The organism is Bradyrhizobium daqingense (assembly GCF_021044685.1).
Classification (GTDB): Bacteria; Pseudomonadota; Alphaproteobacteria; order Rhizobiales; family Xanthobacteraceae; genus Bradyrhizobium; species Bradyrhizobium daqingense.
In genome coordinates this window covers 4,228,563-4,342,840 of record NZ_CP088014.1, presented here as the reverse complement: position 1 = coordinate 4,342,840, position 114,278 = coordinate 4,228,563, and the positions used below count along the sequence as shown (strand labels likewise).

At 63.1% G+C, this 114,278-nt stretch carries 101 protein-coding genes and 5 pseudogenes (1 of these 106 only partly in view); 37 read left to right on the top strand and 69 right to left on the bottom strand.

Annotation, left to right across the window (positions count from 1 at the left end):
• The 5 genes in view from LPJ38_RS20360 to dapA are tightly spaced (at most 15 nt apart) and all read right to left on the bottom strand, a layout consistent with a single transcriptional unit that may run on beyond the window.
• Positions 1-417 carry the 5' portion of a MaoC/PaaZ C-terminal domain-containing protein gene (locus LPJ38_RS20360; protein WP_145642814.1) on the bottom strand. 15 nt of this gene lie to the left of the window's left edge, so 417 of the gene's 432 nt are visible here — the first part of the coding sequence; its start codon is at positions 415-417; the stop codon falls past the left edge of the window.
• Positions 418-420: 3 nt separating this feature from the next.
• Entirely contained in the window at positions 421-828 is a 408-nt protein-coding gene (locus LPJ38_RS20355) for a MaoC/PaaZ C-terminal domain-containing protein (RefSeq protein ID WP_145642812.1), read from the bottom strand.
• A 10-nt stretch (positions 829-838) separates the two neighbouring features.
• Positions 839-2,002, bottom strand: coding sequence for an acyl-CoA dehydrogenase family protein (locus tag LPJ38_RS20350; RefSeq protein WP_145642810.1), 1,164 nt, complete (start codon positions 2,000-2,002; stop codon positions 839-841).
• Positions 1,999-3,189, bottom strand: a complete 1,191-nt coding sequence (locus LPJ38_RS20345) for a CaiB/BaiF CoA transferase family protein (RefSeq protein ID WP_145642808.1) — start codon at positions 3,187-3,189, stop codon at positions 1,999-2,001. Before LPJ38_RS20345 ends, LPJ38_RS20350 begins: the two co-directional genes overlap by 4 nt.
• A 15-nt stretch (positions 3,190-3,204) precedes the next feature.
• On the bottom strand, positions 3,205-4,110 hold the full coding sequence (gene dapA, locus LPJ38_RS20340) for a 4-hydroxy-tetrahydrodipicolinate synthase (RefSeq protein ID WP_145642806.1): 906 nt from the start codon (positions 4,108-4,110) through the stop codon (positions 3,205-3,207).
• Positions 4,111-4,296: 186 nt separating this feature from the next.
• Between dapA and LPJ38_RS20335 the strand changes: the two genes are divergently transcribed.
• The 6 genes from LPJ38_RS20335 to LPJ38_RS20310 all read left to right on the top strand — a co-directional run bounded on the left by LPJ38_RS20335 (position 4,297) and on the right by LPJ38_RS20310 (position 9,912).
• The gene (locus LPJ38_RS20335; protein ID WP_145642804.1) at positions 4,297-5,382 is read left to right on the top strand and encodes a LacI family DNA-binding transcriptional regulator; all 1,086 of its coding nucleotides are present in this window, start codon (positions 4,297-4,299) and stop codon (positions 5,380-5,382) included.
• Between the two features lie 3 nt (positions 5,383-5,385).
• Positions 5,386-5,754 carry a tautomerase family protein gene (locus LPJ38_RS20330; RefSeq protein ID WP_145642802.1) on the top strand — a complete coding sequence of 123 codons (369 nt, stop codon included), beginning with the start codon at positions 5,386-5,388 and terminating at the stop codon, positions 5,752-5,754.
• A 13-nt stretch (positions 5,755-5,767) separates the two neighbouring features.
• Entirely contained in the window at positions 5,768-6,910 is a 1,143-nt protein-coding gene (locus LPJ38_RS20325; protein WP_145642800.1) for an acyl-CoA dehydrogenase family protein, read from the top strand.
• A 16-nt stretch (positions 6,911-6,926) separates the two neighbouring features.
• Complete coding sequence (locus tag LPJ38_RS20320) at positions 6,927-8,510, top strand: acyl CoA:acetate/3-ketoacid CoA transferase (RefSeq protein ID WP_145642798.1); 1,584 nt, start codon at positions 6,927-6,929, stop codon at positions 8,508-8,510.
• Positions 8,511-8,519: 9 nt separating this feature from the next.
• Positions 8,520-9,008: a MaoC family dehydratase gene (locus tag LPJ38_RS20315; protein WP_145642796.1), complete on the top strand. Its 489-nt coding sequence runs from the start codon at positions 8,520-8,522 to the stop codon at positions 9,006-9,008.
• Between the two features lie 67 nt (positions 9,009-9,075).
• On the top strand, positions 9,076-9,912 hold the full coding sequence (locus LPJ38_RS20310; protein ID WP_145642794.1) for a transporter substrate-binding domain-containing protein: 837 nt from the start codon (positions 9,076-9,078) through the stop codon (positions 9,910-9,912).
• A gap of 37 nt (positions 9,913-9,949) precedes the next feature.
• On the opposite strand, the gene hydA is transcribed toward LPJ38_RS20310, so the two are convergent.
• The 3 genes and pseudogenes from hydA to LPJ38_RS20295 all read right to left on the bottom strand — a co-directional run.
• Positions 9,950-11,359, bottom strand: coding sequence for a dihydropyrimidinase (hydA, locus tag LPJ38_RS20305; protein ID WP_167520804.1), 1,410 nt, complete (start codon positions 11,357-11,359; stop codon positions 9,950-9,952).
• A gap of 11 nt (positions 11,360-11,370) precedes the next feature.
• Positions 11,371-12,102, bottom strand: a complete 732-nt coding sequence (locus tag LPJ38_RS20300) for a maleate cis-trans isomerase family protein (RefSeq protein ID WP_145642791.1) — start codon at positions 12,100-12,102, stop codon at positions 11,371-11,373.
• 9 nt (positions 12,103-12,111) lie between these two features.
• Positions 12,112-12,354 (bottom strand): annotated as a pseudogene (locus tag LPJ38_RS20295) (ABC transporter ATP-binding protein); the annotation flags it as partial.
• A 2-nt stretch (positions 12,355-12,356) separates the two neighbouring features.
• Between LPJ38_RS20295 and LPJ38_RS38315 the strand changes: the two are divergent.
• Positions 12,357-12,638, top strand: a complete 282-nt coding sequence (locus LPJ38_RS38315; protein ID WP_430640295.1) for an FCD domain-containing protein — start codon at positions 12,357-12,359, stop codon at positions 12,636-12,638.
• A 251-nt stretch (positions 12,639-12,889) separates the two neighbouring features.
• Entirely contained in the window at positions 12,890-13,789 is a 900-nt protein-coding gene (locus tag LPJ38_RS20285; protein WP_145642789.1) for a LysR substrate-binding domain-containing protein, read from the top strand.
• A gap of 9 nt (positions 13,790-13,798) precedes the next feature.
• On the opposite strand, the gene LPJ38_RS20280 is transcribed toward LPJ38_RS20285, so the two are convergent.
• The 8 genes from LPJ38_RS20280 to LPJ38_RS20245 all read right to left on the bottom strand — a co-directional run bounded on the left by LPJ38_RS20280 (position 13,799) and on the right by LPJ38_RS20245 (position 23,326).
• Complete coding sequence (locus tag LPJ38_RS20280) at positions 13,799-15,289, bottom strand: amidase (protein WP_145642787.1); 1,491 nt, start codon at positions 15,287-15,289, stop codon at positions 13,799-13,801.
• A gap of 16 nt (positions 15,290-15,305) precedes the next feature.
• Positions 15,306-16,103: an FAD binding domain-containing protein gene (locus tag LPJ38_RS20275; RefSeq protein WP_145642785.1), complete on the bottom strand. Its 798-nt coding sequence runs from the start codon at positions 16,101-16,103 to the stop codon at positions 15,306-15,308.
• Positions 16,104-16,114: 11 nt separating this feature from the next.
• Positions 16,115-18,502, bottom strand: a complete 2,388-nt coding sequence (locus LPJ38_RS20270) for a xanthine dehydrogenase family protein molybdopterin-binding subunit (protein WP_145642783.1) — start codon at positions 18,500-18,502, stop codon at positions 16,115-16,117.
• A gap of 2 nt (positions 18,503-18,504) precedes the next feature.
• Positions 18,505-18,990 carry a (2Fe-2S)-binding protein gene (locus LPJ38_RS20265; protein ID WP_145642782.1) on the bottom strand — a complete coding sequence of 162 codons (486 nt, stop codon included), beginning with the start codon at positions 18,988-18,990 and terminating at the stop codon, positions 18,505-18,507.
• A gap of 28 nt (positions 18,991-19,018) precedes the next feature.
• Entirely contained in the window at positions 19,019-20,125 is a 1,107-nt protein-coding gene (locus LPJ38_RS20260) for an ABC transporter ATP-binding protein (RefSeq protein WP_145642780.1), read from the bottom strand.
• A complete protein-coding gene (locus LPJ38_RS20255; protein WP_145642778.1) occupies positions 20,122-21,018 on the bottom strand; it encodes an ABC transporter permease in 897 nt (298 codons plus the stop codon). Before LPJ38_RS20255 ends, LPJ38_RS20260 begins: the two co-directional genes overlap by 4 nt.
• Positions 21,015-21,893 (bottom strand): ABC transporter permease, encoded by an 879-nt coding sequence (locus LPJ38_RS20250; protein WP_145642776.1) that lies wholly within the window; start codon positions 21,891-21,893, stop codon positions 21,015-21,017. Before LPJ38_RS20250 ends, LPJ38_RS20255 begins: the two co-directional genes overlap by 4 nt.
• Positions 21,894-21,976: 83 nt before the next feature.
• Positions 21,977-23,326 (bottom strand): ABC transporter substrate-binding protein, encoded by a 1,350-nt coding sequence (locus tag LPJ38_RS20245; RefSeq protein WP_145642774.1) that lies wholly within the window; start codon positions 23,324-23,326, stop codon positions 21,977-21,979.
• A gap of 727 nt (positions 23,327-24,053) precedes the next feature.
• Between LPJ38_RS20245 and LPJ38_RS20240 the strand changes: the two genes are divergently transcribed.
• The 6 genes from LPJ38_RS20240 to LPJ38_RS20215 all read left to right on the top strand — a co-directional run bounded on the left by LPJ38_RS20240 (position 24,054) and on the right by LPJ38_RS20215 (position 33,066).
• Positions 24,054-25,322: an IS256 family transposase gene (locus tag LPJ38_RS20240; protein ID WP_035716818.1), complete on the top strand. Its 1,269-nt coding sequence runs from the start codon at positions 24,054-24,056 to the stop codon at positions 25,320-25,322.
• A 950-nt stretch (positions 25,323-26,272) separates the two neighbouring features.
• The gene (locus LPJ38_RS20235) at positions 26,273-27,925 is read left to right on the top strand and encodes an ABC transporter substrate-binding protein (protein WP_145639927.1); all 1,653 of its coding nucleotides are present in this window, start codon (positions 26,273-26,275) and stop codon (positions 27,923-27,925) included.
• A gap of 35 nt (positions 27,926-27,960) precedes the next feature.
• Positions 27,961-28,971, top strand: coding sequence for an ABC transporter permease (locus LPJ38_RS20230; protein ID WP_145639658.1), 1,011 nt, complete (start codon positions 27,961-27,963; stop codon positions 28,969-28,971).
• Positions 28,968-29,816, top strand: a complete 849-nt coding sequence (locus tag LPJ38_RS20225) for an ABC transporter permease (protein WP_145639660.1) — start codon at positions 28,968-28,970, stop codon at positions 29,814-29,816. The genes LPJ38_RS20230 and LPJ38_RS20225 overlap by 4 nt, the downstream gene beginning before the upstream one ends.
• Positions 29,795-31,519 carry an ABC transporter ATP-binding protein gene (locus tag LPJ38_RS20220; protein WP_145639662.1) on the top strand — a complete coding sequence of 575 codons (1,725 nt, stop codon included), beginning with the start codon at positions 29,795-29,797 and terminating at the stop codon, positions 31,517-31,519. Before LPJ38_RS20225 ends, LPJ38_RS20220 begins: the two co-directional genes overlap by 22 nt.
• A gap of 194 nt (positions 31,520-31,713) precedes the next feature.
• The gene (locus LPJ38_RS20215; RefSeq protein ID WP_145639664.1) at positions 31,714-33,066 is read left to right on the top strand and encodes an FAD/NAD(P)-binding protein; all 1,353 of its coding nucleotides are present in this window, start codon (positions 31,714-31,716) and stop codon (positions 33,064-33,066) included.
• A 40-nt stretch (positions 33,067-33,106) separates the two neighbouring features.
• Here LPJ38_RS20215 and LPJ38_RS20210 read toward each other — a convergent pair whose 3' ends face one another.
• The 4 genes from LPJ38_RS20210 to LPJ38_RS20195 all read right to left on the bottom strand — a co-directional run bounded on the left by LPJ38_RS20210 (position 33,107) and on the right by LPJ38_RS20195 (position 37,554).
• The gene (locus tag LPJ38_RS20210) at positions 33,107-33,508 is read right to left on the bottom strand and encodes a VOC family protein (protein ID WP_145639666.1); all 402 of its coding nucleotides are present in this window, start codon (positions 33,506-33,508) and stop codon (positions 33,107-33,109) included.
• Positions 33,509-33,642: 134 nt separating this feature from the next.
• Positions 33,643-35,433 carry a class II aldolase/adducin family protein gene (locus LPJ38_RS20205; RefSeq protein ID WP_231088356.1) on the bottom strand — a complete coding sequence of 597 codons (1,791 nt, stop codon included), beginning with the start codon at positions 35,431-35,433 and terminating at the stop codon, positions 33,643-33,645.
• A 136-nt stretch (positions 35,434-35,569) separates the two neighbouring features.
• A complete protein-coding gene (locus tag LPJ38_RS20200) occupies positions 35,570-35,953 on the bottom strand; it encodes a 4Fe-4S dicluster domain-containing protein (RefSeq protein ID WP_145639670.1) in 384 nt (127 codons plus the stop codon).
• Positions 35,950-37,554: an FAD-dependent oxidoreductase gene (locus LPJ38_RS20195; RefSeq protein ID WP_145639672.1), complete on the bottom strand. Its 1,605-nt coding sequence runs from the start codon at positions 37,552-37,554 to the stop codon at positions 35,950-35,952. The genes LPJ38_RS20200 and LPJ38_RS20195 overlap by 4 nt, the downstream gene beginning before the upstream one ends.
• Positions 37,555-38,024: 470 nt before the next feature.
• Between LPJ38_RS20195 and LPJ38_RS20190 the strand changes: the two genes are divergently transcribed.
• Genes LPJ38_RS20190 through LPJ38_RS20180 form a run of 3 tightly spaced genes read left to right on the top strand, consistent with a single transcriptional unit; the run spans position 38,025 to position 40,663 of the window.
• The gene (locus tag LPJ38_RS20190) at positions 38,025-39,029 is read left to right on the top strand and encodes an ABC transporter substrate-binding protein (protein ID WP_231088355.1); all 1,005 of its coding nucleotides are present in this window, start codon (positions 38,025-38,027) and stop codon (positions 39,027-39,029) included.
• 1 nt (position 39,030) lies between these two features.
• Positions 39,031-39,846 carry an ABC transporter ATP-binding protein gene (locus LPJ38_RS20185; protein ID WP_145639675.1) on the top strand — a complete coding sequence of 272 codons (816 nt, stop codon included), beginning with the start codon at positions 39,031-39,033 and terminating at the stop codon, positions 39,844-39,846.
• Positions 39,839-40,663 (top strand): ABC transporter permease, encoded by an 825-nt coding sequence (locus LPJ38_RS20180; protein ID WP_145639678.1) that lies wholly within the window; start codon positions 39,839-39,841, stop codon positions 40,661-40,663. The genes LPJ38_RS20185 and LPJ38_RS20180 overlap by 8 nt, the downstream gene beginning before the upstream one ends.
• 22 nt (positions 40,664-40,685) lie before the next feature.
• On the opposite strand, the gene LPJ38_RS20175 is transcribed toward LPJ38_RS20180, so the two are convergent.
• From LPJ38_RS20175 to LPJ38_RS20150, 6 genes and pseudogenes are all read right to left on the bottom strand, one after another.
• A complete protein-coding gene (locus LPJ38_RS20175) occupies positions 40,686-41,033 on the bottom strand; it encodes a DUF3088 domain-containing protein (RefSeq protein WP_145639681.1) in 348 nt (115 codons plus the stop codon).
• Between the two features lie 27 nt (positions 41,034-41,060).
• On the bottom strand, positions 41,061-41,381 hold the full coding sequence (locus LPJ38_RS20170) for a 4Fe-4S dicluster domain-containing protein (protein WP_145639684.1): 321 nt from the start codon (positions 41,379-41,381) through the stop codon (positions 41,061-41,063).
• Positions 41,378-42,511 carry an FAD-dependent oxidoreductase gene (locus LPJ38_RS20165; protein ID WP_231088354.1) on the bottom strand — a complete coding sequence of 378 codons (1,134 nt, stop codon included), beginning with the start codon at positions 42,509-42,511 and terminating at the stop codon, positions 41,378-41,380. Before LPJ38_RS20165 ends, LPJ38_RS20170 begins: the two co-directional genes overlap by 4 nt.
• A 12-nt stretch (positions 42,512-42,523) precedes the next feature.
• The gene (locus LPJ38_RS20160; protein WP_145639687.1) at positions 42,524-42,775 is read right to left on the bottom strand and encodes a hypothetical protein; all 252 of its coding nucleotides are present in this window, start codon (positions 42,773-42,775) and stop codon (positions 42,524-42,526) included.
• Positions 42,772-43,602 (bottom strand): MetQ/NlpA family ABC transporter substrate-binding protein, encoded by an 831-nt coding sequence (locus tag LPJ38_RS20155; protein ID WP_145639690.1) that lies wholly within the window; start codon positions 43,600-43,602, stop codon positions 42,772-42,774. Before LPJ38_RS20155 ends, LPJ38_RS20160 begins: the two co-directional genes overlap by 4 nt.
• 29 nt (positions 43,603-43,631) lie before the next feature.
• A pseudogene (locus LPJ38_RS20150) lies at positions 43,632-44,950 on the bottom strand (O-acetylhomoserine aminocarboxypropyltransferase/cysteine synthase family protein).
• Positions 44,951-45,201: 251 nt separating this feature from the next.
• Here LPJ38_RS20150 and LPJ38_RS20145 point away from each other — a divergent pair.
• The 3 genes from LPJ38_RS20145 to LPJ38_RS20135 all read left to right on the top strand — a co-directional run bounded on the left by LPJ38_RS20145 (position 45,202) and on the right by LPJ38_RS20135 (position 49,147).
• Positions 45,202-46,602, top strand: coding sequence for an LLM class flavin-dependent oxidoreductase (locus tag LPJ38_RS20145; protein ID WP_145639694.1), 1,401 nt, complete (start codon positions 45,202-45,204; stop codon positions 46,600-46,602).
• Between the two features lie 194 nt (positions 46,603-46,796).
• Positions 46,797-47,762, top strand: a complete 966-nt coding sequence (locus LPJ38_RS20140; protein ID WP_145639699.1) for an aliphatic sulfonate ABC transporter substrate-binding protein — start codon at positions 46,797-46,799, stop codon at positions 47,760-47,762.
• Positions 47,763-47,806: 44 nt separating this feature from the next.
• The gene (locus LPJ38_RS20135) at positions 47,807-49,147 is read left to right on the top strand and encodes an LLM class flavin-dependent oxidoreductase (protein WP_145639701.1); all 1,341 of its coding nucleotides are present in this window, start codon (positions 47,807-47,809) and stop codon (positions 49,145-49,147) included.
• A 13-nt stretch (positions 49,148-49,160) separates the two neighbouring features.
• Here the strand turns inward: LPJ38_RS20135 and LPJ38_RS20130 are convergent, their stop codons facing one another.
• Positions 49,161-50,252 (bottom strand): LLM class flavin-dependent oxidoreductase, encoded by a 1,092-nt coding sequence (locus tag LPJ38_RS20130; protein ID WP_145639703.1) that lies wholly within the window; start codon positions 50,250-50,252, stop codon positions 49,161-49,163.
• Positions 50,253-50,517: 265 nt separating this feature from the next.
• Here LPJ38_RS20130 and LPJ38_RS20125 point away from each other — a divergent pair, with 265 nt between their 5' ends.
• Genes LPJ38_RS20125 through epsC form a run of 6 tightly spaced genes read left to right on the top strand, consistent with a single transcriptional unit; the run spans position 50,518 to position 55,962 of the window.
• A complete protein-coding gene (locus LPJ38_RS20125; protein WP_208750612.1) occupies positions 50,518-51,390 on the top strand; it encodes an ABC transporter permease subunit in 873 nt (290 codons plus the stop codon).
• Positions 51,387-52,115: an ABC transporter ATP-binding protein gene (locus LPJ38_RS20120; RefSeq protein ID WP_145639705.1), complete on the top strand. Its 729-nt coding sequence runs from the start codon at positions 51,387-51,389 to the stop codon at positions 52,113-52,115. The genes LPJ38_RS20125 and LPJ38_RS20120 overlap by 4 nt, the downstream gene beginning before the upstream one ends.
• Before the next feature lie 17 nt (positions 52,116-52,132).
• Positions 52,133-53,137, top strand: a complete 1,005-nt coding sequence (locus LPJ38_RS20115) for an NrtA/SsuA/CpmA family ABC transporter substrate-binding protein (RefSeq protein WP_145639708.1) — start codon at positions 52,133-52,135, stop codon at positions 53,135-53,137.
• Between the two features lie 22 nt (positions 53,138-53,159).
• Complete coding sequence (locus tag LPJ38_RS20110) at positions 53,160-54,392, top strand: acyl-CoA dehydrogenase family protein (protein WP_145639710.1); 1,233 nt, start codon at positions 53,160-53,162, stop codon at positions 54,390-54,392.
• 46 nt (positions 54,393-54,438) lie between these two features.
• Positions 54,439-55,011: a flavin reductase family protein gene (locus tag LPJ38_RS20105; protein WP_145639712.1), complete on the top strand. Its 573-nt coding sequence runs from the start codon at positions 54,439-54,441 to the stop codon at positions 55,009-55,011.
• 6 nt (positions 55,012-55,017) lie between these two features.
• Positions 55,018-55,962 (top strand): serine O-acetyltransferase EpsC, encoded by a 945-nt coding sequence (epsC, locus tag LPJ38_RS20100; protein WP_145639714.1) that lies wholly within the window; start codon positions 55,018-55,020, stop codon positions 55,960-55,962.
• Here the strand turns inward: epsC and LPJ38_RS20095 are convergent.
• Genes LPJ38_RS20095 through LPJ38_RS20075 form a run of 5 tightly spaced genes read right to left on the bottom strand, consistent with a single transcriptional unit; the run spans position 55,959 to position 59,682 of the window.
• Positions 55,959-56,825: an ABC transporter permease gene (locus LPJ38_RS20095; protein ID WP_145639716.1), complete on the bottom strand. Its 867-nt coding sequence runs from the start codon at positions 56,823-56,825 to the stop codon at positions 55,959-55,961. The genes epsC and LPJ38_RS20095 overlap by 4 nt on opposite strands.
• The gene (locus LPJ38_RS20090; RefSeq protein ID WP_145639718.1) at positions 56,818-57,678 is read right to left on the bottom strand and encodes an ABC transporter ATP-binding protein; all 861 of its coding nucleotides are present in this window, start codon (positions 57,676-57,678) and stop codon (positions 56,818-56,820) included. The genes LPJ38_RS20095 and LPJ38_RS20090 overlap by 8 nt, the downstream gene beginning before the upstream one ends.
• Entirely contained in the window at positions 57,675-57,965 is a 291-nt protein-coding gene (locus LPJ38_RS20085; protein WP_231088352.1) for a hypothetical protein, read from the bottom strand. The genes LPJ38_RS20090 and LPJ38_RS20085 overlap by 4 nt, the downstream gene beginning before the upstream one ends.
• 8 nt (positions 57,966-57,973) lie before the next feature.
• The gene (locus LPJ38_RS20080; RefSeq protein ID WP_231088351.1) at positions 57,974-58,732 is read right to left on the bottom strand and encodes an ABC transporter substrate-binding protein; all 759 of its coding nucleotides are present in this window, start codon (positions 58,730-58,732) and stop codon (positions 57,974-57,976) included.
• 23 nt (positions 58,733-58,755) lie between these two features.
• Positions 58,756-59,682: a TauD/TfdA dioxygenase family protein gene (locus LPJ38_RS20075; protein WP_145639720.1), complete on the bottom strand. Its 927-nt coding sequence runs from the start codon at positions 59,680-59,682 to the stop codon at positions 58,756-58,758.
• A 506-nt stretch (positions 59,683-60,188) separates the two neighbouring features.
• Between LPJ38_RS20075 and LPJ38_RS20070 the strand changes: the two genes are divergently transcribed.
• The 5 genes from LPJ38_RS20070 to LPJ38_RS20050 all read left to right on the top strand — a co-directional run bounded on the left by LPJ38_RS20070 (position 60,189) and on the right by LPJ38_RS20050 (position 63,677).
• Positions 60,189-61,532: an LLM class flavin-dependent oxidoreductase gene (locus LPJ38_RS20070; protein ID WP_145639722.1), complete on the top strand. Its 1,344-nt coding sequence runs from the start codon at positions 60,189-60,191 to the stop codon at positions 61,530-61,532.
• Between the two features lie 37 nt (positions 61,533-61,569).
• Positions 61,570-62,385 (top strand): MetQ/NlpA family ABC transporter substrate-binding protein, encoded by an 816-nt coding sequence (locus tag LPJ38_RS20065; protein ID WP_145639724.1) that lies wholly within the window; start codon positions 61,570-61,572, stop codon positions 62,383-62,385.
• A 36-nt stretch (positions 62,386-62,421) separates the two neighbouring features.
• Positions 62,422-62,748 (top strand): hypothetical protein, encoded by a 327-nt coding sequence (locus tag LPJ38_RS20060; RefSeq protein WP_145639726.1) that lies wholly within the window; start codon positions 62,422-62,424, stop codon positions 62,746-62,748.
• A gap of 199 nt (positions 62,749-62,947) precedes the next feature.
• Positions 62,948-63,112 (top strand): hypothetical protein, encoded by a 165-nt coding sequence (locus LPJ38_RS20055; RefSeq protein ID WP_158644789.1) that lies wholly within the window; start codon positions 62,948-62,950, stop codon positions 63,110-63,112.
• A 55-nt stretch (positions 63,113-63,167) separates the two neighbouring features.
• Positions 63,168-63,677: an Lrp/AsnC family transcriptional regulator gene (locus LPJ38_RS20050; RefSeq protein WP_145639728.1), complete on the top strand. Its 510-nt coding sequence runs from the start codon at positions 63,168-63,170 to the stop codon at positions 63,675-63,677.
• Positions 63,678-64,001: 324 nt separating this feature from the next.
• Here the strand turns inward: LPJ38_RS20050 and LPJ38_RS20045 are convergent, their stop codons facing one another.
• The 7 genes from LPJ38_RS20045 to LPJ38_RS20015 form a co-directional block, all read right to left on the bottom strand.
• Positions 64,002-64,244: a Clp protease/crotonase-like domain-containing protein gene (locus tag LPJ38_RS20045; protein WP_231088349.1), complete on the bottom strand. Its 243-nt coding sequence runs from the start codon at positions 64,242-64,244 to the stop codon at positions 64,002-64,004.
• Between the two features lie 186 nt (positions 64,245-64,430).
• Positions 64,431-65,531, bottom strand: coding sequence for an NADH:flavin oxidoreductase (locus LPJ38_RS20040; protein ID WP_145639731.1), 1,101 nt, complete (start codon positions 65,529-65,531; stop codon positions 64,431-64,433).
• A 69-nt stretch (positions 65,532-65,600) separates the two neighbouring features.
• Positions 65,601-66,794: an ABC transporter substrate-binding protein gene (locus tag LPJ38_RS20035; RefSeq protein ID WP_167520667.1), complete on the bottom strand. Its 1,194-nt coding sequence runs from the start codon at positions 66,792-66,794 to the stop codon at positions 65,601-65,603.
• 83 nt (positions 66,795-66,877) lie between these two features.
• Positions 66,878-68,473 carry a class I adenylate-forming enzyme family protein gene (locus LPJ38_RS20030; protein ID WP_145639734.1) on the bottom strand — a complete coding sequence of 532 codons (1,596 nt, stop codon included), beginning with the start codon at positions 68,471-68,473 and terminating at the stop codon, positions 66,878-66,880.
• A gap of 231 nt (positions 68,474-68,704) precedes the next feature.
• A complete protein-coding gene (locus LPJ38_RS20025; RefSeq protein ID WP_145639737.1) occupies positions 68,705-69,484 on the bottom strand; it encodes an SDR family oxidoreductase in 780 nt (259 codons plus the stop codon).
• 68 nt (positions 69,485-69,552) lie between these two features.
• Positions 69,553-70,557, bottom strand: coding sequence for an NADP-dependent oxidoreductase (locus LPJ38_RS20020; protein WP_145639740.1), 1,005 nt, complete (start codon positions 70,555-70,557; stop codon positions 69,553-69,555).
• 35 nt (positions 70,558-70,592) lie between these two features.
• Positions 70,593-71,456 (bottom strand): alpha/beta fold hydrolase, encoded by an 864-nt coding sequence (locus tag LPJ38_RS20015; protein ID WP_145639743.1) that lies wholly within the window; start codon positions 71,454-71,456, stop codon positions 70,593-70,595.
• 269 nt (positions 71,457-71,725) lie between these two features.
• Between LPJ38_RS20015 and LPJ38_RS20010 the strand changes: the two genes are divergently transcribed.
• On the top strand, positions 71,726-72,157 hold the full coding sequence (locus tag LPJ38_RS20010; protein ID WP_145639747.1) for a winged helix-turn-helix transcriptional regulator: 432 nt from the start codon (positions 71,726-71,728) through the stop codon (positions 72,155-72,157).
• A gap of 79 nt (positions 72,158-72,236) precedes the next feature.
• Here LPJ38_RS20010 and LPJ38_RS20005 read toward each other — a convergent pair whose 3' ends face one another.
• The 4 genes from LPJ38_RS20005 to LPJ38_RS19990 form a co-directional block, all read right to left on the bottom strand.
• A complete protein-coding gene (locus LPJ38_RS20005; RefSeq protein WP_145639751.1) occupies positions 72,237-73,058 on the bottom strand; it encodes an enoyl-CoA hydratase-related protein in 822 nt (273 codons plus the stop codon).
• Positions 73,059-73,128: 70 nt separating this feature from the next.
• Positions 73,129-73,833, bottom strand: a complete 705-nt coding sequence (locus LPJ38_RS20000; RefSeq protein WP_145639754.1) for an SDR family NAD(P)-dependent oxidoreductase — start codon at positions 73,831-73,833, stop codon at positions 73,129-73,131.
• Between the two features lie 17 nt (positions 73,834-73,850).
• Positions 73,851-76,172, bottom strand: coding sequence for a molybdopterin-dependent oxidoreductase (locus LPJ38_RS19995; RefSeq protein WP_145639757.1), 2,322 nt, complete (start codon positions 76,170-76,172; stop codon positions 73,851-73,853).
• 14 nt (positions 76,173-76,186) lie between these two features.
• Complete coding sequence (locus LPJ38_RS19990; RefSeq protein ID WP_145639759.1) at positions 76,187-76,810, bottom strand: TetR/AcrR family transcriptional regulator; 624 nt, start codon at positions 76,808-76,810, stop codon at positions 76,187-76,189.
• Positions 76,811-76,971: 161 nt separating this feature from the next.
• On the opposite strand from LPJ38_RS19990, the gene LPJ38_RS19985 reads away from it, so the two are divergent.
• Complete coding sequence (locus LPJ38_RS19985; RefSeq protein WP_145639761.1) at positions 76,972-78,168, top strand: acetyl-CoA C-acyltransferase; 1,197 nt, start codon at positions 76,972-76,974, stop codon at positions 78,166-78,168.
• 93 nt (positions 78,169-78,261) lie between these two features.
• A complete protein-coding gene (locus LPJ38_RS19980) occupies positions 78,262-79,464 on the top strand; it encodes a multidrug effflux MFS transporter (protein ID WP_231088348.1) in 1,203 nt (400 codons plus the stop codon).
• A 127-nt stretch (positions 79,465-79,591) separates the two neighbouring features.
• Here the strand turns inward: LPJ38_RS19980 and LPJ38_RS19975 are convergent, their stop codons facing one another.
• From LPJ38_RS19975 to LPJ38_RS19945, 7 genes are all read right to left on the bottom strand, one after another.
• Positions 79,592-80,245: a flavin reductase family protein gene (locus LPJ38_RS19975; protein ID WP_145639763.1), complete on the bottom strand. Its 654-nt coding sequence runs from the start codon at positions 80,243-80,245 to the stop codon at positions 79,592-79,594.
• A gap of 126 nt (positions 80,246-80,371) precedes the next feature.
• Positions 80,372-81,385, bottom strand: a complete 1,014-nt coding sequence (locus LPJ38_RS19970) for an NAD(P)H-dependent flavin oxidoreductase (RefSeq protein ID WP_145639766.1) — start codon at positions 81,383-81,385, stop codon at positions 80,372-80,374.
• Between the two features lie 21 nt (positions 81,386-81,406).
• The gene (locus LPJ38_RS19965) at positions 81,407-82,594 is read right to left on the bottom strand and encodes an acetyl-CoA C-acyltransferase (protein ID WP_145639768.1); all 1,188 of its coding nucleotides are present in this window, start codon (positions 82,592-82,594) and stop codon (positions 81,407-81,409) included.
• 14 nt (positions 82,595-82,608) lie between these two features.
• Complete coding sequence (locus tag LPJ38_RS19960; protein WP_145639770.1) at positions 82,609-83,739, bottom strand: acyl-CoA dehydrogenase family protein; 1,131 nt, start codon at positions 83,737-83,739, stop codon at positions 82,609-82,611.
• Positions 83,740-83,762: 23 nt separating this feature from the next.
• Positions 83,763-84,944, bottom strand: coding sequence for an acyl-CoA dehydrogenase family protein (locus LPJ38_RS19955; protein WP_145639772.1), 1,182 nt, complete (start codon positions 84,942-84,944; stop codon positions 83,763-83,765).
• 14 nt (positions 84,945-84,958) lie between these two features.
• A complete protein-coding gene (locus tag LPJ38_RS19950; RefSeq protein ID WP_145639937.1) occupies positions 84,959-85,696 on the bottom strand; it encodes an SDR family oxidoreductase in 738 nt (245 codons plus the stop codon).
• Positions 85,697-85,713: 17 nt separating this feature from the next.
• On the bottom strand, positions 85,714-87,318 hold the full coding sequence (locus LPJ38_RS19945) for a class I adenylate-forming enzyme family protein (protein WP_145639775.1): 1,605 nt from the start codon (positions 87,316-87,318) through the stop codon (positions 85,714-85,716).
• Between the two features lie 235 nt (positions 87,319-87,553).
• Between LPJ38_RS19945 and LPJ38_RS19940 the strand changes: the two genes are divergently transcribed.
• Both LPJ38_RS19940 and LPJ38_RS19935 read left to right on the top strand, forming a co-directional pair.
• Positions 87,554-88,294 (top strand): SDR family NAD(P)-dependent oxidoreductase, encoded by a 741-nt coding sequence (locus LPJ38_RS19940; protein ID WP_145639778.1) that lies wholly within the window; start codon positions 87,554-87,556, stop codon positions 88,292-88,294.
• 1 nt (position 88,295) lies between these two features.
• Entirely contained in the window at positions 88,296-88,973 is a 678-nt protein-coding gene (locus LPJ38_RS19935; protein WP_145639939.1) for a glutathione S-transferase family protein, read from the top strand.
• A gap of 25 nt (positions 88,974-88,998) precedes the next feature.
• Here LPJ38_RS19935 and LPJ38_RS19930 read toward each other — a convergent pair whose 3' ends face one another.
• Positions 88,999-90,198 carry a CaiB/BaiF CoA transferase family protein gene (locus LPJ38_RS19930; RefSeq protein WP_145639781.1) on the bottom strand — a complete coding sequence of 400 codons (1,200 nt, stop codon included), beginning with the start codon at positions 90,196-90,198 and terminating at the stop codon, positions 88,999-89,001.
• 100 nt (positions 90,199-90,298) lie between these two features.
• Positions 90,299-90,931: a 2-hydroxychromene-2-carboxylate isomerase gene (locus LPJ38_RS19925; protein WP_018322603.1), complete on the bottom strand. Its 633-nt coding sequence runs from the start codon at positions 90,929-90,931 to the stop codon at positions 90,299-90,301.
• Positions 90,932-91,173: 242 nt separating this feature from the next.
• On the opposite strand from LPJ38_RS19925, the gene LPJ38_RS19920 reads away from it, so the two are divergent.
• Complete coding sequence (locus LPJ38_RS19920) at positions 91,174-91,689, top strand: winged helix-turn-helix transcriptional regulator (RefSeq protein WP_145639785.1); 516 nt, start codon at positions 91,174-91,176, stop codon at positions 91,687-91,689.
• A 430-nt stretch (positions 91,690-92,119) separates the two neighbouring features.
• On the opposite strand, the pseudogene LPJ38_RS19915 reads toward LPJ38_RS19920, so the two are convergent.
• The 17 genes and pseudogenes from LPJ38_RS19915 to aceE all read right to left on the bottom strand — a co-directional run.
• A pseudogene (locus LPJ38_RS19915) lies at positions 92,120-92,419 on the bottom strand (AraC family transcriptional regulator N-terminal domain-containing protein); the annotation flags it as partial.
• Between the two features lie 193 nt (positions 92,420-92,612).
• On the bottom strand, positions 92,613-92,984 hold the full coding sequence (locus LPJ38_RS19910) for a hypothetical protein (RefSeq protein WP_167520668.1): 372 nt from the start codon (positions 92,982-92,984) through the stop codon (positions 92,613-92,615).
• Between the two features lie 357 nt (positions 92,985-93,341).
• On the bottom strand, positions 93,342-94,718 hold the full coding sequence (locus tag LPJ38_RS19905) for a sigma-54-dependent transcriptional regulator (RefSeq protein ID WP_145639787.1): 1,377 nt from the start codon (positions 94,716-94,718) through the stop codon (positions 93,342-93,344).
• Positions 94,708-96,150 carry a sensor histidine kinase gene (locus tag LPJ38_RS19900; protein ID WP_231088347.1) on the bottom strand — a complete coding sequence of 481 codons (1,443 nt, stop codon included), beginning with the start codon at positions 96,148-96,150 and terminating at the stop codon, positions 94,708-94,710. The genes LPJ38_RS19905 and LPJ38_RS19900 overlap by 11 nt, the downstream gene beginning before the upstream one ends.
• Positions 96,151-96,595: 445 nt before the next feature.
• Positions 96,596-97,600 (bottom strand): cytochrome d ubiquinol oxidase subunit II, encoded by a 1,005-nt coding sequence (locus LPJ38_RS19895; RefSeq protein ID WP_145639794.1) that lies wholly within the window; start codon positions 97,598-97,600, stop codon positions 96,596-96,598.
• Positions 97,597-98,988: a cytochrome ubiquinol oxidase subunit I gene (locus tag LPJ38_RS19890; protein WP_208750608.1), complete on the bottom strand. Its 1,392-nt coding sequence runs from the start codon at positions 98,986-98,988 to the stop codon at positions 97,597-97,599. Before LPJ38_RS19890 ends, LPJ38_RS19895 begins: the two co-directional genes overlap by 4 nt.
• Before the next feature lie 50 nt (positions 98,989-99,038).
• On the bottom strand, positions 99,039-100,361 hold the full coding sequence (locus LPJ38_RS19885; RefSeq protein ID WP_145639799.1) for an NAD(P)/FAD-dependent oxidoreductase: 1,323 nt from the start codon (positions 100,359-100,361) through the stop codon (positions 99,039-99,041).
• 44 nt (positions 100,362-100,405) lie between these two features.
• A complete protein-coding gene (locus LPJ38_RS19880) occupies positions 100,406-102,682 on the bottom strand; it encodes an NADP-dependent malic enzyme (RefSeq protein ID WP_145639802.1) in 2,277 nt (758 codons plus the stop codon).
• A 68-nt stretch (positions 102,683-102,750) separates the two neighbouring features.
• Positions 102,751-103,176, bottom strand: a complete 426-nt coding sequence (gene phaP / locus LPJ38_RS19875) for a TIGR01841 family phasin (protein ID WP_145639804.1) — start codon at positions 103,174-103,176, stop codon at positions 102,751-102,753.
• Positions 103,177-103,197: 21 nt separating this feature from the next.
• Positions 103,198-103,589: pseudogene (locus LPJ38_RS19870) on the bottom strand (acyl-CoA thioesterase).
• Between the two features lie 9 nt (positions 103,590-103,598).
• Positions 103,599-104,324 (bottom strand): acetoacetyl-CoA reductase, encoded by a 726-nt coding sequence (gene phbB, locus LPJ38_RS19865; RefSeq protein WP_145639806.1) that lies wholly within the window; start codon positions 104,322-104,324, stop codon positions 103,599-103,601.
• Positions 104,325-104,438: 114 nt separating this feature from the next.
• Positions 104,439-105,610: pseudogene (locus LPJ38_RS19860) on the bottom strand (acetyl-CoA C-acetyltransferase).
• Between the two features lie 48 nt (positions 105,611-105,658).
• Positions 105,659-107,029 carry a dicarboxylate/amino acid:cation symporter gene (locus tag LPJ38_RS19855; RefSeq protein ID WP_145639817.1) on the bottom strand — a complete coding sequence of 457 codons (1,371 nt, stop codon included), beginning with the start codon at positions 107,027-107,029 and terminating at the stop codon, positions 105,659-105,661.
• Positions 107,030-107,054: 25 nt separating this feature from the next.
• Complete coding sequence (locus tag LPJ38_RS19850; protein WP_231088346.1) at positions 107,055-108,044, bottom strand: TAXI family TRAP transporter solute-binding subunit; 990 nt, start codon at positions 108,042-108,044, stop codon at positions 107,055-107,057.
• A 33-nt stretch (positions 108,045-108,077) separates the two neighbouring features.
• Complete coding sequence (gene lpdA / locus LPJ38_RS19845; RefSeq protein ID WP_145639820.1) at positions 108,078-109,823, bottom strand: dihydrolipoyl dehydrogenase; 1,746 nt, start codon at positions 109,821-109,823, stop codon at positions 108,078-108,080.
• Positions 109,824-109,839: 16 nt separating this feature from the next.
• Positions 109,840-111,405: a dihydrolipoyllysine-residue acetyltransferase gene (locus tag LPJ38_RS19840; protein ID WP_145639822.1), complete on the bottom strand. Its 1,566-nt coding sequence runs from the start codon at positions 111,403-111,405 to the stop codon at positions 109,840-109,842.
• A 23-nt stretch (positions 111,406-111,428) separates the two neighbouring features.
• On the bottom strand, positions 111,429-114,116 hold the full coding sequence (gene aceE, locus LPJ38_RS19835) for a pyruvate dehydrogenase (acetyl-transferring), homodimeric type (protein ID WP_158644790.1): 2,688 nt from the start codon (positions 114,114-114,116) through the stop codon (positions 111,429-111,431).
• Between the last annotated feature and the right edge of the window lie 162 nt (positions 114,117-114,278).

Sequence of the window (114,278 nt, the reverse complement as noted above, 5' to 3'; positions counted from 1 at the left end):
CCGCGGGAATTTCAGGCTCGCCCGCGCCTTCAGCACTTCGAGGCCGCCCTCGTTGCGGGCGCTGGCCTCCCAGATGATGGTGCGGGTCTCGTCGTGCTGCTCGGCGATCCAGACGTCGAAGGTCAGTGTGTCGCCATAGAACACCGGACCGGTGAACCAGAACCGGTCTTCCACCGAGACGCCAATGGTGCCGACGAGCTCGCTGGTGAGGACGCTGGTGCAGAGGCCGGCGACCATGATCCCCGGCGCCAGCCTGCGGCCGAAGCGCGTCGCACCGGCATAGACCTCGTCGACATGAACAGGGCCGAAATCGCCGGTGGCGGCAATGTAGAGCGCGCCATCCGCCTCGGTGATGGTCTTGCTCAGGCTGACCCTGTCATTCACCTTCAGTTCGTCGAAGGACTTTGGCTCGTACATGGCTCAGGCCCTGGCGAACGGAACGAGCGTCGCGGTGCCGTCGACCACAGTGGCACCCGAGGGCGACAGCGTGCAGGTGATGCGGCAGGTTGCCTCGTCACCCGTGACCGAGACGATCTCGGCCTTCGCCTCGACCGACTCGCCAACGATCACAGGCGCCGCGAAATTCAGCGCGATGCTGCCGATCCGCCGCGTTGGCCCGCCGAGCTGGCTGAGACAGGTGGTGGCGAGGCCGCCGACGGCGAGCTCAAAGGCAACCATGTTGGAGGCGCCCGCCTTTTTGGCGCGGACGGCATCGACATAGAGGCCGCCGAGATTGCCGCTGATGCCGGTGAACATCGCCTGCTCGGCGACCGTCATGGTCTTGCGGAATGAGAAGGCGGCTCCGGGCTTGAGAGAAGCGTGAGACATCGGTCGTTCCCTAGAGCTGCAAGCCGTTCTTGATGGTGCTGCGCGCGACCAGCATGCGGTGGATCTCGGAGGTACCGTCATAGATGCGGGTGACGCGGGCGTCGCGATACATGCGCTCGAGCGGCAGGTCCTTGCTGAAGCCCATGCCGCCAAACACCTGGATGGCGCGATCGACCACCCGGCCTTGCATCTCGGACGCCGCAACCTTGATCATCGAGACTTTGTCGCGCGTATCCTTGCCCTGGTCGATGTCCCAGGCCGCGTTCATCACCATCATCTTGACGCCGAAAATTTCGGTGGCGGAATCGGCGATCAGCTTCTGCACCATCTGGAAATCGCCAATCAGCTGGCCGAACTGGCGCCGCTCGCCGGCGTGCTTGCGCATCATCTCCAGCGCGCGCTGCGCCATCCCGACGGCACGCGCGCCGATATGGGCGAGGCGGATCTGGAGCACGCTCTGCATGATCAACTTGAAGCCGCCTCCGACTTCGCCGAGCACGGCCGCCTTCGGGATGCGGCAGTCCTCGAAACTCAGCTCGGCATGGCCATAGCCACGATGGCCCATCATCGGCTGGGTGCGCGCGACCTTGAAGCCGGGCGTGCCGCGATCGACCAGGAACAGCGTGATGCCGCCGCGGGCCCGCTTGTCCTTGTCGGTCAGCGCCATCAGGATCACGTAATCCGCGATGTCCCCGTCGCTGATGAAATGCTTGGTGCCGTTGAGCACCCACGCATCGCCGTCGAGCTGCGCCGTCGTGCTGATCGAGGCGGCATCGGAGCCGGCGCCCGGCTCGGTGATCGCCATGGCGCAGATCTTGTCGCCCTTGACCGTCGGCATGAGATAGCGCTCGACCTGGTCGCCCTTGCAGGCCATCAGCATCGGATAGACCTGGCCGAACACGCGGCGGATCAGCGCATCCGACGTCTTGCCGAATTCCTCCTCGACCAGGCAATGCTCGATGCAGGACAACCCGCCGCCGCCGACATCCGCCGGCATGTTCATGGCGTAAAGGCCGAGCTTCTGCGCCTTGGCCTTGGTGACTGCCAGCTTCTCGGCCGGCACCGTGGCCGTCTGCTCCACGATGTCTTCGAGCGGCTGCACCTCCGTCTCGACGAAGCGTCGGACGGTATCGATCAGCAGGCGGGTATCCTCGGGGATCGAGAAATCGATCATCGCGCCACCCCCACAGCCTTGCCCGCAACCATGGCGTCAATGTCGGCCGCGCTATAGCCGATCTCGCCGAGCACCTCGCGGGTCTGTGCACCCAGCCGTTGCGGCACCAGCCTCACCTCCGGCGTCTGGCCGTCATAGCGGGCGGGATGCGCGACCATGCGGATCGGCTCGCCCCCTGCACTCTCGGCGGACTTGAACACGCCTAGATGATTGAGCTGGGGATCGGACACGAGGTCGCGATAGTCCTGCACCGGTGCGTGCCAGATCTTCGCAGCTTCGAGCGAGGGTAACCAATCGGCCGTCGACTTCTGCTTCAGCCTGCTGGCGACGATCCGCGTGATCTCCTCGCGCTTCGAAAAACTGTCGGTCTCCCCGAACTGCTTCAGCTCCTCGCTGTCAAGCGCAATGGCCAGCGCCTTGGGCGCGGCCATGGAGACCGCTATGTGACCGTCGGCTGTGGCGTGAACACCATAAGGTCCGGGGCTGAACCAGGCGGCGATACCGGCCGGGCCGCGCGGCGTCGGTGACGGCGCCCCATTGAGCCAGGCCGTCAGCGGCTCGACCTGAAGATCGAGCGCGGCCTGATAGAGGTTGACCTCGACGAGTTGGCCCTTGCCGGTCTTGCTGCGCGCGAACAGCGCCGCCAGAATGCTCATGGCATAGAGCGAGGCCGCGTGCTGGTCGACGATGACGGCACCGACCGCCGTCGGCTCGCCATCGGCGCGTCCGGTCCGCATCGCAAGACCCGACATCGCCTGAAGCAGCAGGTCCTGGCCCGGGCGGTCCTTGTAGGGGCCGTCGGATCCGAAGCCGGTCGCGACCGCATAGATCAGAGCGGGGTTGATCGCCTTCAGCGCGTCGTAGCCGAGACCGAGCTTGGCCATGGTGCCCGGCCGGAAATTCTCCATCACGACGTCAGAGGTCGCGACCAGCTTCTTCACGGCAGCGATGCCGTCGGGATGCTTGAGATCGACCGCGATGCTGCGCTTGTTGCGGCCCGTCGCCAGATGATTGACGCTGTCGCCTGCGACGAAATGATTGGCCACGGCCCAGTTGCGCTGGAACGCGCCCTCGATCGGCTCAACCGCGATGACGTCGGCGCCGAGATCGGCGAGCGTCTGCGCGGCAAGCGGACCCGCGAGGTAATGATTGAAGCTGAGGATTTTGACGCCGTCGAGCAGGTTCATGCCTTCACACCCCATTCAAGCAGCAGCAATCGGCGCGCTGCGCCATGCCAGATCGAACGTCTTGACCAGCGCGCGTGCGGCAGCGTCCTGCGCGGTTGGCAACGGCAGCCGCGGCGGGCGCGGATGTCCGACGGCAAGGCCCATATGGCCGAGCAACGCCTTGCTGCCGGCGACATAGGCCTGGCCACCGACGAATTCGATCACCGGCAGGTATTCGAGATAGAGCTCGCGCGCCTGCTTGATGTCACCATCATCGGCGACGAGGCTGAAGATGCGTGCCATCTTCGCCGGCACCACGTTGGAGGCGACCGCCACCCACCCTTGCGCGCCCTCGACGAAGGATTCGAAGCCAAGGATGCCGCCGAACACGGTTATCCTGTCGCCGCAGAGACGGATGATGTCGCGCACCCGCGTCACCTCTAGCGTCGACTCCTTGATATAGAGACAGTTATCGATCTCGGCGATGCGCGCCACCAGCGGCGGCCTAAGATCGACATTGGCGGTCGCCGGGTTGTTGTAAACCATGATCGGCAGCGAGATCGCGTTGGCCACCGTCTTGTAGTGATGGACGAGCTCGTCGTCAGTCGGAGTCGAATAGAACGGCGGGATGATCATGACGCCGTCCGCGCCCAGTTTTTCGGCACGGCGGCTGAGGCGCACCACCTCGCGCGTATCCTCCGCCCCGGTGCCGATCAGCACCGGCACACGTCCCGCGGCCTGAGTGATGACGACCTCGGCCACAAGCGCCTTCTCGTCATCATCCAGCGACAGGAACTCGCCTGTCGAGCCAAGCGGGATCAGCCCGTGAATGCCCTCCGCGATCTGCCAATCGACGAAGGCGCGCAGTGCCGCGACATCGAGCTCCCCGCCTTGCGTGAACGGGGTGATCATGACGGTGTAGGTGCCGCGGAACGCCTTCATTTGTGAGCTGCCGAACGATTGAGTGAACGAAGCGAATGGCGGCCGCCTGCGGAATATCCGCATAATTTCTGCAAACGATTGCGTAATTGGCTCTGCATTGGGCAACACCATCCATTTTTTGAGCTTGATCCGAGCGGATTTAGCTCTTAGCTTTTTGCAATCGTTTGCAGTCTATCGGCAGGTTTGATGAGCGTCACGCTCAAAGATGTGGCACAGGCGGCCCGCGTTTCAGTCAGCACCGCGTCCCGTGCGCTGACTGGAACCGGGCTGACCAGCGAGCGCACACAGCAGCGTCTGCTGCGCATCGCGCGGGAGCTCGGCTACCGACCAAACCCGATCGCGCGTGGACTGAAGACCGGGCAGTCGCGGCTAGTCGCGCTGCTGGTCCACAATCTCACCAACGCCTCGTTCCAGGTGATGGCCGAAGTGGTGCAGGCGCGCCTGAAGGCGCTGGGTTATCAGATGCTTTTGTGCATCGGCGGCGACGACGCGCAGCAGGAGAGCGACACCCTCACCACGCTGGTCGACCACCGCATCGACGGACTGATCGTCGTGCCCACCGGCAAGAATGGCCCGCAGCTCAAGACACTCTCAAAGGACGTCCCGATTGTCTGCCTGGTGCGACGCGATGACGCGACCGACCTCGAGACCGTGCTCGCCGACGATCCGCAAGGGGCCTATCTCGGCACGCGCCATCTGATCGAGCTCGGGCACAAGCGCATCGGGCTGATCGTCGGCCGCCAGGACACCACGTCCGGCCGTGAACGCTTATCCGGTTATGTCCGCGCGCTGCGCGAAGCCGGTATCGCCAAGGACGACACATTGATTCATGCCGGCCATTTCGAGCCGGAGACCGGCGCGACATGCGCCCGCAAGCTGCTCGACCTCCCCCGTCCGCCCAGCGCGATTTTCGTCGCCAATCACGAGGCAACGCTCGGCGTGCTGCGCGTCACCGCGGAACGGAACATCGCCATTCCCGCCGATCTCTCGCTGCTCTGCTACGAGGACATGCCCTGGTTCGAATGGCATCGCCCGGCCATCAGCATCGTCGACAACGGCGCACGGGATCTTGCCAATCTCGCCGTCGACCGGCTGCTGCATCGCATGGACGCCAAAGGCAACGGCAGTGAGGGTGTTCGCGAATATCGCGTCGGCGCCCGGCTCATCAAGCGCGACTCCTGCCGCCAGATCGACGCCCCGGCCCCGGAGAAGTTCGCGAAGTCCAAATCGTCTTCATCCAAATCGTCTGCGGCCAAATCCGCGAAGGTCTGATCGATGCCCTATGTCGAAGTGCTCGCCCCGCAAGTTCCTGCCCAACGCAAGGCCGCGCTCGCGAGATCAGTGACCGACGGCCTGATGTCGGCGTTCGGCGTCACCGCCGATACGGTCACGCTCTATTTCCTGCCCGTTGCCGCAGACGACTACGCCCACGCCGGCATCTTCGGCGCCCAGGCCACCGGCCAGCGCATCCTGCTCAAGGTGCACGCATTCCGGCGCAGCGAGGCCGAGCGCCGCGCCGCCGCGATCGCACTGACCCGCGGCGTGTGCAGCGCCTATGGCGTGCCCGGCGACGACGTCGCGGTCTATTTCTGCGACCGCGACCGCAGCGAAGTCTCCCACGATTCCAAGCTCGCCAGCGACTGACGGGAGCATACCCATGGACCGCTTCTACAGCCAAGACCAGAAAGCCCTGCGCGAGACCGCCCGCCGCTTCGCGGAAGCCGAGATCCTGCCGCGTGCGGCTGCGATCGATCGCGAGGACCGCTTTGATCACACACTCTACAAGGGCATGGCCGATCTCGGCCTGTTCGGCATCTGCCTGCGCGAAGGCGCGGGCGGCGCCGGCCTCGATGCAGTCGCCGCCTGCATCGCGATGGAGGAGCTGGCGCGCTGCTCCGGCGCGGTCGCCAACGCTTTTGCCATTCCCGTCGAGGCGACATTGTTCTTCGACCACCACGGCACTGCCGCGCACAAGGAACTGATCCCGAAGATTCTCAGCGGCGATATCATACCGGCGACCGCCGTCTCCGAGCCCGACCATGGCTCCGACGTCGCGGGCATCCGCACCACGGCGGTGCGCGAGGGCAATGGCTGGCGGCTGAACGGGACAAAAGCCTGGGTGACGCTCGGCGGCGTCGCGGACCGCATCATGGTGTTTGCACGCACCGGCGCGGAGGCTGGCCACCGTTCCATCTCCTGCCTCCTGGTCGACGGCGCCCTGCCCGGCATCGCGCGCGGCAAGAACGAAGAGCTGCTCGGCATGCACGGCCTCGACGACTGCCAGATCACCTTCTCCGACGTGCTTCTGCCGGCCGACAGCGTGATGGGGCCGGAGAAACAGGCCTTCAAGATGGCGATGAGCAATTTCAACTTCAGCCGGCTGATGATGGCCTCGATGGCGCTCGGCATGGCGCAGGCCGCGTTCGAGGACGCGACCGCCTATGCAAAGGACCGCAAGCAGTTCGGTCAGGCCATCATCGGCTTCCAAGCCGTGCAGTTCATGCTTGCGGACATGTCGACCGACATCGCCGCTGCACGCCTGCTGATCCACCACGCCGCGCGCCTGCACGATGCCGGCGAGCCCATTGCCAAGGAGGCGGCGCAGGCCAAGCTGTTCACCACCGACATGGCGATGAAACACGTCTCCAACGCGCTGCAGATCCACGGCGGCAACGGCTATTCGCGCGAGTACCGCATCGAGCGCATCTTCCGCGACGTCCGCCTCGCCCAGATCTACGAGGGCACCAACCAGATCCAGCGGCTAATCATCGCCCGTCAGGTCGAGAAGGAGGCCGCATGATGCGGGAAGCGCACCCATGCTGAGCATCATCACCGCGGCAGAGGCCGCAGGCCTCATTCACGATACCGATACGCTGATCGTCGGCGGCAATGGCGGCACGGGCGCCGCCGAAGCCATCCTCGACGCGCTGGAGCAGCGCTTCCTCGGCGGGCACGGCCCACGCAATCTGACGCTGATCAACATCACTGGGGTCGGCGCCGTGACCGAAAAAGGCCTGTGCCATCTCGCCCATGAGGGGCTGATCGCGCGCGTGATCGGCGGCAATTTCGGACTTCAGGTGCCGTTCATGCGGCTCGTCCGCGACGAGCTGATCGACGCCTATAATTTCCCGCAAGGCGTGATGAGCCAGCTCTGCCGCGCCATGGCCGCGAAGCATCCCGGGGTGCTCACCCATGTCGGTCTCAATACCTACATGGACCCGCGCCAGGACGGCGGCCGCATGAACAAGCGGACGACCGCGCCGCTGGTCGATTTGCTCGAGCTGCACGGGCAGCCCTGGCTGCTCTACCGCGTGCCCGCATCGCCCGACGTCGCCATCATCCGCGGCACGTCCGCCGACGAGGACGGCTACATCAGCATGGAGCACGAAGGCACGACGCGCGAGGATCTCTCGATCGCACAGGCCGTGCACAATGCCGGCGGCACCGTGATCTGCCAGGTCAAGCGCATCGTGAAGCGCGGCTCGATCCATCCGCAGATGGTGAAAATCCCCGGCTTCCTGATCGATCACGTCGTGATCGAGCCCGGGCAGATGCAGACCTACGGCACCATCTACGATCCCGCGCGCTGCGGCGAGACGCGCGTGCCAGTGGCGATGATCACGCCCGACCCGCTCACCGAACGGCGGGTGATCGCCCGCCGCGCCGCCTTCGAGCTGCGCCCACGCGACGTCGTCAATCTCGGCGTCGGCATCTCCGCGATGATTCCCAATGTGGCGGCCGAGGAAGGCATCTCCGACCTGATCACGCTGACGGTGGAATCCGGCGTCGTCGGCGGCGTGCCCGGCCACGCCCGCGAATTCGGCACGGCAATCAATCCTCGAATCATCCTCGACCAGGCCTATCAGTTCGACTTCTACGACGGCGGCGGATTGTCCTGCGCCTTTCTGTCCTTCGCAGAGGTGGACGAGGCGGGCAACGTCAACGTCACCCGTTTCGGCGAGCGCCGTGACGGCTCCGGCGGCTTCATCGACATCACCCAGAACGCCAAGCGGCTGATCTTCAGCGGCACCATGACCGGCGGCAAGTTCGACATCGGCGTCGAGAACGGCCGCCTCGCGATCCGGCGCGACGGTGCCTTCCGCAAGTTCGTGCCGCAGGTTGGTCAGATCAGCTTCAGTGCCTCACTTGCCGCGCAGCGCGGCCAGCATGTGAGTTACATCACCGAGCGCGCCGTGTTCGAACTGGAGAACGGCAGCGTGACCCTGAGCGAGATCGCGCCGGGCGTTCGGCTGGAGGAGGACATCCTCGCCCATATGGGCTTCCGGCCACGCATCAGTCCAAACCTGAAGGATATGGATCCGCGCATCTTCCGTTCTGGGCCGATGGGCATCGCGCAGAGCTTCAAGGCCTTGCCGGCGCGGCCGCGCAAGGTCGCCTGAGGAACCAGCATGGATACGAGCGCCCCGATCAATCTCCGCTATGAGGACATCGCGCTCGGCGCGGAGTTCGAGACCGCCGTGCACACGGTGACGGAAGCCGACATCGCAGTCTTCGCCGACGTCACGCGCGACCATCATCCGCTTCATATCGACTCAGGTTACGCGCGCTCGCGCGGCTTTCCCGCCGTGATCGGCCATGGCCTGTTCGGCCTGTCGCTGATGGAGGGGCTGAAGTCGGAGCTGAAACTGTACGAGGAGACTTCCGTCGCCTCGCTCGGCTGGGACGAGGTGCGGTTCAAGGCGCCGATCGTCGCCGGCGACGCCTTGCGCGTCCGCTTCCGCTTCGTCGAGAAGCGGCCCACCAAAAACCCCGGGCGCGGCATCGTCGTCGAGACGCTCGACCTTCTCAACCAGCGCGACGAGGTCGTGACGGCGGCCCGGCACATCTCGCTGATCCTGACCCGGCAAGCCGCTCGCGATGCGACGGCGGCCACTTGAAGAGACAAGAAGAATTCGGACCGGAGAACGGCTCCTCTGCCACCCCTGATTTGATCGGAGTATTCAGATGCAATTTCCAAAAGCCTTCTCCGCCCTCGCTCTTCTGATCGGCCTGACCCAGGCGGCCGGTGCCCAGACCTGTACGCCGAAGGTGCCGGCATCGAGCTTGATCGAGGCGCCAAAATGGCAGATGTCGATCAACCCGACGCTGCCGCCGCAGCAATTCGTCGACGACAAGGGCGAGTTGCAGGGGCTCAATGTCGAGCTCGCCAGGGAAATCGCCAAGCGGATCTGCGTCGAGGCCGTGTTCCTGCGCATGGACTTCCCGCCGATGATCCCCGCGCTGCGCTCCGGCCGCTTCGACGCCATCAACACCGGCCTGTTCTGGACCGAGGAGCGCTCTAAGATGCTCTACCTCGTGCCTTACGCGCAGCAGGCGATCAGCATCTACACCGACCCCTCCTCCAGCCTGAAGCTGGAGAAGTTCGAGGACCTCGCCGGCCGCGTGGTCGGCGTGGAATCGGCGACCTACACCGAGCGCAAGGCGCGTGAGTTCAGCACCGCGATGGAGGCCAAGGGCCTCAAGCCGGTCGAGCTGCGCACCTTCGCCACGGTGACCGCGACCTCGGCGGCGCTGCGTGCCGGCCAGCTCGAAGCCGCACTCAACATCAACGAGACCGCCAACTCACTGGAGCAGAAGGGCATCGCAAAAATCTGGGTCCGCGACATCGCCGGCACCGACATCACGTTCGCCTTCCGCGACAAGCTGCTCGCCCAGGCCGCCGCCGACGCACTCACCGCGATCCGCGTCGACGGCACCTATGACAAGCTGTTCGACAAGTTCGGCATGACCAAACTGAAGGCGACGACCTTCGTCATCCGCGGGGACGGGCCGACAAACTGAGCGCGGGCACCGTCGCGCAGCCAGGTAGCGCGCAAGATCAGATCAGGCTCGATTTGCCGCGGCTGAGAACTTCGCCGCCGCCCTTGTCGCCGACGATCCTGCCCTGCTCGTAGACGACGCGCCCGCGCGCGATGGTGGTAACGGGCCAGCCCGTGACATCAAAACCCTCCCACGGCGTATAGTCCGCACCGTGGTGCAGGTTGGCCTGCTGAATTGCCTTCCTTAGCTTCGGATCCCACAGCACGATGTCGGCATCGAAGCCGACGCCGATCGAGCCCTTGCGCGGATAGAGGCCGTAGATCCGCGCGTGGTTGGTCGCGGTCAGCTCGACGAACTTTTGCAGGCTGATCCGCCCCTTCGACACGCCCTCCGAAAACAGGATCGGCAGCCGCGTCTCGACGCCGGGAATGCCGTTCGGCACCCAGCGGAACGAGGTGCGGGAGTTCGGCGTCAGCTTGCCCTTGGGATCGTCGTAGCGGAATGGGCAGTGGTCGGACGAGAAGGTCTGGAACACGCCTGATGTGATGCCCTCCCAGATGGCCTGCTGGCTCGCGGCATCGCGCGGCGGTGGCGAACAGACGTACTTCGCGCCCGTGATGTCCATGTTCAGGCCCTTCATGTCGTCGGCCGTCAGCGTGATGTATTGCGGACATGTTTCCGCATGCACCGGCAATCCGCGCTGCTGGGCCCAACGCACCTGCTCCATCGCCTCGCGACCGGAGACATGCACGATCATGATGGGCACGCCGACAACTTCGGCATGGCTGATGGCGCGATGCGTTGCCTCGCGCTCCACGGCCTGGGGCCGTGAGACGCCGTGATAATAGGGCGCTATGTGGCCTTCGCGCTCCAGCTTGGTGGTGAGGAAGCGGATCGCGTCGTAGCCTTCGCAATGGACCATCACCAGCGCTTCTTCGCGGCGCGCCACCTCGAACACCTCGAGCAGCTGCTTGTCGCTGAGCACGAGGTCGTCATAAGTCATGAACACCTTGAACGAGGTGTAGCCGTCCTTGACCAGCGCCGGTAGCTCCTGCCCGAGCACGACCGCGGTCGGATCGGAAATGATGAGGTGGAACGCCGTGTCGATATAGCACTCGCCTTCGGCGAGCTTGCGGTAATTCTCGACGCAGGTTCGGAGCGACGTCCCCTTCTCCTGAAGCGCGAAGGGCAGCACCATGGTGTTGCCGCCGGCCGCCGCCGAGCGCGTCGCCGAAGCGAAATCATCGGCCATGACCACGTCGGGGCCGGAGGCCTGCGAGATGTGGACGTGGCTGTCGATGCCGCCCGGTAGCGCCAGCAGGCCCGTCGCGTCGATCTCGCGCGCCGCGCCTTCGATGCGATCGGCAATGCTGACGATGCGGCCGTCACGGATGCCGATATCGGCGCGGAACTCGTCGCTGGCCGTCACGATGGTGCCGCCGCGAATGGCGAGATCGAGCTGCGTCACAGGCGTCTCCGTTACTTGATGACCGCAGATGTCTGGAATATCCGGCCCCACTGCGCAAGAGCCCCGATGTCGCCGCCGCCGAGCTCAAGTGTCCGCCACAGCGTGACCGCAACCGAATCCAGCACCGCGATGTCCAATTCCCGTTCGAGCGAAGCCGCAAGCGCGGCACCTTCGAGATTGGTGCAGAGGATCACCACGGCATCGGCGTCCTCCACCGCAACGGCGCGGATCATACCGGCGATCGTCGCGGGCGTGACCTCGCCGAAGGAGAAATTGTCGCGCAGGCCGAGATGCCGCTCGGCGTGCGGGGCGATGCCCTCCTCCGCCCAGACATCGCCGATCCGCCGCTGCACATCATCCGTATAGGGCGAGACGAGACCAACGCGCTTGGCGCCGAGCGCGCGGGCGGCGTCGATGCAGGCGAGCGTCGAGGTCGTCGCGGGCACGCTCGTGCGCGCCGTAATCGCTTCGCAAAGGCTCCTGTCCCGGCCGATGCCGAGCCAGCTGGCCGAGGTTCCGTTCCAGGCGATGGCATCGACCTTGGCATCGGCAAGCAAATCAGCGGCCGGCAGCATCACCGAGGCGTCGAACTGGTTCAGGGCTGCAGCATCCAGCGCGATCTCGGTGACGCGGAAGCGCGAGAAGTGCGCGGTGACATCGGCTACGCCATGCAGCATGGCGCTGGTGACGGGCTCCAGCACGGAATTGGAGGACGGCGTGATCATGCCGAGACGCTTGCGCATGGCTCTACTCTACGATGCCTGTGCGAGCCGCGTCGACTCCTCCCGGATCAGGGACAGGATGTGGCGCTTTGCATCGTTGAATTCGGGACTAGTGATGTCCCGCGGACGTGGCAGGTCGAAATCAACAGCCTCGCGGATCCGGCCCGGCCGCTTCGTCATCACCACGACCTTGTTGCCGAGCACCAGCGCCTCGTCGACGCTGTGAGTGACGAACACGATGGTGCAGCGGCGCTTCTGCCAGATCGCGACCAGCCCTGCACGGTGGTGGTCTGCTGCCAGCGCAGCGTGCGCGCCACGAGGCGCACGAGACGCTGATCTCCCGCGCCGAACGCGCGCGTTACCTGGCGCTCGGCGCCGACCGGCGCTGGAGCAATTCGGTCGACGAGCACGCCGGCATCCTCGCCGCCCTCGAAGCGCGCGACAGCGAGGCCGCGGGACGCCTGCTCGACATCGAGGCCAACGATTTCGTCTGCCTGCTCGGCCCGTCCGGCTGGACCTGCGGTCAGATACTTCGCCAAAACCTCTGCTCACGTTAGCTGGCATCTAAGCGATTGGAACATTTGAACTCTCCGTCCCAGCCCATCATGCGGAAGTTAGAGCCAGCTCCAGAGAAGAATATCCAGATCAAATCAAGGGGGTGATCCGATTTGCACCAGAAACGCCTTTTTCCAGAGGTCTCGTTGAGGCCCGGGCTCGTCAAGCAAGAGAAATGATCCAGATGCGCGATGCGTTGCGCGCCAGGCGCTAGCATGGAAATTGCATAAATTCTCGGCGAAACGGGCGCCTCATGAACCTTATCAGTCTCGACATCCGCATGCTTCGGTCGTTGATCTCGGTCGTCGAGACCGGCAGCATCACCGAGACGGCACGCCGGCTGGGCCGCACCCAGCCGGCAATCACCCTGCAGCTACAGCGTCTGGAGGAACTGACCGCCAAGCAGCTCTTCCTGCACGGGGGACGTCGGCTGACGTTGACCGAGGATGGCTCCATGGTTCTGACCTACGCCAAATCCATCCTGCGGTTGCATGACGAATTGATCTCGCAACTCGCGTCGCAGGAGATCGAGGGCCAGGTCGTGCTTGGCACGCCTGACCTCTATGCAGCGTTCATGCTGCCGTCGATTCTGAGCGTCTTCAGGAAGTCCTTTCCGCGCATCCAGGTCGAGCTCAACTGTGCGTTGTCCACTCCTCTGGTTGGCCTGGTAAAGCGCGGCGATGTCGACATCGCCCTTGTCACCCGCATGAACGATTTCACCGGTGGACAGGTGGTGCGGCGCGAACAGCTCGTCTGGATGACCGGCGAGCAATCTGCCGCGCATCAGGAGAGGCCCATCCCGCTCGCCCTGCTACCGCCGGGCAACATCTATCGCGACTATGCGATCGATACTTTGGAGCGCGCGAACCTGCGCTGGCGCATTGCCTGCGTCAGCGAAAGCGTGGGTGGATTGCAGGCTGCCGCCTTTGCCGGTATGGCCGTGACCGTGCTCGGCCGTAGCGCGCTGGTACCGGCGATGCGAGAAATCGGCCTTAACGAAGGCCTGCCGCCGCTGCCGAAGGTCGAACTGCTGCTCTACAAGTCCAGCGGCGCGACCTCGAAGGCGGCCACAGCGCTGCACGACTATCTCGCGCACTATTTGCGCCTCGACGAAGAGCTCAGTGGACGTGGTGTTCCGATCGAGCTTTCTTAAGCGCGCAGCTTACGTTTGCGCGCGCGCGCGTCCCTCCTCCCGAAGTGCCAGCGGCGGCCAGAACCTTGACCAGGGTTGGGCCTGCTCGAAGGCGGCAGCGATGCGGAAGAGCGTAGGTTCGTCGAGCCAGGGCGCAACGACCTGAAGGCCGATCGGCATTCCATCGCGGTCGAAGCCGCAGGGAAGCGTCGCCGCCGGAAGACCGGCGAGATTGATCGGCCAGGTGAATGGCGACCAGCCCAGATGCGGATCGACCTTGCTGCCGTCGATCGTGCCGACGCCGATCCGGCCGGCCTCGAACGCGGTCACCGCGACCGTCGGTGTCACCAGCGCATCGACGCGTTCGAACAGCTTTACGAAAGCGCCGCGCGCCTGGCCGCGGCGGTAGCCGGCTTCGATATAATCCGTGCCGCTATAGTGCCGTCCGGCTGTGACGACGTCACGGTAGTCGGCCTCTGAGCTTGCGAGATCGGCCGTGGACTTGGTCGCCACTGCCGCCGCCTGTTCGGTGAAGGCAATCGGCTTTAGCGTATGCTCCAGAATGCCGGGATCGAGGCCCGGCCCATCCATGGTGACCTGCGCGCCACAGGCGTCGAGAATGGCGAGCGCCTTGCCGAACGCCGCACGCACGTCGGGACTGACAGCGGCGTAGCCGAGATCGACGCTGGCGCCGATGCGGATGCCGTTGAGTGATGCAACGTTGGTATCGAAGCGACGGGCGGACACAGGCAGGCTCGCGGGATCGCGCAGATCGTAACCGGCGATGATCTCCAGCGTCAGCGCCGCATCCGCGACCGTACGCGTGATCGGACCGGTGTGTGCAAGCGAGGCCCAGGATGGCGGCGAGAAGCCAGGCGAGCGCGGCACGAGACCGAACGTCGGCTTGAGCCCGAACACACCGCAGAAGGACGAGGGGACACGGATCGAGCCGACGCCGTCGGTACCGATTGCGATCGGGCCGCAGCCAGCCGCCACGCCTGCCGCCGCGCCGCCGCTCGATCCACCGCTGGTGCGGCCGGGATTCCAGGGGTTTCGCGTCGTGCCAGTGACCGGGCTGTCGGCCGTCAGCTTGTAGCCGGACTCGCAGGTCGTGGTCTTGCAGGTGATGATCGCGCCGGAGGCCTTCAGCGCAGAGACGACAGCGGCATCGGCCTCAGGCACAAAGCTCTTGTTCATGGGCGAGCCGCCATAGGCCGGCACGCCCGCGACGAAGACGAGATCCTTGATCGTGACAGGCACGCCGGCGAGCGGTCCCTTGGCCTCGCCTGCGCGCATCTGCTTGGTGAGACGATCGGCCACCGCCCTTGCCTGATCATACATCGGCGTCACCACCGCGTTGTAGGCCTCGTTGGTCGCCTCCAGCGCGGCAATGGTGTCATCGACCACATCGCGCGGCGTGAACGCCTTGCGCCGGTAGCCCGCCATGATCTCGGTTGCAGAAAGCGCGCCAAGGCCAGTCGGCGCCGGCGGGAAGGCCGTTCGGCCGGAACTATCAGTCATCATCAACCCTGAAGAGCTAGCTGAGCGCCGCGTCAACGGCGCGCTTGGCCATGACCGTGACGAGATGCGCACGGTAGTCGGCTTCGGCATGGATATCGGAGGTGAGACCGTCGGTGTCGATCTTGATCGCTGCGACCGCTGACGGATCGAAATTCTGCGACAGCGCCGCCTCCATCGGCGGCACGCGGAACACGCCCGGGCCCGCACCCGTCACGACGACGCGGACGCCATCGGCGAATTTCGCAACGAACACGCCGACCAGTGCATAGCGCGACGCCGGCGCCTTGAATTTTGCGTAGCCTGCCTTGAGCGGTACGGGAAAGCGGATCGCCGTGATGATCTCGCCGGGCTCAAGCGCGGTCTCGAACAGGCCGAGGAAGAACTTGTCGGCCGCGATCTCGCGCATGCTGGTGACGATGGTGGCACCGAGACCGAGCACACCGGCGGGATAGTCCGCCGCCGGATCGTTGTTGGCGACGGAGCCACCGATGGTACCGCGGCTGCGCACCGCGGGATCGCCGATCATGGACGCGAGCGCCGCCAGCCCGGGGGTTTTCGTCTGCACCAACTTCGAGGCCGCCACCACAGCATGCGGCGTCATCGCACCAATGGTGATCGTAGCGCCATCGTCGGTGATTCCCTTGAGGCTTCCAAGCTTCGACAGATCGACCAGCGCGACGGGGCTCGCCAGCCGCTGCTTCAGCGTCGGGATCAGCGTCATGCCGCCAGCGACGAGCTTGCTGTCCTCGATCGATGTCAGCAGCCTGGCCGCATCGGGAATCTGGTCAGGCTGATGATAAGAAAACGATTTCATTGATATCCTCCCTATTCCGCGGCGACCGGCAGCGACGCGTTTTGCAGCAGGCGCCAGATCCGGTTCGGCGTCGCCGGCATGTCGACATGGGTAACGCCGAGATGCGACAGCGCATCGACCACCGCATTGATGACCGCAGCCGGCGAGCCGATTGTGCCGACCTCGCCGCAGCCCTTCACGCCCATCGGCGTGTGTGTGCAGAGCGTCGAGTGGGTCGCGACCTTCATCATCGGCAGATGATCGGCGCGCGGCATGCAGTAGTCCATCAGCGAGCCCGACAGAAGCTGGCCCGAGCCCTCGTCATAGACCGCGTTCTCGAACAGCGCCTGACCGACGCCCTGCACGATGCCGCCGTGCAGTTGGCCCTCCACGATCATCGGGTTGATGACCGTGCCGACGTCGTCGACCGCGGTGTAATTGACCAGCGTCACCGTGCCAGTCTCGGGATCGACCTCGACCTCGGCGATGTGACAGCCTCCGGGATAGGTGAAGTTGACGGGATCATAATAGGCCTGCTCCTCCAGCCCCGGCTCCAGCACCTCGAGCGGATAATCGTGCGGCACGTAGGCCGCGCCGGCGATCTCCTCGAAGCTCTTGGCGCGGTCCGTGCCCGCGACTGAGAATTTTCCGCTTTCGAACTGGATATCGACCTCCGCGGCCTCGAGCAGATGCGCAGCGATCTTCTTGCCCTTGGCGATGACCTTGTCGGTCGCCTTCGACAGCGCCGCGCCGCCGACCACGAGGGAACGCGAGCCATAGGTGCCCATGCCGAACTGCACCCGGTCGGTATCGCCGAACACGATGTCGACATTCTCGAAGGCGACGCCGAGCTTGTCAGAGACGATCTGTGCGAACGTCGTCTCGTGGCCCTGGCCGTGGTTGTGGGTGCCGATCATGACCGTCACCTGGCCAGTCGGATGCACGCGCACCGTAGCGCTCTCGTAGAGACCACCGCGTGCGCCCAGCCGCCCGGCGAAACGCGACGGCGCAAGGCCACAGGCCTCGACATAGGTGGAGTAGCCGAGCCCGCGGAACTTTCCTTTGCTGGCAGATGCCGCCTTGCGCACGCCGAAATTCTTGACGTCGGCGGCAGCCAGCGCGCCGTCGAGACACCCCATGGGGTCGCCGGAGTCGTACTGCACCAGCACCGGCGTCTGATACGGATAGGCTTCCTTCGGGATCATGTTGCGGCGGCGGAGCTCGACACGGTCGATGCCCATCTCGGCGGCGGCCACGTCGACGATGCGCTCCAGCACGAAGGTCGCCTCGGGCCGGCCCGCGCCACGATAGGCATCGACGGGCACGGTGTTGGTGAACACCACCTTCACGTTGCAATAGATCGCCGGCGTGGTGTAGACGCCGCCCAGCAGCGGGCCATAGAGATTGGTCGGGATGTTCGGCCCGAAGGTCGAGAGATAGCCGCCCATATTGGCCAGCGTGTTGACGCGGAAGGCCAGGAATTTCCCGGTCTCGTCGAGCGCAAGCTCGGCCTCCGTGACGTGGTCGCGGCCGTGGCGATCGGAGACGTAGCCTTCCGAGCGGCTCGCCACCCATTTCACCGGCCGCCTCACGCGCTTGGCGGCCCAGGTGATCACGGCCTCCTCGCCATAGTGGAACTGCTTGACGCCGAAGCCACCGCCGACGTCGGGCGCGACCACGCGCAGCTTGTGCTGCGGGATGTTCAGCACCAGTGCCCCCATCAGGAAGCGCACGACGTGCGGGAACTGGCTGGTGGTCCACAGCGTGGTGCGATCGGTGCCGGGCTCGTATTCGGCGATCGCCGCGCGCGGCTCCATCGGGTTGCCGATCAGGCGGTTATTGACGAGGCTCAGCTTGGCGACATGCGCGGCTTTCTTGAACGCGTTCTCGACCGCGGCCTTGTCACCGAGCTCCCAGTCGCAGCAGATGTTGTTCGGCACGTCGTCGAAAAGCTGGGGCGCATCTGGCCTGACCGCTTCGAGCACGCCGACCACCGACGGCAGCACCTCGTAGTCGACCTTCAGCAACTCGGCCGCCACATTGGCCTGCTCCACGGTCTCCGCCACGACGAACGCGACCAGGTCGCCGACGAAGCGTACCTTGTCCTGCGCCAGCATCGGAAACGGCGGCTCCTTCATCGGCACGCCCTTGGCGTCCGTGATGCCCCAACCGCATGGGAGCGAGCCCAGTCCGTCGTCGGCGACGTCGTCGCCGGTCAGGACCGCGATGACGCCGGGCGCCGCCAGTGCCGCGCTCTTGTCGATGCCACGCAGGACCGCATGTCCGTGGGGCGAGCGCACGAACACGCCCGCGGCCATGCCGGGACGCTTGATGTCGGAGACGTAGTTGCCGCGGCCGGTGAGGAAGCGCTGGTCCTCTTTGCGCTTCGGTGCGGCGCCGATCCCGATCACATTGCCCATGATCACTCTCCCTTCGCGGCATTCATGGCGGCAGCTCCTGCCATCACCGAGACGACGATGTTCTGGTAGCCGGTGCAGCGGCAGATGTTGCCTTCGAGGCCGTGACGGACATCAGCTTCCGTCAGATCGGGCTTCTCCGTCGCAAGGGCAACGGCCGTCATCAGCATGCCGGGGGTGCAGAAGCCACACTGCAGGCCGTGATGCTCGCGGAACGCCTCCTGCATCGGGTGCATCCGGTTCGAGCCTGGTGCCCCCTGCAAACCTTCGATGGTCAGCAGCGTCGCGCCGTCGAGTGCGGGCGCCAGCAGCGTACAGCTCTTCACGGGAAGACCGTCGAGATGGACCACGCAAGCGCCGCACTGGCTGGTGTCGCAGCCGATATGGGTGCCTGTCAGGTTGAGTTGCTCGCGCAGCAGCTCGGCGACGAGCGTCGCAGGCTCGACCTCCACCGTGGTTGGGCGTCCGTTGAGTGTGAAGGATATTTGCACGATCAAGCTCCCTGTGCGCGACGGGCCTCTAGGCAAGTGGAAGTGCGCTGCCGCTGGCCCATGTGGCCATCACGACATCGCCGACGGTGAAGGGATCTGCGAAGAAGGTCTTTTCCGGCACGTAGGCGACGAACTCGTCGTCCGGTACGGTGTCGAGCATGACCTTGACGAAATAGCCCTGGTATTCGATTGCGAGCACCCGGCTCGGGAGCGACGTGGTGCAGCCCGGCGGCAGCTCCCTGCCCGGCCGGACCAGTGCGACATCGTCGCGGCGCACCGCAATATCGACCTTGTCGCCGACGCTGACGGTCGAGCGCGCCTGAAGCGGCACCTCGATCCCCGATGGGGCGGCCTGCGCGAGCGTAAAGCTCGCACCGTTGACCTTCTCGACCCGTCCCGACAGCACGTTCTGACCGCCCATGAATTCGGCGACATAGCGGTCGTGGGGATGGGCATAAACCTCGCGTGCTGCCCCCGCCTGCTTGATCTTGCCCTGCTCCATCACGACCACGAGGTCGGCGAGCGCGATCGCCTCGAGCTGGGTGTGGGTGACGTGGATGAAGGTGATGCCGAGGTCCTGCTGCATCCGCCGCAGCTCCTGGCGCATCTGCACCCGGAGTTGCTCGTCCAACGCCGAGAGCGGTTCATCCAGCAAAAGCACGCGCGGCTCGGTGATTGCGGCACGCGCCAGCGCCACGCGCTGCTGCTGGCCGCCGGAGAGCTGGGCCGGCAGGCGGTCGGCGAACTGCGTCAACCGTACTTTCTCAATCATGGCGTCGGCCGCGCGCAGGCGATCAGGCTTGGACTGGCCCCGCACGCGGAGCGCGACGGCGATGTTCTCACGCACCGTCAGATGCGGGAACAGCGCATAGGACTGGAACATCATCGCGGTGCGCCGCTGCACCGGCGCGAGCCCGACGACGTTCTGGCCGCCGATCACGATCTCGCCCGCAGTCGGGTCCTCATGGCCGGCGATCATGCGCAAGATCGTGGTCTTGCCGCAGCCGGACGGGCCAATGAAGCAGCAATAGGCGCCGTCGGCGATCTTCAGATTGACGCCGTCGACCACATTGGTGACCCCGTCGAAACTTTTGCAGACACCCGCCAGTTCAATATCGCCGCGATCGCTCTTCATGCGTGTCCCTTTGCACGGCTGCCGCGCTTCTTCTGGATCAGCACGATGGTGCCGAGGCTGGCACCGATGACGACGAAGGAGACGATGGTGGTCACGGTGCCGAGCGCGTAGAGCGATGGCGAGGTGACGTTCAACGTCATGCTCCAGATTTCCAGCGGCAACGTATTGAGCGAGCCCGCCGTCTGCAGGCTGCGTGCGAATTCGTCATAGGACAGCGTGAAGCCGAACAGCGCGACCGCGACGAGGCCGGGCGCCAGTACCGGGATCATCACCAGCCGGATCGACTGCCAACGGCTGGCGCCGAGATCGTAGGCTGCCTCCTCCCAGACGTGGTTGAAGCGCGACATCACGGCGAACATCACGAGCACGCCGAACGGCAGCGTCCAGGATAGCTGGGCGCCGAGCGCGGAGGTGTACCAGCTCGCGTTCAGCCCGAGCGCCTGGAAGAGAAGCCCGATGCCGAGGCCGAGCACGAGGCCGGGCGCGACCAGGCTGCCGATCATCATGTAGAAGACAAACGTATCGCCGCGGAAACGCTTGCGGAAGCCGAGGCCGGCCAAGAATGAGACCACCACCGTGACGATGGTGACGATCACCGCGAGCTTGATCGAGCGGTCGAACGAGCCCTTGACGTCGCCGGTGCGTACCTGGGTGAAGAGATCGACGAACCAGTGCAGCGAATGCCCCTTCATCGGGAACACGAGACCGCCGCGGATGTCCTGGAACGAGAGGATGTAGATGCAGAACATCGGCCCGTAGAGGGCGATGACGTAGAACGCGAACAGCGACGCCAGCACGTAGAACGTCCAGGGCCGACCGCCCTTGCTTGGCGCGATCGCCTTGGTGGTCGCAGGCGCGACGCTTTCGGGCATCTCGGCAAGAACCGCGCTCATCGCGTGATCTCCTGCCGGATGTCCACAGTACGCAGGATCAGCGAGACGATCGCGACCAGCACCAAGGTCAGCAGCACCGCGCTCGCCGCTGCGGTCGGATATTGCAACACGCCGACGTCCTCGTAGAACGCACTGACCACCGAGGCCGAGCCGCCGCCGGACATCACCTTCACCACGAAGAAGTCGCCCATCACGATCGAGACCACGAAGATGGTGCCGAGCGCAATGCCGCTCTTGGACATCGGCACCACGATCAGGCGCATGATGTCGAATCGGCTGGCACCGGCGTCGATCGCGGCTTCGATCAGCTTCTTGTCGATCCGCGCCATCGAATTGAAGATCGGCACGATCATGAAGATCGTGAGCTGGTGCACATAGGCGATGACGACCGCAAGATCGGAGAACAGCAGCACTTCGAGCGGCTGGCGGGTCACACCCATTGCGAGCAGCGCCTGGTTGATCAGTCCCTCCTTGCCGAGCAACGGGATCCACGAAATCATCCGGATGATGTTCGAGGTCCAGAACGGCACCGTGCAGAGCAGGAACAGGCCGATCGCGAGCAGCTGGTTGCGGACGTGGAAGACGAGGAAATAGGCGACGAAGAAGCCAATGATCAGCGTGAAGATCCAGGTCAGCACCGTGAACTTGATCGTGGCCAGATACAGCTTCAGCGTCAGCGCCGAATGCAGCACCTCGACATAGCTCGCCAGCGTGAAGCCCGGCGTCAGGCCGCCGAAACCGTCGGTGGCGAAGAAGCTTGCAGCGAGCACGACCAAGATCGGCGCCACGAAGAAGGGCACCAGCACCAGGACCAGCGGCGAGACATAGAGCCAGCCGGCGAGATTTACGCGTGGCGGAGTTTGACTAGACTGCATAGCGGCAAACGCCTCGAAGTCGGTCTTCTCGCACCGGCGCGCGGCGGCGCCGGTACATCGTTTCAGATCAGGGGAAGCAGGTTTCAGGCCACCTTGAAGTCGTTCCAGCGCTTGTTCATGTAGGCGGCTTCGTCCATCAGCGTGTTCCAGCACGAGATGTTCTTGACGCGGTCGAGGAACGAGCCGCCGTCACGCTTGGTGCCGGCCTTCTCCATCGGCACGCCATAGGGATCATTGACCACTTCGGGCGCGGGCTGGCCCTCGTACCAGAACGCCCATTCGGCCGGTGTGAGGAATTTCTTCGCGGTCGACGGCACGGGGCTGTAATAGCCGTAGCGCGCGACGAAGCCGCCCTGCCAACCCGAGAGATACCAGTTGAGATATTCGTAGGCGGCATCGAGCTTCTTGCCGGAGAGATGCTTCATCAGGCCCATGCCGTTGCACCAGCCGCGATAGCCTTCCTTGCCGTTCTTGACGTTGACGGGCGCGTAGACGCAGGGAATTTCCTTGACGCGGACTGCGGCGACCGCCGGCGACCACATCGACTGGATCACCACCTCGCCCGCCGCCATCAGCTGCACCGACTGGTCGAAGGTGGTCCAGGTCGCGCGGAACTGGCCCTGCTTCTTCAGCTCGATCAGCTTGTTGCAGGTGAAGTCGATCTCCTCCTTGGTCATGTTGCCCTTGTTGCCGTACTTGATCAGCCCGGCGCTCTCGAAGCAGAGCGCGGCGTCCATGATGCCGATAGCGGGGACATCGAGGATGGCGGCCTTGCCCTTGAACTTGGGATCGATCAGGTCTTTCCACTCGGTCACTTCATGACCGACGAGATCGGGGCGATAGCCGATGGAGTCGGCGTTGTAGACCTGCGGCAGGAAGGTCGCCCATTCGGTGACACCGTCATTGAGCTCGGTCGCATCGGGCTTGGCGATATACATGGCCTCATAGGGCGAGATGCCCTGGCGCGGAATCTTGTGGCCGTCGATCTCACCCTTGGTGAAGATCGGCAGGATGTTGTCGAACTCCTTGACCTTCTTGACCTCGATGCCCTGGATCACGCCGCGCTTGGCGGCGAGCTTGGCCTGCCAACCCTCGAGATCGGCAATGTCGACCGTATTAGGCTGGCTTATGAAGCGGTTGATGGCGGCGGAGGTGTCGAGGTTCTGCCTCGTCACCTTGAAGCCGAGATCCTTGGCGGCCTGATCGCCGATCGCCTTCACCACCGAATAGGAGACGCCGACATGGCGCAGCTCGATGTCCTTGATCTCCTGCGCCCAGATGGTCGGGAAGCCGCGGATCGCGTCGGAGCCTGCGGCTGCGCCGGCAACTGCTGCGGCACCCTTCAACAGCGTGCGGCGGCTCAGCTTTTTGGCTTCCCCCGGCTTCGGGCCGGCGTGGCCGGCAGCAGCATTTCCCTTATCCCTGTCAAGCATGGCAACCCTCGTTGGTTACAATGAGCGACCGCAACGACCTTCAGCGATCCCTGCGGATGTGATCACTTGTGCTTGAGGCTATGGGCAGGATTCTGCGAAGTAAAATTGGAAGTAAAAATTCGCGACATAAGCGCGACTAATGGTCTGCTTGAATGCATCTTGCTTCGGCACAGCGCATAAGACGGCGGCAGTGCCGTGCGTGCCAGCGCTCCAAAAGCAATCCGTCGCAGCGATACTGGGATCGGAGGCGAAGATCTGGACTTTCGGATTCTTAGTGCACGTACTCGTGCCGCGAGAGCCCACGCGTACGCAACTCCCGCGTACGCCACATTAGCCGATCCCGCTTTCACGAACGCGCAGAAACAGACCAGCGATACCAGCCCGAGATCCGGTGATCGGCGTGTCAGCGTCGAGGTCGTACAGCGGAACGATAATTGCCGTTAGATCAACGGAGGAAGCGGTGTCACTGGCGTAGCGGTCATCCGCTTTCAGGTCGATCAGACTCCGAAGGCTTATGCCCATCGTCGGAGCTGCGAACCATCCGTCGACCTGCGGCGGCCCTCGCCTTAAGAGGCCTGCCCGCGTTAGCTTTCGTGAGACTGTTCTTGATCTCCCGGTGCACACGTCGTGCAGAGCTATGCGGGAAACTGGGTGATGACGGAATGAGATAGGCGGCGTATCGAGGCGGGTGTCGAGCCTGCCAGAACCTCAAGGAGAGCGATACGCCATGAACGAGCATAGCAACATTGTCCCACTGCGTCAGCCCGATGAGATCGACGATCCACTGACGAATATTTTGCGATCTGGTGCTCGGCAGCTGCTTGCGCAGGCTGTCGAGATGGAAGCCGAGGCGTTTCTCGCCGCGATGAAGGGCTTGAAGCTTCCCGATGGCCGCGACCGCCTCGTGCGGCACGGCCATGGTCCAGTGCGGACGATCCAGACGGGGATCGGCGCCGTCGAAGTCGCCCGGGTAAAGATTCGCGATCGCGCGGTGACCAGCGATGGCGAGCGGATCCGCTTCACCTCGGCGATCCTGCCGTTGTGGGCACGGCGCACGAAGAGCTTGGATGCACTTTTGCCGGTTCTGTACCTGCGAGGCATCTCGACGGGCGACTTCCAGGAGGCGCTGGCGGCGCTCCTGGGCAAGGATGCGCCGAATCTTTCTCCGGCGGTGGTTTCCAGACTGACGACGGAGTGGCAGCTCGAGTACGAGCGTTGGCAGAAGCGCGATCTGTCGGCGCGCCGGTACGTATACGTGTGGGCGGACGGCGTCTTCCTGCAGGCTCGCATGGAAGACCACAGCGAATGCATGCTGGTGCTGATCGGCGCGACGCCGGAAGGCAAGAAGGAACTCATCGGCTTCCAGGTCGGCGTGCGCGAGAGCACGCAGAGCTGGCACGAACTGCTCGTCGAGGCGAAAACCCGTGGGCTGAAGATCGCCCCGGAAATCGCCGTCGGTGACGGCGCGCTCGGCTTCTGGAAGGCGCTCGACGAGGTCTTTCCCGCCACGCGACATCAGCGGTGCTGGGTGCACAAAACCGCGAATATCTTGAACAAAGTCGCAGTGTCGGTACAGGCCAGCATGAAGAAGGATCTGCGCGAGGTCTATTTGGCGTCCAACCGAGCTTCGGCCGAAGTGGCGATCGATGTCTTTGCCGAGAAATACGGAGCGAAGTACGACAAGGCGGTCGAGTGCCTGACGAAAGATCGCGACGCAATGCTTGCGTTCTACGAATTCCCCGCCGAGCATTGGGACCACTTGCGGACGACGAATCCCATCGAAAGCGTGTTCGCGACGGTCCGGCACAGAACGGTGCGCACGAAAGGTTCGTTATCGTCAACGACTGCCAAGTTGATGGTGTTCAAGCTGCTCTGCGCCGCATCAAAGACCTGGCGGCGGCTGAAAGGCACAAATCAGTTGCCGAAGGTCATCGCAGGTGTCAGATTCGAAAACGGCATCGAGGTCATCCAAGTGCCGGAAAACCACGCCGCCTGATCGCCTCGTCACCCAAAATCCCGCATAGCTCCGTCGTGCACACGGCACCGTTCAACCCACTGAAAACCTTGAACTCTCGCTCCAATCCATCATGGGCGCCACGGAAAGCGATAGTCTCGATATTTCAACTGGTTACAACATCCGCTTAGTAGTCGCCCGGTTATACTACTTCCGCGAAAATAGTATAGCCACCGTTGATCGCCATTCTGCCTATGGCCAGCGGTACTGGTGTCGCGTTCTCCCCAGCCACTCGAGAAAATGAGACGCCTCTGCCGGGTCATTCGCTGCGCATTGGCGCGATTATGGTGGAACCACAACCCAAAGGGCAGTGTCGATCTGCACCGGACGGATTTCGACACCCCCAACGAGGAACTATCCGCTCACGCCGACGTCCGCTCGCAGATAGACAATCGTCTCTGGTGATGCTCCGAACGACGTCTCACATGCGTCAGGTCATCCAGCACCTCGGCGGACCATTCGTTCCGAACACGTGGACCCGCTAAACGTCGGTGTCGCGCGAACCGTCGCGAGCGCGCCTTTGACCCGCAAGCAAAGTCGACGGCGAGAACGGCAGATTCGAGCGGAGGCCCCATCTCGCATGGGCTGAGGCGCGCGCAGCTTACCGCAGCGGCTTCAACCAAGTTTGTGAAAGCATCGAGCTCCGCTCCAGTGCGACCGCCCCTGGCACGCGTCTCAAAACTGACATGCGACCAAGTGCGACAATCGATACGTATTTGGTCACAAGACAACCGCAGCCGAGTGCGTTTGCACTGACGACAAAATAGCTGTCACTCACATGGCTCCGATCCCGAAGCATTTGTTGTCCATCTCCAGCGAAATTTGGAATGGCCAGATCCGTTCGTTTCGCTTCTCCTACGCAGAAACGCCGGTCGTGCCGAAGCATCTCCATGAATGCCGCGATCGACGCCACCAATCATCAGGGGCCTTCCATGATCGCGCGCTTCTCTTCGCTCTCGCTCTCCCGGCGTCGCCTGCTGGCCGCGACCTCCGTAGTGACTGCGGTCGCCCTAACAGCAATGGCGGGACTGTCTCCGGCACGGAGCGCCGGCGCTCCACCAACAGGCGGCGACATCACCTTCCTGATCGACTCGCTCGGCAGCACGTGGATCCCGAACAACAGTGCGATCTCCAGCTTCCAGGGCCACGTCTGGGGCCATGTGACCGACAAGCTCGTCTATGTCGATGCTGACGGCAAGGTCAGTCCCTGGATCGCCGAGAGCTGGGAGCAGAACGGCGACGCCACGCAGTTCACCCTGCACCTCAAGAAGGGCGTGACCTTCTCCGACAGCACTCCGCTTGACGCAGCGGCTGTCGTCGCCAATCTCGACATCTGGTATGCCGGTCGCAAAAGCGATGGCATCAACCCGATTGGGCTGTTTCCGAAGACTTACGAGCGCGCCGAGGCGGTCGACGCGGCCACGGTGAAAGTCTTCTTCAAGGCACCGACGCTCGGGTTCATCCCGACGCTCGGCTACCATGGCTCGATCCTGATCTCCCCGAAAACCATCGCGCAACCTGCGGCCCAGCAGGCCGACCTCTCCAAGACATCCGGCAGCGGGCCGTATGTGGTCGCCTCCTGGAAGGAGGGCGATTTCGTCAAGCTGGTCAAGCGCAAGGACTACAATTGGGGTCCCGCCGCCGTCGGCCACACCGGCCCGGCCTATCTCAATTCGATCACCTACAAGCTTGTATCGGAGCCGTCGCTCCGGGTCGCGGCCGTCCAGTCGGGACAGGCCGATGTCGCCTACAGCCCCTCACCGCAGGAATTGAAGTCTCTCAAGGAGGCCGGGTTCACGATCGCGACGCCGCGCTATCTCGGCTTTGTCAACGGCCTCGCGATCAACACCAAGCTGGAGCCGTACAATGACGTGAAGGTGCGACAGGCGCTCCAGGCCGGCATCGACCGGAAGGAGATCATCGACACCGTCTATACGCCTGACTGGAAGCTGGCGACGTCCTTCATCCAGAGCAACGTGCCCGGTGCGACCGACCACAGCGACCTCCTGGCCTATGACCCCGGCAAGGCCGAGAAGCTTCTCGACGAAGCCGGCTGGATCAAGGGGGCCAATGGCATCCGCACCAAGGAGGGCAAGCAGCTGTCGCTCACACTTCACTCCAATCCCTACCTCGCGACGGCGAAGTCGGTCGACGAGCTCATCGCCCAGCAACTCGGCAAGATCGGATGGAAGGTCACCATCCGGGCCTACGACGTCGTGACGTTCGGCGAGAAGGTCCGGTTCGGCGGACCAGCTGTGCCGGCCTACGAGGTGACGCGCAGCTTCATCGACGCCGGCACGGTCGCCAGCATCCTCACCGATGCCAACAATGGTGAGAACTGGTTCAATCTCGGCGACAGCGACAAGAAGCTCAACGAGCTTCGCGACAAGATTGCCGGCGCGGCCTCTCTCGACATTCGCAATCCGCTGCTCGACGAGTTGCAGACCTACGTTCTCGAGCAAGGCTACTTCATCCCGCGCACGCAGATCGTCCAGCGCATCTACGTGCAGTCTCCGAAGCTCAAGGGAGAGGTCTACAACGGCATCGCCTACGCCAGCTATTACACCGCGACGATCGGCGAATAGGGCGCGGTGCAACCGAGCAATGTGAGGCAACCGGCATGAGAAGTGCCTATCTGTCCTATGCCGCAAAGCGTTTCGCCCAGGCTGTCATCGTCATCCTGTTGGCTTACGTCTTCACCTTCGTCGTCGTCAGCATCCTTCCCGGCGATCCCATCACCAACGTGCTACGCGCCCCCCAGAACGGGTTCAGTGAGGACCAGATCAGGCAGATCATCGCCGCCCAGGGCTTAGATAGGCCGATTCCGGTCCAGCTCTGGACGTCCTTGTCCAACTTCGTGACGGGTGACCTCGGCTTGTCGATGCGGTCCAGCCGGCCGGTGACAACCCTGATTGCCGAGGTTCTACCTTCGACGTTGATCCTCGCATCAGCGGCGTTTGCCATCGCGCTGCTGCTGGCGCTCACGATTGCCTACGGCACGCAGTTTGTTCCGAAACGTTGCGGCCAGGGCTTGCTGCGCGGTTTCCCGTCGTTGTTCCTGTCAGTGCCGAATTTCGTGATCGGCCTGGCACTGATCCACATCTTCGGTTTCCAGCTCGGGCTGTTTCGGGTGATTGCGCCTGATAGCTTCTGGGCAACTTTCTTCGCCGCGATCGCGCTCGGGGGGCCCGTCTCCGCGCGGATCACCGAGGTGCTGATCGCGAACCTCGACAAGGAGTCCGAGCAGGAATACGCCGCCGTTGCGCGCAGCCGTGGACTGGGACAAGCGCGTCTGTTTGCCAGGCATTTGCTCAAACCGTCTTCGCTCCCGGTCGTCACCGTCATTGCACTCGCGATCGGCGAGTTGCTCGGCGGTTCGCTGATCACCGAGACAGTGTTCGGACGCACGGGCATCGGCAGCCTGGTGCAGCGCTCGGTGAGCACGCAGGACCTGCCTGTCCTGCAGGCGGTCGTCTCGCTCGCCGCAGTCGTGTTCGTGCTGGTCAATTTGATCGCCGACCTCGTCTACCCGCTGCTCGATCCGCGCGTGAAGCTGATCGGAGGTCGCAGGGTGCGCCCGACCACCGCTGACGACAGCGCGACTGCCACATCCGCAGCGGTGACATCATGACCCTCGCCTCCTTCTCTTCTGTTTCGCGCGGCACGTCGCTCGGCTGGCTGTCAGCTCTTCGCGCGCCGCCGACCGTCGCGCTTTCTTTCGTGGTCATCGCGCTCGTGATCGCCTGGTCCGTAGCGCCGGGCTTGTTCACAGGCCATAGCCCGGTCGCCGGCGTTCCCGCCGAGAAGCTGCTCAGCCCGAGCGCCGCGCACTGGTTCGGCACCGATCACCTCGGCCGAGACCTCTATACCCGCGTCGTCTACGGCACCGCGTCCTCGGTGACGAGCGCGCTCATCGCCGTCGTCATTGCCGCTGTTGCGGGCGGACTCATAGGCCTCCTGGCCGGCTTTCTCGGCGGCTGGGTGGACATCGTGCTCGCCCGCCTGGTCGACGTGCTGCTGGCGATCCCGAACTTCCTGCTGGCGGTCATCGTCGTCACAGCGATCGGTTTCGACACCACCAACGCCGCGATCGCGACCGGCGTCTCCGCGGTCGCCGTGTTTGCCCGGGTGATGCGCTCGGAAGTGATCAAGACCCGGCAGGCGGTTTTTGTCGAGGCCGCGTTCCTGATGGGCGGCTCGCGCTGGCACATCTTGCTGCGGCACGTGCTGCCGAACGCGTCGCGCTCGGTGCTCCCGCTCGCGGTCTTGCAATTCGGCCTGTCGATCCTGGTGATCGCGAGCCTTGCCTTCCTCGGCTACGGCGATCCGCCTCCCGCCTCCGACTGGGGCCTGCTGATCTCGATCGGCAAGGACTACCTCAAATGGCCGTGGCTAGTGTATGCGCCCGCCTTCGTGACAATCGCGACCGTCCTCTCCGTGAACAGGATCAGCCGATGGCTGCGCAAGACAGACTGACCGCAAACACATTCACGCGCGCCGAGCGCACCGCGCCAGTGCCGCTGCGCCCGCTTCCGCTGCTCCGGGTCGATGGCCTCTCGGTCTCTTACGGGCCGCACGAGGTCGTGACCAATGTCGGGTTTGAACTCGGCCGCGGCGAGAGCCTTGCTCTCATCGGGGAGTCCGGCTCCGGCAAATCGACGATCGCCCGCGCGGTGCTGCGGCTGCTTCCCAGCGGCGGACGCGCCACCGGCCGCGTCGCGTTCGACGGCCAGGAGGTGCTTGATATCTCCGAGCGCGGCTTCCGGCCGCTGCGGGGACGCGCCATCGGGTTCGTGCCGCAGGATCCTGCCAACTCGCTCAATCCGGTGCGGACGATCGGCGCCCAGGCACAGGAGGCCGCCGCGCTGCTCGACGAGCCCGACACGGCGATCCGCAAGCAGCTCATCCTGGAGACCTTCGCCGAAGTCGGGCTCGACAACCCTCAGCGTGTCTACGACTCCTACCCGCACCAGCTGTCCGGTGGCATGCTCCAGCGCGTGCTGATTGGCCTCGCGATTCTTCCGCGGCCGGCACTGCTGGTGGCGGACGAGCCGACTTCTGCGCTCGACGTCACGATCCAGAAGCGCATCCTCGACCTGCTCACGCGGCTGCAGCACGACTTCAAGATCAGCCTGCTGCTCATCACTCACGATCTGGCGATCGCCGCCGAACGGGCGAACGCGCTGGTGGTGCTCAAGGATGGCGTCGTTCAGGAAGCCGGCCGGACCGCTTCCGTCTTCTCCTCGCCGGCGTCGGCCTACGCGCGAAAGCTGCGCGCCGACGTTCCGGCCCTCAATCCTGACCGCTACGCTGCCCTGCGCGACGCGGGCTTCCAAACCCTCAAGACCGGCGACGCTGCGACACCAAAGATCGAGGTCAGCGCCGTCACGAAGACCTTTACCGTTGACGGCAAGACGCTGACGGCCGCCAGCGATTTGTCGTTCACAGTTCCGGCCGGCACCACGCACGCGCTGGTCGGCGAGTCCGGCTCGGGCAAGACGACGGCGATACGGCTGCTGCTGGGCCTCGAGCAACCTGACGCCGGCACCATCTCGGTCGCAGGCGAACCGATCACCGGTCGTTCGCCTCAGGCACTCCGCTCTGCATGGCGTCATCTTCAGCTGGTCTACCAGAACCCGTTCACTTCGCTCGATCCGACATGGACGGTCGAGCAGTTGGTGCGCGAGCCGCTCGACCGCTTCAAGGTCGGAACGCGCAAGGAGCGCGACGAGCGGGTACGCGAAGCGTTGGCCGACGTCCGGCTCGGCGAGCACCTGCTGTCCCGCAAACCAGGAGCTCTGTCAGGCGGCCAGCGCCAGCGCGTCGCCATCGCCCGGTCGCTGGTGCTCGAGCCTGAGGTGATCGTGCTCGACGAGCCCACCTCCGCACTCGACGTCAGCGTCCAGGCCGACATCGTCGAAGTGCTACTCTCGCTACAGGCCAATCTGGGCCTGACCTATGTGTTCGTTTCTCACGACCTGGCGCTGGTGCGCCAGCTCGCCCACACCGTCTCGGTGATGCACCGCGGGCGGATCGTCGAGCATGGAGCGGTCACCGCGATCTTCGACAATCCGCAGCAGCCCTATACGAAGTCGCTGCTGGCCTCGATCCCGTCAGGTGTCAGCGGTGCGATGCACGCACAGCAGCCGCAACTCAAACTCGCCGTGGCTGCCGAATGATCGACACCTCACAGGGCGACAGCCGCCGCGTAGCGGCATAAACATTCTATGCACCCCAAGTTCGATAGAAAATGACTGCGCGCTTTCAACCTAGGGAGATATGTCACGTCCGTCCGACTATCACCGTAATCGGGTCGTAGAACCAAACGCAGTCCTGCAAAGTTGGTCGACCGACGAAAAACGGGGGCGGCACGATGGGTGCGGAGGGGCGGCACGCGATCGTCATCGGGGGAGGCGCCAGCGGCGTCCTCCTCGCCTTTCAGCTGCTGAAGACCAATCCATCCGATCTCCGCGTGACCTTGATCGAGAAGAGGCCCGAGATCGGACGCGGACTTGCCTATCATGCAGGGAATCCCGAACATCTCCTCAATGTGCGCGTGACGAATATGAGCGCGCTGCCCGACGATCCCGAGCATTTCTGGAACTGGCTGTGTGCGCAGCCCGCCGGACCGTTGTGTCCGGATCCCTATTGCTTCGTTCCGCGGCAAACCTACGGGGACTATCTCGCCGATCTGATCGCGCCGCTGAAATCGCGTGAGGGGTCTAATGGCCTGGCCATCGTACGTGGCGAGTGCGTATCGATCCACGAAAATCCCTCCGACGTCGCAGTCACCCTTGCAGACGGAACATGCTACACCGGGAGCACGGCCATTCTCGCGACCGGCCATGATGCCGCAGTGCGGCTGCTGGCGGGCCACGCCGAACCGTGGGCCTCACCCGCCGAGGCCGGCATCGACACGAAGGCCACCGTGCTCATCCTCGGCACGGGTCTCTCGATGGTCGACTATGTCCTGTCGTTGCTTCGCTACGGACATCAGGGGCGGATCGTCGCAATGTCGCGGCGCGGCCTTCTGCCGAGAGCCCACCGACGCGTCGATCCAATGCGCTTCGCCGAAGGCGAGATCCCGTTCGGCGCCGAGATCGGGCCGCTGCTGCGCTGGTTTCGCCACCGCATCGAGATGCACGTCACTGAGGGCGGCGACTGGCGCGGTGCCGTCGACGCGATCAGGCCTTTCACCCAGCGGCTTTGGCAGGAACTGCCGTTGAGCTCCAGGCGCCGTTTCCTGGAACACGCCCGCGCCTGGTGGGATGTGCATCGTCACCGCACCGCGCCGGAGGTCGAGGCTCGCATTGCGGAGGCTCTCGCGGCAAAACGGCTGACGGTCATCGCCGGCAAGCTCGCCGCCATCGCTCCGAATCCCGACGGCGCGATCGTTCGCTACCGCAGGCGCGGCCAAAGCGAGACGTCCGAGCTTCAGGTCGGAGCCATCGTCGACTGCACCGGCATCGTCCGGGATCCAGGTGCGAGCACCAACCCGGCCGTACGCAGCCTGCTCGACCAAGGCCTTGCCCGCATCGATCCGCTGCGGATCGGCATCGACGTCACACCCGACTGCGTAATCCTCAATCGTGACGGGTCGCCCTCGCGCCGCCTCTACGCCGTCGGCCCGCTGACGCGGGCCGCGTTCTGGGAGATCATTGCCGTTCCCGACATCCGACAGCAATGTGCGGAACTCGCAGCACGCCTCGGCAAACATTCGTTCTAGGTCACAGAGGGCCGAGAGCCAGATTCGTTATAGGAGCTCTCTATCCCCGTTCAATCACCTGTGCGATCTCCCAGACATGGCCTGAAGGATCAGCAAAGGACGCGGTTCGCCGCCCCCAGGGACGATCGATCGGCCCGTTGAGCAGGCCGACGCCAATCTCCCGAAGCGCCGAACACACCTGATCGACGTCAGCAACCCTGATCGTCAAGAGCGCGCGTGCCCCTGCGGAGGACTGCGCGACGCGCGACGGTTCAACGAGCGGCGGCGCTTGCGACACGTCGAGAAGATTGATCAGGAGACCACCAAATCGAAGGACGGATGAGACTGCGTCCTCCCAAACAGTCTCAGATGCGAAAACCCTGGCGTAAAACGCTCTCGACGACACGATGTCGTCGACAAATAATGTGATGACTTCAACTTCGCTTGGCAGACCATTGACCATGCCGCCCTGCTCCTCACCGTTGCTACGGCGGCTTGCACACGCAAGATGAACCGCCTGCCGTTATATCTCACGATGTCCGAGCGTGGCGCAATGCAGGGAACCGGGCCATTGGCCCGGCTCAGAGGCCTTGATTCCTAGTTAAACAGATCCGGCTCCGCCTCGCTGATCCAGTCCCACAACGGCTGGAAGCTGAAGTAGCCGCCCTTGTGGGTTCCGACCTGCCGCGAGGTCAAGCTGGCGATCTCGTGCGGGATCGGCTTTGGCGTGCCGGCGGCCTCGGCAAGCAACTGGGCGCGCGCGGCATTGTCCATCGCGATGTACCACCAGGCGGCCGCCTCGATGGTCGGCCCCACCGTGAGCAGGCCGTGGTTCTGCAAGATAGCAGCCTTCTTCGATCCCAGCGTCTGCGCGATCTTGCGGCCCTCTTCCGCTTCCAGCACGACGCCTGAGAACGGATCGAACAGCACGTGATCCTCGTAGAAGGCGCAGGAGTCCTGCGTCAGCGGATCGAGCAGGCGTCCGAGCGCCGACCAGGCCTTGCCATAAGTCGAATGGGTGTGCGCCGCTGCGATCACCTCCGGATGCGCGGCGTGGATCGCCGAGTGAATTACGAAGCCGGCCTGGTTGATCGGCTTGTCGCCGATCAGGATATTGCCGTCGTGATCAACGAGCTGAAGGTCGGAGACCTTGATCTGGCTGAAATGCTTTGACAGCGGGTTGATCCAGAACCTTTCAGGGAATTCTGGATCGCGCACGGTGACGTGGCCTGCGAGCCCCTGATCGAAACCGTAGCGCGAGAACAGGCGGAAGGTTGCGGCAAGCCGCTGCTTGCGATGCAACCGCTCTTCCTCGAACGTCGCCGCCGGCTTGCGCTCGACCAGGGAGTATTTCTTCGGTTTCTCGACGACCTTGTTCATTGTTGCCGTTCCCTTTCTAGTATTCGAGATTCTTGTCGAAGACGTCGGCCAGCGCCACGCCATGCGCGTAAGCGTCGAGGTTGACCAGGGTCTTGTCCGCCAGCCGCTTGGCATCCTCGCCACCCGTCCATGATACATGCGGGTCAGGACGACCTTGGGATGGTGATAGATCGGATCACCCTCCGGCGGCGGCTCCGGGTCGGTGACATCGAGCGTGGCGCCGGCAATCCGTCCATCATCGAGCGCCTGCAACAGCGCGCGCTGATCGACGATCCGCCCGCGTGCGACATTGATCAGGTGCAGCGACGTCTTGGAGCGCGCCAGCACATCGGCGTTGATCAGACCCGCCGTTTTGCTCGTCGCTGGCAAAGCGAGGACGAGATGATCGGAAACCGCGACCAACTCCTCGATGCTGTCGACAGGCTGGATGCCCGGAAGGACATATGGCCAGGCCGAGCGCCGCAAAACCCTGATGTTGACGCCGAACGGCTTGACGCGCTCGACGACGGCGCGGCCGATGGCACCGAATCCCGCGATACCGATCGTCTTGCCGCTGAGCGAGCCCAGCGGGGTGATTTTCCATTCTGCACGGCTGCGCGGCCGGATGTCGTGGATGCGTTTTTCGAAGCTGAGGATCGCCGCAAGGACATATTCGGCGATCGGATCGGCCGAGATGCCGCGGCCGACCGTGACCACGGGGCCATCGAGCAACCAGGCCGGAAAGAAATCGACGCCCGTCGAAGCGGTCTGGATCCAGCGCAGGCCAAACGGCCAGCCGGCGGGCTTCTCCGCGGGCGCACCGTGCCAGCCGGCGAGCGGCCGCGTCAGCAACACGTCAGCCTCGGGCGCGATCTCCCATGGCGCGCGATCAGCAGGATGATCGATGATCAGCGGACGCGACCAGTGATCGGCCAGGACGGCACGAACCTCCGCGCCGAGCTGATTGACGATGATCGGCGACCGCACGCTGGTGGAGGCGCGTCTGCTTTCAATTCGCGGAGTGTTCATGTCCTGCAGCTTTGCGATGGCAATAACGAGGAGATGCTAGGCGCTCGGACCAAGATAGTCTTTTCAAAGATCGCCGCTGTCCTGCAACAACAGGACGACGCATCCCGGCACGACAAACGAGTTTGTCTCTCCGGACTCACTTGGTGCGGATCACGTCGGCCGACGTCACTTTCGCCTGCGCTGCGGCCTCGCCGGCGCGGCGGAAGACTGTTTCCATCAGCCATTGCTCGTTAGGAAAGCGATCCCACCATTCGTCCCAACCGGAATGCTTGCGGTATTGACCGAGGCGACCGGAGGCCATCACCTCGGTCTCGTCCACGGTGACACGGCGGTCGCAATCGGGTGCGACGTAGATGGCGTCCGCCCGGCAATAGAGCTCGCACATGAAGCAGGTCTGGCAATCCTCGACACGCGCGAGAATCGGCAAGCCACCTTGCCCGGCGTCGAGCACATTGGCTGGACAAACCTCAACGCATGTCCCGCAATCCGTGCAGCGGTCCGCGACGATGAGCTCGATCATGATGCCGCCTCGAGCTGACCGGACTTGGCGTCCACAGGAGCACCATCGGCGGCGACCCAGATCTGGTCCAGCCCGCCACTCAGCAGACGGACTGCGAGTCCGGAATCCCGTGAAGGGAAATCCTCGCGGCGGTGAAGGCCCCTGCTCTCCTTCCGCGCTGCCGCCGTGGCGACGGACCAGCGCGCTGTTGCCAATAGAGCCGCCGTCTCGCGCGAGGCGATTGTGCCTGTGTCCGCGTGATCGGCCAACTCGGTCCAGAATTCCTCCAGGACGCGTGCAGATACCGCAAGTCCTTGCCCGGTGCGGAATAGACTTTTCTCGAACGGGTGCATTTCGGCGCGCACGCCGTCGCGAAGCGCGGCGAGATCGACGGTCTTGGCGACCCTGCGGGGTTCACGCCCGACGCGACCAAGTGGCCGCAATCGGCCCCCGCTCCTCTTCGCGCTTCGCGCCAGGCGCGCCGCTGCACGCCCGGCAAACACGCCGGACGACAGCGCCCAGGCCGAGTTGACATTGCCACCGCCGGAGATCGCGCCCGCAACCTTCTCGCGCGAGGCATTGTCGCCGGCCACGAACAGTCCCGGTACCGACGTCCTGCCATCCACGTCGTGCACGCGCACGCCGCCGATGCCACGAATGGTGCCGTCATTGTGCAAGGTCACCTCGAAGCGGTCGCGATACGGATCGATCCCCCAGCGGTCGAACACCAATGGCACGTTCGGCGAAATCGTGTGCATCCGCGCCTTGATGTCGTCGGGCAAACGGTGCAGCGAGCAGTAGACCGGTCCGCGCTGAAGAGCGCGTGCCAGGCGAATGGTCTGGTCGGGGCCGAAAGGAATATCGAGCTCGCGCCCGTCGGCATCGTAATAGGTCGCGAACGAATACGCCATGCTTCGTGTCATCGTCGAATGCGCGGGTGCAATGGTGTAAGCCGCAGTGAACTCCATGCCGGACATCTCCGCGCCCGCTTCGGCCGCCATGAGATAGCCGTCCCCGGTGTTGGTTCGCGAACCCAGAAGGTGGGAGAGGAAGCTGGTGCCGCCAGCTGCGAGCACCACCGCGCCGGCCTCGATCCGATACGCCCTCCCGCCATCCTGCCGGCGCTGGCCGCGGACACCGCCAATCGAGCCGTCCGATCGCGCCAGAAGCTCGAGCACGGGCGAATGATCGAGGATGGTGACGCCGTGGCTCAGCACCTGCTGCCGCAGGGCGCGCATATATTCGGGCCCGCGGACTGCGCGATAGTTTACCCGCCCCTCGTCATCCACGCCGAACTTGTAATGGCGTGCCAGCGTCGGCAGCGTGCGCCAGGTCTGGTCGAGGACGCGATACATCCAGTCCGCTTCACCAAGACCGAGGCCACTCGTAACACGATTGGCGACGGCCGCATCGCGCGCCGCCGGAGGATCCGGCGGGACCCACCAATGGCCCGGCCCCGCCGCAGCCGTGACGCCGCTGGTGCCGCAATAGCCCTTGTCGACCAGCACGACCTTCGCCCCCGCTTCCGCGGCAGAGGTCGCAGCCCAGGCACCCGCCATCCCGCCGCCGACGACCAGCACGTCGGTCGCCAGCGACAGCTCTTCGAGCGTGGACAACACCATGATCTCTGCCTCTGACAAAACGGCGGCTGGCCGGCACCGGAAGATGCCAGGCCATGCCCATCGCCGCGATGTTTGAGCCGGACCCCGGCCGCGTCAATGAAAGGCAAAACTCTTTTGGCGGCTTGCGGCGAACGAGACGCCCTGCCGTCTTCGATGTCGGGAAGACGTCTATTTCACCGTAGAACAGACTTCTCCGGAGAGGACGGCGACTGAAACGTAATGTCCTTCTATTGTCAGGTCCCGTCGGACGCCCGAAAAGCGGATCGAAGCTCCTCAAGGCACAGGAACAGACTTCCTTCATCGAAGCACCATGGGAGAACGGATTTCTCGTCAAACGCGGCGAGCAGGTGCGTTTCTTTCGAAAATGGCGCAGCGACATCAGTTCACTGGACCGGCTGATTGATTTCCTGAAGTGTGCCGCATGGCTCGTGGTGAGCCCTCGCGCGAATTGGAATTCAAGAGACGTCAACATGAATAGATCGAGGCTTTTGCAGGCGGCGCTCGCGCTGATCATTACGCTGGGCGGCGCGAATGGCGTTCGCGCCGAGACAGGCCAGCTTCGCATCGCCCAACAATTCGGCATCGCCTATCTTCCGCTCATCGTCGCCAGCGAGAAGGGGCTGATCGAGGAAGAAGCCAAGGCACTCGGCATTGCGCCGCCAAAGATCGAATGGCTGCGGCTGTCCGGCGCGGCGGCCATGAACGAAGCGCTCATTTCAGGCGGCCTCGATTTCGCGACGGCCGGCATCACGCCGATGATCCTGACCTGGGACAAGACGCGGACCACCGCCAAGATCATCGGCGTCGCCGCACTGGGCTCGATGGCCAATATCCTGACCACCAACAATCCCAACATCAAGACGCTGGCGGATTTCACCGAGAAGGACCGGATCGCTCTGCCCTCGGTCAAGGTCGGCTTCCAGCCGATCGTCCTCCAGATGGCGGCGGACAAGGCGTTCGGCAAATACGACAAGCTGGACGAACTCACCGTCAGCATGCCGCATCCGGACGCGACGGCCCAGATTCTGTCGGGCCATTCCGAGATCACGGCGCATTTCACCTCGCCGCCGTTCTCGCAGCAGCAACTGGCGAGCGGCAAGGTGCATCAGGTCCTCAACAGCTACGACGTGCTCGGCGGCCCACACACCTTCAACGTGGTTTATTCCACCACGAAGTTCGTCAACGACAACCCGAAGACGATTTTGGCGTTCGTCCGCGGTCTCGATCGCGCCAACGAATGGATCAAGGCAAACCCGAAGGACGCCGCCGCGCTTTACATCAAGGCGGAAGGTTCGAAGCTTGCGCCTGATTTCGTCGAGAGCATCATCCGCGACAAGGACGTGAACTTCACCACCGCGCCCGAGGGCGCCCAGAAGTTCGCGGATTTCGAGGCCAAGGTCGGCCTGATCAAGCAGGCGCCGGCATCATGGCGGGATCTGTTCTGGTCCGGCCTCGGAGAGAAACCGGGAAGCTGACATGAACGTCGCTCCGCGACTGACGGGCCTCGTCGGCGATACGGCGTCGCCGACACTACTAGAGCTCGATCACGTCAGCATCAGCTATCCGACGCCGGACGGCATCCTCACCGCGGTTGAAGACGTCAGCTTCAAGATCGCGGCCGGCGAACGGCTGGTCCTGCTCGGCCCGTCAGGCTGCGGCAAGTCCACGCTGCTGCGTGCCGTCGGCGGTTTCCTCAAGCCAAGCGCCGGTGAAATCCGCATGAACGGCCGGCGGATTGCAGCCCCGGCGCCGGACCGCATGACCGTGTTTCAGGAGTTCGATCAGCTGCTGCCGTGGCGTACCGTGCTCGGCAATGTCCGCTATGCCCTGGAGCGGGGAAGATCGCTGCCGCGGCGAGATGCAGAAGGTATTGCGCGGCGCTGGCTTGAGCGCGTCGGACTGAAGAATTTCGTCGACGCTTTCCCTCACACCCTGTCCGGCGGCATGAAGCAGCGCGTCGCGATCGCGCGGGCCTTTGCGCTGGAGCCGGCGTTGCTGTTGATGGACGAACCCTTCGCCGCACTTGATGCCCTGACGCGGCGGCAGATGCAGGACGAACTGCTCAAGCTGTGTGAGGAGACCGGCAACACAGCCCTGTTCGTAACCCATGGCATCGACGAGGCGATCCGCGTCGGAACCCGCATCCTGGCCCTGACGCCGCACCCGGGACGGCTGGCCGCCACCTTCGATGTCCCGCCGGACACCCGCGCCCGCGGCAGCTCGGGTTTCGGTGAGCTGGAACGACGCATTCAGGAGACCGTGTTTTCTGCTCCGGAAATCAACCATGTCTGACATCACGGTCCCGAAACTCGTTCGTGCGCCAGCGCTGCGGCGGGCGCTCGAGGGAACACCCTGGCGACGCTTCATAATCCTCGCCGGCTTTGCGCTCGCCTGGGAGCTCTATGCGCGCTGGCTCGACAACGCGCTTCTGCTGCCGACCCTGGGCGCGACGCTGTCGGCGCTGTGGTCGGCCGTCCTGTCGGGCGAGCTGCCGAACCGTGCAGCGACCTCGCTGCGGGTCCTCATCACCGGCTATGCGCTGGGCGTTGCCGTCGCGGCGGTGCTGACGACCCTCGCCGCCCTGTCGCGCTGGGGCAATGAGGCCCTTGGGCTGTTGACGTCGATGTTCAACCCGCTTCCGGCCATCGCGCTGCTTCCCATTGCGCTGCTCTGGTTTGGGGTGGGAACGCCTAGCCTCATCTTCGTGATCGTGCACTCCGTTCTTTGGCCGGTGGCCCTCGCCTGCTACGGCGGCTTCCTCGCGGTGCCGCCGACTTTACGAATGGCCGGCCGCAACCTGGGCCTCTCGGGGGGCCGGTTCGTCGCGGAGATCCTGGTGCCCGCGGCCTTCCCACAGATCCTGTCGGGCTTGCGGATCGGCTGGGCGTTCGCCTGGCGCACGCTGATCGCGGCGGAACTCGTGTTCGGCGTCAGCGCGCGGTCCGGCGGGATCGGCTGGTTCATCTACACCAGCCGCGCGCAGCTGGAGACGGCAAGCGTCTTTGCGGGACTGCTCACGGTGATCCTGATCGGTCTTGTTGTGGAGGGCGTGATCTTCCGGAGCCTGACGCGGATCACGGTTCAGCGCTGGGGGCAGGTGCAAACCTAGGTGCCGACGATCCCGATCGGTCCTAATGGTGAAGATATGGGAATGCGTAGCGATCAGCCAGATAGCGGAGTATTCGCTCCGAGGAATCGATGAAGCGCCGGCCGTTGGCAACGCCTGCGTCCTCGGGCACCGGCCGGCTTTCATCGAAGACCAGAACCGGAAGCGATTGGTGCTGCTCGCCCAGGATTTCGACGAGGGGCGTTCGCGGACGCGCGAACGGCAGGCGGTGCACCTCGATCTGCGTTGCCAATCCGGGAAACGACGCCAGCAATCCCTCGATAGCATTACAGTGCGGGCAGACGAAGAAGCGGCCCCGCCGTTCGGGATCTTCAAATCCCGGCTTCAACAGAAAGAGGCGATCTCCGCTCATGGCAGGCCTCCAGAGGCGACATGAATCTCAATGGCCGAACAGCCGATAGCTCCGATCGGCCGCTCGCAGGTGCCGGCTCTCCTCGACCCAGCCCACCGCTCGCCGATAACTGCCCAGCAGGGTCGCCTCCTTCAACGCGGCCACGTCGACCGCCTGCGGCGCGTCGGCGAACGGCGAGACGAACAGCGCATCCTCGGGACAATAGAGCTCGCACAGGAAGCAGGTCTGGCAGTCGCTCTGGCGCGCGATCCTGGGAATGCCGTCCGTCTTGTCGAAGACATTGGTCGGGCACACGTTCACACAGATGTCGCAGGCCGTGCATTGTTCGGCGTCGATAACCTCGATCATTCGGCGGCCTCCGCATATTGCTTAGACGCCAACGGGCGCGCCGATGTCCAGACGTCGTCTAGCCCGCCGGTCGTCACGAAATGGAGGTAACGGTCGTCCTGTTCGGGGTAGTCGTCGCGGCGGTGCATGCCCCGGCTTTCCTGACGCGCCAGCGCGCTGCGATACATCCAGCGCGCGGTCGCGAGCATGGCCGCCGCTTCGCGCGCGCGCAGCAGTTCCTGATCGTCTGGCGCATCGGCGGCCGATGCATCCGACCACAACGCATCCAGCCGACCGAGCGACTCGCCCAATCGGCCAGCCTCGCGGAAGTAGTTCAGCTCATAGGGGAACACCTCGTCCTGGACGCTTCGCGCGAGCGCGCCGCCCTGCAACGGCCGACCATTGCCGGAGCGCAGACCAACAGTGCCCCGCCGGAAAGATTGGCGTCCGCTCGTATTGCCAAGTTGGCGCGCGAATTCCGCGGCGCCCTGGCCTGCCCAGTAGCCCGAGGACATCGCCCAAGCGGCGTTGTGGCTGCCGCCGCCGGTGAAGCCGCCGCAGATCAGTTCGCGCGTCGCGGCATCGCCTGCCGCGTAGAGACCAGGGACGGTGGTCGCGCAACTGTCGTCGATGATCCGCAAACCACCGGTACCGCGAACGGTCCCCTCGAGGCGCAGCGTGATTGGGAAACGTTGCGTGAAGGGGTCGATACCGGTGCGGTCGAACGGGAGAAAGAAGTTGGGCTGCGACACGCGCATGTGCCGCTGGGTCTCGGCGTCTGCCTGATCAAGCTGCGCGTACACAGGGCCTTTGCGGAGCGCACGCGCAATCACGGAGCGGCCACCTTTCGACGACGCGCCAGGGATGACGCTGCCCTGCTCGTCGGTGAAGCTCGCCCAGCTGTAGAACAAGGTCTTGGTCACCGATCCGAAGGCCGGCGAGATCGCGTAGGCGTTGGAGAACTCCATGCTGGTGAATTCCGCACCCGCTTCCGCGGCGAGGAGATAGCCGTCGCCGGTCAGCACGTTCGAACCGAGCGTCTTGCTGAGGAACGCGCATCCGCCGGTGGCAATCACCACGGCGAACTCGACAGCTTCTCGGCACGACTTGGTGGGTTTGTCATCGCTCGTCTCCGGATTGACTCTGTTCATCTGTTTCGGCGCCTAGCCGACGCGGGCAACCAGGACGTCCGCCGTGGCATCCGCGAACTCGGAAGACATGTCGTTGAAGAGAGCAAATTCCTGAACCGTCGCAGCACGCGGCCGATGGTTCCGACACTTGGCGCCTTGTCGATTCAGGAAAAATCGGTCCAGCGCCTGCACAAACCCGGGCGAGCCCGCAATCTCCGACGCGTGCCTCTCACTTCCTGCCACGAAGGCAAAGCTCATCTGATTCACGTCGACGACATAGATCATGGCGCAGTTTCCCGAACGAGGCCGCTCTCCTCGCTTCCAAACCCTGCGGGAATGAACGCCGGGATCTTCTCTTCGATGAACTGCTTCACCTCCGGCGAGTTGAACACCTGGATGAAGGCCTTCAGACGCGGATCGTCCTTCTTGTCGGGCCGGGCCGTGAAGCGCAGCACGAGGCCATCGTCAGCGGTGCGGTCGATGATCAGGGCCGATTTGGGATCACCGCCGGCCGGAATGAGGTAAGTGATGTTGACGAGCGCCAGCGTCACGTCGTCAAGCGATCGGTAGGTCTGCGCCGGGTCGAGCTCGACGATCTTGAGGTTTCTCGGATTCTCAACGATGTCGAACTTGCTGACCGAGAAGCCCTTACCCGGTGTCAGCGTGATCAGCCCGGCGCGCTCCAGCAGGATCAGCCCCCGGGCGCCGTTGAGCGGCTCATTCGGAATGGCGACGCTGTCGCCGGACTTGATCTCGTCGAGCGTCTTGACCTTCTTCGAGAACAGGCCGACCGGTGCGATCACGCCGACCTTGTCGACCTGCACGAGATTGAAACCGCGCTGCTTGTTCTGGAGCGCCAGATAGGTCGCGTGCTGGAACAGATTGGCATCGACTTCGCCGCTGTTCACGACCTCGTTCAACGCCACCCAGTCCGACAGCTCGACGATCTTGACGTCCTGCCCCTTCTCCTTGGCGAGCTTGGCGGCAAAGGACGCCAATTGCCCGACCGGGCCGGCGCTGGTGGCGATCTTCAGCGGTTCGCCAGCGACGGCGGCGGCTGTGAATGCGAGCCAGAGGCCTGCCGCGTGAGCGGTACGACGAAGGAATTTCATTGTATCACTTCCCATTCAGTTGACGCGTCTCACGCGGCCTTGCGGGCGCCAGCGTCGGCCTGGGCCAGCGCCTGGCCGAGATCCGCCAAAATGTCGTCGGGATGCTCGATCCCGACCGACAGGCGGACGTAGCCGGGCGTGACGCCGGCGGCGAGTTGCTCGGCTGTGGTCAGTTGCTGATGCGTCGTCGACGCCGGGTGAATGGCGAGCGACCGGGCGTCGCCGATATTGGCGACATGATAGAACAGTTTGAGCGCGTCGATGAAGCGACGGCCGGCCTCGACGCCGCCCTTCAGCTCGAAGCCGACGAGGGCTCCGTAGCCGCCCTTCAGATACGCGTCGGCGCGGCGCTTGTTCTCTCCGCTCTGCAAGCCGGGAAAGATCACGTTTGACACCGAAGGGTGTTTCGCGAGGAAGTTCGCGACTTTCACCGCATTCTCGTTGTGCTGGCGGATGCGCAGCGGCAAGGTCTCGAGACCCTGGATGAACTGGAAGGCATTTTGCGGCGCGATCGACGCGCCAAGGTCGCGAAGCAGCTTGACGCGAGCCCGCAGGATGTAGGCGATCGGACCAAGCGGCTTCGCCGCCTCGGTCCAGATCGCGCCATGATAGGCCTCGTCAGGCTTGTTCAGCAGCGGGAAGCGCTCCGCATGCGCAGCCCAGTCGAAATTGCCGCTGTCCACGATGGCGCCGCCGATCGCGGTGCCGTGGCCGCCGATATATTTGGTCGTGGAATAGACCACCACCGCTGCGCCGTGCTCGAACGGACGCGCGATCAGCGGCGAGGCCGTGTTGTCGAGAATGAGCGGCACGCCCAGCGAGCGGCCGATATCCGCGACTTCCTTGATCGGGAACACGTTCAGCTTGGGGTTCGGGAGCGTCTCGCCGAAATACGCCCGCGTCTTTGCGTCGGTCGCGCGGCGGAAGTTTTCGGGATCGGCGGGATCGACGAACCGCACCTCGATGCCGAACTGCTTCAGGGTCTGCGACAGCAGCGTCCAGGTGCCACCGTAGAGATCAGTCGACGACACGATGTTGTCGCCGGCTTGCGCGACGTTGAAGATTGCGAAGGCCGAAGCAGTCTGCCCTGAGGCAACGGCGAGCGCGGCCGCCCCGCCTTCCAATGCCGCAAGCCGCGTCTCGAACGCCTCCTGCGTCGGATTGCCGATGCGGGTATAGATTGTCCCAGTTGCTCGAGCGCGAACAGGCGCGAGGCGTGGTCGGCGTTCTCGAACTGGAATGACGTGGTCTGGTATATCGGAACCGCCACTGCGCCGGTGGTGGGATCGGTGCGGTACGATCCGCCGTGCAACGCCAGCGTCTCGAAATTCCGCGTTTCCAAGGCCATCTGCTTTTCCCTTTCGATCTCGAGAGCGCGCCGTGCGTGGCTCGCAATGCTTTTCGACGAAAATGATGCGGCCGGATTCCGCCTCTGTCGAGCGTGTCAGAAAGATAGCGACGCATGTGCTGCATCATCGCCGCCTCGCAACGTGTTTGTTTCCGTGCCTTCGCCGAATTGGAAACAAACTCGCTCGCGCAAAATGTTAATAACGGTCACGCGCAGCGAATGTGCTTCGCAAATAGACGATGAGCCAGATTATGACGAGACCGCGCGAGCTGCGCTTCAACGCTTTCAACATGACGGCACCAAGCCACAATTGGGCCGGCCTGTGGTCTCATCCGCGCGATGCGTCCATCGACTACAACACGCTGGATTATTGGGTCGACTACGCCAGGGCCGCGGAGCGTGGACTGCTCGACGGCATTTTCCTGGCCGACGTATTCGGCGTGTACGACGTCTATGGCGGCACTGCCGATGCCGCCGCCCTGCATGCTGTGCAGCTGCCCAACGCCGACCCGACACTGCTCGTGTCCGCCATGGCGCTCGTCACCAGCCATCTCGGCTTTGGCATCACATCCAACCTGACCTTCGAGCACCCCTATCAACTCGCTCGCACGTTTTCGACGCTCGACCACCTCACGAAAGGCAGGATCGGCTGGAACATCGTCACCGGCTATCTCGAAAGCGGCGCGCGCGGCATGGGCCTTCCGGCTGGCCGCGCCCACGACGACCGCTATGACGCGGCCGAGGACTTTCTCACCGCGACCTACAAGCTATGGGAGGGAAGCTGGGAGGACGACGCCGTTCGCCGTGACCGCGGCAGCCGCATCTTCACGGATCCGGCAAAGCTTCACCGCGTTCTCCACGAAGGCCCCTACTTCAAGGTCGACGGCATCCATCTCGCCGAGCCTTCGCCGCAGCGGACGCCGCTGCTGTATCAGGCCGGCACCTCCAAACGCGGCCGCGCTTTCGCGGCCCAGCACGCGGAAGCGATCTTTCTCAACGGCCAGACCAAGCCGATCCTTGCGCGCGCCGTTCGCGAGATACGCGATGCCGCCAAGGCCTATGGCCGCGATCCCTACGACATCCGCCTGTTTGCCGGCGCGACCGTGATCGTGGCGCCGACACGGGCCGAGGCGAATGATCTGCTCGACGACTACGCACGGCATGTCGACCAGACCGGCCAGCTCGCCTTGCTGTCGGGCTGGACCGGCATCGACTTCTCGACTTATCGGCCCGACCAGCCGATCGAATATGTCGAGAGCAACGCCATCCAGTCGATGGTCGAGAATTTCACGGTGCGGAGCGACCGGCCGGTCAAGGTCGGCGACCTCGCGAAGCTCAGCCGCGCCGGCGCCCGGTCGCCCTTCGTGGTCGGCTCGCCGCAGGACGTCGCCGATGAGCTGATTGCCTGGGCTGACGAGACCGACGTCGACGGTTTCAACCTGTTCCGCCTGGTCGCGCCGGAATCGCTGAACGCCTTCGTCGATCTCGTTGTGCCGGAGCTGCAATCGCGCGGCGTCTACAAGACCGCCTATCGCGACGGCACGCTGCGCGAAAAGCTATTCCCGGGACGCGGCCCGCGGCTGCACACAACGCATCCCGGCGCGGGCTTTCGGCGCTCAGCCGACACGCTGCGATCCGATGCCGCCGAATAGCGGGGCGACCGATTTCCGATGACGAGCTACATCGCGTGGAAAATTCCGTTCTCGGATTGTGTCCGACCGGAGACGCTTCGTTCTCCAACTGCGCTGCATTGTGAAATTGCAACACAGCCTAGCTTGCCGGCACATTGCGGCCTGCAGTTTGTCAAACGCGTCGCCAAAGCGACTTAGCTCCAGGATCATTGTTCATGTCTGGTCTCACCTCCCGCCTGCGGGCCCTCGCCGCGGCCGCACTCAGCATCTTCGCCATGGCGTCGATTCAGCCCGCGACGTCCGAAGAGATCCGCATCGGCTATCAAAAATCCTCGACGCTGACGGCGATCCTGAAAACGAACGGCGAGCTGGAAAAGGCGCTCGCGCCGCTCGGGGTCACCATCTCCTGGCACGAGTTCACCAGCGGCCTGCCGCTGCTGGAAGCCATCAACATCGGCAGCATCGATTTCGGCGCTGATGTTGCCGACACCGTGCCGATCTTCGCACAGGCCGCCGGCGCCAAGCTCGCTTATGTCGCCGAGGAAGCCGCCTCGCCGGCAGCGCAGGCGATCGTCGTGCCGCAGTCTACAACCATCAAGACCGTTGCCGATCTCAAGGGCAAGAAGATCGCGGTGACCAAGGGCGCGGGGAGCCATTATCTACTGCTTGCGGCGCTGGCGAAATCCGGGCTCAGCTTCAAGGACATCACGCCCGCCTATCTGACGCCGGCGGACGGCCGTGCGGCGTTTGTCAGCAACAATGTCGATGCCTGGGTCGCCTGGGATCCGTTCCTGACCAGCGCCCTACATCAGACCAAGGGTCGGATCCTGTCCGACGGCAGCAACGGCCTTGCGAGCTACAAGCGCTATTACCTCGCGTCGGCCGCCTATGCGGATAAGCATGCCGAGGTGCTGAATGTGATCTTCACCAAGCTTGCCGCAACCGGCAAATGGGTGAAGGCGCAGCCAAAGGACGCGGCCACGTTGCTGGCCGGGCTCTGGGGCATCGACGCGGCGATCGTCGAGGAGGCCAACAGCCACCGCTCCTATCAGGTGGGCGCAGTCACCGGATCAGGCCTGTCGGAGCAGCAGCGCATTGCCGATGCGTTTCACGCCGAGGGTCTGATCCCGGTGAAGCTCGACACCACGACCATCAAGATCTGGTCGCCGAAGGGGTCTTGATTGCTGACCGCTTGAGGCTCAGGCCGCTGAATTTTGGGAATCCCATGGCTCCACGCCAATTGCACCTGAACGTCAACCTGCTTCACTCCGGCGTCTATCCGTCGGCCTGGCGCCTGCCCGACAGTGATCCGCGCGCCTTCTTCGACCTCGGGCACTACGTCCGGGTGGCGCAGATTGCAGAGCGCGGCAAGCTCGACGCGATTTTTCTGGCGGATTCGCCGGCCGTGAATGATCGCATCGACTACCGGTCGTTCACGTCGCTGGAGCCGACCATCATTCTGGCAACGGTCGCGGCCGCCACAACGCATGTCGGCCTGATCGGGACGGTGTCGACGAGCTATAACGAGCCCTACAACATTGCGCGCCGCTTCGTGTCGCTCGATCACGCGAGCGGCGGCCGCTCGGGATGGAACGCGGTCACGACCGCAGATGCCGCTTCAAGCCGCAACTTCGGCCTCACGGGTGCCTTGGAGCACAAGGCCCGCTACGAGCGCGCCAAGGAGTTCACGGAGGTCGTGCACGCGCTGTTCGACAGCTGGGAGGACGACGCCTTCGTCGGCGACAAGGCGAGCGCACGATTTGTCGATACGTCGAAGGTGCACCCGATCGCGCATCGCGGCCCGCATTACACGGTGGCCGGACCGCTGAATGTCCCACGCTCGCCGCAGGGGCGTCCGGTGACGGTGCAGGCGGGCGGCTCCAACGATGGCCGCGACTTTGCCGCCGCCTATGCAGAGGCCGTGTTCACGCTCGCGCAGTCGATCGAGGAAGGCGTCGCCTATGCGCGCGACCTGCGCACGCGCGCCGCGGCTTACGGCCGCTCCGGTGATTCCATTGTCATCCTGCCGGGACTTGCGACCGTCATCGGCAGCACGGAAGCCGAAGCAAAGCGGCGGCAGGATGAGCTTTGGGAACTGGTCCCCATCGAATACAGCCTGGCGCGTCTTGCCGGCACGCTTCAGATCGACCCCGCTCTGCTCGAACTCGACAAGCCGCTTCCCGACCCCTTGCCGCTTCCGGCGAATGCCAATCACACCATGTTCCAGGGCACCGTGAACCTTGCCCGCCGCGGAAATCTCACGGTCCGCCAATTGATCCGCGCGCTCGGCGGCGGCGTTGGCCATCGCATCATCGTCGGGACGCCGGAGCAGATCGCGGACGATATCGAGGCCTGGTTCAAGGCCGGTGCCGCGGACGGCTTCAACCTGATGCCGGACGTTCTGCCCACGGGCCTGGAGACCTTCGTCGAGACCGTCGTGCCGATCCTTCAGAAGCGCGGTCTGTTCCGAACCGAGTACACGGGCACGACATTGCGCGACCATTTTGGTTTGGCACGGCCGACGAGCCGCTTTGCGAAGCGAGCGCCGGAGGTCGCGTCGGCCTGATCGTCGCGACGGCCTATCCTACGGGATGGGCCAGCTTCGCAGCAGGCCTGGCCGATTGTCTGGCCCGAACGCGGGGAATAATCTCGTCTGCAAAGCGCCGCATCTCTGCCTCGAACGGCTGGAATTGCAGCATGAAGAGTTCGATACCGGCGGCATGGAACGCCTCGATGCGTACCGCAACCTCATCGTAACTGCCGACCAGCCCCGCGGCCGTACCCCCATTGCTGCCGACCCGCGGCGTCTTCTGCATCGTCTGCATCATCACGACCTTCGGATCGGTATTCTGCTTCTGGATTGCCTTCATCGGCGCGTCCTTGGCCGCAAGCCTGAGCAGCCGCTCATAGGCGACCTGCGCCTGCTCCCGGGTCTCGCGTGCCACGACAAAGGCGGACAGACCGAAGCGCAATGGCGGCGCTGAACCGCGCGGCCGCGCCGCGACATCGGCGATCAGGCCGGCGACATCATCGAGCGGCTGGCCGTTGATGAACCAGACATCGCCATGGCCGGCGACCAGATCGCGCGCGGGCTCGGATTCCCCGCCGACATAGATGGCGGGGCGCTTGCGGTACAGGCTGGTCGGCCGCAGCGCATAATCCGTGACGTTGAAGTGATCGCCGCTGAAATTGAGGCGCTCGCCCTCCATCAGGCGGGACACGACGGAGATCCATTCCTTGCCGTAAGCATAGCGCGCATCGTGCTCGGGAAAGCCGATCCCCGCCTTCTCCAGCTCAGGACGATTCCAGGCATTGACCAGATTGATCGCAAACCGGCCGCGGCTGATGTTCTCGATGCCGAGCGCCAGTTTGGCAAGCACCACGGGGTGATAGAGATAAGGCTTGATGGCGGCGATGATCTCGATGCGCCTGGTCAGCGCCGCAATCGCGGCGGCAGCGCTCCAGGCTTCGAGCTGATCGAGATCCTCCTGATGCGGATTGATCGTGTGCTGCGCGATCAACGTCGAATCGTACCCGAGCTCCTCGGCTGCAAGAATGAGATCACGATTGCGCTCCCACGAGGCGTCATAGGGCTCTTCGGGGTCCTGATGTGCAGCACGCGGCCCGTGCACCAGCGCCCAGATGCCGAAGCGAAGAGGTGCAGCCGTCATCATGCTCTCCCGTAACTCTCTCGACTTTCGCCGTTCTCGCCAATCGCCGGAGCAAGTTCAAGCAGACGCGCATCAAAAGATTTTCTTTGTCGCACAGCCACGCTGCGACGACAGCAGATCACTCCGGATCTGACGACAATTGAAATACCGCTCTATTTCTGTTGGCCCGATTTCGTGGGACATTTTGTAGAGACGGCATGTGATTGCCGTCGCGCTTCCTGCGTCAGATGCAGTGCGTGAAACGAGGTCTCGCGTCTTGAGCAATATGGAACTGAGCGGCATCGACCGCACTGTGATCGGTGCGGACCGCGCGCCGTCATCGCAAAGGGCCGACAGCGCACTCGCTCCGACCGCCACGAAGGGCAAGCTTGGCACTCGCGGCCTTCAGCTTCTGTCGTGGTTCGCCCCAATCGCGCTTGTCGTCATCTGGGAATGGCTGGCGCAGGCAGGATGGCTCTTGCCGCAAGTTCTGCCCGCACCGAGCAAGGTGATCCGCACCGCCTTCAAGCTTGCAACCACGGGCACACTGCTCAACGATCTCGGCGTGAGCCTGCTGCGGGCGGCGGCAGGATTCGTGATCGGCACGGCCATCGGTGGCGGCCTCGGTATTCTCGTCGGCTTCTCCCGCATCGCCGAAGCTCTGATCGACCGCAGCGTGCAGATGATCCGGGCCATCCCGTTCCTCGCAGCGCTGCCTTTGGTCATCGTCTGGCTTGGCGTCGGCGAGACCCAGAAGATCTTCCTCGTGGCCCTCGGCGTCACCTTCCCGATCTACATCAACACGGTCCTCGGTATCCGCCAGGTCGATCCAAAACTGCTCGAACTCGGTCGCGTCCAGGGTCTGAGCTCGCTTCAGCTGATCCGCCGTATCATCCTTCCCGGCGCATTGCCGTCGATCCTGACCGGGGTTCGCTCTGCGCTGGCGACGGCATGGCTTGCGCTGGTCGTCGCTGAAACCATCGGCGCGCAGTCGGGTATCGGCTTCCTCGCGATGGATGCGCGTGAGTTCCTGCGCACCGACGTAATCGTGCTGACGATTGTTATCTATGCGCTCATTGGCGTCGCGGCCGATGGCATCGCCCGCTTCCTTGAACGGCGCCTGCTCGCCTGGCATCCGAATTATGGGGCAGCACGATGAACGCTCACGTGGCTCCACTGTCGCCCGCTTCATTCGAAACCGGACCGGCCGTCGTCGTCAGCAATCTCGTTCGCAGTTACGGCAGCCGCGTGGTGATCGAAAAGCTGAACCTGCGCATCGAGCGGGGCGAGTTCGTTGCCCTGCTCGGCGAAAGCGGCTGCGGCAAGACGACATTGCTGCGGGCGCTCGCCGGCTTGGACTCGATCCAGGGCGGGCGCATCGTCGCGCCACGCCGGCCGGCGGTGGTATTCCAGGAGCACCGGCTCCTGCCCTGGGACAGCCTCTGGCGCAACGTCTCGCTTGGTTTGCAGGTGCCGGACGCACGCGAGCGCGCGGCCGAAGCGTTGACCGAGGTGGGCCTCGGCGACCGTCTCGACGATTGGCCGCGCAATCTTTCCGGTGGACAGGCCCAGCGCGTCGCGCTGGCCCGCGCGCTGGTGCAGCAACCAGAGCTTATGCTGCTCGACGAGCCGTTTGCCGCATTGGACGCGCTCACCCGCATCCGCATGCATGAGCTCGTTCGCGAGCTCGTCGCCAACCATCAGCCGGGCGTTCTGCTCGTCACGCACGACGTCGACGAAGCGATTGCTCTGGCGGATCGCATCCTGGTGATGCGGAACGGCGCCATCGCCTACGAGCACCGCGTCGCACGCAACGGTTCGACACCCATCTCGCGTAGCGAGCTCCTTGCCGAGCTCGGCGTGAATTCGCACTCCACCCATTAATTCAACGGAAGGCCATCATGTCCGACTCTTCCATCGCCAAGCCGTCCCGCCGCAGCTTTCTCAGCACCGCGGCCTTCGGCGTGGGCGCCCTCGCCGGCCTGAACATCGGCGACTTTGCCGAGGCCGCAACTGGCCGTACGACCGACACAGTGCGCCTGACCTGGGGCATGAGCGGTCTCAATCTTATCGCCAAGGAACGCGGCGAGTTCGAGAAGGTGCTGGCCAAGGACGGCATCAAGGTCGAATGGCTCGGGCCCTTCCCGAACCACGCCCCGACATTGCAGGCCGTCACCGGCGGCAGCGCCGATTTCAGCTTCGGCGGCAGCACGACGCCGGCGCTGGCCGCGATCATCGCCGGTTCGCCGCTGGTGTTTACCCAGTTCGTGGTTTACGAGCCCCGCACCACGGCGATCATCGCCAAGGACGGCTCCGGCATCGATAAGGTCGAGGACCTCGTCGGCAAGTCGGTCGCGGTCAACCGCTCCGGCCTCGGCGAATTCCTGCTGGTGGCCGCGCTCGAGAAGCACAAGGTTGACCGGTCCAAGGTCAAGTTCGTCTATCTCAATCCGCCCGATGCGGCACCTGCGCTCGCCTCCGGCAAGGTCGACGCCTGGTCGATGTGGAGCCCCGGCGTCGATATCGCCCGGCTCGAATACAAGGCGCACGACATCTTCCTGGAAGGGAGGGACCTCGACTTCCAGATCGACTACACCTCGTACCTGACCACCCGCAAATTCGCCACCGACAACCCCGCCCTCGTGCGGGCCGTCAACGATGCGTTCCGCACCGAAGGCAAGTGGATCTCGGAGAACGGAAAGGAGGCGGAGTACATCGCCCAGAAGGCGGGCAAGTACAGCGACGAGGTCCGCGATCAGTTCATCGCGCTGAAACGCAAGTACCGCTACTTCGCGGTCAATGACGAGCGCTTCATCAGCGAGCTGCAAAAGGCCGCCGACTGGCTGGTCGCGCGCAAGGTTCTGCCCGAGCCGGTCAAGGTCACCGACCATCTCGCCCAGCTCTAGGGACGTGACCAAGAGGCCAATCATGAACAAGACCGTATTCGTCCCCTCCCTCGGCACATCCGAGCCTCTCAAGACCGGCTCGCCCGAGCTGGAAGCGCTGCTCAGCCAGATCGCCGAGGGTGCGAGCGCGCGAGAACGCGACCGCGTGCTGCCCTTCGAGATCATCGACCTCGTCCGCCGCGCCCGTCTCGGCGCGCTGCGGCTTCCGGTGAGCGCCGGCGGCGCCGGCAGCACGATCCGCGATCTCTTCGCTTTCGTGATCTGCCTCGGCGAGGCCGACGCCAATGTCGCGCATATTCTGCGCAACCATTTCAGCGTGGTGGAACGGCTGGTGCGTACGCCCAAGGATGAGCAGAGCCGCGCGTGGCAGAAGGCTGTCGCGCAGGGCGCGATCATTGGGCTGGCCACCACCGAGCTCGAAAGCCCCCGCGTCGGCAATGTCACGCCGGGTACGACCTTCACGCCTGATGGAAACGGCGATTACCTCCTGAACGGGACCAAATATTACAGCACCGGCACGCTGTATTCGGACTACGTGCTCGTCCGCGCCGCCGATCCTGATGGCATCAGCGGCGCGACCATCGTTCCGATCAAGCGCGATGGCATCGAGCTGGTCGACGACTGGGATGGGCTCGGACAGCGGCTCACCGCAACCGGCACGACGCATTTCCGCAACGTCAAGGTCAAGCGCCAGGAGATCGTCTTCGACACTCCCGACACCGGCTACGGCGTGCCTTACTCCAACACGTTTGCGCAGTTGTTCCTGACCGCGGTCGTTGCCGGCATCGCGCGCGCGACCTTGCGGGACGCCACCGCGCTCGTCCGTTCGCGGAAGCGTACCTTTTATTATGCGCCAGCCGAAGTTCCGACCGACGATCCCTTGCTGCAGCAGACCGTCGGCCAGATCGCCAGCGGTGCGTTCGCGGCCGAGACCGTGGTGCTAGCAGCGGCCGAGGCGCTCGATGTCGCGACCGATGCCTTCGACGCGGGCGCATCGAACGCCGCGGAAGCCGCCCACACCGCCGCCCTGCTCTCGGCCAAGGCCAAGATTATCGCGGACGATTTCGCCATCCGCGGCGGCAGCCTGCTGTTCGATGTCGGCGGCGCGTCGGCGACCAAGAAGGTCACCAATTTCGACCGGCACTGGCGCAATGCGCGCACGCTATCCTCGCACAATCCAACCACCTACAAGGCGCGCTCGATCGGCCAGTACGAAATCAGCGGCACGCCGTTGCCGGCCAAGGGCTTCTTCTAGGCTGGATGGCGCCGCATTCGCCGGTCCGACGCAAGGAGAGACAGACATGGGAAGGTCGGACATCCATCTCGTCACTGACAGCAATGAGATCGAGCACCAGTTCCGCGCCGTGATGCGCCGGCTTGCCGGTGGCGTCAGTATCATCACGGCCGGCCGCGACGACGACATCACGGGCATGACGGTCACGTCGCTGACCTCACTCAGCGCGAGCCCGCCGCGCGTGCTGGTCAGCCTCAATCGGCAGGCCTCGTCATTCGCACTGATCGAGCGCTTCGGCACGTTCGGCGTGAACATTCTCGGCTCCGACCAGCAGGATCTGGCAGACCGATTCAGCAACAGTCTCCTCAAGGGACCACAGCGCTTCCAAGGCATTCCCTGGTCCGCCGGGATCTCGGGCGTGCCACTGCTTGGAAACTCGCTCGCGACCGTCGAATGCCGGGTCGAGGAGATCATCGAGCGCTATTCTCACGGAATCATCGTCGGAAGCCTTTTGAGCTTCGAGCTGTCGCCCCAGCTCTCCGGCCTGGTGTACTGGAACGGCCAATACATCGAGATCAAGCATGACTTCGACCTCGATCTGCTGGCCGAGATCAGCATTCCGCTGGCGCATGTCAGGTGAGGCGGCATGAAACACGACTTGGCCCGCGAGTCCTGGGACGACAAGGAGCTCGATAGCCCGACACAGAAGCGCTGGCAGCTCGAGCAGCTTGTCGCCGCACTCCGCATCTCCCGCGAGGAGACCCACAGCATCCGCCGGGACGGCGAGGCGCGCCGGGCGCCATCGCGCGAAGCCCTTCAGGCGATCCTGGACGGCCTGACCGAAGCGCTATTCCCGCGCCATTACGGCCAGTTCGACCTCGACGGGGAGAACATCGACTATTTCGTCGGTAACCGCCTCAGCATCGCGCTCGACGGCTTGTGTGAGCAGGTTCACCGCGCCGCGCTCTTCATCGGTGACGAGCTCACGGCCGGCTTCCGGCGCGACGACGCAATCGACCTGACACGCCGGTTCGCCTCGCAACTCCCGGACGTGCGCGGGTTGATCATCAGCGATCTCCGCGCCGCCTTCGTCGGCGACCCCGCCGCCAGGAACTTTCCTGAGATCCTGATCGGTTATCCCGGCATGACCGCGATCATCCACCACCGGCTGGCCCACATCCTCCATCAGCTCGACGCACGGCTGATTGCGCGGCTGATCGCGGAGATCGCCCACACAAGGACCGGCATCGACATTCACCCTGGCGCGAGCATCGGGTCCGGCTTCTTCATCGATCACGGCACCGGCGTGGTGATCGGCGAGACTGCGATCATCGGGGACAACGTCCGCATCTACCAGGCCGTGACGCTCGGTGCGCGCCATTTCCCGACTGACGATGACGGCCATCTGATCAAGGGCGACGCCCGGCATCCGATCGTTGACGATGATGTCGTGATCTATGCCGGCGCCACCATCCTCGGGCGGATCACGATCGGCCGGGGCTCGACCATCGGCGGCAACGTCTGGGTGACCCAGGACGTGCCGCCGAACAGCATCGTGACGCAGGCGACCGCCCGCAACAAGCCTGGCTAGACTGCCGGCGCCTTCCAGCGCATCAGGCGACGCTCCAGCGCCTCCAGGATCGCGTTGAAGGTGAGACCGATCACGGTGATGCCGAGGATCCCGAAATACATCTGCGGGATCAGGAAGCTGTACTGGCTGTTGATGATGAGATAGCCCAGCCCCGATTTCGCACCGACCATCTCGGACGCGACAAGGACCAGCATCGCCGAGGCGCTTGCCAAGCGTATGCCGACGAAGATCGTCGGCAGCGACGCCGGCAGGATCACCTTCCGGAACAGCTGGCTTGGCGTTGCGCCCATCGTCCGTGCCGACTTGACCAGAAGCGGATCGACTTGGCGGACTGCAGCGATTGTGTTCAGCAGCAGCGGCCAGGCGCAGCTGTAGACCACCATGGTGACCTTCGAGAGCTCGCCGATCCCGAGCAGCAGGATGAAAACCGGCAGCAGCGCCAGCGGCGCCGTGTTGCGCGCGATCTCGATGACCTGGCTCAGGAGATTGCCCAGCCCAACATACCATCCCGTCAACACACCCAGCGGCACGAACAGGGCAATGGCAATCAGGAAACCGCTCAGGGCCCGAAGCAGGCTTGCGCCGACGTGGTCGTAGAGCTCCCCACTCTGTGCAAGCTGCCAGCCCGCGGCGATCACCTCGGAGAACGGCGGCAGGAAGGTTACATCGATGAGACCGAGGCGCGGAGCCGTTTCCCAGAGGACCAGGAACAGCAGCAACAGCAGGGACCGCTGTCCGATGATGGCAAGCCAGCGCACCAGGCTACCCGTCGCCGCGGCAACTACGCCGGCGCGTTGCCTGGCCCGGTCCTTCGGGCTCCCCTCGGCCAGTTCCAGCAGCGTCAGGATCTCCAGATTAGACATGGGCCAGCTCCTTCGCCTTGACGATCCGCTCGCCGTCCGACGCCGCCACCTGAAAACCCTGCGCTTTCAAGACCTCGTCGCGCAGCAAGGACCAGACTTCGTGGCGTACCTGCCCAAACGCCGGAAGCGATCGCACATCCTCGGTCTCGCTGTGCAGCTCATCGGGAATATCGATGACTTGCTTGATGCGGCCGGGGCGCGAGGTCATCACCGCCACGCGCTGACCAAGGACCACGGCTTCGTCGATGCCGTGCGTGATGAACAGGATGGTCTTTCCCGTGCGGCGCCAGATCCGCAACAGCTCGCCCTGCAGTGTCTCCCGCGTCTGCGCATCGAGCGCCGCAAACGGCTCGTCCATCAGCAGCACCTCCGGATCATAGGCAAGGCTGCGGGCGATCGCGACGCGCTGCTTCATGCCGCCGGAGAGCTCGTGCGGATAGCGGTCGGCAAAGCCGGACAGACCGACCAGGTCGAGATAGTGCAGCGCCCTCGCCCGCCGCTCCCTGGCCTTCAGGCCGGCAATGTCGAGCCCGAACTCGATATTTTGCGCAGCCGTGCGCCAAGGAAACAGCGCATATTGCTGGAACACGATGCCGCGATCGCGCGCCGGACCCTCGATGATCTTGCCATCGAGCAGGATGCGACCGCTGCTCGGCGTGGTGAGGCCGCCGAGCAGGTCCAGCAAGGTCGACTTGCCGCAGCCGCTCGGCCCGACCAGCGCCAGGAATTCGCCGGTCCGAACATCCAGCGTGATGTCGTCGAGCGCGGTGAAGCGCTGCGCCGGCCCGCCATCCTTGCCGCGGACCAGGAAGTCCTTGCGTACGTGCTCGAAGCGGATCTTGGCCGTCGTCATTTGGCCTCCGCGGTCTTGCCCGGGCGGAAATAGTTGAACGCGTTGGTGTAGAGGTCCGACGGCTTGAGCTGGTCCTGCTTCAAGAGGCCATCCCTGACCAGCCAGTCGATCCAGACCTGGAGCTCGGCATCGCCGATCACGCCGCCCTTGGTCGCGACGCCCGTGCTCCTCCAGTACTTGATCGGGGTGGCGTCCTCGTTGCGCTTGCGCTCAGCGATGACGCGCTCGAAGCGGGCACGGACCTCCTCCGGCGGTGTTGTCTGAGCCCAGTCGATGGCACGAGACACACCCTCGATCAGCTTGGGGACGTATTCGGATTGTCCTTGATGAACTTGTCCCGCAGCACATAGGCCCCTCCGGTAAAGTTCCCGAAGACGTCCGTATCTGCAAACAGCCGCCGAATGCCGCCGCGCTCGAGTGCCTTGTCACGCAGGACGCCGCCGAGCGTGCTAAGCTCGACCTGCCCCTGCCGCAGCGCCTGCTCACCGGTGACCGGCGGGATCGCAACCAGCGTCACCTGCTTCGCCTCCGCCGGCGTCAGGCCGTTGCGAGCCAGGTACTCGCGCAGCACGAATTCATGGTGCGCTCCCAGCGTATTGACCGCGACCTTCTTGCCGATCAGGTCCCGCGCGGTCTTGATCGGACTATCCTCCTTCACGTAGTAGCCGCTGTAGGTGTTGTCGTCCGAACCGTAATAGCCGACCACCGCCTTGATCGGCGCCTTGGCGGCGATCAACTTGATGATCGCGCCGTAGAACGCACCGCCGATGTCGATATCGCCGGTGACGACGGTCTGGATGTCCTGCGGTCCGCTGATGGTGTTGCCAACCCATTTGAGCTTGAGCGGCGCGAGATAGCCGAGATCATCGGCCAGCTCGATGAAGGTCACCTGACCTGCCCACCCCTGGTAGCGGATCTCGGTCTTCTCAAGCTGCGGGTCGGCCGCAGCGCTCCCGACCAGGCTCGTCAGACCTAGAGCCGCAAGGCCAAGTTGCCGGCTTCTTGCACCGAGCGCGGCAACCAGCCGGCGCAGAGCGGAGATAGCAATTCTCATCGTGTTCACTCCATTGCTCGTTTTCAGGCCGCCTTCGCCTGCGGCTTCGCCACCTTGATGCGCGTGACGCTGCTCCGTCCGTCGATGCTGACAGGTACTTCGCCGTCGATGGTGGCGCGCCGGACCACGCGGTGCTGATCGCCATAGTCGTTCACGGCGTAGTGCTGGGTCGCGCGGTTGTCCCAGACGACGACATCCCCCTGCCGCCAGCTCCAGCGAACCGTGTTCTCCGGCGCCGTGATGTGCGACTGGAACAGGTCGAACAGCTTCTGGCCGTCGTACTTCGACAGTCCGACGAAGCGCTGGACGAAATTGCCGAGCACCAGTGTGCGCTCGCCGGTTTCGGGATGAACGCGGACGACGGGATGCTCGGTCTCGTAGACCGTCGCCGTGAAGACCTCCTCGAATTGCTTCCGGTCGGCCTCGCTCGCACGGGTCTTGACCGCATAGTCATAGGCATTGCTGTGCACCGCCCAGAGCTCGTCGGCGAGCTTTCGCAACGGAGCAGGCAGGTCGAGATAGGCGGCAGCCGTGTTCGACCAGATCGTGTCGCCGCCGAACTCGGGGATCACGACGCCGCGCAGAACCGAGATCTTCGGATAAGCGTCGACGAACGTGACGTCAGTGTGCCACTGGTCGGCCCGTCCGCCTCCGCGCGCGGAGTCGAGCTCGAGGATCGAGGCCGTGCCCTTGGTGGCGCCGACCGTCGGATGCGGCACCAGCTTGCCGAGCCGATGGGCAAAACGCTCCTGCTCGGCGTCGTCGAGATGATTCTGGTCACGAAAGAAGATAACCTTGTGCTCGAGCAGCGCCTGGTTGATCGCCGAAATCGTCCGATCCGGCAGATCGCCGGAAAGCTTGATGTTCCTGATCTCCGCGCCTATACGCGCCGATCGTTTGACGATATCCGCGCGTGGAATGACGTTGTCGATGGTGATTCCGTCAGTCATGTCATCTTTCCCGAGACCGCGATCCATTTGGACAAGGCTCCGCCGTTCGCCGATCGCAGTTGCGATGACGGAGTGAAGGACAGTGATGGTGCGATCGATCCTCTTGCGAGACTACCGTCCGCTCTGACGGCAATCCCGTCTGGCGGGACCTTTCCGTGGAGGCTACGTCAATGCAGCCTCGTGCTCAGTCAGCGAATGCTAGCTCACGGCTTTCGGAAATGGCTTCCAAAGATTGAACAGTGCGGGGAATAGTTGCATTCGCGAAAACAGCGACAGAAAAACGCAGAACCGCTCTCGGCGTAAACCACGGTATCGCCGCCGCTTAGATGGCCGTCTGGACGTGCGCATCTCGAATCCACAAACAGACGCGCCACGTGCGCTCTCCGCTTGCAGGCTTTCCCGAAAGTTCATGCTCGCATCGAACTCAACAACGCAATTCCATTCCATCGACAACGATGCGAGCGCCGACATAGATTTTGCGCAGGCCGCATACAGGGCGTTTCGACATGAGCAATCAACGGCAGCTTGTTCTCAATCTCTTCATCTATCCCGGCGGCCATCACGAAGCTGCCTGGCGCTACAAGGGGTCGTCCGCGGAGCGCATTCTCGACATCACCTATTATCAGGAGCTGGCGCAGCGCGCCGAGGCCAGCAAGTTCGACGCGATCTTCTTTGCCGACGGGCCGGCGCTGGCCGACAACGTCCGCTACGCCCAGCGTTTTCGCTTCGAGCCGATCACCTGGCTGGCGGCGATCGCCGCGGTGACGAAGCGTATCGGCCTGATCGCGACGGCATCGACCACCTATACCGAGCCTTACAACCTCGCGCGCATGTTCGCCTCGCTCGACCACCTGAGCAAGGGCCGGGCCGGCTGGAATATCGTGACGACCAGCGCCTCACAGGCCGCGCAGAACTTTGGATTGCCCGAGCACCCGCCCCACCACGAGCGCTACGAGCGCGCCCGCGAATATCTCGACGTGATCTCACGGCTCTGGGACAGCTGGGAGGACGACGCGCTCGTCAACGATCCTGCCTCGGGCATCTTCGCCGATACCAGCAAGATCCATACGCTCGACCATGTCGGCAAGCATTTTCGCGTTCGCGGCCCGCTGAACATCTCGCGCACGCCACAGGGTCGGCCGGTCTATGTGCAGGCCGGCTCCTCCGACGACGGCCGCGCTTTCGCCGCGCGCTTTGCGGAAGCCATCTTCACCGCGCACCAGACGCTGGACTCCGCCAAGTCCTTCTATGCGGACATCAAGCGGCAGGCCCGCACCTTCGATCGCGGCCCCGACGAGATCAAGATCCTGCCCGGCATCAGCCCCTTCATCGGCAGCACGCAAGCCGAGGCGGACCGCCTCCAGGACGAGTTCAATGAGCTGATCCAGCCGGAATATTCCCTGACGCAGCTGCGCCAGATGATCGGCGTCGACCTCACCGGTTACGATCTCGACGGTCCCGTGCCGCGCCATCTGATCGACACCGCCAGTGCGCGTGGCGTCGCCAGCCGCTTCAAGCTGGTGGTCGACATCGTCGACCGCGAGAAACCGACGATCCGCCAACTGGTCCAGCGCCTCGCCGGCGCGCGCGGCCATTGGGTCATCGCCGGCACGGCGGAAAAGATCGCCGACAACATCCAGGCCTGGTTCGAGGGCGGTGCGGCGGACGGCTTCAACGTGATGCCGCCCTGGCTGCCCGGCGGCTTCGATGTCTTTGCCGAGCAGGTCGTCCCGATCCTGCGCAAGCGCGGCTTGTTCCGCGAAGACTACACCGGCACGACGCTGCGCGAGCATTACGGCCTCGCCCGCCCGGCCAGCATCTATTCCAACCAGGCCAAGGCGATCGCCTGATACCGCTCTCCCTCCAAACTGGAAACTGTAAGAAGACATGAAGACCGCATTGTTCCTCCTCTCCGGCCTTTTGGCTCTCTCCCCGCTCGCCACCGGAAACTCCCTGGCGCAGCAGCCCTCGAAGCCCGAGTTGCGGGTCGGTTTCGTGCCAGGTCCGTACATTGACGAGTTCAAGATCGGCGTCGAGCCTGAGCTCAAGAAAAAGGGCTACAAGATCCGCTATGTCGAATTCTCGACCGGCCTTGAAGCCAACAACGCAGTGTTCAAGTCCGAGATCGATGCCAATGTGATGCAGCACACGGTCTTCCTCGAGTCCTATAACGAGCGCCAGAAGACCGATCTCGTCGGCATCGTCCACGTTCCGACGCCCCCGATGGGCCTCTATTCGAAGAAGCACCCGCTGGGCACGCCAATCAAGCCGGGCTCCAGCGTCGCGGTGCCGAACGATCCCGTCAACCTCCAGCGCGCGCTGTGGGTGCTGCGCGATCTCGGCCTGATCGAGATTCGCGACAGCAAGCCGGTCGACGTCACCGAGCTCGATGTCATCAAGAATCCGGGTGGCATCAAGATCGTGCCGCTCGAGGCCGCGCAGGCGCCGCGGGCGCTCGACGATGTCGACTTCGCCGCTGTCCAGGGTAATTTTGCGATCTTCAGCGGTCTAAAGCTGACCAATGCCTTTGCGCTGGAGAAGATGACCACGCCCTACATCAACGTGCTCGCCGTGAAGAAGGCCAATGCCAATGCCGAATGGGCACAGGACATCGTCGCCGCCTACAAATCGCCGACGTTCAAGACGGCGATCCTGGCCGACCGCTTCTATGACGGGTTCACGCTGCCCGACTACATGAAGTGAGGGGATCGCGGAACAGCAGTGAGACGGAGCGTCAGCATGTTCGAGTTCACACTGGAATGGACCGGCCTTCGTTCTCCCGTTGAGCGGGCGGCCGACGCGCTAGCGGTTACCGATCGCATCGGCTGGCATCAGGCATTGATCCTCCCGCTGGTGCTGCTGATCGCGTTCCTGTTCGTGCTTGGCCTGATGACGAGATCGCACCTGCATGAGCGCGCCGACCGCAGCCTTCTGTATGCATCGTTCGGCAGCATGGGCCTGCCCATGCTGCCGCTGGCGCCGGACTCCTGCCGTAGACCGCTGAACGCCGGCTCCACCCCGCGTCTGCAGCACGCCGACGTGCTCGCGCTGCTCGAGAACGAATGATCTGACGCCTCCGCACTCCCCACACCGCATGAAAAATGTTCCTTGCGAAACGGCACTGTGGAATTTTGTGCTCGAACAGATGACACTCTCAGTACGATCCAACCAAACTGAACGTGGCCAACGGCTGGCGATGTTCAACATGTTACCGCTCGTGTTAGCTTTGTCGTGTTCTCGCCCTACAATGTTGTCCGGAGTGAACATGAGCTACGTCGTATCGCTGCATTCAAGCTTCGCCAGCAGGTTCGAACAGGCACGTAAATGGTTCCGGCGCTCCCTGCGGCCGCAGACGGGCGGCCCGAGCGATGACCGCAGCGGCCGCCAGGACGATCTTTACGAAATCTTCCTGTTCGGGCCACACGGCTGACAATCCCGCCCAAGCGCCGGCCCCCAGCTTCCACTGACACAAAGGTAATCAGACAATGTCCGACGCTGCGCTGCAGCTCGCCGAGACTGGCCGCCGCCTCGACGCCATCGACCGCAAGATCCTGACGGTGCTTCAGGAGGACGCCTCACTCTCGGTGGCCGAAATCGGCGACCGGGTCGGCCTGTCCTCCACGCCCTGCTGGAAGCGCATCCAGCGCCTGGAAGCCGACGGCGTGATCACGAAGCGCGTTGCGTTGGTCGACCAGAACAAGATCGGCCTCGGCCTTTCGGTGTTCGTCTCGGTGGAAAGCTCCGATCATTCCGACGCCTGGCTGAAACGCTTCGCCGCGGCGGTCAGCGCCATGCCCGAGGTGATGGAATTCTACCGCATGGCCGGCGACGTCGACTACATGCTGCGCGTCGTCATTCCGGACATGCCGAGCTACGACGTGTTCTACAAGAAGCTGATTCATGCCGTTCCGCTCAAGAACGTCACCTCGCGTTTCGCGATGGAGAAGATCAAGTCGATCACGGCTTTGCCGGTGCCGGCCGTGACTGTGGAGTAATTTCGACAAGCGGTGAGACTGTATCACGCTACAAACTTCCCCATAGCGCACCAAAGCACCCTCAACCGAGATGCTATAACTCCTCTCGCTTCTAGGTGGAATAGAGCGCTCGGTGAGGTTTTTGGCGCTGTTTTGCGGCCGGCTGCCATTGCCCGCCGCCACGCCAAATATGCTCTTCTCTCGGACATTCGTATTTCGCGGCTTGTCGCTGCGTCCACCTTTGAACGTCTGCTTACACTGGTCTTGATGGGACTTTTCTTGATCTCCCGGTGATCTGAATCCAGGTGGTTGCCTGCATGCCGCCGACAGCCACATAGACGATCATCAGAAGTCCGACGCGAAGAATTTCGGCATATCCAGCCCGGCCGTGAAATCCGGACCCTCAGCGCAGAGAACCCCGACCCAATAGTCGTCGGTGCGATCAAGAAGCGTCATCGCATCCGACATCTGCGCCATCATCTGCGGGCTGAAGGAGTTCTTCTTCGCCACGTTGTCGATGATGATCTTGAACACATGTCCGTGCACCTCGGTGCGGATCTGGCCGACCTGGGTCTTGGCGTCGCTCATTGTTCGTCTCCAAATTGCTTCCAGGCGAGTGCGCAATGACGCGCATGCCCCTCCCGTCGACCGGCGTGCGCCGATCTTCTTTGGCTGCCAGCTTGGGCAGATCGCCGAAATACCGGCCACCAAATATTTGGATAACCTTTATTCAGTGGCGACGCACCGGCCTCGCAAACCTTCATCGCTCAGCTTTTAGCTCAGCGCAGCGAACGCAGTCCGTTCGAAGGCCATCAATTCGTCCGTCCGACCGTCGCGTATCTTCAGGAGCCATTGCGGATCCTGAAGCAGCGCCCGCCCGACCGCGACAAGATCGAACTCCTCGCGATCGAGGCGGCGGATCAGTTCGTCGAGGGACGCGGGACGGGAGCTCTCCCCGCCATATGCGGCGATGAACTCGCCGGTCAGGCCGACCGACCCGACCGAGATTGTCGGCACTCCCGTCACCTTTTTGGCCCATCCGGCGAAGTTCAAGTCGGAACCATCGAACTCCGGCTTCCAGAAGCGCCGTTGCGAGCAATGCAGAACATCTACTCCGGCGTCGACCAGCGGTTTGAGCCAGGCTTCCAACGCGCGAGGCGTCTCGGCCAGCTTCACTTCATAGTCCTGCTGCTTCCACTGGCTGATGCGGAGCAGTATCGGAAAGTCCGGTCCGACCGATTTGCGAACCGCGTGGATGATATCAGCGGCAAACCGCGCCCGACCCGGCAGGTCCTTGCCACCATAAGCATCCTCGCGGCGATTGGTGCCCGCCCAGAAGAATTGATCGATCAGATAGCCGTGCGCGCCATGCAATTCGACGGCGTCGAATCCCAGGCGCTTCGCGGCAAGCGCTGCATCGGCGAAGGCGCGAATGGCGTCGGCGATGTCCGCTTCGCACATCGGCTCGCCAAATTTCTTCTCCGGTCGCGACAGGCCGGACGGACTGTCGTAGGGACCCGAAGGAGCCCAATCCTTGGCGCGGGTGCGAACGGCTCCGACATGCCATAGCTGCGGTGCCATCAGCCCACCCGCGGCATGCACCTCGTCGACCACACGCCGCCACCCCGCCAACTCCTTCTCTCCGTGAAAACGGGGAACGTTCGGATCGTTCAGGGATGCCGGACGATCCACGCCCGTACCCTCCGATATGATGAATCCGACCGCTCCTTCGGCACGCCGGCGGTAATACCGCGCGACGTCTTCGGTCGGGATTCCGCCCGGAGAGAATGAGCGCGTCATCGGCGCCATCACGACCCGGTTCGGCATGGTCAGCCCTTTCAGCTTGAAAGGTCGGAAAAGAACGTCGCTGGACATCCGTGCTCCATGAGTAAGTTGGTCGTGTTACGGGCTCAAATCACCCGCGCTGCATTTCAGAAGGTGCAATCACTTTCCGTCGGCGCTGAGTACGCTACCAAATTGCTCCCACGTGGTCCCATTCCAGCGCTGCAACTGCAGCTGCGTATACGCCATGCTGCTTTCGGGGCTCGTGTTGATGACGACACCGGGTATGACAGTGGGAAGCGACAGCCCGCGTATGCTCCGCGATTGCCTGACGATATTCTCCCGCGAGAGATCGTTGCCACATTGCTTGAGTACCTGCTCCAGGAGCTGTCCCTGCTGGGTCCCGAACAGATAATTGTTATCGCCGATATCGGCGCCTGGCAGGTATTTGGCAAAGAAGTCGCGGTACCATTTAATGCCGGGATCATCGGCCCACTTCTTGTCATTCGGATCCTTCGTGATTGTCGCGGCGACGATGCCTACGGCCTTTTCCGGTCCTGCGGGGACGATGGTCGAAGACACCGAGCTCGAAACGAAGTTGATCAGGAACAGCGGCTTCCAAGCGATCTCATCGGCCTTCTTGATGGCCTGCGCTGCGAATTTGGGCGTGCCGGCCACCAAAAACGCCGACGCGCCGGACGATTTCAGCGACACGACGTGGGAATCAATGGTCGGCTCGGTCACTTCGTAGGACGACGCGACGACTTTCTTGTCGAAATCGTCCTTCAAATAGCCCTTGAATGCATTAACGAAGTCCTTACCCAGATCGTCGTTCTGATACAGGATGGCAATCTTCGCGTCCGGCCGGGTCTGGGTGATGTATTTCGCGTAGATTCGTCCCTCGGTGTCATAGCTCGGCAATCCCGTCGTGGTCATGGGGAACTCAGCGAAGTTCGTGAATTTTGTGACTCCGCTCACGACAAACAGATGCGGGACTTTCTTCGCGTTGACGTACTTGATGGTGGCGCTGATGCCGGGCGTACCCAGCGGGCCGAACAGGAACGCCACCTCGTCACTTTCCACGAGTTTCCTGGTCTGCTCCACCGTCTTGGGGGGACTGTAGGCATCGTCGTAGGTGACGAGGTTTATCTTCCGCCCATTGATGCCGCCACGTTCATTGATCGAATTGACGTAGGCGATCATGCCCTTTCCGGTATTGCTGAGCGGCGAAGCGGGGCCGCTGAAAGGGAACGTCGCTCCTATCTTTATCTCGGATTCGGTGACGCCCGGCGTCTGCGCATGCGCGCCGGCTATGGATGCCGCGAGCGCGGCTGCAATCATGGCGCTTCTCAACATTGTCATCTCCCTTCGGCGACAAGTCCGTCGCTAACGTTCTTTCTTAAACAGGCATATTGCCGTGCAAATCATCCTGATGCCCGTCAGCCAGCGGCTGCCGCACGCGACGCCTTCGGGGCGGCCTGTTCGTTCGCCATCTCCCGCAGCTTGTGTTTCAGTATCTTGCCGGTGGAGGCCGAGGGCAGAGCGTCAAGCACAATCAATTCGGTCGGACGCTTGTAGGACGTGAGCAATTGGGCCGTGTACGCCTTGAGGTCTTCCGCGCTGATGCTCGCACCGGGGAGAAGCTGAACGAACGCGACGACCTCCTCGTTGCCCTCGACCTTTCGTCCGACGACGGCCGACTGAACGACCTGGTCGTGCGCGTTCAGGACCGCCTCCACCTCGGCGGGATAAACGTTGAAGCCGGAGCGGATGATGAGCTCCTTGGTGCGGCCGGCGATATAGAGATGCCCCTTGCCGTTCACCCGCGCGAGATCCCCCGTGTTGAACCATCCCTGCTCATCGATCGCCGCCGCCGTCAGGTCGGGCGCACGATAGTAGCCGAGCATGATGTTCGGACCTCGAACGTGCAATTCGCCCACCTCACCGGTCGCCACCTTTTTTCCTTGTCCGTCCACGATCCGGTGCTCGATGCCGGGAAGAAACGGGCCGACCGACTCGTCCGAGACAGGCTGTTCCGAACGGACCCCCGTGAGGCCTGGTGAGCATTCCGTTATGCCGTAATTGTTCAGCAGCGGGATTCCAAACTCGTCCTCGATCCGCTTCTTGAGATCGAGGTCTAGCGGAGCGCCAGCCACCGCCATGATCCGCAGGCTGCCCCGTTCGAGCCGTTGGATGCCCTTGACCGCCTTGTGCTCAAGCAGCCGCTGATATGTGGCAGGCACGCCGAATAGGCTCGTAATCCCTTGCTCGGCGATGGCATGAGCCAGCGCAGCGGGATCGGCCTTGGCCACGACGTGCAACGTGCCGCCGTGCATCAGCGTCGAAATCAGTAGGATCGCATACCCGACGATGTGCGACATCGGCAGCACGCCGTAAATGCGGTCGCCTGGACTGCTTCGTCGAAGGATTCCCGACGTCCTTGCGGTGAAGAGCAGATTGCGGTGGCTCAGCATGACGCCCTTCGGCGCACCGGTCGTGCCCGAGGTGTATAAAAGGCCTGCGACCTGGCGGGCGCCATCCTTCTCGACGGGCTCTGCTTCGGCATCCGCATTGAGAGGACCGACACCGATTCCACCAAATGGTCCGACGGCGCCGATTTTCGCTCCGACGCGGGTGGCATGATCGGCCGCTTCCTTCGACAGAGCCGAGTTGAACAGAACGCGTCTGGCGCCGCTGTGCGTCCCAATCAGGTCGATCTCTCGGGGCGAAAGGCGGGGATTGACCGGAATACCCCAGGCATCGAGCTTGCTCGCTGCGAAGAGCATCACGCCGAGGGCCACGCTGTTCTCACTGGCAATCATCACGCGATCACCGGGCCTGATGCCCAACCCGGCGAGATTCTTTGCAGCAGCGTCGACAGCATCCGAGAACTGCCGGTAGCTCCAGGAACGCCCGCCTTCCACGAAGGCCGGATGATCCGGAATATCCCGCACGAACGGCGCGTAAACCTCGTGCACTCTGGACGGCAGGCTGTCCAGCAGTTCGGCTGCGGTAAGCTCGTCCACGCTCCTCATGCCATCCTCCCTCGCGCCTTGTTTTCGGCAGCGTGCGCGGCCTCCTTCAACCGGGAGGTCCGCACCCTTCATTCATATCGGCCCGCGGAGTAAACCGTTCTAAAATAGAACTGTCAAGACGAGCAGACGTCAATGTGCCAGAGAAAAGCGGAATTCTTGGTGCAGAAATCGAATTCCAATTTAGAATTGGCGATCTCCGCGCACTTGTTCGGAGGGATCAGCTGAGCGTAATTACCATTTCTCGACCCACGGCCGCAGCACGATTTCAAAAGCCCAGGTCGACCGATGCTGGCGGTGCAGCTGCAGATAGGTTTCCGCAATATGGACAGGGTCGGCCATGTTGTCTTCCACGGTCGTCCCCGCCAGACGGTGCGCGCGGGTCCCGTCTTCCTGAGTCCAACCGATCGCGGCATCGATCGGCACATTCGCCACATGGATTCCCTGCGGCATCAATTCTCTCGCCATGCTTTGCGCGAGTCCGGATTTGGCATGGCACGCCATCGCAAATGCACCACTCGATGGAAAACCCTTGAGCGCCGCGCTGGCGTTCGTAAAGATTATCGTTCCTCTCGTACCATTGACGTCGGGTTCGTTTCCGAGCATGAGCCGAGCTGCCTGTTGACCTACCAGAAACGCGCTGAATGCCGAGTTTCGGATTGTTTCGAGCGCCATTATCGGGTCGGCTTCGAGAATGCCCTTGCGGAAAATGCCGGGAACGCGGCCATCGATGTTATGCACGACAAGCCTCGGTGCTCCGATCTCTCGAGCGACATTCGCGAACAGCTGTGCCACGGCCTCCGGTTCGCTTGCATCGCAGGCGTAGCGACGTACGCCGTGCACCTTTTCGAGAGTCTCAAGGACGGCTTTTTCCGGATTCCTGGCTGCGACGGCGACACGCATCCCGTTTTCCGCGAACAGCCTGGCGCAACTCGAACTGATGCCCGGGCCACCGCCGACAATAAGTGCGATGTCCTGCAGGAAAGGCTGTGTATCGCGGTTGGATTCAGTCATGTCGTTTCCTCATGCACTTGGTGCCGGCCGGCGTATGGCGTCGCAATGCAGGCGGCATCGTTACGGAACTATTGTTTCACCGCGATCACGACCTTGCCCTTTGCGCGCCCGGTCTCGACATAGGCGAGCGCGTCGCCGGTTTTTTCGAACGGGAAAACCTTGTCCACGACCGGACGGATCACGCCGGATTCGATCAGGGACGTGATTTCGCGTAGCTGCTGTCCCTGCGCTCGCATGAACAGGAATGAGAAGCGCACACCAAGTTTTCTGGCTTTCTTCCGCATACCATGGCTCAGCAAACGCAGCACCAGTTTCAGGAAGATGTTCATCCCCTGCTCCCTCGCGAATTCGGGGTCGGGCGGCCCGGAGATTGAGATAAGCAGGCCGCCCGGCTTGAGCACGCGCAGAGATTTTTCAAGCGTCTTGGCGTCCTGGCTGTGCAGGACCAGATCGTAGCCCGACAAGACTTTCTCGAAATCCTGGGTCTTGTAGTCGATGACCAAGTCCGCGCCGAGGCTCTTGACCAGCTCGACATTCTTCGCGCTCGTCGTCGTCGCGACGACCGCACCGAGATGCTTGGCGAGTTGGATCGCGAAACTCCCCACCCCGCCGGAGCCGGCCTGGATGAAGACCTTCTGGCCGGGCCTCAGCTGGCCCACCTCGACTAGCGCCTGCCAGGCGGTCAGCCCCACCAGCGGGATGGAAGCGGCGTCTTCCATGCTGATGTTCGAGGGCTTCGGCGCCACGTCGGCTTCGTTCATGGCAATGAATTCGGCGAATGTTCCGATCCGATGATCGCGCGGCCGCGCATAGACCTCGTCGCCTGCCTTGAATCGCCTGACATTACGGCCAAGCCTGACGACCGTCCCGGCAACATCGTGGCCCAGAATGAAGGGCGGACGATACGGCAGGATAAGCTTGAATTCTCCATTCCTGAGCTTGGAGTCCAGGACGTTCACAGCAGTTGCGTGAACCTGAACCAGGACATCATCGTCCCGCAACTCCGGTTCTGGCATGGTTGCCGAGCGCAGAGCCCCTTTCTTCTTATATTTGTCGACGACGAATGCCTTCATGATGTCATCTCCAGTTTGAAAATATGGTCGCGGCGTCAGGCGTCGAGGAACGACAGCGCCTTCGGCACGAAATCGGCGTGGTACTGGAAAATCCCGCCGTGCCCGGCATCTTCGTAGATGACCAGTTGGGCGCCCGGAATACGCCGTGCCATGTCGGTGCTGTTTGCGGTCGGCACCATGATGTCGTTATCGCCATTCGCGATCAGGACCGGGATGCGGAGGCTGCCGAGATCCTGAGGCGCCTGCTGGCCCCAGCTCTTGATCGCCTTGAGCTGCCGCAACAAGGCCACTGGCGTGGCTCCTTTGTCCCGATTTGACTTACGCTCCTTCAGCCTTTCCAGAAAGGCCTTTGCGGCCCGGCGGCCATTGGCTGTGGAGGTGAAGAACAGATAGAATTTCGGGTCTCGCAAAGTCAGCAAGCCCTTGATCATCCGCGGCCAGGACACCGGCCCGACCTTCTCGATACCTTTGCCGCCTGCCGGGCCCGTGCCGGTCAGAATCAGCTTTCGCACGAGACCAGGGGCCTTCAGCGCGATATCCTGGGCTACGAAGCCGCCGAGGGAAAAGCCGAGCAGATCGACTTTTTCAAAGCCCAGCGCGGCGATCAGAGCAATCGTATCTTCTGCCATTTCGCCAACGCTAACAGGCGCTTTCCCGCCTGAAGCGCCGATGCCGCGGTAGTCGATCGCGATCACGCGATGCCTTGTGGCGAGCCCGTCGACGATCGGTGGATCGAAATTGTCGAGAACCGCGCCCCAATGGTTGAGAAGGATCAATGGCACGCCAGTGCGTGGACCGATATCGCGATAGGCAAAAGTTGTTCCTGCAGCACTGATCGAAAGATTCGGCGCATCGACATAGCGCACGACCGATCCTGGGTGGCTGACATAAGTTGACATCACTTACTCCATAATTCGGCTGACACCGGAATCCCTGAGATCAGAGGGATATCGGATGACGCGGTTCTTCCTGTGCGCACGAAGAGGTGCACGTGTTGATAGGCCGCTGTGTTGGCCTTGGCCCGACGCCAGCCCAATGCTGGCGGAAGCACCCGGCATCAGCGCAATTCCGCGTCCTCGGCTCCGGTCTTCCCAATTTGGTGTGGAACACCGACGAATGATCTGTTACTATCAATTTAGTATCAAGTCACTACTAAAATGAGACTTACATGAAAATACCTTCGGCCCAGCCTTGCCTGATCGCCCGAAGCCTGGCGCTGGTCGGAGACGCATGGAGCATGCTGATCATGCGCGACGCCCATGCGGGACTGACCCGCTTCGACGATTTTCGCAGGAGTCTCGGTATCGCGCCGACGATGCTGACGGGGCGCCTTTCGGCGCTGGTTGACGAGGGAGTGCTGGAGAAGCGCCGTTATTCAGACCGTCCGCCACGGGACGAATATGTGCTGACGGAAGCCGGGCGCGACTTCTTGCCGGTCCTATTCGCGATTGGTGCGTGGGGACGCAAGCATCGCAGCGGAGGCAAGGTGACCCGGTTCTTTGATGCCGAGAACGGAACGGAGATCGATCCCCTCACCATCGACCGCGCGACCGGCGCTCCGATCGGAACGCGTCCCATTCGTATCGCCGCAGTCGAATGAGCATTTGCTTGGCGGCTCCAGCTTGTGCGGTTGCGGGTGCGACCCGCCAGGCCTTCGAAGTCATGACCTGAAAGGAGTTTCACCTGTAAGTCGGCGGACGCTTCTCAATAAATGCCCGGACAGCTTCGGCGTGCTGCGCGGTGCCCGCCGCGAGGACCATCCTCTCGGCCTCTTGATCTAGTGACGTCAAGAAGTCGGCCGACAGCGCAAGGTCGAGATTATCCTTCATGGAGGCATAGGCGCTCGCCGGGCCATTCGCCAATGCTCTCGCCATTTCGAATGCCTCGCTTTGCAGTTCGGAATCAGGCACCACGCGATTGATAAGGCCCAATGCTTCGCAGCGCCGTGCACTGATCCGTTCAGACAGAAACATCAGTTCGCGCGCACGTGCCGTCCCGGCAAGCCGGGTCAACAGCCACGAAATGCCGTAATCGCCGGTGAGCGCAATCCTGGCATAGCCTGTCGTCATGATCGTGGATTCGGCCGCGATACGAAGGTCGCAAGCGAGTGCGATCGCAAGCCCGGCGCCAGCCGCCGGTCCCGGCAAAGCCGCTATGGTTGGCTTCCGCACCGAAACAAGTACGCCGGTCAGGGTTCGCTGACGTTCCCGCAATCGCGCAACCTTGTCGCTGAATGACATCGCCGGCGCGGCAGCGTTGCCGCCCATCCCCTTGACATCGCCGCCCGAACAGAAGGCAGTGCCTGCACCGGTAATCAGAAGGGCTCCGACCTCAGGATCATCTCCATTCTGTTTGATCATCCGGCGCAACGCCGGCGTAAGATGATCGGACAACGAATTTCGGGCTCCGGGCCGGTTCAAGGTAATCACCGCGACGCGATCCCGGATCGCGCACAGCAGTTCGTCCGTCCCCGTATCAACCGAGATGGATCCATCAGTCATGTTCCTGACCTTTCAAGTCCCGCGGAGAGCTCTCCAAAGTGACCCAGCCCGCCGTGCCCGTGTTCGAGCGTTACCAATTTTCGTTGAATGGCCGCAGTTCCGTGAGAAACGACCAGGCCGAGCGATCCTGACCGTAGAGATGAAAGAGTTCGTCGGCGATCGCGGCAGGCTTGATGAAGAATTCATCCGGTTTGTCGCTCATCCGCGCGCGCATCCGGGGCGTATCGATAACGGCATCGATGAGAACGTAGGAGACGTGGACGCCGAGAGGTCCTACTTCACGTGCGATCGACTCGGCCAGAATGCGCTGCGCCGCCTTGGTCGGCGCGAAGCCGGCGAAATTGGCTTTGCCTCGGATCGAAGACGTGTTGCCGGTCACCAGGATCGCGCCCTTGCCGCGATCAATCATGTCAGGCGCCACTTCGCGGGCCAGGTACAACAGGCCCATCACGTTGACTTCGAAGTTGCCCTTCAGCATCTTCGGATCGATCTCGCGAAAACTCCCCCAGCCTCCTCCGACCGCGTTGTGGATGAGAACGTCCGCCGCGCCAAAGCGGCGCTTTAGGTCAGCGACTGCGGTCCGCACCTGAGCCTCCTCCGAGACGTCGCAGGTCACCGCGTGCACGTCCGGAAGCTCTTGCGCAAGGCGATTGATGAGCTCCGCTGAGCGGGCAAGCGCGATGATACGAAACCCGCCAGCAGAGAAGCGCTTGACGATGGCAGCTCCCGTGCCGGGCCCTACTCCGGTCACGATTGCGATTGGTTTCTCGGTCATTCGACGCTCCCTTCGAGCTATTGTCCGGCCGCTCTCTTATGAATTCGCTCGGATTGCGACTGACAGGCGGCAGCTTCGTGCTCGGTCACCAGGGCCAGTCGAACCGCGACGTTCTTGTGGTAGGGCGTGCCCGCAATGGGATCGCGGTTGCCGCTCTCGGTGAGCAGATTGATGCGCGGTCCGTTGATCAGGCGCTCTCCGTCCGACGTCGGGTAGCCCTGACCGTAGCCGTGCGGCAGCGCCAATTGGCCGTTCCGCATGGCGTCATCGACCTTGCAGCGGACGACGAGCCGCCCGGCCGCCGACTCCACCGCGATCCAGTCACCATCCTTCGCGCCCAACTCGCTCAGATCGCTCGAATTGATCAACAGGGCGCCGTCCGGGTCGTCGCGACGCCACGCGGGATCGCGAAAGATCTGGTTCGCATTGAACATGCGGCGGCCACCAGCCGCCAGCACGAACGGGAACTCCTTTGGCGCGCTAGCGGCCTGCGGATCGAGACGCGCCAGCCATTCCAGCATCTGCGGAACGATCAGCCGAACCTTGCGATCCGAATGGCCGATCAGCGACCAGACCTCCTCATACTCGTGCCGGGTAACCGCCGTGCCTTGCCGGGAGGCCACGATAGTGTTGAACAGGAGATCTCCGAGCTGATGGTCCTCCACCTGCTCGGATGCGCCGATCGCCCGCCGCACCGCTTGCGGCGATCGCTTCGCGCAAGCCAATGCTGCGCTCCATATCGGCGCCGCGGCCGCGGTACCGTCCGGAAGCGTCTGCCCCAGCGTATGGTAGAGCACCAGGGCAGGCACTGCCGCAGGGTTTTCCGCGATGAAAGCACGAAAGGCCGCGGCGAATTCAGGTCGCGAGCGCCGTGCTATTTCGCGTAGCGGCGCGAGCACATTGTCACCCGGCAGAAGCCCCAGGGCGACGGCAAGCCGCGTGTAGATCTCGGGCTCCGGCAAGGTGCCGGCAAGCGGCGGCAGAACACCGGCGCGGACATGAAAATAGTTGGTCGGAAATTCGAAGTTGAACAGAGTAAATTCGGTCTTTTCGTATTGTGTGGAGGCCGGGAGAACGTAGTGCGCGAGCCGTGCGGTTTCGGTCATCGCAACGTCGACCACAACGCATAGCTCCAGCGATTGCAACGCGCGTTCCACCGCCACCGTATTTGCGGCGGTGTTGGCGGGATTGGAGCTGTCGATCCAGACGCAGCGCAACCGCTCTGGATGATCCTTGAGTACCGCTTCGGGGAAAATGTTGGGCGGCAACAAGCCCCCAATGATCGCGTCGCCGGTCGGCGCGAATGTCTGGTTCGGAGAGTTTCCCCATAGCGGTTGAAGCCAGCTATGCAATTGGTTGGTACCTTCACGGCCGAAATTGCCGGAAAGCATGATCAAGAGCTTCTCGAGATAGGAGTTGAGTGTCGAGTTGACGCCTTGCTGGATGCCGAGTTCAACCCGAACCACCATGGCCTTCGCGGCTGCGATCATCGCGGCGCAGCTCTCCAGCTCCGCGATCGAGATATCGGCGGCGGCCGCCCATTCCTCAACGGGAATGTTCAATAGCGCTTGCCTCACTTCCGCGAAGCCGATCGTGTGCGCCTCGATGAACGCGTGGTCGATCCGGTCGGACCGGACGAGCATGGCCAGCAGCGCGCCAAGGAGAAACGCATCGGCACCGGGGCGAACCGCAAGATGCAGATCCGCCATCTCTGCGGTTTCGGTTCGATGGGGGTCGATGACGATCAGCTTGCGTGCGGGATCCTTGCGGATCTGATTGAGATGGTCGCGCGCATTGGGGAAGCCGTGCGCGATCCAGGGATTTGCCCCGATGACAAGCAGGAGATCGCAATGATGGACGTCCTCTGACGTGTGGCAGGTTTGGCTGCCGAACATGTGGCCATTGACCCAGAAATCGCCGGTTTTTTCCTGCGAAAGCGCGTTGAAGACGCTGCGCGAGCCCAGCGCACGCAACAAGCCGCTGGCATAGGCACCGCCGGCGTGGTTGCCCTGCCCGCCGCCGCCATAAAGGGCAATACTCTTGCCGCCATACCTGTCGACGACGTCTCGAAGCCGCTCCGCGATTTCTGCGATCGCGACGTCCCACTCGATTTCATCAAAGCCGCCATCGGCGCGACGACGCAGCGGGGTCGTGAGCCGATCCCTGTGATGCGCATAGTAGGGAATGCGCGCCGCCTTGTTGCACAGATAGCCTTGCGACTTCGGGTTTGAACGGTCGCCTCGTACCTTCTCGAGGCGCCCTTCATTCACCCAGACCTCGATGCCGCAGTTTACGTAACACAGGTTGCAGGCTGTCTTGAGCCACTTGCCGGCCGTCATGGGCACCTCCCAGATTATGGTTTGTCGCAGCTCATCGCCTTTGCTGTTCTGCGGTGCCGCTTGTGAGTCCGGCCGCAGACAGTCATCCGTCCGGCATCGAGAATATCGTCGGAAAGCTTCCCGGCGCCGACAGCACGCGACAGCACGACTGATCCAACCATGGTCGCAATGGCGCCCGTCGCGATTTCGCGTGCCTGTTGGGGACACTCGGCGGGAAGCATTTCGACAAGGATCTCGATCATCTTCTCCAGCTTGGAAGCAAGGGCACGCCGCTCGCTCGGGCTCGATCGGGCGACATCAGCGGCCAGGGCTGGAAGCGCGCAGCCTTGTCTGGGATTGTCGCGGTGGCGGGAACTGAGATAATCCGCGATCAACGTCTCGAAACGATTCTCGTTCGCCTTCCGGTTCGCCAGTTTTTTCCACCGCTCGGCCGTTTGATCCATCGCAAACGCAATTGCCTCGCCAACAAGCGCGGCACGCGACTCGAAATGGCTATAGAACCCGCCGTGCGTAAGACCCGCGAGCTTCATCAACTCGACAACACTAAGCCCTTCGGCACCGTTTTGACGCAAGCCGTAGGAGGCACTTTCAACGATGCGGCTGTGGGTCTGGCGCCAATGGTCTCCTACGTAACGCATCTCCCCTCCGTGCAAGCTGCTCGGTAACCGGCTGTTCGACCGATCCCATCCACCAGCGCTTCTGGACCGCGCTTTTGGAGCGACGGCAATATTTCATTGCAACGTCGCCCATGTTATATGACTATCGTCATATAACGAAGTGATCAACAGGAGAATTCGTCATGGCCGCCGCTTCCGATCCCGTCGTCATCCTGTCCGCAGCCCGTACGCCGCTCGGCCGCTTCATGGGCGAACTCTCGCCACTCAGTGCCCACAAGCTCGGCTCCCATGTGATCGGATCTGCTCTCGAACGAGCCAAACTGGCGCCCGAGCGGATCGACGAGGTGTTCATGGGCAACGTGTTGCCAGCCGGACAGGGCCAGGCGCCGGCACGCCAGGCCGCGCGCGGCGCCAAATTGCCGGATGCCACCGGCGCCACCACCATCAACAAGGTCTGCGGCTCCGGCATGAAGGCCACCATGCTGGCTCACGATATCATCAATGCGGGTTCCGCTGAGATCGTTCTGTCTGGCGGCATGGAGAGCATGAGCAATGCGCCCTATTTGCTGGCCAAGGCGCGTGGCGGCTATCGCGCTGGCCACGACCGCATCATCGACCACATGCTGATGGACGGGTTGGAAGACGCCTACGAGACCGGACGCTCGATGGGGGACTTTGGCGAGGCCACGGCGGAGGCCTATCAATTCACCCGCAAGGACCAGGACGACTATGCGATCGAGACCTTGACCCGCGCCCGCAAGGCGGTTGAAGGCGGCGCGTTCAGGGCTGAGATTGCTCCAATCACGTTGACCGAGAAGGCCGGGCTCCGGATCATCTCCAATGACGAACATCCGCTCAAAGTCGATCCCGCCAAAATCCCCGGGCTGAAAGCCGCGTTCCGCGCCAACGGCACCATCACGCCCGCCGCCTCATCCGCCAATGCTGACGGCGCTGCGGCGCTCATCTTGGCGAAACGCTCGCTCGCCGATCGCGACGGCCTTCCGGTGCTCGCCGAGATCAAGGGCCATGCCACCCACAGTCAGGAGCCACAATGGTTCACGACGGCCCCGATCCCCGCTATTCGCAAGCTATTGGACAAGGTCGGCTGGAGCGTTGGCGACGTTGATCTGTTCGAGATCAATGAGGCATTTGCCGTCGTCGCGATGGCGGCACAGAAGGATCTCGGCATCCCCAGAGAAAAGCTGAACGTCAACGGCGGCGCCTGCGCGCTAGGTCATCCCATTGGCGCCACCGGCGCGCGGCTGATCGTGACGCTGCTGCACGCGCTCGAAGCGCAAAACCTCAAGCGCGGCGTCGCGTCGCTCTGCATTGGCGGCGGCGAAGCTACCGCCATCGCGATCGAGCGCGTCGTCCGCTGATATCACGGCTGACGGACGAGACGGACTCGGCGAGCGGCGCGAACCGCGTCACTCGCCACTTGATCTGCCCATCCCCCGCGACGAGGAATATCCATGGCTGATATGACGAACACCGCGTCGCGGGACATTCCTAGCTCCAGCGTCCTGCCGATCGCGATTCTTTCCGTGCTAGCCGCGATGGGAACGCTTGCGACCAACATCTTGCTGCCGTCTCTGCCGCAGATTGCGGTCTCGTTGAATGTCACGACTGCGGAGGTCACGTCCGCCATCACCGTGTTTCTTGCAGTGTTCGGGTTAGGCCAGCTCCTGGTCGGACCGCTTTCGGATCGCTACGGAAGACGGTGGCCGGTCCTGATCGGATTTGCCGTGTTCTTCGCCGGCAGCGTTTGGTGCGGTCTGGCAACCGACCTGCCCAATCTCCTCATCGGCCGCGTCGTGCAGGCAACAGGTGCTTGCGCGACGTCAGTGCTGTCTCGCGCCATCGCCCGCGACATGTTCAGTGGCACGGCACTGGCACGCGCGATGGCGCTCATCATGATCGTGATGTCCGCAGCTCCCGGGTTCTCGCCGCTGCTTGGCGGCGCCCTCGACCATAGCCTGGGCTGGCGCGCCGAATTCGCGCTGGTCGCGGCCTTTGCCGCCGTCGGCGCCGTTGCCTACGCCATCGTTCTTGGCGAAACTCACAATTCGATCCGCACGCCGTTCAATCCAGTTGTCGTCGGCAGGACCTATGCCGGTCTGATTGGAGACCGTCGCTTCGCTACCCCCGCGGCCGCCTCGAGCCTCACTATGGGCGGCTTGTTCTCGATGTTTTCCGCTGCGCCGCGCCTATTCATCGAAGCGTTGCACTTCACGCCAATCCAGCTCGGGCTCTTCTTTGCCGGCACCGTCTTCATCGTATTCGCCGCGGGTATGCTTGCCACAAGATTGGCACCACGCTACGGGCTCGATCGTCCGATCCGGGCAGGTTTGTACGCGACGGCCGCCAGCAGTCTTGCGATCCTGCTCATCTCGCTGATCAACCCGACTTTCTTGCCCTTTCTAGGCGCAATGAGCGTATATCTCCTCGGCATGGGCATTGTCAGTCCGTTGGCCACGGCGCGCGCGTTGTCTCCATTTGGCGAGAAAGCCGGCGCGGCCTCGGCGCTGCTGGGTTTCTTGCAGATGATGATCGCGGCAATCGGCGTATGGCTTGCTGCCACAGTATCACATGAAGCAATGTTTGCGCTGGGCGTCGTGATGAGCGCGTTTTCCCTGCTGGCTCTTGGCCTGTACGCGCGGGGCCCGGGGTCTTGATGGGCGTATGACTCCGCACGCGTTTCCGTTCAGTCACTCATCGGCTTTGCGAAGTCGGGCTTAGGCCTGTCGGCAAAACGCGGCAAGGCCTGGCCGGCCCGACAATTGAGCCCTGTTTCCAGCCCAATCAGGTCCCGTGGAATTCCGGCTTGCTGCTGCCCGCTGGGCGCTTCATCTCGAACATGTTCTCGGTCCTGACCTCGAGATAATCTCCACCCCGGCCGGCGCGCAGAATGGGACGCGCAAGTGCCGTGTTGTAGACGCCGTCCTCGATCAACGTTTTGTCGATGTAGACTGCGACGACCTCACCAAGCACGAACCATCCTTCGACCTTTTCTCCGCGTGCGTTGGCCAGCTGAGAGACCTCGACGACCTTGCATTCCATGGCGGCCCTGCTCTCGCCCACCCGAGGCACAGCAACGTGGCGTCCCGGTATCGGCGTCAAACCGGCTGCTTCGAACTCGCTCACGCCGTGATCGAGCGGCGTCGCTGTCACGTTCATGCGCTCGCCGAGATCCATGGTGACCAGATTCCAGACGAATTCGCGCGTCTCGCTGACGTACTTGACGGTGTCTTTCCACGAAATCGAGGAAAATCCGATGATCGGAGGATCGTAGAGGAACGCGTTGAAGAAACTGTACGGCGCCAAGTTCAATTGACCGGCTGCATTGCGCGACGAAATCCAACCAATCGGGCGCGGCGCGATGATCGCATTGAACGGGTTATGCCGGAGCCCGTGGCCTTTCGAAGGCTCGTAGTAGTGGAAGTCGGCCTGGTCCATAAATGCCCCCGAGGCTGCCGAGGGCCGTCAATCTGGCCCGTCGAGCTTCAACAAGGATCGACGCACGCATGACCATGCGTGCGCATAGCCTCCGTCAGAACGTTCGGAAGCGGTATGTCCTCCCGGCTAAGCCATCGCCCGAGCCGCAGCCGGCCGCTGCCCGGCGCCGTCGAGGAAACCAGCCAGGCGCTGCCGGATGAGTCTTTCCGCATCCGCCATGATGCGGTCGATCAGTTCCTTCACGGTCGGAATGTCGTGAATGAGCCCGACGACCATGCCGCAGCTCCAGGCGCCCGCATCCATGTCGCCGTCGATCATCACCCTGGGATAGACGCCCGCCACCTGGTCATGGATGTCCTCGATCTTGAGGCTCTTGCCCTTCTCGCGCTCGATCTCGAGCAGTTGCTCGACGCCCTTGTTGTTCAGGACCCGCTCTGTATTCCGGAGCGCACGCATCACGAGCCTGGTGTCGAGTTCCGTCGCAGCGACCAGCGCCTTCTTGACGTTCTCGTGCACCGGCGCTTCCTTGGTGGCGATGAAGCGCGTGCCCATGTTCATGCCCGCTGCGCCCATCGCCAGGGCGGCAACCAGGCTGCGCGCATCCGCCATGCCGCCCGAGGCAACGAACGGGATCCTCAGTTCCTCCGCGGCGCGCGGCAACAGGATCATGTTCGGCATGTCATCCTCGCCGGGATGGCCGCCGCACTCGAAGCCGTCGACGCTGACGGCATCGCAGCCGATCTGCTCGGCCTTCAGTGAATGCCGGACGGAGGTGCATTTGTGGATCACCTTGATGCCGCCCGCCTTCAGGGCCGGCATGTACTGTTCGGGGCTGCGCCCGGCGGTTTCGACGATCTTGACGCCGCCCTCCCTGATGGCCGCGATGTACTCCGGATAGGGCGGCGCGCTGAAGGTCGGCAGGAATGTCAGGTTCACGCCGAACGGCTTGTCCGTCATGTCGCGGCAGCGAGCGATCTCCTTGGCCAGCAGTTCCGGCGTTCTCTGCGTCAGGCCCGTGATCAAGCCGAGACCGCCCGCGTTGGAGACGGCCGCCGCCATTTCGGCGAAGCCGACATAGTGCATTCCGCCCTGGATGATCGGGTGCTCGATGCCGAACAGTTCAGTGATCGCTGTCTTCACGAATATCTCCCGCGTTTCCGCTCAGTGGATGATTTCAAACAAGCCCGCCGCGCCCATGCCGCCACCGATGCACATGGTCACCACGCCGTATTTCGCCTTGCGCCGCCGGCCTTCGATCAGGAGATGGCCGGTGAGCCGCGACCCAGTCATGCCGTAGGGATGACCGATCGCGATCGAGCCGCCGTTGACGTTGAGCTTGTCCGGATCGATGCCGAGCTTGTCGCGGCAATAGATCACCTGCACCGCATAGGCCTCGTTCAGCTCCCAGAGGTCGATGTCGTCGATCTTGAGGTTATGGCGCTTGAGCAGGCGCGGGATCGCGGCGACCGGGCCGACACCCATCTCGTCCGGCTCGACGCCGGCAGCGACGAAGCCACGAAAAATGCCAAGCGGCTTGAGACCCTTTCTGGCCGCAATCTTGTCGCTCATGATCACGCAGGCTGAGGCACCGTCCGAGAGCTGGCTGGCATTTCCTGCGCTGATCGTCTTACCCTCGAACACCGGCTTGATCTTGGCGAGGCCTTCCGCGGTGGTTTCGGGACGCGGGCCTTCGTCCTTTGTGAGCGTCACCTTCTCGTAGGTGACCTCCTTGGTGTCCTTGTTGAACAGCGCCATCCTGGTCGTGAACGGCACGATCTCGTCGTTGAAGCGGCCGGCCTGTAACGCAGCGCCGACGCGGCGTTGGCACTCGAGGCTGTATTCGTCCTGCTTGTCGCGGCCGATCTTGTAGCGCTCGGCAACGACCTCGGCGGTATCGAGCATCGACATGTACATTTCGGGCTTCATCGCCATCAGCTCGTCGTCGACGGCGTGAAACTTGTTCATGTGCTCGTTCTGCACGAGGCTGATCGATTCGATGCCTCCGCCGATCGCGACCTCGACCCCGTCTGATATCACCGAGCGCGCGGCGACCGCGATGGCCTGCAGGCCGGACGCGCATTGCCGGTCGATCGTGGTGCCGGCCACCGTGACGGGCAGGCCGGCGCGGATCGCACCCTTGCGCGCCACGTTCATCACCATGGTGCCTTGCTGCATCGCGCAGCCCATGACCACGTCTTCTACTTCTCCGGGCGCGATGCCGGCGCGCTTCACGGCTTCGGCCATCACGTGCCCGGCCATGGTGGGGCCGTCCGTGTTGTTGAGCGCGCCGCGATACGCTTTGCCGACGGCCGTTCGGGCGGTGGAAACGATGACTGCTTCAGTGGTCATGCCTGCCTCGCTGCTTACGCGGCCGCGTCCAGCTGCGCGTAACGCAGCACATGGAACGCGGGATCGCCGAACTGGATGTTGATGGAGGAGATTCGCTTGAAATAGTGCCCGACGTTAAGCTCGTCGGTCATTCCCATGCCGCCGTGAAGCTGCACCGCCTGGTCGGCGACGAACTTGCCGGCATAGCCGATCTTCGATTTGGCACCCGCGGCGAGCCGCGACAGGCCGGCATCGCCAGCGCTGAGACTCAGGCTCAGATGCTGCATCAGGGAAAGCGCCTCCTGATGTGCGATGAACATGTCGACCATTCGGTGCTGCAGCACCTGGAAGGAACCGATGGTGGTGCCGAACTGCTTGCGCGTCTTCGAATACTCCAGCGTCGCCGAGTTCAGCTCGCCGATGGCGCCGACTGCTTCCGCGCAGAGCGCGCCGATGGCACGGTCACGGCAGGCTTCCAGCCCGGCAACACCCTCGCCTTCTGCGCCCAGCAATTGCCCGCGGACCTCGCGCAGGCCGAGCTCGGCAGCCCGGCGGCCGTCGATGGTCTTGAAGCTCTGGAGATCGACGCCGGTCGCGCGCCGATCGACCACGAACAGGCTGACGCCGCCGCGGTCGCGATCGTCGCCGGAGGTCCGCGCCGAGACGATCAGATAGTCGGCCCAGGGTGCGGCGATCACCATGGTCTTCGCGCCGGTCAGGATGTAGTCGCCGCCCTCGCGCCGCGCCCGCGTCGTGACATTGGCAAGATCGAAGCGCGATGCCTTCTCCGTCCAGGCCAGCGTCCAGAGTTTCGAGCCGTCGATGATTTCAGGGATGAAGCTCTGCTGCTGCTCCGGCGTGCCCACGTGCTCGATCAATCCGCCGGCCAGCACCACCGTCTCGACGAACGGCTCGACCACGAGGTGACGGCCGAACTCATGCATCACGATCATGGTCGACAACGGACCGCCACCGAGACCGCCGGCGCCCTCGGAGAGCGGCGCAGCGAGCAGGCCGAGCTCGGCGAAAGCGTCCCATTGCTTTCGGCTGAAGCCCTCCTCGCTTGCCACAATCTTGCGCCGCGCCTCGAAGTCGTACTGGTCGCGCAGCAGGCGCTGGACGCTGGATCGCAACAATTCCTGCTCTTCCGTGAACTGAATATCCATCCGATCCTCCCGATCCGCCGCGGCTAAAGCCCGAGCACGGCTTTGGCGATGATGTTGCGCTGGATCTCGTTGGATCCGCCGTAGATGCTCAGCTTGCGCGCGTTCAGATATTTCTCCGACGCGGTATGGCCGTAGTCGGGGCCGGGCATGAAGCGATTGGCGCTGACCGGATGCTCGCGGATGGCAAGGCCGTAATTGCCGATCGCACGATGGGTGAGTTCGGTGATGGCCTGGAAGATTTCGGTGCCGCGGATCTTGAACAGCGAGGCCGCCGGACCGGGATCGATGCCCCGCGCCATCTGGGCGACGACGCGCAGCTCGGTCGCCTCCAGCGCCAGCACGTCGAGCTCGATACGGGCAATGTCCCGCAGAAATTCGAGGTGCGCGGGATCCTCGGCCGGCATTTCGGCCTTCACGATCTGTTTCAGCTTGTTGATGTAGCGGGTGGACCGGCCGATGCCGGCCATGCTGGTGCGTTCGTTGCCGAGCAGGAACTTGGCGTAGGTCCAGCCCTTGTTCTCCTCGCCGATCAAATTCGCGGCGGGCACGCGGACGTTCTCGAGGAAGACGTCGTTGACCTCGTGGCTGCCATCGATGGTGATGATCGGCCGCACGGTGACACCGGGCGACTTCATGTCGATCAACAGGAAGGAGATGCCGGATTGCGGCTTCGCGCTCGGATCGGTCCGCACGAGGCAGAAGATCCAGTCCGCATGCTGCGCCAGTGTGGTCCAGGTCTTGTGACCGTTAACGATGTAGTGGTCGCCGTCGCGGACGGCCTTGGTTCTGACGGTTGCGAGGTCCGAGCCCGAGCCCGGCTCCGAATAGCCCTGGCACCACCAATCCTCGCCGGACAGGATCCGCGGCAGAAATTTCTTCTTCTGCGCCTCGTTGCCGAAGGTGTAGATCACCGGCCCGACCATGGTGACGCTGAAAGCGAGCGGCGGCAGCGTGCCGGCGCGAGAGGTCTCCTGCTCGAAGATGAAGCGCTGCGTGACGGACCAGCCCGGGCCGCCATACTCCTTGGGCCAGAGCGGGGCGATCCAACCCTTCTTGTGGAGGATCCGGTGCCACAGCAGCGACTGCTCCTTGGTCAGGTCGGTCTCCGGATTTGGAACGCGCATTTCCGGCGGATAGTTTTCCGCAATGAAACTGCGCACCTCGTCACGAAACGCGGTGTCCTCGCGGGAAAGCGTGAGCTCCATCGCAGCAGGCTCCGCTACCACTTCTCGCCGAAGGGACGGATCTCCAGCTCGAACGTCCATGCGCTTCTCGGCTGCTGATAGAGCTGCCAATAGGAAGTTGCGACGGAGGACGGAGGCATCAAGGCATCCGGATCGTCCAGCGCGGTGGGCCCGAGAGCCTCCAGCCGGCGTTGCCGAACCCACTCGGTATCCACGCCGGAATCGATGATGAGATGCGCGACGTGAATATTCTTCGGGCCAAGCTCGCGGGCCATGGCTTGCGCGACCGCACGAAGGCCAAACTTGGCGCTTGCGAAAGCAGCATAGCCGCTGCCGCCTCGGAGCGAGGCGGTCGCCCCGGTAAAGAAGATGTTGCCACCCCCGCGCGGAAGCATGAGGCGGGCCGCCTCGCGACCGGCCAGAAAGCCGGAATAGCAGGCCATTTCCCAGACCTTGCGGAAAACGCGTTCTGTGGTTTCCAGAATTGGGAAATTGACGTTCGCCCCGATGTTGAAGATGCAGACTTCCAGCGGCGCGTGCTTGTCCGCATCGTTGAGGAAGGAGATGATTTCGTCTTCCTTGCGAGCGTCGAGCGAGCGCGCGTGAATCTCTCCGCCGGCAGCCTCGATATCCCTGACGAGCGGAGCCAATTTTTCACCGTTACGACGGCCGGCGAAGACCGTGAAGCCTTCTGCGGCGAACTTTTTGGCGATCTCGCCGCCGATGAAGTCTCCGGCGCCGATGACGGCCACGGTTGCGTTTCTCTTTTTCAAGATGTCCTCCCGGTAAGTTAGATATGTTGCCTGCGGAATTCGGGCGTCTGCACCGCAGGGGCTGCGCCACCTTCGCGCAAACTCTCCGCGAGCTTGTGCTTGAGTATCTTGCCGGTCGATGTCGCCGGCAAGGCATCGAGGATGACAATTTCGGACGGCCGCTTGTAGGACGTAAGCTGAGACCGGACGAAATGCATCAGGGTCTCTGGTGTCGTGCAAGATCCTGGCCGCAACTGCACAAAGGCCACGATCTCCTCATTGCCGTCCACGGCACGACCGACCACAGCGGATTGCACGACGTCCTTGTGTGAACTGAGGACTGCTTCGACCTCCGCGGGATAGACGTTGAAACCGGAACGAATGATCATTTCCTTGGTGCGACCGACGATGTACAGACAATCGCCGTCGAAACGTGCGAGATCGCCGGTATTGAACCAGCCCTCGCTGTCAATCACCTTCGCGGTGAGCTCGGGGGCACGATAGTACCCCAGCATCACGTTGCGCCCGCGAACATGCAGCTCGCCGACTTCACCGGATACAGTCGGAAATCCTTCGGTGGTTCGCACCCGCGCTTCCACACCAGGCAGCAGCGTGCCAACAGCCTGATCCGAGCGTGGCCTATCGAAACGTACGCCTGATATTCCCGGCGAGCATTCGGTGATCCCGTAGCCGTTGAGCAGCGGAAGCCCGAACTCTTTTTCCACACGCAACTTCAGGTTCAAATCCAGCGGCGCGCCGGCGACGGCAATCAAGCGCAACGAGCCTCGGGGCAGTTGTTCCACGCCTGATACGCTCTTGTACTCCAGCAAGCGCTGATAGGTGGCAGGCACGCCATTGAGGATGGTGACGCCCTCCTCCGCGATGGCCTTTGCGGTCGCGGCCGGATCGTATTTGCTGACCATCCGCACCGTGCCGCCGACCATCAGCGTCATGATCAGGAGCGAGATGCCGACGATATGCGAGATCGGCAACACAAGATAGATCTTGTCCTTCTCGTTCATCCTGCGGAAGTACGCGGTGGTCTTTGCGCTGATCAGAAGATTGTCATGCGAGAGCATCACGCCCTTGGGAGTCCCCGTCGTCCCTGACGTGTAGATCAAAATCGCGACTTGCCTTGCTTGATCGGTCTCCACAGGCTGGACTGTCGCGCTTTCGTTGAGCGGGCCAACACCAATTTCCGCTAGCGGGCCAATTCGCCGGTTCTCGGCGCCGTAGCGTGAGGCGTGAGCGGCGGCCTCCTTCGAAATACCGGACGTGAAAAACATCCGCCGGGCGCCGCTGTGATCGCGGATCTGGTCCAGTTCGCGCGCCGACAAGCGCGGGTTGGCGACAATCGCCCAGGCGTCGAGCCGGCTTGTCGCCAGCAGCAAAGCAGCAAGCGCAATACAGTTTTCGCTGACAATGATCATCCGATCGCCGGCCCTGATCCCCAGCGATGAGAGCACGGCGGCGATCTCGCCAACGCGCTGCTCCAGTTCTCGATAGCTCCACGAAGCCCCGTCCTCGACCAGCGCAATCCGGTCGGGCGCTCTGGCAACCGGTCCTGCCGTTACTTCATGGATTCGTCTCGGCAAGCCGACAGCGATCTCGTCGACACTGATCGTCTCTGAAAGCTCCAGCACGACTGACCTCCCGACCGACCGTGCCAACTTTACAATGCGGCACACTTGGCTTCGGTTTATAGTTCTTTTTTAGAACTCGTCAATCGATAAATCGTCGTCGGGTTTTTCCTGGAGTCGAATGGACAATCCATCTTAGAGCATGGTTTTGCGCGGCTCATAAAAACCGTCATTTACAACGCATCATCCGACAGCTAGTCTACAGTATCAAATAAGAACTTAAAGGGAGGATTGAGGAATGGCGGCGCGCGGTGTAGCGATACTTGTTGGCGCAGGCGATGCCATTGGCGCGGCGGTCGCCCGGCGTTTTGCCCGAGGCGGCTATACGGTTTGCATCTGCAGGCGCGATGCCTCCAAATCGCAGGGACTGGTGGCCGAGTTGAGGGCTGCGGGGCATGACGTCCACGCATTCAGCGTGGATGCGCGCCAGGAAGCTGAAGTCCAAGGCATTTTCGCGCGGGTCGAGAAAGAGCACGGGCCCGTCGAGGTTTGCCTCTACAATGCCGGCTCGAACGTCAACAAGCCTCTGCTCGACACGACGGAGAAGTTGTTCTTCAAAGCCTGGGAACTCGCCTGCTATGGTGGTTTCCTGGTTGGACGTGAGGCTGCCCGCGTGATGCTGTCGCGCGGACGCGGCACCATCTTCTTTACGGGTGCGACGGCAAGCGTGCGTGGCGGCTCGGGGTTTGCAGCATTTTCATCAGCGAAGTTCGGACTTCGAGCAGTGGCCCAGGCGATGGCGCGCGAGCTTGGACCGAAGAACATTCACGTCGTGCATCTCCTGATCGACGCCGGCGTGGATAGCGAGGCGATTCACCAACGCATGAAGGCAGCGAAGGGGATCGAAGCAAGCGATATTCCGCCGGATAGCCTGACCAAGACGTCTTCCATTGCCGAAGCCTATTGGTTCACCCACCAGCAAAGCAAAGATGGCTGGACCCACGAGCTCGATCTCCGTCCGTCCGTGGAGAAATGGTAAGATGGATGCGACACCAAACCTGACCCTGTGGGGCGTTGGAACGAGTCGCACCGTTCGTCCGCATTGGGCCATGCACGAACTGGGCTTAGCCTATAAGACAAAACCCATTGGCCCGCGAACTGGCGAAACCAAGACCGCAGAATACTCGAAGCTCAATCCGCGCCAGAAGATCCCGCTGCTTCAGGATGGCGACTTCTGCATCGGCGAGAGCGCAGCGATCGTTGCCTACCTGTCGCGCATGTATTCCACGCCGGAACGATCGCTGATTCCGGAAGCCCCGCGCGAGTATGCCGCGTGGCTGGAATGGTGCTTCTTTATCGTCGCGGAGCTGGATTCCACCAGCCTTTACGTGATGCGCCGCCATCGGGCCGACGCGCTCGGACCGATCTACGGCATTGCACCCGAGGTCGTTGCCCAGGCCGGCGAGTATTTCCGCCAGCAGTTGCGCCATGTCGAAGTTGCGCTCGCAGATGGCCGGCAATTCCTGATGGGCGACCGGTTTACGAGCGCGGACATCCTGCTCACGACCTGCCTAGAGTGGGCGATCGCCTATGGCGTCGGCATTTGCGACAACGCCCAGCCCTATCTCGAACGCATCAGGAAACGGGAAGCCTTTCAGCGAGCCGTTGCGGCGAATGTTCCGATGGCACCGATCACACCGGCGGCGGCGAAGGTCTAGAATACGTCGCCAACGGGTTTCGCGGTTAGACCGCGACGCGCACGCTGCGCTCGGCGACCATCTTGTCGATGGCGCCGTCGTCGTAGCCCAGCTCGTGCAGCACGTCGCGGGAGTGCTCGCCCACCCTGGGAGCAGGCCCACCGATCGCGGCCTCGTTGATCGCAAAACGCGCTGCCGGCTTAGGTTGCCGCACCCGCCCCACCTTCGGTTGATCGAACTCGGCAATGATATCGCGCGCGACCACCTGTTCATTGTGGATGATCTCGCCCCGCCGCAGGATCGGCGAACAGGGGACGTCGGCGGCATCCAGACGCTCCAGCCATTCTGCGGTGGTGTGCTGGCTGATATATTCGGCCATTTTGTTGATGCGTGCCGTGGCGTTGACCGAGCGCGCCGATGGCGTCGCAAACCGGGGATCCTTGGCAAGCTCGGGGTCGCCGGTGGCGCGGCAAAAACCCTGCCATTCGGAATCGGAAATAGTACCGGCGGTGATGTAGCCGTCGCTGGTCTTGAACACGAGATCAGGCCGATCGTTAGGATCGGCAGCAGTGGCCTCGGCACCCACCACCGTGTATTGCATCATGCCTTCCGGCCACAAATACGAGATCATCGCATCCAACATGGCGACCTGGATGTGATCACCTTGCCCTGTCTTCTCGCGGGCATAGAGTGCTGCCGCGACCGCCTGGGCGGTGAACACCGCGGTAGTCTTGTCACATACGATGGTTCGGATCATCTGCGGACGGTTCGTGACCGGCTGCGACTGGATATCGGCAAAGCCCGAGAGGCCCTGAATGATCGGATCGTAAACACGCTTCTTCACATAGGGTCCGGTGTCACCAACACCGCTGATCGAAACATAGATCAGGCGCGGATGTCGCTGGCGCAACTCTTCCACGCCGAGACCGAGACGCTCCATGGTGCCCGGCCGGAAATTCTGCACCAGGACATCGGTTTGCGCGACCAGTTTGGCGAGAACCTCGCGGCCGGCTGCGATTTTGACGTCAATCGAGAGCGAGCGCTTGCCACGGTTCGAAGAAATGAATAGCGCGGAGAACTCGCCATCCTTATCAATGGTGGCGCGGCTCCGCCGGGTTATGTCGCCGCCGATCGGCTCGATTTTTAGGACGTCCGCGCCCTGATCCGCCAGGAACATGGTCGCGAAAGGACCCGACACCACGCCTGTCAAATCGAGGACGCGAACGCCGTTGAGGGGACCGGGCATTACATTCTCCCTGAATTGACTTTGTTATAAGGCCGACTGAGGTTTCGTCATGCAGGTGCGCGGACGTCTGCCCGGCCCTGCAAGGCTCCAGGTTCTGGCCTTAGGCCGTCTTCGAAACGGGCTGGCCGATCTGCTCGACGATCGACTCCTCCACATCGCGAAGCTGGTCCTTGCCGAAGAACATCTCGTTTCCAACGAAGAAAGTCGGCGAGCCGAATGCGCCGCGGTTGACCGCGTCGGTGGTCCGATCGATCAGCCGCTTCTTGACGTCATCCTGCTGTGCACGCGCAATCAGCCGGTCGATATCGACGCCTGAGGAGATGAATGCCTTTCGGAAAGTTTCAAGGTCATCCATCTTCTTCGGCTCCTCCCACATGTGGTGATAGGCCGCGCGGAAATACGGCTCGAACACGCCTTCGAACTGCGCCGCGACGGCACCGCGCATCAACATCAGCGTATTGACCGGAAAGAACGGATTGGGACGAAACTTCGTCACGTTATGGCGGCGAATGAAGCGCTGGGTCTCCAGAGCCTGGTATTCCGGCTTGTTCTTGATGCCACGAAGGGAATCGAACGGGGACATGTTGCCGGTCGCCTTGAAGATGCCACCGAGCAGGATCGGGACATATTCGAATTTCACGCCGGTGCGCCGTTCGATTCCCGGAAGGGCCAGTTCCGCGAGGTAAGCATTCGGACTGCCGAAATCGAACAGGAATTCAACTTTGAGGGACATGTCAGCTCCTCCCGCAGAGCGCGATGTTGGTCAGATTTGGGTGATCTTCTAGGCCGAACGCAGGCTGTCCCTCATTTCTATAGTTCTAAAATTGAACTGTCAAATCTGCTCTGAAATCACGGGGTTTCGGACGATTGGCGGGGGTATTGTATCCACTTTAGTACCTATCTAGAATGGTGTGAGCGGCGCCTGCCGCTTCCCCCGATTCGAGCGAAACAGGCGCCGGCCGACCGGAGAGCAGAATGAAATGGGATGAACTTGAGGAAGAGCCGTGTTCGATGGCTCGCACCATCGGTGTGATTGGTGACCGCTGGACTCTTCTGATTCTCCGCGAATGCTTCCTGCGCACGCGCCGCTTCGAGGGTTTTCAGTCAGCGCTCGGAATTACACGGCATTTGCTCGCCGAGCGGTTGAAGAAGCTGGTCCGGCAGGGCGTCCTGCGCCGCATTCCCTATCAGGAGTCGCCTAAACGCCACGAGTATATCCTGACGCAAAAGGGCCTCGATCTCTATCCGATCATGATGGCGCTCGTGCATTGGGGCGACACCCACATGGTCGACGAACGCGGACGCCCCCTGCTGCACGAGCATCGCAAGTGCGGCAAGATGTTTGACCCCGTGATGGTGTGCTCCGAATGCGGAGAGCCGCTTTCGGCCAAGGAAGTTCATGTCCATCCTGGTCCAGGCGCGCGCCCGACTCCGGAGAGAGTCTTGCTCGACAAAAAGGCAAAGCCGAAGCCCCGCAAGAAAGCGGCTTAAGAGCGTCAAGCCGCCTTTCCCGCAACGGCAAGGCGACTCGCCCCACAACGCAGTATTCAGTCTGCTGGCAAATTCGACGCCGATAGCCTCGAACATCCGGTCAGGATGGAAAAGGTGAGTTGCTGGTTAATCAGATGCCCGCCCTCATAGCCGGACGGGAGGCCTATGGCTGCGACGCCCGCCGACAAGCTCAAGCTTTTTCGCATCCGCCGCGCACCCAAAGGCGGGCGCAAGACGGGCCGCGAGAACTTTTCCTTCAGGCGACGAGACCGACGACGCCAGGATGCCAGTCTTCGGACGTGCTGCTCGTGTCGCGCCTGGACGCGCTCTTCCTCGGCCTCTTGGCAACATTCTTGCTGACGGCTTAAGCACGATTAGGCCTGTTGTTCCACGCTGACCGCCTCCAAGCTTGTCGTCCTTTTCGGCTGGGTTGGCGCGCCTCCTGCAGCCGGAGTTGTTTTTGATACTGGAGAGGGCTGAGGCTGGTCATAGCCAAGAAGTGGCGATGCAGGCTTGCCCGGCTCATGCCACTCGCGGCGCATAACGCCTCGATGCGCAGCTGGGTGTTATGATTGTCCCTGATTCACTGAACGGCCCGTCGGATGCGACCCAGTGGACCCTCGGGCTGAGCGATCTGACGCATCAGCCGTCCCTGCGGACCTTGCAGGAGACGATAGAGCAATTCCCGTTCGACCATGGGGCCGAGAACGGGGATATCGTTCGGGGTGTCCGGCTCACGCTGGTCTACGATAGATTCTTCTTGATCTCCCGGTGCACACGTCGCGCACACGCCGCTATCTAACCAATTGAAAAACCAGAACTCTCGCTCCAATCCATCATGGGCGCCACGGAGAAGATATAGCCTTAATATTTCACTGCTTTACCTGTGTGAGGCGATCTGGATTACACATTGCTCTCACCTCCTAGCGTCTCGTGGCATCATGCTCAAGATCGCGCTCTCGAGCAATCGTGATCGTCAAACTGCCCTTGCCCAGATCCGCCACGAGATTGTCCAGGCCGGACTTGAGGCTCTGACCATCGGTCTCGGTCGCAAGCTTGATCACATCGGGATTGGTGGCGATAAAATTGGTCGGGCTCATCGCTTCAACGAGTTGGCGCGTGAAGAAGCGCAGCCGATTTTTTTCCTTTTCGACCATGTCCAGGGCTTCGACGAAGTCGGTGCAGTAACGCGAGTTCAGCAAATAGGATTGCTTCAACAGGCTGTAGAGCTGACTCTCCCGCCACTCCGTGCTGCTGAACCTGCGGTTCGCCGCGCGCTGGTTCGACGCCCCCATTGCCCTGCCCGCCTGCCGTGGATGTCATGAAGTGCTCTGTGAGTTGGTACAGGCCCTTCAGATAGTCGGCCTGCAGCTCGGCCATTCGTCCCGAAGACACCAGAGACGGGTTGATCGCCGCGCCGGCGCGTTCATCGCTTGTCGGCCACCCCAGCGATCGCCACAGGCTCGCGCCCGCCTTCGCGAAAGCGTCAACGAACTCATCAGGCATATTGAATGGCCGCTCCATTGGATTTCCCTCACTCTGCAAGCAGGATGATGTGTTGCGTTTCCACCGGGGCGGCTCTATTCGGCGCCCTCTTCATTCTTGGCCGTGCGCATGCCACATCCGCCTGCCTGCACCCTCGCTCCGGAACGTCAGTTTCCCGCGCGGACGACCGAGCCTTCGCGGATGCCGTCGACGTTCACGGCGAGACGCTTGATCTTGTCGTACAAGGTCTGCTTCGGGATGCCCAAAAGCGTTGCGGTTGCCTGCACGTCGCCCTGCTTGCGCCGCAGCGCGTCCTCGATGATTGATCGCTCGATGTTTTCGAGCTGTCGCGGCAACGACAGATCCGACGTTCCAAACCCGGATTTGTTGATCGCCTTGCCGTCCAGGACACCCAGCACGAAGCGGTCGGCGACGTTGCGGAGCTCGCGTACATTGCCGGGCCAGGAATAGGCCAGCAGAGCGGACATCGTCTGTTCATCCAATATCGGTGCATCACGCTCGAACCGCCTGGCGGCGTCCAGCGTGAAATGCTCGAACAACAGGGGAATGTCTTCGCGGCGCTCGCGAAGCGGGGGGAGTTCGATGAAAGCGACGCCGAGACGGTAGTAGAGATCGGCGCGAAACAGCTTCCTTTCGCTCAGCTCGAACAAGTTCGCCTTGCTCGCCGCGACCACCCGGCAGTCCACCGCGATCGGCTTGTTGGTCCCGACGCGCTCGATCGACCGGTCCTGCAACGACCGGAGCAACTTCACCTGAACGCTCAGCGGCATGCTCTCGATTTCATCGAGGAACAGCGTTCCGCCATTGGCATACTCGATCTTGCCAATGCGCTGGCGGGTGGCTCCGGTGAAGGCTCCGACTTCGTGGCCGAACAGCTCACTCTCGACCAGCGATTCGGGCAGCCCGCCGCAGTTGACGGCGACGTAATTGCCGGCGCGCCGCCCACTGTGATTGTGCAGACAACGCGCGACCACGTCCTTGCCGGTGCCAGTCTCGCCGTAGATCGTCACGTCCACATTGGTCGAGGCCAGAGTGGAGACCAGTCTGCGCACTTCCTGGATCTGCGGAGACCGGCCGAGCAGACTTGCCTCGATACCCTGGCGGTCCGACAGCGCGGACCGCAGCGAGCGAACCTCGAGAGTCAGACGTCTCTTTTCGGCCGCCCGTCGTACGACGGATACGAGTTGCTCCGACGAGCACGGCTTCTCGATGAAGTCGTAGGCACCGTTTCGCATCGCCTGAACGGCCATTGAGATATCGCCGTGTCCGGTGATCAGAAGCACGGGCAGGTCCGGATCCAACCTGCGCAGATCGGCCTGCCAATCCAGGCCGCTCTTGCCACGCAGCCGCACGTCGCAGACCACGACAGAGGCCATGTCGGCGCGCACGGACGCATTGGCGGTCTCGACCGAGGCAAAACCAGAGACCTGGAACCCCGCAAGTTCGAGCGCCTGGACGCCGCCGATGCGGACATCCTCGTCGTCCTCGACGTAGATCACGCCAATGGATTGGTCATCGCCCATGCGAAGCCGCCTCTGTCATCTCAGCCAAGGGGAGGATCACGACAAATTCCGCGCCATCAGGAAGATTTCGCCCGTGCAATTCGCCGCCAAAAGAACGCGCGATGTGGTTGGACAACATCAGGCCGAGACCGAGGCCCTTGCCCGCGGGCTTGGTCGTCACGAACGGCTCGAACATGCGCCTGAGGACGTCGGGGGCGATCGCAGGGCCGCTGTTGCTGATCGCGATGCGGCAGCGGGCGGCGTGCCCCTCCTCCCTGGTGGCCCGGATCACAATCGACTTTCGTTCGGCGCCCTCGACGGCATCCAGCGCATTCGCCACGATGTTGCACAGCAGTTGCTCGAGCCTCGTCTGGTCGGCAACGACGCTGAGGTCGGCCTCGATATTCGTGACGATGCGGACGCCACTCTCCTTGACGCGCGCGGCGAATATCTTGAGCGTCTCGCTCATGGCCTGTTCGACCGATATCGCGCCGAGGGGGCTGCTTGACTTGTAGGCGAAGACCCTGAGCTGTCCGGTCAGGCGCCCGAGCCTGCGTACCAGTTCGCCGATCCGAGTGAGGTTGCCGCGGGCAGCGTCGACCGCCCCACGGTCGACGAGCAGGACCGCATTGTCGGCCGCGGTCTGCAGCGCAGCCAAGGGCTGATTCAGTTCATGCACAATTCCGGCCGACATCTGTCCGAGGGCCGCCAGCTTGCCGGCATGGACCAGCTCATCCTGCGCCGCGCGTAGCTCGGCGGTTCGTTCCTGCACCCTGGTCTCGAGCATGTCGTGCGCCGCCTGCAATGCGGCCTGATTGGCCAGTCGTTGCCTGATTGCTCTGCGCCGTTGCACCACCAGCCCCAGCGCCAGCAAGGCAGCGAGGGAGGCAAGGCCCGACAACGTGCCGATAATCAGCGCCGTCTGCCGGATCGGCGCCTCGTCATCGAGGAGGACGAGCTTCCAGAGGCCCCTATTGATCGGAAGCTCGCTGACCGTATAGGCCGTTCCATTCCCGGTGACGACGCGCGCGGTACCGTCTTCCGGCCGAGCGACGACGGTCCAATCGAGTGGCGCCAGATTGTGGTCCGCATAAGGCTTGGACCGCGCAATATCGTCGAGCATCTCGCGCGACAGCGTCGCCATCGGGCGATAGCGCCAGGCGTCGCGGGAGGCGAGTATCGTCACGCCCCGTTCGTCGACGAGAAGTGCATCGCCGGAAAGATCGCGCCATCCGCGTTCGAACGAATCCAGATTGATCTTGACGGCGGCGATCCCCTTGGTGACCCCGCCGTCCTTCAGGGCATAGGACAGATAGTAGCCGGCGCGCGCACTGGTGATGCCGACACCGAAAAACGCGCCCCGGCCACGCGCAAGAGCCTCGCTCACATAGGGACGATATGAAAGATTGCGGCCGACCGGCGTGCCGGGGTCATCGAAGTCGGCCGCGGCCAAGGCTTCGCCCGAGACGCTCAGGACGTAAAGATTGTCGGCCCCGGCAAGCAGATTGATCGACTTCAGATACAGGCTGACCGATTGCTGCAGCGCGGGATCGGCGGGATCGCCGAGCAACTTGAAGACGCTTGGGGACGTATCGAGCAGCGATGGCAAATATTCAAATCTGGAGAGATAACCGTCGAGCCTGGCAGCCTCCACCGCAAGCCGCTGCTGGGCGGCAACGTGCAGATGGTCAAGTCCCCGTTGGAACGCCAAGGCATATCCGAGCCACGAAGCGGCTGTGACCATGGCGAGAGCAGCTGTTCCGCGAACAAGCCAACGCACGGAGCTGGACGCGGTCGGACCGACTTCAGGCCTCGTTTTGACGGTCACCGGGAATGGAATCTCCGTCATCTTGTGAACCAGGACCAACCGAGGAGCGTCGGCCATAGCAAAGCATGGCTCACGCATAGTCCAACTCTATGGTTTTGCCCCGGAATACGCGATAGGAAAATCCGGTATAGGCGACGATGACGGGCAGCGTGACACAGACCCCGATCAGGATGATCTTGAGCGAATCCGGGCTGCTCGCAGCCTCCCAGACCGTGAGCCTGTCGATCACCACGAAGGGATAGATGCTGTAGCTGAGGCCGAGAAAACTCAGCAGGAAGACCAGCACGAGCAAAGCAAACGGTAACCAGCAGAGCGCGCCGCGCACGGCGGAGGAGCCGAGCACCACGCGCACGGTCAGGAGCGCGATCCCCGCGGTCACCGGGATCGATGCCACGGCAATGATCGCCGGCAAGGTGAACCACCGTTCGCGAACGGTCTCGCTGATCCACGGCGTTGCCATCGAAATCAGGATCAGGCCGAAGACCATCGGCGGCCAGGCGATCTTGCTCCACTCGATCGCCTTGCCCTGCAGCGCGCCATCCGTCTTCATCACCAGCCACGTGGCGCCGAGCAGCGCGTAGGCCATCGGCAGCGCGATCGCGATGGCGCCGGCAAAGATCGGATAGTTCCAGCCCTCGCCGAAGCCGCTGACATAACGACCGAGCATCCATCCCTGACACACGGACGCAAGCATCGAGCCGGCGATGAACAGGCGATCCCACATCTCCTTCCGGCTGGCCTTCGCCTTGACCCTGAAATCGAAGGCCGCACCGCGCAGGATCAGACCGACCAGCATGAGCGTCGTCGGCAGGTACAGTTCCGACAGGACCAGCCCGTGCGCCTTGGGGAAAGCAATCAGGAGAAGCCCGACACCCAGGACCAGCCAGGTCTCATTGGCATCCCAGAACGGGCCGATGGACGCGACCATGGTGTCCCGCTCCTCGGGCGTCGCGCGGTGCATCAACATGCCCACGCCGAGATCGTATCCGTCGCTCACGACGTAGACGAGCAGCGACACGCCCATCAACCCGATGAAGATCAGCGGAAGCACTTCGTCGAACGACATCGAAGTCATGCGAACTCTCCCTCCCGCCGATAATCCTGCGGCTCTCCTGCCAGGCTCGCCGACACGTTGCCATACGATTCCTTGTCCGCTGTCTCCGCCATGTATTTGAGCACGCCGACATAGGCCACGAGCAGCGCCAGATAGACCACGACATAGATGGCGAACGTCACGGCGATGCTCGATGACGGCACCCGTGAAGCGACATCGGCCGTTCGAACGAGCCCGGAAACGATGAACGGTTGGCGCCCAATCTCCGTGACGTACCATCCGGCAATGGTCGCGACCCAGCCGGAAAAGGTCATGCCCGCAAATATCCGCAGCATCGGCCGCGGCATTTTGGCGAAATCCCAGCCGTCGCGCCAATGCCGCCACAGGCCGATCCAGCTGACGAGCAGCATCAATATGCCGGTGCCCACCATGATGCGAAACGACCAGAACAGCGGCAGGACCGGCGGATGAGCGGATGGAAACTCGTTCAGCCCCTTGAGCTCCCCATCGGGATCGTGAAGAAGGATCAGGCTCGCGAGCTTCGGCACTGCGAGCTCGAAATGGTTCGTTCTCGCCGCATCATCCGGGATCGCGAACAGCAGCAGCGGCGCGCCGCGCGTGGTCTCCCAAATGCCTTCGACCGCCGCGATCTTCTGCGGCTGATGCTTGAGCGTATTGAGCCCGTGAAAGTCGCCCGCCACCATCTGTGCCGGCGCCGCCAGCGCGGCAAGGACCAGCCCGGTCCGCAGCACGCGTGACGCACTGGCGGTCGCGACGCCTTTCATCAGCTGCCAGGCGCTGACCCCGATCAACAGGAACGCACAGGTCAGCGCGGACGCGAGCACCATATGGACCAGCCGATACGGGAAGGACGGATTGAAGATGATCTCGAGCCAGCTGCGCGCGTGAAACTGCCCGTTGACGATCTCGTAACCGGCCGGCGTCTGCATCCACGAATTGAGTGCCAGGATCCAGAACGCGCTCATCAACGTGCCGAACGCGACGAGGATGGTCGCACCGAGGTGAACCATCTCGCCGACCCGGCGATGGCCGAACAGCATGACGCCGAGGAATCCCGCCTCCAGGAAAAATGCGGTCAGCACCTCATAACCGAGCAGCGGGCCGGCGATGTTGCCGACGCGCTCCATGTAGCCCGGCCAGTTGGTGCCGAACTGGAAGCTCATGGTGACGCCGCTGACGACGCCGAGCGCGAATGTCAGGGCGAACACTTTCGTCCAGTGCCGGTAAGCCCGAAGCCAGTCGATCTTCTGCTGCGGATCAGCCGCGCGCAGGTGCTTGAACCTGAAGAACAGCAGCATCCAGCCCAGCGCGATCGAAATCGACGGGAACAGGATATGGAACGTGATGTTGGCGGCGAACTGCATGCGCGCAAGGAACAATGCGTCCATCAACATCCCTCCCGGTCCAGGCAACATCTCGTAAGTGACTCAGAAGCGCGTCAATGCAGCTTCACATGCGGCTCGGTGCGCCGGGTGATCAGGCGAGCCAGCGTGTCCAGCGCGACCTTGATCCAACCATGCAGCGCGTGTTCGTGCATCTTGTAGAGCGACAGGTACATCATCCGCGCGAACATGCCTTCGAACACCAGGCTGCCGCCCACCAGCGCGCCCATCATCGAGCCGACCGTGCTGAATTCGCCGAGCGACACCAGCGATCCGAAGTCCCGATAGCGATACTCTTTCAGCGGCTCGCCTCGAAGATAGCGCGGGATCTGCGAGTAGAGATGGGAAGCCTGCTGGTGCGCCGCCTGCGCGCGCGGCGGGACGTTTCCGCGCTCGCCCCATGAGCAGGCCGAGCAATCGCCGATGGTAAAGACGCTGTCGTCGCGCGTCGTCTGCAATGTCGGCCGCACCACCAGCTGATTAATGCGATTGGTCTCGAGGCCGGCGATATCCTTCAGGAAGTCTGGCGCCTTGACTCCCGCCGCCCAGACGATCAGTTCGGCGGGGATCGTCCGGCCGTCCGTCAGGCTGACGCGATCGGAACCGACCTCGGAGACTTTGGCGCCGGTCAGCACCTCGACCCCGAGCCTGGCGAGCAGCTTTTCCGTCTCCTTCGAGACCCGTTCGGGCAACGCGGGAAGTACCCGATCGGCGGCTTCGATCAAGGTGATCCTGATATCCTTGTGCGGATCGACCTGGTCGAGACCGTACGCCACAACCTCCCGCGTCGTCCTGTGGAGCTCGGCGGCCAGCTCGACACCGGTGGCCCCGGCGCCGATGATTGCGACCTTCAGCTGATGCGTTCCCAGCGGCGCCGATTGGGCATGGGCGCGGATGCAGGCGTTGACCATGCGCTCGTGGAACCGCCGCGCATCGAGCTGCGATTCCAGCTTGATCGCATGATCGGCGACGCCGCGCGTGCCGAAATCGTTGTTCTGGCTTCCAACGGCCACCACGAGGACGTCATAGTCGAAGATCCGCTTCGGAGTGACTTCCCGGCCCTCGGAATCGAGATAGGGCGCGACCAGCACCTGGCGCTTGTCCCGGTCGATCCCGATCATCTCGCCGATGCGATAGCGGAAGCCGTGCCAATAGGACTGCGCGAGATAGTCGACCTCGTGAGCCGAGATATCCATGCTGCCGGCTGCGATCTCGTGCAGCTTCGGCTTCCACACATGGGTGCGGTTTCGCTCGATCAGCGTGACGTCGAGCTTGCCCTTGCGTCCGTATTTATCGCCGAGGCGCGTCGCAAGCTCCAGTCCGCCGGCTCCTCCGCCGACGATCACAATCCGGGGTTTTCCCAATTGCGACTTACCCATGATGGCCTCGACCAAGCGCGCTCACACGTGTCCAATCCTCCGGATCAGGCCCTCTCGGACACTGCATCCGCGACAGCGACCGCCGCCATGTTCACGATGCGCCGGACGGTGGACGATGGCGTGAGGATGTGGGCCGGCTTCGCCGCGCCGAGCAGGATGCCGCCGACCGTCAGTCCCTGCCCCGCTGCCATCCTGAGCAAATTGTAGGAGATGTTGGCGGCGTCGAGATTCGGCATCACCAGCACGTTCGCCGGCCCCTCGAAACCGGAATCCGGAAACTCGTGATGCAGCACCGACGGAGACAACGCAGCGTCGCCGCGCATCTCGCCTTCGACCGCGAGATCGGGAGATCGCGCGAGAATGATCGCGCGCGCCTCTCGCATCTTGTGCGCTTCCGGAACCGCGGAGCTTCCGAAGCTCGAATGAGACAGCAACGCGACCCGAGGGGTAATGCCAAATCGGCTCACCTCCGCCGCCGCCATCAGTGCGATATCGGCGACCTGTTCGGCGGTCGGATTGAGATTGCAATGGGTGTCGCAGATGAAGAGCTGATGCTGCTGCAGGATCAGCATCTGCATCACCGCGAGCGTCCGCACGCCCTCGCGCGGTCCGATCACGTTGCGGATCGCCGCCACGTGATCGGACGTCCTGCCGATGACCCCGCACAGCATCGCGTCGCCGAGGCCCCTTTCGAGCAGTATCGAGGCGAGCACGGTCGCGTTGCTGCGCGTCTCCGAGAGCGCCAAGGCGGATGACACGCCGTCGCGCTTCCTGCGCCCGTGGTAGACATCTGCGCATTGGGAGTAGACCTCGGAATCGTGCGGATCGATGATCTCGCAGTCGCTCCCCGGCTTGAGCCGGAGACCGAAGGACTTGATCCGCTCCTCGATGGTCGACGGACGGCCGACCAGCAAGGGCTTTGCAATTCGCTCGTCGATGACGACCTGGGCCGCGCGCAGGACGCGCTCGTCTTCGCCCTCGGCCAGAAGCAGCGACTTGCCGCTTCCCTTCGCGATCGAGAACACCGGCTGCATCGCGTTGCCGGAATGGTAGACGAACCGGCTCAGCTGCTGGCGATAGGCTTCCATGTCAGCGATCGGACGCCTGGCGACGCCGCTGTCGGCCGCGGCCTTGGCGACCGCAGGCGCCACGACTTCGATCAGCCGCGGATCGAGCGGCTTTGGAATGAGGTAGTTGCGGCCAAAGCGGAGATCCTCTCCCTTGTACGCCACGGCGACCACCTCGGGCACCTCCGCCATCGCCAGGTCCGCCAGCGCACGCACCGTCGCGAGCTTCATCTCCTCGTTGATAGTCGTCGCCCCACAGTCGAGCGCGCCCCTGAAGATGAAGGGAAAACAGAGGACGTTGTTGATCTGGTTGGGATAGTCCGACCGTCCCGTGCCGATGATCGCATCGGGGCGAACCGCCAGCGCATCTTCCGGCATGATTTCCGGAATCGGGTTGGCCATGGCAAAGATCAGCGGATCGCGTGCCATCCGCTTGATCATGTCTTGCGTCAGCACCTTGCCGGCCGACAGGCCCAGAAAGATATCCGCGTCCTGGATGATCTCATCGAGCTTTCGAGCCTCGGTTTTCACCGCATAGCGCGCCTTGTTGTCGTCCATGCCTTCCGTGCGACCGGCATAGACCACGCCTTTCGCGTCGGTGACGATGATACGGTCCTGCGGCAGGCCGAGGCTGACGATGAGATCGAGACACGCCAGCGCGGCGGCCCCGGCGCCGGAGCAGACCAGCTTGACCTCGGTGATGTCCTTCTTGACCAGCTTCAATCCGTTGAGGATTGCCGCTGCAGCGATGATCGCGGTGCCGTGCTGATCGTCATGGAAGACCGGTATCTTCATTCGCTTGCGGAGCTGCTGTTCGATGTAGAAGCATTCCGGCGCCTTGATGTCCTCCAGGTTGATGCCGCCGAAGGTCGGCTCCATCCTGGCGATGGTTTCGATCAAGGCGTCGGGGTCCTCCTCGGCAAGCTCGATGTCGAACACGTCGATCCCGGCGAACTTCTTGAACAGGCAGGCCTTGCCTTCCATGACGGGCTTGCCCGCCAGAGCCCCGATATTGCCGAGCCCCAGCACGGCCGTACCGTTGGTGATGACGGCCACCAGGTTGCTGCGCGCTGTCAGCTGGTCCGCCTGTAACGGGTCCTTGGCGATGACGAGGCAGGGCTCCGCGACGCCAGGCGAATAGGCCAGCGACAGATCGCGTTGCGTCGCCATCGCCGTGGTCGGCACGACCGAAATCTTTCCCGGCCTCGGCAGGCGATGATATTCGAGCGCGGCTTCCCTGAGATCCTGATCCATCCTCTTCCCCGTTCTTGCGCTTGTTCGATGGGCGGATACGCCCCGTTGCCCCTACCGGCCGGTCGACTTCAGGTGCTGCCGCCGCGTGCACGTAATGCGGCCATTCCCTCGTCGAAACGCCGCCTCAATATGTCGATCGTCTGCTTCTGCTGCTCGGTTGCGGTCTCGGCGAGCTGGCGCATGTTGGCGAGAGCCGTCTCGAATCCCTGCCGCGCGATCTCGGTTCGCCGGCCCGTCGCGGCCTCGTTGCCCGCCTCTGCCGCGATCGCGGTCATCGTTTCCTGGAAGACCTCGGCTTGCCGCGCCATCAGGTTCCGCCAGCTCTCATAGGCCGAGCGGTTGACCTCGATCAGGGCGTCGATGTTCTTCTTCTCCATCTCGAGCAACGCCTTCATATCGACGCCGCTGATCTGGCAGGTTTCGATGAGCTTGGCGAAGTCGAGACCCGGGAGGCCCCAATCGGTCGCGCCTGCCTTCGGTTTTCCGTCGGACATGTCCCTCTCCTTGATTGGTCGTTACTGCTCGTCTCGATTGGCCGGAATCGGCGCAGGTCGTCCCTCGGCATCCAGTGCAACGAAGGTGAAGATGCCCTCCGTCACTTTCACACGTTCCCCAGGCGCCTGCGCAACGCCCAGGCCTCCAGGCGGATCACCAGCGATGTGCGCCCGACACGCTCGGGCGACGCGTAGACACACAGGACATCCCCGACATGGACCGGCTTGATGAAATGCATCGCCTCGATCGCCACCGTGGCGACGCGCCCTTGCGCCCGCTGGCCGGCATGAATGCCGCCCGCGATGTCCATCTGCGAGAGCACCCCGCCGCCGAAAATGTCGCCGCTCGGATTGGCGTCCGCCGGCATGGCGAGCGTTCGCGTCGTGAGATCCCCTCGTGGATGGCTCGACATCGCGGTCGCTCACGCCATGTGCTGGCCGCCGTTCGCCGATATCGTCGAGCCCGTGATGAAGCCGGCGTCGTCTGATGCCAGGAACACGACCACTCGCGCGATCTCATGCGGCTCGCCCAAGCGGCCGACGGGGATCTGCGGCAGGATGTTCTTGGCCACCACCTCCGGGTTGATCGCCTTGACCATCTCGGTTGCGATATAGCCCGGGCAGATGGTGTTGACCGTGATGCCGGCGCGCGCGCCCTCCTGGGCTAACGCTTTCACGAAGCCGATGTCACCCGCCTTGGCGGCGGAATAGTTGACCTGGCCCATCTGCCCCTTCTGACCGTTGATCGAGGAGATGCAGATGACCCGGCCGAACTTGCGCTCGCGCATGCCTTCCCATACGGGCCGCGTCATGTTGAACAACGAGTTCAAGTTGGTATTGATGACCGCGTACCATTGCTCTGGCGTCATCTTGTGGAACATGCCGTCTTTGGTGATCCCGGCGTTGTTGACGAGCACGTCCACCGGCCCGAGATCCGCTTTGACCTGCTTCAGGCCGGCGGCGCAAGCCTCATAGTTCGACACGTCCCATTTGTAGACGTTGATGCCGGTCTCGCTCTTGAACTTGGCGGCGGCTTCGTCATTGCCTGCGTAGCTCGCGGCAACCTTGTAGCCGGCCTCCTTGAGCGCAATCGAGATTGCTTCACCTATGCCGCGCGTTCCGCCGGTCACCACCGCAACCCTGGACATGATCCTCTCCTGATTCTGATTTGGTTCGTCTTGTATTGCCTCGGCTCTCGCGAGCCTCGGTCGGTCGCGGACGGCGTGTGCCGTCCGCAATTGCCTTGCAAGCTCGAGCCTGGCCTAGCGCTCGACCGTCAGGGCGACGCCATGCCGCCGCCGATGCAAAGCGTGGCAAGGCCCTTTTTGGCGTTGCGCTTCTGCATCTCGAACAGCAGCGTCGTCAGCACCCGCGCGCCGGAGGCGCCGATCGGATGGCCGATGGCGATGGCACCGCCATTGACGTTGACGATCGACGGATCCCAACCCATGTCCTTGTTGACGGCGATGGCCTGCGCCGCGAAGGCTTCATTGGCCTCGACGAGATCAAGATCCTTGACCTTCCAACCGGCCTTCTCGAGCGCCTTGCGGGACGCCGGGATCGGGCCGGACCCCATCACCGCCGAGTCCACCCCCGCGGTGGCCCAGGAGACGATCTTTGCGAGCGGCGTGAGGCCCCGCTGTTTGGCTTCATCCGCGCTCATCAACACCAGCGCAGCCGCGCCGTCGTTGATGCCCGAGGCGTTGCCGGCGGTCACGCTGCCTTCCTTGTTGAAAGCGGGCTTCAGCTTGGCAAGCGCCTCCTGGGTGGTGCCGGCTCGGACGTATTCGTCCTGGTCCACGACGACGTCGCCCTTCCGGGTCTTGACCGTGACGGGCACGATCTCGTCCTTGAACCGGCCGGCTTTCTGCGCGTCCTCGGCCTTGTTCTGCGAGGCGGTAGCGAAAGCGTCCTGCTCTTTCCGGGTAATCTGCCATTTGGCGGCGATGTTCTCGGCCGTGACGCCCATGTGATAGCCGTGGAACGCATCCATCAAGCCATCCTTCAGCATCGAGTCGATGAACTTGACGTCGCCCATCTTGGTGCCGTTGCGCAGATGCGACAGATGCGGGGCCATCGACATGGACTCCATGCCACCGGCAACGATCACCTTGGCATCACCGTTGGCGATCTGCTGCAGACCCAGCGCGACCGATCGCAGGCCCGAGCCGCAGAGCTGGTTCATGCCCCACGCCGTCTTCTCCTGCGGAATGCCCGCTGCCATCGCGGCCTGACGCGCCGGATTCTGCCCCTCGCCGCCGGCAAGGACCTGGCCGAGAATGACCTCGTCAACATCTTCAGGCACGACTTTGGCGCGCGCCAAAGCGCCCTTGATCGCCACCGCCCCGAGCTCATGTGCGGTGAGCGAACCGAACGCTCCGTTGAAGGAACCAACCGGCGTCCGCGCGGCCGACACAATCACTACTTCAGTCATGATCAACTCCTCGTTTGACGTTCGCATCACCCTCTGCCGCTATCACGGTCAAGCGACCACCGGCCGCGGCACGCCTGCTTCGATCTCGTCATCCGCAATCTTCACGGACTCCGGGTCATCAGCTTCGCGATCGCTCTCCTGGTTCAGGCGTCGATGGAGCATTTTTTCATCAAGCGCCCCTTCCCATTTGGCGACGACGACTGTCGCGACGCCGTTTCCAATGAGGTTGGTGAGCGCGCGCGCTTCGGACATGAAGCGGTCGATGCCGAGGATCAAGGCGATGCTCGCGACCGGGATCGTCCCCACGGAGGCAAGTGTCGCGGCCAGAACGATGAAGCCGGATCCCGTGACGCCAGCGGCGCCTTTGGACGTCAGGAGCAGAACGCCAATGATGCCGAGCTCTTGCCAGATCGTCAGAGGCGTATTGGTCGCTTGCGCCAGGAAGATCGCGGCCATCGTCAGGTAAATACAGGTGCCGTCCAGATTGAACGAGTAACCCGTCGGAATGACCAAGCCGACGACCGACTTTTCGCAGCCAAGGTTTTCGGTCTTTGCGATCATACGCGGCAGCACCGATTCCGACGACGACGTGCCAAGCACGATCAGAAGCTCTTCCTTGATATATCGGATGAACTTGAGAATTGAGAAACCGCTAAGGGCGGCAACGGTGCCGAGCACGACGAAGATGAACAGCAAGCATGTTACGTAGAACGCCAGCATGAAGTTTGCCAACGAGACCAGCGTCGCCACCCCGTACTTGCCGATCGTGAACGCCATTGCGCCGAACGCTCCGATCGGCGCGACTTTCATGATGTAACCCACGATCTTGAAGAACACGTGGCTCACGACATCGATCAGCCGCAGCACGCCCTCACCGTGTTGACCGAGCGCTTGCAAGCCGAATGCAAACAGGATCGCAAAGAACAACACTTGCAGAATTTCACCGTTGGCAAAGGCACCGACGACCGTCGACGGGATGATATCCATCAGAAACTGGACCGTGCCCTGCTCCTTCGCTTTCGCCGTGAAGGCCGCGATCGATTTCGTATCGACGGTCGACAGGTCGACGTTCATGCCTGCGCCGGGCTTCCACAGATTGATGACGATAAGCCCGATGATCAGCGCCGCCGTCGTCAGCACTTCGAAATAGATCAGTGCTTTCAAACCAACACGTCCGACCTTCTTCATATCGCGCATGCTGGCAATACCATGCACGACCGTGAAGAAGATGATCGGCGCAATGATCATCTTGATGCACTTGATGAACGCATCGCCGAGCGGCTTCATCTGCTCGCCGAGATGAGGATAAAAATGACCCAGTAGTATGCCGCATGTGATTGCGGCCAGAACCTGCACGTAGAGATGCTGGTACCACTTTGCGGAATGGTGACCATCCGTCGTTGCTGCTGCCGTTGCCATGTTCTGTTGCTCCTTAAGCTTCTTCTCAGTCCGAATGCGCAACGCCAGGCGTAACCTTGCTGCGATACCAACTGACCGCACCGCCATGCAGCGGAATGAAGTTGTTGCGCGTGATGTTCGAGGGAATCGTTTCCGCCGCCGCCGGATGAAACTCGATCATCCGCTCGTTGTTGGCGAACACGGTGTCGACGATGGCCTTAACCAGATCGTCAGGAAGAGCCTTGTGCGCGACGGCAAAATTGAACAGGCCGACGGTCTCGTAACGACGCCGTAAGGTAGGATACGAGCCCGCGGCGACAACGGATGCGGAGAGCTCCGGCATCGTCAGGCGCAGCATTGCGATCTCCTGCCGCGTGAGAGGCACGTAGCGCACCTTCGCCTTTCGCTCGATATCGATAAACATCGGCACCGGTACGCCGGCGCCAACCACGAGCGCATCGATGCCTCGCGCCAACGACTTCTCCGCAAGCTCCGACCAATCGCCGTGAACGAGGGTGGCCTCGATCTTCAGCGCCTTCAGGAACTCGGGAAAGTAGGCGGCGGTGGTGCCGCCTTCGGGCCCGACGCCAATGCGCTTGCCGGCGAACTCGGCAAACGATTGAATCGGCGAGTCACCGAGCACTTGAAACTGGAACGGCGTATCGTACATCGCGAACATCGCGCGCATGTTTCGGTACTGCCGCCCGTCGGTCCAGGCAGCGCTGGCGTTCCAGGCTTGCAACGCCACTCCATGTGTGACGAAGGCCAATTGAATTTCACCGGTCTCAAGCAGCTTGATATTCTCAACCGGGCCGCCAGTTGGTCGCGCAACCACCGCGATGCCGAGCTCTCGCGAGAGCAATCGCGCCAGCCCTTCGCCATAGGCGTAATAGGTGCCGCCTTCCGACGCGGTGCCGAGCGTGAGCACCTGGGGCCAATGCGCCTCCGCCGCCGACGCCAACCTGGGCTGAAGCAGAACAAAGGCTAGAAGGACGAGAACTCGCCACGCTCTTGAAACCATGACCGTCTCCTTCACCTCTGCCCTCTCACTGCCCGTAACACGCTTGTATCACGACTTCTTCTTTTGCGGCGGCAGATCGGTGCAGTGGCCTTCGAAGACCTCTGCAGCCATGCCGATTGACTCGCCGAGCGTGGGATGCGGATGAATGGTCTTGCCGATATCCGCCGGTTCACAACCCATCTCGACCGCAAGGCAGATTTCGCTGATGAGATCTCCTGCATGCGTACCGACGATTCCGCCGCCGATGACACGGTCAGTCGCAGTATCGAACAGCAGCTTCGTAAAACCCTCGTCGCGGCCGTTGGCGATGGCGCGGCCGGATGCCGCCCACGGGAACACCGACTTGCCGAACTTGATCCCCTCGGCCTTGCACTGATCCTCCGTCTTGCCGGCCCAGGCGACTTCGGGATCGGTGTAGGCGACGGACGGAATCTGGCGCGCGTCGAAATACGCCTTTTCGCCGTGCGCGACCTCGGCGGCGACGTGGCCTTCATGGACAGCCTTGTGCGCCAGCATCGGCTGTCCCACGATGTCTCCGATCGCATGGATATGCGGCACGTTGGTGCGCATCTGCCTGTCGACATTGATGAAGCCGCGGTCGGTGACGGCGATACCGGCCTTCTCGGCGCCGATGTTCTTGCCGTTCGGGCTTCGCCCGACCGCCGCCAGGACCAGGTCATAGAGCTGCGGCCCGGCGGGAGCCTGCTCGCCCTCGAAGCGCACTTCGATGCCGGCGTCGGTTGCTTTTGCGCCCACGGTCTTGGTCTTCAGCATCACCTTGTCGAACCGGCGGGCGTTCAGCTTCTCCCAGACCTTGACTAGGTCACGGTCGGCGCCCTGCATCAGCCCGTCGAGCATTTCGACGACGTCGATGCGCGCGCCGAGCGTCGAATAGACCGTCGCCATTTCGAGCCCAATGATGCCGCCGCCGATCACCAGCATGCGCTTGGGAATCGATTCCAGAAGCAGCGCACCGGTCGAATCGACGATCCGCGGATCGTCGGGGAGGAAGGGCAGCTTCACTGCCTGGCTGCCCGCAGCGATGATGGCCTTGGCGAACCTGATCGTCTTCTTGCCACTCGCCGAGACGACTTCGAGATGATGCGGATCGAGGAAGCCACCGACGCCGGTCACGACCTCGACCTTGCGGGCCTTTGCCATGCCGGCAAGGCCGCCGGTCAGCTTCTTGATCACGCCATCTTTGAATCCGCGCAGCTTGTCGAGGTCGACCTGCGGCGCACCGAAGGTGATGCCATGGTCGGGAAGATGCTTGACCTCGTCGATCACCGACGCGGTGTGCAGCAGCGCTTTGCTCGGGATGCAGCCGACGTTGAGACAGACGCCGCCGAGCTTATCGTAACGCTCGACCAGCACGGTCTTCATGCCGAGATCGGCGGCGCGGAAGGCGGCGGAGTAACCGCCGGGACCGGCACCCAGCACCAGCATGTCGCATTCGAGCTCCGCCTTGCCGGAATGGGACGAGGCGACAGGCGCAACGGGTGGCGTCGCGGCGGCCGGCGGCGATGCCGGTGCGGGCGCGGCTGCGGCCGCGGCTCCCGTCGTCTCCAGCACGAGGATGACGGATCCCTCGCTGACCTTGTCGTCGACCTTGACCCTGACGTCCTTGACGATTCCGGCGTGCGAGGATGGGATCTCCATCGAGGCCTTGTCGGACTCGACCATGATGAGGCTGGTGTCGACCGCGACGGTCTCGCCGGCCTTCACCATCACCTCGATGACGGCGACGTCCTTGAAGTCGCCGATGTCAGGAACCTTGACTTCGATCTGAGCCATACTGCGTTCCCCAACCTCAGAACAACACGCGCCGCAGATCGGCGAGCACATTGGCGAAATAGACGTTGAAGCGCGCGGCCGCCGCGCCGTCAATGACGCGGTGGTCCCAGGAGAGCGACAGTGGCAAGGTCAGACGCGATGTCCAGGTTTTGCCGTCCGCTGAATGCTGCTTCCAGTAGCCTTTGCAGACGCCCATGATCGCGACCTCGGGCGCGTTGATGATCGGTGTGAAATAGATCCCGCCGATGCCGCCGAGCGAGGAGATCGAGAAGGTGCCGCCCTGCATCTGGTCTGGCTTGATCTTGCCCTCGCGCGCCAGTTTGGCGAGCGCGTTCATCTCGTTCGCGATGTCCGGGATCGATTTCTTGTCGGCGTCGCGAATGACCGGCACCATCAGGCCGTTCGGCGTGTCTGCCGCAAAGCCGATGTGCCAATAGTTCTTGTAGACGAGCGTGTCGCCGTCGAGGCTGGCGTTGAATTCCGGAAACTTCTTCAGCGCCGCGACGGCCGCCTTCACCATGAACGGCAGCAGCGACAGCTTGACGCCGCTCTTCTCCAGCTCCTTGTTCATCTTCACCCGGAACTGTTCGAGTTCGGTGATGTCGGCCTCGTCGTGGGTGGTGACGTGCGGGATGACGACCCAGTTGCGGTGCAGATTGGCCGCCGAGATCTTCTTGATGCGACCGAGTTCCTTGCGCTCGACCGGACCGAACTTGGCGAAATCGATCTTGGGCCAGGGCAGCAGATCGACGCCGCCGACGCCGCTTCCGCCTGCGCTAGCGGCCTGCGGCTTGGCGATTGCAGCCCCACCCTTGGCAAAGGCCTCGACGTCCTCGCGCTGGATGCGGCCGCGATTGCCTGTACCCTTGACCCTGCCGAGATCGACGCCGAGCTCGCGCGCCAGCTTGCGAACCGCGGGGCCGGCATAGGCCAGTGCGAACGCCTTCTCGTCCACGGCACCCGCCTGCGCCGCGGGGGCAGCAGCAGGCGTCGGTGACGCAGGCGCCGGCGTGGCAGCTGTCGGCGCGGCCGACGCTCCCTCGCCGGTCGCGAGCACGAGAATGACCGCGCCCTCGCTGACCTTGTCGCCCATCTTCAGCTTGATCTCGCGCACGGTGCCCGAGAGCGGCGCCGGCACTTCCATCGTCGCCTTGTCCGACTCGAGCGCAATCAGCGGATCCTCCGCCTTCACGCTGTCGCCGGGCTTCACGAAGATCTCGATGACCGGAACGTCCTTGAAGTCGCCGATATCGGGGACGCGCACCTCTGCGACGCCAGCCGGCGCACTGACCGGCGACGGCGGAGCGCTGACGACCGGCCGCGCCTCGGCCTGCTCGGCGCCCGCGCCATCGAACTGCACGATCACAGTGCCTTCGCTGACCTTGTCGCCGATCTCGACGACTACCGATTTCACCACGCCTTCACGGGGCGACGGCACCTCCATGGTCGCCTTGTCGGATTCGAGTGCAACCAGAGGATCTTCCGCCTTCACCCTGTCGCCCGGCTTGACGAAGACCTCGATCACCGGAACGTCCTTGAAGTCGCCGATGTCGGGAACCTTGATGTCGATCAGACCACTCATCGCTCTGCCCTCGGCTCGCTGTCTCACACGGTCCATGGCGCAGCGCGCCCGGCGTCGATCTGGTACTTGGCGATGGCTTCCGCGACGATGACAGGCTTGATCGTGCCTTCGTCAGCGAGCGCCTTGAGCGCGGCGATGGCGACGTAATGCCGGTCGACCTCGAAAAACTTGCGCAGCTTGACGCGAAAGTCGCTGCGGCCAAAACCGTCGGTGCCGAGCACGACGTAGCGGCGTCCGGCCGCCTGGACATATTCGCGGATCTGGTCGGGGTAGTTGCGCATGTAGTCGGTCGACGCCACGACCGGACCCGGATGCGTTTCGAGCTGCGCTTCGACCCAGCTCTTTCGGCGCGGCTCCGTCGGGTGCAGCAGATTCCACCGTTCCGTGGCCATGCCGTCGCGACGCAGCTCGTTGAAGCTCGTCGCGCTCCAGATGTCGGCGGTCACGCCGAAATCCGCCTTGAGCAGGTCGGCGGCCGCAATCACCTCGCGCAGGATCGTGCCCGAGCCGACGAGCTGGACGCGAAGTCCCCTCTTCGATGTCTCGCCGCCGTTCTTGAGGAGATAAAGCCCCTTGAGAATTCCCTCTTCTGCTCCCTTGCCCGCTTCGGCGAGCGAGGGATGCGGATAGTTCTCGTTCATCAGCGTGATGTAGTAGTAGACGTCCTCCTGCGCTTCGTACATGCGGCGCATGCCCTCGCGCACGATGGTCACGACCTCGTAGGCGAAGGTCGGATCGTAGGAGATGCAGTTCGGGATGGTGCCGGCAAGCACGTGGCTATGGCCGTCTTCGTGCTGCAAGCCTTCGCCGTTCAGCGTGGTGCGGCCGGCGGTGCCCCCGAGCAAAAATCCCCGCGCGCGCATGTCGCCGGCGAGCCAGGCGAGGTCGCCGACGCGCTGCAATCCGAACATCGAATAGTAGATGTAGAACGGGATCATCGGCACGTCGTTCGTCGAGTAGGACGTTGCCGCGACGATCCAGCTCGACATGGCGCCGCCTTCGTTGATGCCCTCCTGAAGCACCTGCCCGGTCTTGTCCTCGCGGTAGTACATCAGCTGGTCGGCGTCCTGGGGACGGTAGAGCTGGCCGACCGACGAATAGATGCCGAGCTGGCGGAACATGCCCTCCATGCCGAAGGTCCGGGATTCATCGGGCACGATCGGCACGATGTGCTTGCCGATCGCCTTGTCGCGCACCAGCGCGCCGAGCATCTGCACGAACGCCATCGTGGTCGAGATTTCGCGGTCGCCGGTGGCATCGAGCAGCCGCTGGAACGTCGACAACGGCGGAATTTGCAAGGACGCGGATTTGCGCCGGCGTTGCGGCAGGCTGCCGCCGAGCTTCTCGCGCTGAGCGCGCAGATACTTCATCTCCGGACTGTCTTCCGCCGGACGGATGAACGGCACCTTGGCCAGCTCATCGTCGCTGACCGGCACCTGGAAGCGGTCGCGGAAACCGCGCAGCGCGTCCTGTGTCATCTTCTTGGCCTGATGCGCGATCATCTGACCTTCGCCGGACTCGCCCATGCCGTAGCCTTTGACGGTCTTGGGCAGAATGACGGTAGGCTGTCCCTTGTGGTTCACCGCCGCGGTATAGGCCGCGAACACCTTCTCCGGATCGTGACCGCCCCGCGCAAGTTTCCAGATCTCGTCGTCGCTCATGTCGGCGACGAGCTGCTTCAGCTCGTCGTACTTGCCGAAGAAATGCTCGCGGATATAGGCGCCGCTCTTGCTCTTGAAATCCTGGTACTCGCCGTCGACGCATTCCTCCATACGCTTCAGCAGCAACCCGCTCTTGTCGTTCGCCAGCAGCCGATCCCAGCCCGATCCCCACAGCACCTTGATGACGTTCCAGCCGGCGCCGCGGAAAACGCTTTCGAGCTCCTGAACGATCTTGCCGTTGCCGCGCACCGGCCCGTCGAGCCGCTGCAGGTTGCAGTTGATGACGAAGATCAGATTGTCGAGGTTCTCGCGGCCCGCGAGCGAGATCGCGCCGAGCGATTCCGGCTCGTCGGTTTCACCGTCACCCATGAAGGCCCAGACCTTGCGGTTCGCGGTCTCCGCCAGCTTGTGGTTCTCCAGATATTTCAGGAACCGGGCCTGATAGATCGCCATCAGCGGCCCTAGCCCCATCGAGACCGTCGGGAACTGCCAGAAATCCGGCATCAGCCAGGGATGCGGATAGCTCGACAGGCCCTTGCCGCCGGTCTCCTGCCGGAAGCCGAGCAGCTGATCCTCACTCAACCGCCCTTCGAGAAACGCCCGCGCGTAGATGCCGGGCGAACAGTGGCCCTGAACGAAGATCAGATCGCCGCCGTGTTCTTCCGTCGGCGCATGCCAGAAATGGCCGAAGCCGATGTCATAGAGCGTGGCGGCGGACTGGAAGCTCGCGATGTGCCCGCCGAGCTCCGAGCTTTCCTTGTTGGCGCGCAGAACGATGGCGAGAGCATTCCACCGGATGATGGACCGCAGCTTGTGCTCGATGGCGCGGTCGCCCGGCAGAGCCGGCTGCTGATCCAGCGGAATCGTGTTGCAATAGGGCGTCGTCAGCGTCTGCTGAATAGCGAGGCCGCCACCGCGCGCGGCGGCAATGACTGCGTTGACGACGAATTCGGCGCGCTCGCTACCGCGGTGACCTCGGATCGCCGACAGGGCGTCGAGCCACTCGCGGGTCTCCTGCGGATCCAAATCGTGCGCGTCCGCGACTGTCATTACTCTCTCCCTTGCATGCCAAGCAGAAGTCAGGCGTCATCGTTCATTGCGCCGCCTCGGGATGGAGGCGCGCGATGCCACGCAGGCGATATGCCCGTTGCTCTAGTTTAAAGATGGAGTGCTGGCTGGCATTTGAACGTTCCCCTCGCCGTGCTTGTTCTG

Excerpts from the sequence above, each read along its gene's own strand:
- LPJ38_RS19920 (WP_145639785.1), top strand. The coding sequence starts at position 91,174 with ATGAAATGGGATGAACTTGAGGAAGAGCCGTGTTCGATGGCTCGCACC.
- LPJ38_RS19885 (WP_145639799.1), bottom strand. The coding sequence starts at position 100,361 with ATGGGTAAGTCGCAATTGGGAAAACCCCGGATTGTGATCGTCGGCGGA.
- LPJ38_RS20115 (WP_145639708.1), top strand. The coding sequence starts at position 52,133 with ATGTCCGACTCTTCCATCGCCAAGCCGTCCCGCCGCAGCTTTCTCAGC.
- LPJ38_RS20240 (WP_035716818.1), top strand. The coding sequence starts at position 24,054 with ATGAACGAGCATAGCAACATTGTCCCACTGCGTCAGCCCGATGAGATC.
- LPJ38_RS20010 (WP_145639747.1), top strand. The coding sequence starts at position 71,726 with ATGAAAATACCTTCGGCCCAGCCTTGCCTGATCGCCCGAAGCCTGGCG.
- LPJ38_RS20310 (WP_145642794.1), top strand. The coding sequence starts at position 9,076 with ATGCAATTTCCAAAAGCCTTCTCCGCCCTCGCTCTTCTGATCGGCCTG.
- LPJ38_RS19905 (WP_145639787.1), bottom strand. The coding sequence starts at position 94,718 with ATGGGCGATGACCAATCCATTGGCGTGATCTACGTCGAGGACGACGAG.
- LPJ38_RS20080 (WP_231088351.1), bottom strand. The coding sequence starts at position 58,732 with ATGAGAATTGCTATCTCCGCTCTGCGCCGGCTGGTTGCCGCGCTCGGT.
- LPJ38_RS20070 (WP_145639722.1), top strand. The coding sequence starts at position 60,189 with ATGAGCAATCAACGGCAGCTTGTTCTCAATCTCTTCATCTATCCCGGC.
- LPJ38_RS19880 (WP_145639802.1), bottom strand. The coding sequence starts at position 102,682 with ATGGATCAGGATCTCAGGGAAGCCGCGCTCGAATATCATCGCCTGCCG.
- aceE (WP_158644790.1), bottom strand. The coding sequence starts at position 114,116 with ATGACAGTCGCGGACGCGCACGATTTGGATCCGCAGGAGACCCGCGAG.
- LPJ38_RS19890 (WP_208750608.1), bottom strand. The coding sequence starts at position 98,988 with ATGGACGCATTGTTCCTTGCGCGCATGCAGTTCGCCGCCAACATCACG.
- LPJ38_RS20220 (WP_145639662.1), top strand. The coding sequence starts at position 29,795 with ATGGCTGCGCAAGACAGACTGACCGCAAACACATTCACGCGCGCCGAG.
- LPJ38_RS20185 (WP_145639675.1), top strand. The coding sequence starts at position 39,031 with ATGAACGTCGCTCCGCGACTGACGGGCCTCGTCGGCGATACGGCGTCG.
- LPJ38_RS20205 (WP_231088356.1), bottom strand. The coding sequence starts at position 35,433 with ATGAACACTCCGCGAATTGAAAGCAGACGCGCCTCCACCAGCGTGCGG.
- LPJ38_RS20005 (WP_145639751.1), bottom strand. The coding sequence starts at position 73,058 with ATGACTGATGGATCCATCTCGGTTGATACGGGGACGGACGAACTGCTG.
- LPJ38_RS19980 (WP_231088348.1), top strand. The coding sequence starts at position 78,262 with ATGGCTGATATGACGAACACCGCGTCGCGGGACATTCCTAGCTCCAGC.
- LPJ38_RS19985 (WP_145639761.1), top strand. The coding sequence starts at position 76,972 with ATGGCCGCCGCTTCCGATCCCGTCGTCATCCTGTCCGCAGCCCGTACG.
- lpdA (WP_145639820.1), bottom strand. The coding sequence starts at position 109,823 with ATGGCTCAGATCGAAGTCAAGGTTCCTGACATCGGCGACTTCAAGGAC.
- LPJ38_RS20320 (WP_145642798.1), top strand. The coding sequence starts at position 6,927 with ATGCTGAGCATCATCACCGCGGCAGAGGCCGCAGGCCTCATTCACGAT.
- LPJ38_RS20165 (WP_231088354.1), bottom strand. The coding sequence starts at position 42,511 with ATGAACAGAGTCAATCCGGAGACGAGCGATGACAAACCCACCAAGTCG.
- LPJ38_RS19965 (WP_145639768.1), bottom strand. The coding sequence starts at position 82,594 with ATGACCACTGAAGCAGTCATCGTTTCCACCGCCCGAACGGCCGTCGGC.
- LPJ38_RS20145 (WP_145639694.1), top strand. The coding sequence starts at position 45,202 with ATGACGAGACCGCGCGAGCTGCGCTTCAACGCTTTCAACATGACGGCA.
- LPJ38_RS19925 (WP_018322603.1), bottom strand. The coding sequence starts at position 90,931 with ATGTCCCTCAAAGTTGAATTCCTGTTCGATTTCGGCAGTCCGAATGCT.
- phbB (WP_145639806.1), bottom strand. The coding sequence starts at position 104,324 with ATGTCCAGGGTTGCGGTGGTGACCGGCGGAACGCGCGGCATAGGTGAA.
- LPJ38_RS20045 (WP_231088349.1), bottom strand. The coding sequence starts at position 64,244 with ATGAGCGACGCCAAGACCCAGGTCGGCCAGATCCGCACCGAGGTGCAC.
- LPJ38_RS20090 (WP_145639718.1), bottom strand. The coding sequence starts at position 57,678 with ATGACGACGGCCAAGATCCGCTTCGAGCACGTACGCAAGGACTTCCTG.
- LPJ38_RS20175 (WP_145639681.1), bottom strand. The coding sequence starts at position 41,033 with ATGAGCGGAGATCGCCTCTTTCTGTTGAAGCCGGGATTTGAAGATCCC.
- LPJ38_RS19930 (WP_145639781.1), bottom strand. The coding sequence starts at position 90,198 with ATGCCCGGTCCCCTCAACGGCGTTCGCGTCCTCGATTTGACAGGCGTG.
- LPJ38_RS19855 (WP_145639817.1), bottom strand. The coding sequence starts at position 107,029 with ATGGCAACGGCAGCAGCAACGACGGATGGTCACCATTCCGCAAAGTGG.
- LPJ38_RS20135 (WP_145639701.1), top strand. The coding sequence starts at position 47,807 with ATGGCTCCACGCCAATTGCACCTGAACGTCAACCTGCTTCACTCCGGC.
- LPJ38_RS19895 (WP_145639794.1), bottom strand. The coding sequence starts at position 97,600 with ATGACTTCGATGTCGTTCGACGAAGTGCTTCCGCTGATCTTCATCGGG.
- LPJ38_RS20140 (WP_145639699.1), top strand. The coding sequence starts at position 46,797 with ATGTCTGGTCTCACCTCCCGCCTGCGGGCCCTCGCCGCGGCCGCACTC.
- LPJ38_RS20315 (WP_145642796.1), top strand. The coding sequence starts at position 8,520 with ATGGATACGAGCGCCCCGATCAATCTCCGCTATGAGGACATCGCGCTC.
- LPJ38_RS20180 (WP_145639678.1), top strand. The coding sequence starts at position 39,839 with ATGTCTGACATCACGGTCCCGAAACTCGTTCGTGCGCCAGCGCTGCGG.
- LPJ38_RS20255 (WP_145642778.1), bottom strand. The coding sequence starts at position 21,018 with ATGAGCGCGGTTCTTGCCGAGATGCCCGAAAGCGTCGCGCCTGCGACC.
- LPJ38_RS20055 (WP_158644789.1), top strand. The coding sequence starts at position 62,948 with ATGAGCTACGTCGTATCGCTGCATTCAAGCTTCGCCAGCAGGTTCGAA.
- LPJ38_RS20155 (WP_145639690.1), bottom strand. The coding sequence starts at position 43,602 with ATGAAATTCCTTCGTCGTACCGCTCACGCGGCAGGCCTCTGGCTCGCA.
- LPJ38_RS20190 (WP_231088355.1), top strand. The coding sequence starts at position 38,025 with ATGAATAGATCGAGGCTTTTGCAGGCGGCGCTCGCGCTGATCATTACG.
- LPJ38_RS20275 (WP_145642785.1), bottom strand. The coding sequence starts at position 16,103 with ATGAAATCGTTTTCTTATCATCAGCCTGACCAGATTCCCGATGCGGCC.
- LPJ38_RS20335 (WP_145642804.1), top strand. The coding sequence starts at position 4,297 with ATGAGCGTCACGCTCAAAGATGTGGCACAGGCGGCCCGCGTTTCAGTC.
- LPJ38_RS20350 (WP_145642810.1), bottom strand. The coding sequence starts at position 2,002 with ATGATCGATTTCTCGATCCCCGAGGATACCCGCCTGCTGATCGATACC.
- LPJ38_RS20025 (WP_145639737.1), bottom strand. The coding sequence starts at position 69,484 with ATGACTGAATCCAACCGCGATACACAGCCTTTCCTGCAGGACATCGCA.
- LPJ38_RS19935 (WP_145639939.1), top strand. The coding sequence starts at position 88,296 with ATGGATGCGACACCAAACCTGACCCTGTGGGGCGTTGGAACGAGTCGC.
- LPJ38_RS20270 (WP_145642783.1), bottom strand. The coding sequence starts at position 18,502 with ATGGGCAATGTGATCGGGATCGGCGCCGCACCGAAGCGCAAAGAGGAC.
- LPJ38_RS20035 (WP_167520667.1), bottom strand. The coding sequence starts at position 66,794 with ATGTTGAGAAGCGCCATGATTGCAGCCGCGCTCGCGGCATCCATAGCC.
- LPJ38_RS20015 (WP_145639743.1), bottom strand. The coding sequence starts at position 71,456 with ATGTCAACTTATGTCAGCCACCCAGGATCGGTCGTGCGCTATGTCGAT.
- LPJ38_RS20170 (WP_145639684.1), bottom strand. The coding sequence starts at position 41,381 with ATGATCGAGGTTATCGACGCCGAACAATGCACGGCCTGCGACATCTGT.
- LPJ38_RS20355 (WP_145642812.1), bottom strand. The coding sequence starts at position 828 with ATGTCTCACGCTTCTCTCAAGCCCGGAGCCGCCTTCTCATTCCGCAAG.
- LPJ38_RS20300 (WP_145642791.1), bottom strand. The coding sequence starts at position 12,102 with ATGCGCAAGCGTCTCGGCATGATCACGCCGTCCTCCAATTCCGTGCTG.
- LPJ38_RS20040 (WP_145639731.1), bottom strand. The coding sequence starts at position 65,531 with ATGTCCAGCGACGTTCTTTTCCGACCTTTCAAGCTGAAAGGGCTGACC.
- LPJ38_RS19910 (WP_167520668.1), bottom strand. The coding sequence starts at position 92,984 with ATGGGGGCGTCGAACCAGCGCGCGGCGAACCGCAGGTTCAGCAGCACG.
- LPJ38_RS19940 (WP_145639778.1), top strand. The coding sequence starts at position 87,554 with ATGGCGGCGCGCGGTGTAGCGATACTTGTTGGCGCAGGCGATGCCATT.
- phaP (WP_145639804.1), bottom strand. The coding sequence starts at position 103,176 with ATGTCCGACGGAAAACCGAAGGCAGGCGCGACCGATTGGGGCCTCCCG.
- LPJ38_RS20095 (WP_145639716.1), bottom strand. The coding sequence starts at position 56,825 with ATGTCTAATCTGGAGATCCTGACGCTGCTGGAACTGGCCGAGGGGAGC.
- LPJ38_RS20235 (WP_145639927.1), top strand. The coding sequence starts at position 26,273 with ATGATCGCGCGCTTCTCTTCGCTCTCGCTCTCCCGGCGTCGCCTGCTG.
- LPJ38_RS20020 (WP_145639740.1), bottom strand. The coding sequence starts at position 70,557 with ATGAAGGCATTCGTCGTCGACAAATATAAGAAGAAAGGGGCTCTGCGC.
- LPJ38_RS20245 (WP_145642774.1), bottom strand. The coding sequence starts at position 23,326 with ATGCTTGACAGGGATAAGGGAAATGCTGCTGCCGGCCACGCCGGCCCG.
- LPJ38_RS20030 (WP_145639734.1), bottom strand. The coding sequence starts at position 68,473 with ATGAGGAGCGTGGACGAGCTTACCGCAGCCGAACTGCTGGACAGCCTG.
- LPJ38_RS20215 (WP_145639664.1), top strand. The coding sequence starts at position 31,714 with ATGGGTGCGGAGGGGCGGCACGCGATCGTCATCGGGGGAGGCGCCAGC.
- LPJ38_RS20130 (WP_145639703.1), bottom strand. The coding sequence starts at position 50,252 with ATGACGGCTGCACCTCTTCGCTTCGGCATCTGGGCGCTGGTGCACGGG.
- epsC (WP_145639714.1), top strand. The coding sequence starts at position 55,018 with ATGAAACACGACTTGGCCCGCGAGTCCTGGGACGACAAGGAGCTCGAT.
- LPJ38_RS19995 (WP_145639757.1), bottom strand. The coding sequence starts at position 76,172 with ATGACGGCCGGCAAGTGGCTCAAGACAGCCTGCAACCTGTGTTACGTA.
- LPJ38_RS20060 (WP_145639726.1), top strand. The coding sequence starts at position 62,422 with ATGTTCGAGTTCACACTGGAATGGACCGGCCTTCGTTCTCCCGTTGAG.
- LPJ38_RS20075 (WP_145639720.1), bottom strand. The coding sequence starts at position 59,682 with ATGACTGACGGAATCACCATCGACAACGTCATTCCACGCGCGGATATC.
- LPJ38_RS20105 (WP_145639712.1), top strand. The coding sequence starts at position 54,439 with ATGGGAAGGTCGGACATCCATCTCGTCACTGACAGCAATGAGATCGAG.
- LPJ38_RS20200 (WP_145639670.1), bottom strand. The coding sequence starts at position 35,953 with ATGATCGAGCTCATCGTCGCGGACCGCTGCACGGATTGCGGGACATGC.
- LPJ38_RS20230 (WP_145639658.1), top strand. The coding sequence starts at position 27,961 with ATGAGAAGTGCCTATCTGTCCTATGCCGCAAAGCGTTTCGCCCAGGCT.
- LPJ38_RS20225 (WP_145639660.1), top strand. The coding sequence starts at position 28,968 with ATGACCCTCGCCTCCTTCTCTTCTGTTTCGCGCGGCACGTCGCTCGGC.
- LPJ38_RS20125 (WP_208750612.1), top strand. The coding sequence starts at position 50,518 with ATGGAACTGAGCGGCATCGACCGCACTGTGATCGGTGCGGACCGCGCG.
- LPJ38_RS20325 (WP_145642800.1), top strand. The coding sequence starts at position 5,768 with ATGGACCGCTTCTACAGCCAAGACCAGAAAGCCCTGCGCGAGACCGCC.
- dapA (WP_145642806.1), bottom strand. The coding sequence starts at position 4,110 with ATGAAGGCGTTCCGCGGCACCTACACCGTCATGATCACCCCGTTCACG.
- LPJ38_RS19975 (WP_145639763.1), bottom strand. The coding sequence starts at position 80,245 with ATGGACCAGGCCGACTTCCACTACTACGAGCCTTCGAAAGGCCACGGG.
- LPJ38_RS20330 (WP_145642802.1), top strand. The coding sequence starts at position 5,386 with ATGCCCTATGTCGAAGTGCTCGCCCCGCAAGTTCCTGCCCAACGCAAG.
- LPJ38_RS20210 (WP_145639666.1), bottom strand. The coding sequence starts at position 33,508 with ATGGTCAATGGTCTGCCAAGCGAAGTTGAAGTCATCACATTATTTGTC.
- LPJ38_RS20000 (WP_145639754.1), bottom strand. The coding sequence starts at position 73,833 with ATGACCGAGAAACCAATCGCAATCGTGACCGGAGTAGGGCCCGGCACG.
- LPJ38_RS20065 (WP_145639724.1), top strand. The coding sequence starts at position 61,570 with ATGAAGACCGCATTGTTCCTCCTCTCCGGCCTTTTGGCTCTCTCCCCG.
- LPJ38_RS20195 (WP_145639672.1), bottom strand. The coding sequence starts at position 37,554 with ATGGTGTTGTCCACGCTCGAAGAGCTGTCGCTGGCGACCGACGTGCTG.
- LPJ38_RS20345 (WP_145642808.1), bottom strand. The coding sequence starts at position 3,189 with ATGAACCTGCTCGACGGCGTCAAAATCCTCAGCTTCAATCATTACCTC.
- LPJ38_RS20110 (WP_145639710.1), top strand. The coding sequence starts at position 53,160 with ATGAACAAGACCGTATTCGTCCCCTCCCTCGGCACATCCGAGCCTCTC.
- LPJ38_RS20260 (WP_145642780.1), bottom strand. The coding sequence starts at position 20,125 with ATGAAGAGCGATCGCGGCGATATTGAACTGGCGGGTGTCTGCAAAAGT.
- LPJ38_RS19990 (WP_145639759.1), bottom strand. The coding sequence starts at position 76,810 with ATGCGTTACGTAGGAGACCATTGGCGCCAGACCCACAGCCGCATCGTT.
- LPJ38_RS20160 (WP_145639687.1), bottom strand. The coding sequence starts at position 42,775 with ATGATCTATGTCGTCGACGTGAATCAGATGAGCTTTGCCTTCGTGGCA.
- LPJ38_RS19955 (WP_145639772.1), bottom strand. The coding sequence starts at position 84,944 with ATGGAGCTCACGCTTTCCCGCGAGGACACCGCGTTTCGTGACGAGGTG.
- LPJ38_RS20285 (WP_145642789.1), top strand. The coding sequence starts at position 12,890 with ATGAACCTTATCAGTCTCGACATCCGCATGCTTCGGTCGTTGATCTCG.
- LPJ38_RS20250 (WP_145642776.1), bottom strand. The coding sequence starts at position 21,893 with ATGCAGTCTAGTCAAACTCCGCCACGCGTAAATCTCGCCGGCTGGCTC.
- LPJ38_RS20050 (WP_145639728.1), top strand. The coding sequence starts at position 63,168 with ATGTCCGACGCTGCGCTGCAGCTCGCCGAGACTGGCCGCCGCCTCGAC.
- LPJ38_RS19960 (WP_145639770.1), bottom strand. The coding sequence starts at position 83,739 with ATGGATATTCAGTTCACGGAAGAGCAGGAATTGTTGCGATCCAGCGTC.
- LPJ38_RS19840 (WP_145639822.1), bottom strand. The coding sequence starts at position 111,405 with ATGAGTGGTCTGATCGACATCAAGGTTCCCGACATCGGCGACTTCAAG.
- LPJ38_RS20280 (WP_145642787.1), bottom strand. The coding sequence starts at position 15,289 with ATGACTGATAGTTCCGGCCGAACGGCCTTCCCGCCGGCGCCGACTGGC.
- LPJ38_RS20120 (WP_145639705.1), top strand. The coding sequence starts at position 51,387 with ATGAACGCTCACGTGGCTCCACTGTCGCCCGCTTCATTCGAAACCGGA.